Below are 102,949 nucleotides of genomic sequence, written 5' to 3'. Positions count from 1 at the left end.
GCCCGCGAAGGGTTCACCGCTGAACCCTTCGCGGGCAGAGCCCGCTCCCACAAAGAGCCCGTTCCCACAGAAAGAGGCCTGCCCCACAAAGAGCCCGCCTCCACAGAAAGAGGCCTATCCCACAACGAGCCCTACCCCACCCGCCCCCTGCCAAACACCAGCTTGCCCCAGACCAGCCCCAGCACCGCTGCCACCGTGGAAGCGGCCAGCACGCTGAGCTTGGCCGAAGCCAGCAGGGTCGGGTCGGTGAAGGCCAGCGCGGCAATGAAGATCGACATGGTGAAACCGATCCCGGCGAGCAGGCCGACCAGCCCCACCCCACCCCAGGTCACGCCCTCGGGCAGCCTGCAGATGTTCAGTTTGACCAGCAGCAGACTGGCCAGCAGCACGCCCAGAGGTTTGCCCAGCACCAGGGCGATCATCACCCCGGCAAACACGTGCTGCGACATCGCATCGCTCAGGTTCGCCCCACCGAAGCTCACCCCGGCGTTGGCCAGGGCGAACAGCGGCATGACCCCGAAAGCGACCCACAGGTGCAGACCGACCTGAATCCGCTGCACCGGTGGCAGTACTTCGCGTTGCGCATCGCGCAGCTGCCGCAGCGGCTCAACCACCGCTTCGCGATTGTCGCTGCCAGGGGTGAAGCGCTCCATCAACTCGTTGAAGTTGCGGCGGATGACGTCCACCGGACGCTCGGCCATCGGCTTGGAGTATACCGGCGTCAACAAGCCCAGAATCACCCCGGCAAGGGTGGGATGAACGCCCGTCTTGAGCAGGCCGAACCAGACGATCGCCCCAGGCAGCACGTAGGCAGATGCCTTGCTGATGCCCATGCGCTGGAATACCAGCACCAGCAGCACACCGGCCACGGCGACCAGCAGGCCGAGGTAGTCGAGACTGGCGGTGTAGAACACCGCAATGATCAGGATCGCCACGATGTCGTCGATGATCGCCAAGGCCAGCAGCAGAATCCGCACGCTGGCCGGGATCGACTTGCCCAGCAACGCCAGCACGCCCACCGCAAAGGCGATATCGGTGGCGGTCGGCACCGCCCAGCCGGCGCTGGCGGCGGTGCCATGGTTGAGCACGGTGTAGAGCAAGGCCGGCATCAGCACGCCGCCCAGCGCCGCGCCCAGGGGCAAGGTCGCCAGTTGCAGATTGGCCAGGGCGCCGTCCTTGATTTCCTGGCGTATCTCCGCGCCCACCACCAGAAAGAAGATGGTCATCAGGCCATCGTTGACCAGAAAGTGCAGCGAGCGCGACACGCTGAAATCGCCCAGCCCCACAGTGACCTGGGTGTGCCAGAAATGCTCGTAGGACTCGGCTGCCGGGCTGTTGGCCCAGACCAGCGCAGCGATGGCGGCAAGCAATAAAACGATGCCGCTGACGGCCTCGATGTGGGAAAAGCGTTCGAGCGCCGCCAGGGCGCGCTCGGTGAGCTGTTGCGGGCGGGGAATGACAGGCACGGCCGGTTTGGTTTCGGACACGGGGAGTCTCCGTTGGCGGCCCGACCAACGCTGAACTTTAACCTGCGCCGTACCCTATGCAGCGGCGCACCCGCGGCGATGATAGAAAGCCTGGGGCCAAGTTGCAATGCATCATCTCAATCCGGCGGCGGGGGCGGCATCAGGGTGGCGATCAGCGCGCGGACCGTGCCCGGCAGCGCCTCGAGTTCACGCACCAGAATGCTGCGTTCGCGCACTGCCCAGGGCTCGTCCAGTTCGATGGTCACCAGGCGCATGGTGCGGCTGTGCCGCAGGGCAGCCGATTCGGGAATGATGCCGATGCCCACGCCCGCCTCGACCATCCGGCAGATCGCTTCGAAGCTCGACACCTGAATGCGCAGCGACAGCCCCTGTCCGCTCCGCTCGACCTGTTCGCGCAGAAAGCTGAGCAAGGTGCTGCCCTCGTGCAGGCCAATGTGCTGGAACGCCAACGTCTGCTTGAAACCGATGCGCTTGCACTGGGCCAGCTCGTGCCCCAAGGGCACGGTGAGTACCAGTCGGTCGGTGCTGAAGTGCATCACCTGCAAACCCGCCGCCTCCACCGGCCCGGCGATGATGCCCATGTCGGTGCTGCCGTCGAGCACGCCACGCACGATGTCGCGCGACAGTCGCTCCTGCAGGTCGACACTGACACCGGGCCGTTGTGCAAGAAAACCGGCCAGCACTTCAGGCAGGAATTCCGTGACCGCCGTGGTGTTGGCAAAAATACGGATGTGCCCTGCCGAGTCGCCCCCCAGGTGGGTGAAATCAGCTTTCAGGTATTCGACCTGACGCATGATCAACCGCGCATGCACCAGCAGCTTCTGGCCCGCGGGCGTCAGTTCCACGCCACGGCTGTCGCGGTACAGCAAACGCGTCTCGAGCTGTTGCTCCAGCGCCTTGATCCGAGCGCTGGCCGCAGCCGGCGACAGGAAAGCCCGGCGCGCGCCCTGGGTCAGGCTCGGCGACTCGCCGATGTGGATGAAAAGGCGCAGGTCAGCCAGGTCGAAATGCATGGTGGGATCCTACCGTCGGGCGTTCGGCAAATATGAACGCCGCCTTACGCAAATGCAAATTCACAGAATGCGTCGGGCCTCGCATCATCGCTGCACAACAACAACGCAGAGGCCGACCATGAGCGCTTCAGATTCAGCCATCGACTACAGTGCCTGGACGGGCCGCACCGAGCAGGCGCGCGATGTACTGAGCCAGAACATCGTCGAACGCATTGCCGCGACGTTCGGCGAGCCTGCGCCGAAAGACGGCGAGCCCCTGCCGCCCTTGTGGCAGTGGTGCTTCTTCCAGGCGCCGGTCGCGGAAAGTCGATTGGGCCCGGATGGGCATCCGCTGCGCGGCGGCTTTCTGCCCGCTGCGGATGACCGCAACCGCATGTGGGCCGGGGGCCGTCTCGAGTTCATCGAACCACTGACGGTCGGTTCTGCTGCCGAGCGTGTCTCCACCATCCTGCGCATCGAAGAAAAACACGGCCACACTGGCGCGTTGCTGTTCGTCACCGTACGCCACGACTACAGCCAGAGCGGTCGCCTGTGCCTGCGCGAAGAGCAGGACATCGTCTACCGCGAGCCGAACCCGCCCAAGCTGACCAGTGACCCAGCGCCGGTTGCCGCGCAGTGGAGTGAAAGCGTGACGCCAACTGCGACCCTGCTGTTTCGCTACTCGGCCGTCACCTTCAATGGTCACCGGATCCATTACGACCAACCCTACGTGACCGGCACCGAAGGCTACGCCGGTCTGGTGGTGCATGGCCCGCTGATCGCCACCCTGCTGCTGCGCAGCTTCATCCACGCCAACCCCCAGGCGCGGGTGCGGCATTTCGCCTATCGAGGCGTGCGCCCCCTTACCGTACCCACCCCGTTCCAGCTCGGCGGCTGCCTGCTCGAGCAGGGCAAGGCGCGCCTGTGGGCCGGCAACGAGGCCGGTGTCGCCCAGAGCGCCGATGTCGCTTTCGACACTGTCACTACCGGCTCGCCACAACCTGGCCAGTAACCGCTCACTCAACACCGACTCCGAGATCCGCACATGCCTGCCTATGACGAAGAAGACCTCAATGCCATCCGCGAAGGCGTTCGTGCCCTGTGCGCCGAATTCGACGCCGCCTACTGGCGCAAGATCGATGAAGAAAAGGGTTTTCCCGAAAGCTTCGTCAAGGCCCTCACCGATGCCGGCTGGCTTTCGGCGATGATCCCCAGCGAATACGGCGGCTCGGGCCTGGGCCTGGCCGAAGCCTCGGTGATCCTCGAGGAAGTCAACGCCTGCGGCGGCAACTCGGGGACCGTACACGGCCAGATGTACAACATGTTCACCCTGTTGCGTCACGGCAGCGAGGCGCAGAAGCGTCACTACCTGCCCAAACTGGCCAGCGGGGAACTGCGCCTGCAATCGATGGCCGTCACGGAACCGACCACCGGTACCGACACCACCAAGATCAAGACCACCGCCGTGCGCCAGGGCGACAAGTACGTCATCAATGGCCAGAAAGTGTGGATCTCGCGGGTGCAGCATTCAGACCTGATGATTCTGTTGGCACGCACCACGCCGTTGGCCGAAGTCACGCGCAAATCCGAAGGCATGTCGATCTTTCTGGTCGATCTGCGCGAAGCCATCGGCAAGGGCCTGACCGTTCAGCCGATCGCCAACATGGTCAACCACGAGACCAACGAACTGTTCTTCGACAACCTCGAACTGCCTGCCGACAGCCTGATCGGGGAGGAAGGCAAGGGTTTCCGCTATATCCTCGACGGCCTCAACGCCGAGCGCACGCTGATCGCTGCCGAGTGTATCGGTGATGGTCGCTGGTTCATCGAAAAGGCCAGCGCCTACGCCCGCGACCGGGTCGTATTCGGCCGGCCGATCGGCCAGAACCAGGGCGTGCAGTTCCCCATTGCCGAGGCGCACATCGAAATCGAAGCGGCCGACCTGATGCGCTGGCGCGCCTGTGAGGAATACGACAGCGGCAAGAACGCCGGCGCCAGCGCCAACATGGCCAAGTACCTGGCTGCAAAAGCGTCGTGGGAGGCCGCCAATGCCTGCCTGCAGACCCATGGCGGCTTCGGTTTTGCCTGCGAATACGACGTCGAGCGCAAGTTTCGCGAAACCCGCCTGTACCAGGTGGCGCCGATCTCCACCAACCTGATCCTGTCCTACGTGGCCGAGCATCTGCTCGAACTGCCACGCAGTTTCTGAGGGCCTGTCCATGAATGCCACACAGCGCTTGGCCCGGTTTCTCGCCGACCTGCAATACGCCGACATTCCAGAGCCCGTTCTGGCCCGCTGCGAAGACCTGTTCCTGGACTGGGTCGGCTCGGCACTGGCCAGCCAGGGTGCCCACCCCATCCCCTTGTTCGAACGCTACGCGCAGCGCATGGGGCCCGGCGACGGCCCGGCAAGAATGCTGGTCAACGGTCGCGGCACCTCGCCTTACTTTGCCGCGCTGGTCAACGGCGCCGCGTCGCACCTGGTGGAGCAGGACGACCTGCACAACAGCTCGGTGCTGCACCCTGCCACGGTGGTATTTTCCGCCGTGCTGGCCGCGGCGCAGGAGCGTGGCAAATCGGGGCGGGAGTTGCTCTTGGCGTCGGTGGCCGGCTACGAAGCGGGCATCCGCATCGGCGAGTTCATGGGCCGCTCCCATTATCGAATCTTCCACACCACCGCCACAGTGGGCACCCTGGCCGCCGCAGTCGCCGTAGGCAAACTGCTGGGGTTCGACCGCGAGCAGTTCATCAACCTGCTGGGCAATGCCGGCACCCAGGCGGCCGGGCTCTGGGAATTCCTGCGCGACGCCGCCGACTCCAAGCAGTTGCATACCGCCAAGGCCGCCGCCGATGGCTTGCTCGCCGCCTACATGACCGAAGAGGGCCTGACCGGAGCACGCAACATCCTGGAAGGCGAGCAGGGTCTGGCTGCCGGCATGTCCAGCGACGCCGACGCGAGCCGTCTGGACGATCGCCTGGGCAGCCGCTGGGCACTGGCGGAAACCTCGTTCAAGTTTCACGCCTCGTGCCGCCATACCCATCCGGCCGCCGATGCCCTCCTGCACTTGATGCACCGTGAAGGGCTGCACCACGAGCAGATCGCCAAGGTGGTCACCCGCGTGCATCAGGGCGCCATCGATGTCCTGGGCCGAGTGGTCAAGCCCAGCACGGTACACCAGGCCAAATTCTCCATGGGTGCGGTGCTGGGTTTGATCGCCGTTCATGGCAGCGCACAGCTGATCGAATTTCGTGACCTGGCGCTGACGGATGCGGCAGTCGACGGCTTCCGCCAGAAAGTCAGCATGGAGCTGGACCCCGAGGTCGATGCGGCCTACCCCGCGCGCTGGTTGGGGCGAGTCATGGTCACGACCACTGACGGCCGTACCCTGAGCGCCGCCATCGACGAGCCCAAGGGCGACCCCGGCAATACCCTGTCGCGCCCCGAACTGGAAGCCAAGTTCCTGCGCCTGCTGGCCTTTTCCGGTGCACGCACACCGGCCGAAGGACAGGCGCTGATCGACCGCATCTGGCAATTGCGCGACGCCCAGACCTTGACCGATTTGATCTGACCCACAGGTGACCCCATGACCGAGCTCAATCCGCGTCCGCTGGACGGCATCACCGTCATCAGCCTGGAACACGCCATCGCTGCACCCTTCTGCACCCGTCAATTGGCCGATCTGGGAGCCCGTGTGGTGAAAGTCGAACGCCCCGGCAGCGGCGACTTCGCCCGTGGTTACGACCAGCGAGTCGACGGCCTGGCCTCGCACTTCGTCTGGACCAATCGCTCCAAGGAAAGTCTGACACTGGACCTGAAACAAGCGGCCGCCGATGCCGTGCTGCACGGACTGCTGGCCAAGGCCGACGTGCTGGTACAGAACCTGGCACCGGGAGCGGCGGCGCGCATGGGACTGTCGTTCGAAGCGCTGCACGCGCGTTACCCGCGTCTGATCGTCTGCGACATCTCCGGATATGGAGAAGGCGGTCCTTACGAGAAGAAAAAAGCCTACGACCTGCTGATCCAGAGCGAAGGCGGTTTCCTCTCCGTAACCGGCGGACCCGGCGAAGAGGAGCGGGCCAAGGCCGGCTGCTCGATCGCCGACATCGCTGCCGGCATGTACGCCTACACCGGGGTGCTCTCGGCACTGATGCTGCGCGACAAGACCGGCGTCGGCAGCCGCATCGACGTGTCGATGCTGGAAAGCCTGGTGGAATGGATGGGCTACCCGCTGTACTACGCCTACAACGGCGCGCCACCACCGGCCCGCGCCGGCGCGGCGCACTCGACCATCTACCCCTACGGCCCCTTCCCCACCGGCGAAGGTGGCACGGTGATGCTCGGCCTGCAGAACGAGCGCGAATGGGCGCTGTTCTGCGAGAAGGTACTGCTCGATCCGACGCTGGCCGCCGACCCGCGTTTTTCCAGCAACTTCGAGCGCTCACGTCACCGCGATCAACTGCGGCAGATCATCGTCGACAGCTTTGCGACGTTGTCGGTCGAGCAGGTGCTGGAGCGCCTGGACACCGCGCAGATCGCCAACGCCCGGGTCAACGACATGGCTGGCGTCTGGGCGCATCCGCAACTGGCCGCGCGCGACCGTTGGCGCCAGGTGGACAGCCCGTCCGGCAAGCTCCCTGCCCTGCTGCCGCCGGCCAGCAACGCGGCGTTCGCACCGCGCATGGATGCGGTCCCCGACCTGGGCCAGCACACCGCAGGCATTCTTGACGAGCTGGGTTATTCAGCCGAACAGCAGACGCACATGGCGGCGGCCGGCGTGATCTGATCCGTCTGCCACCGCCTCCACCGGGAACCATGAACCATGCCGATACCTACCCTTCGCTCGGCTCTGTTCGTGCCGGGCAGCCGCCCCGAACGGTTCGCCAAAGCCTTGGCCGCAGGCGCCGATGCGGTGATCGTCGATTTCGAAGACGCCGTCGAAGAGGTCCTCAAGCGCCAGGCGCGGGAGCATCTTGCCCAGTTTCTGCAGCAGACCGACACGGCCCGCGTATGGGTTCGGGTGAACGCCCCCGGGCATGCCGAACACGCCAGCGACCTGGCTTTCTGCGCCAGCCACCCAGGTGTCGTCGGGGTCGTGTTGCCCAAGGCCGAAACCTGCGCCCAACTGACCACGGCGAGCCAGGCCGGCAAGCCGCTGTGGCCGATCATCGAAAGCGCCCGGGGTGTGCTGGCGCTGGAGTCCATCGCCAACGGCCCCGGCGTCGAACGGCTGTGTTTCGGCAGCCTGGACCTGGCCCTGGACCTGGGCCTGAACAATGGCACGCCATCGGCAGAAGCCTTTCTCGACCAAAGCCGCATGAGCGTGCAGCTGCATTCGCGCGCTGCCAACCTGCTGCCGCCACTGGACGGGGTGTTTGCCGTCCTTGATGACGCGCCGGGGTTGCAGCGCGCCATCGAGCACGCGCGCAACCTGGGCTACGGCGGCGCACTGTGCATCCATCCGCGTCAGGTGGCGGTGATTCATGCGGCACTGGCGCCCAGCGTCCAGGATCTGGAATGGGCTCGTGCCGTACTGGCGGCCAGCACCGCTGCCGGGGGTGCGGGCGCTTTCCGGTTCGACGGCCAGATGGTCGATGCGCCGGTGTTGCAGCGCGCCAGGCGTTTGCTCGACGCCCTGCAGGGCTAGGCCTGTACTGAAGCGTTCGGTAATGCCGAACGCCGGCTTACGCAAATACAGATTTTCGGCACGGCGTCGATTGAGCCATCCTCAAACTGAAAAACGCCTACGCTGCAAAGGGCCGGTTGGTTCGGTAAAACCGCCCTGAATGGATTGTCCTACAACAATAACAAGGTGATCTCCATGTTCAAGCTGACCCAGGCGCTGCTGTGCGCCGCCGCCGTTTCGATGGCAACCCTGGCCCAGGCCGCCGATCCCGTCGTCATCAAGTTCGCCCATGTGGTGGCAGAGAACACGCCCAAAGGCCAGGGCGCGCTGATGTTCCAGAAACTGGTGGCCGCCGATCCCAAGCTCAAGGACAAGGTGAAGGTGGAGGTCTATCCCAACTCCTCGCTGTTCGGCGATGGCAAGGAGATGGAGGCGCTGCTGTTGGGCGACGTGCAGATGCTTGCGCCATCACTGGCCAAGTTCGAGCATTACACCAAGCAGGTGCAGATCTTCGACCTGCCGTTCCTGTTCGATGACCTGGCTGCAGTCGACCGTTTCCAGCAAGGGCCCCAGGGCAAGGCGCTGCTGACCTCCATGGACGACAAGGGCATCCACGGTCTGGCCTACTGGCACAACGGCCTCAAGCAGCTGTCGGCGAACAAGAAGGTCATCCTGCCCAAGGATGCCCGTGGCCTGAAATTCCGCGTCCAGGCGTCGAGCGTACTCGAAGAGCAATTCAAGGCGATACGTGCCAACCCCCGCAAGATGAGCTTCGCCGAGGTCTATCAGGGCCTGCAGACCGGCACCGTGAATGGCACCGAGAACACCTGGTCCAACTACGAGAGCCAGAAGGTCCACGAAGTGCAGCCCTTTTTCACCGAGACCAACCACGGCCTGATCGACTACATGGTCATCACCAATTCCAAGTTCTGGAACGGCCTGCCCGACGATGTCCGTGGCGAGCTGCAAACGCTGATGGACCAGGTCACCGTCGAGGTCAACAAGCAAGCCGAAGCGCTGAACCAGACCGCGCGGCAGAAGATCATCGACGCCAAGACCAGCGAGATCGACCCACTCACTGCCGAGCAACGCCAACAATGGCGCGAAGCGATGCGCCCGGTGTGGGACAAGTTCTCCGAGCAGATCGGCCCCGACCTGATCAAGGCCGCCGAAGCCTCCAACAAAGCCTCGTGAGGGGCTGACCTGTCCCCTGCACTGGCTTGGCTACGGCCGCCAGTGAAGCATGCGCGGCTGCCCGCTCGCCGGCGGCCGCTCTCTCGACGCTCGGAGAATTCCTATGCAATCGCTCAGGCAAGTCTGGGAGCACTTCGAGGAAGGCATGATCGCCTTCCTGCTGGCTGCCATGACGCTGGTGACGTTCGTCTACGTCGCGCTGAACAACCTCTACACGATGTTCTACACCCTCAGCGACAAATGGGCGTGGAGCAGCGACCTGTTCGCCGGCATCGGCGACCACCTAATGGGCTATGCCCAGGAAATGACCTGGAGCATCGCCTTGACCAAGGCGCTGTTCGGCTGGTTGATCTTCTTCGGTATCGCCTACGGCGTGCGTACCGCAGGCCACCTGGGAGTCGACGTGCTGGTGAAGAAAACCAGCAAGCCTGCGCAGCGCATTCTGGCGATGATCGCCTGCGGCTGCTGCCTGGTGTACGCCGGCCTGTTTCTGATCGCCAGCATCAAGTGGGTGTCGGCGGTGCTGGTTGCCGGCATCGGCGCCGAGGACCTGGATCGCTACGGCATCCAGATCGGCCATATCGCACTCATCGTGCCGATCGGCTTCGCCCTGATCATCGCCCGCTACCTGGAAATCATGTACCGCATCTATACCCATCGGCAGACCGGACTGGGCTTGGCCGACGAAGCGGCAGAAGCCAGCAAACTGGCCAACCCTGGCGAGGAGCACCGCTGATGACCGTTATCTGTCTGTTCCTGCTGCTGTTCGTGTTCATGTTTCTGGGCGTGCCCATCGCTATCTCCCTGGGCCTCTCCGGCGCGGTATCCATTCTGCTGTTCAGTCAGGACTCGCTGAGTTCGCTGGCGATCAAGTTGTTCGAGACCTCGGACAGCTACACCTTTCTGGCGATACCGTTTTTCCTGTTGTCCGGCGCCTTCATGACCACCGGCGGCGTCGCGCAACGGCTGATCGACTTCGCCAACGCCTGCGTCGGTCACATTCGCGGTGGCCTGGCGATTGCCGCCGTGCTGGCGTGCATGCTGTTCGCCGCCCTCTCCGGCTCCTCGCCAGCCACCGTCGCAGCAGTCGGCTCGATTGCCGTAGCCGGCATGGTGCGCTCCGGCTACCCCCGAGAATTCGGCGCCGGCATCATCTGCAACGCCGGTACCCTGGGCATTCTCATCCCGCCCTCGATCGTGATGGTAGTGTATTCGGCGGCCACCGAAACCTCGGTGGGCAAGCTGTTCATGGCCGGTGTCATTCCGGGCATCCTGCTGGGCGTGATCCTGATGGTGGTGATCTACATCGTCGCCCGGATCAAGAAACTCCCAGCCCAGCCACGCGCTACCTTCCGTGAATGGCTGACCACCGCACGCCGCGCCTTCTGGGGCCTGCTGTTGCTGGTGATCATTCTGGGCGGCATCTACAGCGGCATGTTCACCCCCACCGAAGCGGCCGCCGTAGCGGCGGTGTACTCGGCGTTCATCGCCCTGTTCGTCTACAAGGACATGCGCCTGGCCGAGTGCCCGAAGGTACTGCTCGAATCCGGCCGCCTGACTATCATGCTGCTGTTCATCATCGCCAATGCCATGCTCTTCGCCCATGTGCTGACCACCGAACAGATTCCCCAGCAGATCACCAACTGGGTGCTGTCGGAAGGACTGACGCCGCTGGGCTTCCTGATCATGGTCAACATCGTGCTGCTGGTGGCCGGCAGCTTCATGGAGCCCTCGGCGATCATCCTGATCCTGGCACCGATCTTCTTCCCGATCGCCATGGAGCTGGGTATCGACCCGATTCACCTGGGCATCGTCATGGTGGTCAACATGGAAATCGGCCTGGTGCATCCGCCGGTGGGCCTGAACCTGTTCGTGACCTCGGCGGTAACGGGCCTGACCCTGGGCCAGACCATCCGCGCCGCCCTGCCCTGGCTGTCGATCCTGCTGATGTTTCTGCTGCTGGTCACCTATGTGCCGTTTCTTTCCCTGGCTTTGCCCAACTGGCTGGGCATGCCGTAACGGCCCGGGCCCACCGAGCCGCTTTGGAGTTCGGTGGGCCAGGATCAGGAACCGAGCAGTGCGCTCTGCAATTCGCTGGAAGCAGCATAAAGCGGCACGTGACCGCGCATCAGAATCTGCGTACTGCGGCGGTAGGCAGCACTGCGGATCTGCAGTTGCCCATCGGACAGCGCCGCGACCACCGTGGTGTCCAGGCGACCGGCGGGGTTTTCGATGCTGACGTGGAGGTCCGCGAATGTCGCTCCGGGAGCGGCAATGTCACGGGCCACCTTGTGCGCGGTGGTGCCTGGGATCAGGCACGCTGCTGCCAGGCAGCAGCCGCCGGACACGGCCATGGAGGCATGACCGGTTTGCGGGGTAAAGTAGCGTACGGCGATATGACCACCCTCGCGCGGCGCGCCGACGATGCAGATCTTGGGGATGGTTTCGCTGCGCGCCAGCTCGTCGCGGGTCATGGGCACACCGTCTTTGCGGCGCAGCCCCATTTTCAATCCGGCCTCGGTCCACAGTATGCGCAAGGTAGCCATGAAGGCCGCATCCGCCGCGAGCGATGCGACGGGTTCGTGCCCGGTCTTGCCCAGGCTGCGCGCATCGACGATGACCATCGGCACCGCCACATCGACGCAGGAGACCTCGATGCCAGCCACGTGGTCGACGACCGCGCCGGTCGGCAGCAAGGCACCGGTCTTGTTGCCGACCGGCGCCTGGAGAAACAGGTCCACGGCGGGGTAGTCGCCCATCACGCCAGGAATCTGCGCCGTGACGAAGTCCCCCCGCGTATCGCACTGCATGCGCGCCGTCGTGACCACGCCTGTGTTGGTGTTGCGGATATCGACTTCGCACAAGCCGCCGACCGGGGCTTGGAGCAGTCCGACATCCAGCGCCCACAGCAGCAGCGCGCTGGACATGTTGCCGCAATTCACGCTCCAGTCGATCTCGGCATGGTCACTGGCCAGTTGCGCAAGGGTGCTGACCAGACGCAGCTGGCCGTCCACGCGTTCGGTGTTCATCACGAACACCTTGTTACTGGTCGCCGGACCGCGGCCCAGACCGGTGATCTGCCGGTTGCCGGGATGACTGCCCGCCATGGGCACACCCATCAACTGGCGCAGCAGTTGCTCACGCAGAACCGTCTCGGTCGGCAACAACGGCTCCCACAGCACTACACCGGTTGAGGTACCGCCGCGCATGTAATGCACCGGCACCTCGACCGAGCCTAGCCAACGTCGAGCGTGCCAGCCCGGCACAAGTCCAGAGCTGTTAGAGGTGACATCGTTCATCGGCTACTCCTGTGAGTCGGGCAGCACCGCAGAGCTCAGGGACTCATCAGCTCGCGGACCCTGGACGCCAGCGTGTCCATGGCGAACGGCTTGGTCAACACCTGCATGTCGGGCCCCAGGTAGCCATTGCCGATAGCTGCGTTTTCCGCATAGCCGGTAATGAACAGCACCTTGAGCTCAGGCCGCACCTCACGCCCGGCGTCGGCCATCTGCCGACCGTTCATGCCGCCGGGCAACCCGACGTCGGTGATCAGCAAATCGATACGCACGTCCGATTGCAGCAGCTTGAGGCCTGCCAGGCTGTCGGCCGCCTCGATCAAGGTGTAGCCCAGATCGCCCAGCACGTCGGTCAAGAGCATGCGCACGGTCGGTTCGTCGTCGACGATAAGAATGGTTTCTCCGGCGTGGGCCGCAGCAGCCAGGGATTCGCGGGTTTCCGGTATGTCGTCATCGACCTCGCCGTAATAGCGCGGCAGGTAGATGCGCAAGGTGGTGCCCTCGCCCACTTCCGAATAGATCCTCACCTGGCCGCCCGACTGCTTGGCGAAGCCGTAGATCATCGACAAGCCCAGCCCGGTGCCCTGACCGATGGGCTTGGTGGTGAAGAACGGGTCGAACGCCTTGGCAATGACGTCCGGCGCCATGCCGGTGCCGGTGTCGGTGACACTGACCGACAGGTACTGACCTTCGGGTATGTCGTAACTGCGCGCGGCCTCGCGATCCATCCAGCGGTTGGCGGTCTCGATGGTGATGCGCCCGCCGTTGGGCATGGCATCGCGGGCATTGATGCACAGGTTGAGCAAGGCGTTTTCCAGCTGGCTGACATCCACCAGGGTCGGCCACAGGTTGGTCGCGCCGACCGTTTCCACGCGAATGCTGGGGCCTACCGTGCGCTGAATCAGCTCGGTCATGCCTTCCATCAGCGCATTGACATCGGTGGGCCGTGGATCGAGGGTCTGGCGTCGGGAAAATGCCAGCAACCGGTGCGTCAGCGCCGCAGCGCGCTTGGCCGCGCCCTGTGCGGTGCTGATGTACTTGTCGGTTTCCATCCAGCGGCCCTGGGCGATGCGCGTGCTCATCAGCTCGAGCGCACCGGAAATGCCGGCCAGCAGGTTGTTGAAGTCATGGGCCAGGCCGCCGGTAAGCTGCCCGACCGCTTCCATCTTCTGCGACTGGCGCAATTTCTCTTCGGCCTGGATCAGCTTGACCGTGCGCTCGGTGACGCGCTGTTCCAGGGTATCGTTGAGGGCACGCAACGCAGACAGGGCGCGATCGCGCTCGGCCTCGACCGAGCGCCGCGCCTCGACGTCGATGAGCACCCCTGGAAAACGCAGCGGCTTGCCTTCGGCGTCGTTCTCGACACGGCCGTTGGCCTCGATCCAGTAATAGTGGCCGTCGGCCCGGCGGACTCGATACTGATGGGAATAACTGCCGCCACGCTGGATCACTTCGCTGATCGCGGCGCTCAGGCCTTCGCGATCGTCGGGATGCACGGTCGCCACGATCGTTTCCAGGCTCAAGCCTTCGCGGCCCAGCGCCGGATCCAGCCCGAACGCCAGGGCAAAGCCTTCGTCGACCGCGAAGCGATCGGTCGGCAGGTGCCAATGCCAGGTGCCGATGATGGCCCCTGCAGCCAGGGCCAGTTGCACCCGTTCAATGTTTTCCCGCGCTACGGCTTCACTGGTGCGCAGACGATCCTCGGCATTGCGTCGGGCGGTGACGTCGCTGAAGATCACCGCTATCTTGCGTTCTTCGGGAAGGCCGACTTTCACGGCTCGCACATCGAACCAGCGTTTGAACGCTTCGGCATAGTTCTCGAAAGTAGCCGGCTCGCCGGTCTTGGCCACATGGCCATAGGTGTCGAACCAGAACTGCTCCAGGTCCGGGGCGAACTCGGTCACCCAACGCCCGCGCAGGTTGACACCGGCCTGGCGTTCGAAGGCCGGGTTGGCCTCGATGAAGCAGTAGTCGATGGGCCGATCTTCGGCGTCGAACTTGACCTCGACGATGGCGAACGCCGATTCGATGTTCTCCAGGATCTTGCGAAAACGTTCCTCGCTCTGCCGCAGCGCGCTCTCGGCGTTGCGCACACGGGTCAGGTCGAGCATTGCGCCGATCATCCGCACCGCCCGCCCTTCGGCATTGCGAATGACGTGCCCACGGTCGAGCACTTCGGCGAACGAGCCGTCGTGACGCTGAAACCGATATTCGCCGGACCAGGCCGATTGGCTGCCGTCGATCACGGCATGAATTGACTCGTAGACGCCCGCGCGATCGTCAGGGTGAATATGCCCGATCCACCAGTCACCGGTCGGTTCGACCGACGCCAGAGGATGGCCGTAGGCCTGCTCGAGTGCTTCGTTCCACACCACCTGATTGCCGCTCAGGTCCCAGTCCCAGATGGCATCGTTGGTGGCCTTGACGGCCAGGCGGTAGCGTTCCTGGGTTTCCTTTATGGCCAGGCCGGCCAGGTGCTCGTTGGTACGGTCGCGCAGAATCTTGACGAAGCCCAGGTGCAGGCCGTCGTCATACAGCGGCATCATCTCGCCAGATGCCCAGAAACGCTGGCCATCCTTGCGCAGATGCCAGCGCTCGTCATTGGCACGCCCGTCACGCAGCGCCAGGCGCATTTCCAGAGCCAGCCGGCCCTGCTCGCGGTCTTCGGGCGTGAAAAACGGTTCGGCGCTGCGGCCGCACATCTCATCCGAGGTCCAACCCATGACGTGGGTCGCCCCCATGTTCCAGTCGGTCACGATGCCTTGGGTATCGATCACCACCATCGCAAAATCGATGGAGCTGTCGAATACGGCGCGCTGGCGAGCCTCGTCGGTCACATGCGGGGAACGGCTGGGCTTATCACGGGCGGCCTCGGGCGCAGGCGATCGGGCCAAGGCCTGCAACTGGCTCAGCACAACATGAGTGTGGGGATCGTGCAGGTCGAAACCGGCTTCTTCCATTACCTTGCGCAGGCGCTCGACCTGGAATGCGCGAGCTGCAACTGTCGTGTCGTTCAGAACGCCTCCAACTACCTTATAAAGGTGCCATTGACCCAATGCATTGCTACGTTTGTGTTAGGCAGTGACCTGGCAGCGGGGTTCCCGAGCGCGCGCGGCGTCAAGGGTGTCCGGTGGTTCACGTGAAACGACTAGCAGACAGCGCCACACCTTGAACAGGCCACGTATCCTGAAAGCGAGACGAGCGTGTACAGCGGGTGGAGAAATCATGTGCGAACAGGAAGGTGAAGCAGAAGGTGCACGTCATGTGCCGGGTTCATGTGCAGTGTCGATATGACGTGGATAATGGCAGGGGCGGCTGGATTCGAACCAACGCATGGCAGGATCAAAACCTGCTGCCTTACCGCTTGGCGACGCCCCTGTATCCGGTGCGAGAAAGCCAGTTGCTGGCCTCTGCATGAACGAGCGGGAATTTATCAGGTTTCTTTCGCGCAGGAAACCCCAATTGCAATAAATATTCTTCAAAAACAGCCGGTTGCTTTCCGGCGTCACTGGACCCGGCTTCAAACGGGGCAGGGATGAACTGTACGCGCCTGTGCCAAGTCCTATCTTCATCGCCCACTTGCCACGCCCGGCGTGCATCTTCAACCCTATCTGGAGGCACACTTCATGAGCCCTACCCCCTACGTTCCACCCAAGGTCTGGAAAAACGACGCGGAATCCGGCGGCCAGTTTTCCAAGACCAACCGCCCGACCGCTGGCGCTACCCATGAGCAGACCCTGCCCGTGGGCAAGCACCCGTTCCAGCTGTATTCCCTGGCGACCCCCAACGGCGTCAAGGTAAGCATCATGTTCGAAGAGCTGCTGGAACTGGGCCACGCCGATGCCGAATACGACGCCTGGCCGATTCGCATCGGCGAAGGCGATCAGTTCTCCAGCGGGTTCGTCGAGATCAATCCGAACTCGAAGATTCCGGCGCTGGTGGATCACAGTGAAGGTACCGGCGTGCGGGTGTTCGAGTCAGGCTCCATCCTGATCTACCTGGCGCAGAAGTTCGGCGAGTTCCTGCCCACCGATGTGGCAGCACGCACCGAAGCCATGAACTGGCTGTTCTGGCAGATGGGCGCAGCCCCCTATCTGGGTGGCGGCTTCGGGCACTTCTATGCCTATGCGCCGGAGAAGCTGGAGTACCCGATCAATCGCTTCACCATGGAAGCCAAGCGTCAGCTGGATGTACTGGACAAGCGACTGGCCGAGACACGTTTCATAGCCGGTGACGAATACACCGTGGCCGACATTGCGATCTGGCCGTGGTATGGGCAACTGGTGCGCGGCAATCTGTACGACGCAGCGCAATTCCTGGCGGTTGACGAGTATCCTCACCTGCAGCGCTGGGCCGAAGAGATTGCCCAACGTCCCGCCGTGCAGCGCGGTCAACGCGTCAACCGCACCTGGGGCGATGAAGCGACCCAAGTCCCCGAACGCCATAGCGCCGCCGACTTCAAATAACCCAATCCCGGCTTGCACCGCCCCTGTAGCAGCGGCGCAAGCCGCGTCCGGCCTCGCCGCAATACGCCTGACACTCCACGTATAACGCCGACGCGGCTTGCGCCGCTGCTACACGGGGCGCAGACGATGTTCATGCTTTGTGCAAGGCATCGCCGTGATGCAGCGCCGAATGACCTGTCTTGTCGCTCTTGACCTCGTACTGCGGCTCGTCCTTGGACGCCGGCCGGTGTTTGCCCATGAACTCCACGTCCTTGACGTGAACCTTGGTCACCTTGCCGTGGATCTCCCCCGCCTCGGAATTCCAGCGCACCGCATCGCCCACCTTGAATGCATGGCTCATGGTCTTGCTCCTCATGTGATGAAAAACCCTTCAAGAAAAGGAGTGCAACGCAAGCCATTGATTCACTCCACATAGCGACTCAGCGTCCGGACGGCACTGCGCGCAAAGTGAACTCGGTGATTTCCGACGGCACCCCCAAACGAATCGGAAAGCCGTTCCACAACCCGCTGCCATTACTGACATACAGCTGCAGGCCTGCGCGGCGGTACAACCCGGACACGAACCCCTCGTTGGCCTTGGACACCACCTGATCGAAACCGCGAATCATCCCGCCATGGGTGTGCCCGGACAACTGCAGATCGACGCCTGCGGCGATCGCCTGGTCGATCCCGGCGGGTCGATGGTTGAGCAGCACGATCGGCGCATCGGCCGGTGCACCGCGCAGGGCCAGATCCAGGTCCGGTGCGCTGCCTCCGTACCGGGTGGCGACCTTGTCGGTGATACCGGCGATGACCAGTTGCCCGCGTGTATCGCCGACCACCTCATGCTGGTTGATCAGACTGTGCATGCCCGCCTCGCGAAACTTGGCCATCCAGCCTTCGTTGCCGAAGTAATACTCGTGGTTGCCGGGAATCGCGATCACGCCATCGCGGGCGCGCAGCTTCGCCAGCGGTCGCACGTCCGTGGCCCGCGCCTGCAGGGTGCCGTCGATGAGATCCCCGGTGATGACTACCAGATCCGGCGCCAGGGCGTTGGTGCGCTTGACGACTTCTTCCACCCAAGGCTCGGGAAACAGCACGCTGATGTGCAGGTCGGACAACTGCACCAGCCGGAACCCATCCAGCGTCGGCGCCAGCCCGGGTATCTGGATGTCCACCTGACGCACGTCCGGCACGCGAGTGGCCTGGGCCACGCCGAAGCCGGAGACCACCACCGCCAGCACTGCCACGCCATAGCGCCATTTGGCCAGGGCCCCGCGTGACGAAGCGCGGCGACGGACCAGGCGGGTCAGCAGGATGCCCAGATCCAGTACCAGCACGAAAGCGAACAGCAGGGCAAACCCGGTAAAGGCCCAGCCAGCGCTGTACGCCACCCAATAGGGGACTTCAGGCGAGTACATGGTCCCGGTGAACGCCAGAATCAGCAGGTGATACTTGGACGCGGCGAGCAGCACCAGACCGATCAGCAAACGCCAGCCAGTGGCCAGGGGCAATGGGTAGATGAAGCGCAGCGCAACATACAGAAACGCGACAGTCGCATAGATGTGGAACACGGCTATTCCTCATGGTCAGTGGCACTCTGACAGCCGGGCCCTTCGATGGTTTGTCAGCGAGTTGCTACAGAACGTGTGCAACCCCTCGACCCACCTGATGCGCTGCGCCCCGCTGTAGCAGCGGCGCAAGCCGCCTCGGCGATCCACGCAGAGTGTCAGGCGAATTGCGGTGAGGCCGGACGCGGCTTGCGCCGCTGCTACAGGGGATCGGGGTGTCTGCGGGCCTGCAACCTCAACTGTCCGGAAACGGAATGGACAGCAACCACTCGCGAAAGGCCACCAGCGACGGCAGTTGCTGATTGTGGGTGGGATACGCCAGGTAATACCCGCGACCGCTTTCCATGGGCTCGAACAGGGTCACCAACTCACCCTGAGCGATTTCGTCCTGTACCAGAATGCGCGGCACCAGCCCGATGCCGATCCCGGCGATGACCGCCTGGATCAGGTGCGCCGTATGCTCGAAGCTCGGCCCCAGGCGCGGGGTCGACGAGCCGGTCAACCCGACGCTGGCAAACCAGTCCGACCACGCGTGTGGCCGCGACACCACGCCCAGCAGCAGCTGCCGACCTGCATCCTGCACGGACATCTGCTCATGAGCGGGCAAGGCCTTGGGGCTGGCCACCACCACCAGCTTCTCCGAGAGCAATCGATGCGCCACATAGCCCGGCCACTGCCCCGACCCCGCGCAGATGATGGCGCTCATGTCCTGCACGCCTTCGGACAGGTCACCGCGCACGATGCGCGAATGAAGATGTACCAGACTGCCAGGGTGGCGCCCATAGAAGTCTCCCATCCGCGGCATCAGCCATTTGGACGCGAAGGTCGGCAGCACCGCCAGGTGCAGGGTATCTGCCTCGATGCGGTGGGAAATGGTCTGCAGGGTGGCGCCGCGAATCCGCGCCAGGGCGCCGGCCAGCTCGTGCTGGTACAGCGCGCCTGCTGCGGTCAACTCGATGTGCCTGCCTTCACGTTTGAACAACGCCACCTCAAGCAGTGCTTCGAGGACCTGCACCTGCCGACTCACCGCGCTCTGAGTCAAGGCCAGTTCGGCCGCCGCCCGGGTGAAACTGCCGTGGCGACCAGCAGCTTCGAACGCCAGCAGCAAAGACATGGAAGGTGTGAGCCGTCGAGGATTCATTCATTGAGCTCATGCAAAAAACGAAGGATATACGTTTGCCCGGTGGGCCCGTGTCGGCGAAAATACGGTCACGCACGTCATCATGCAAGGCCCCTGCGGTAGATACGATCGGCTCTTCGAACTCGATCACCGCACGCTTCGGCCCATTGCACACATGCCTGTTTCGAATGCAAATCCACTGCCCCGCCGGATTCCGACTGCCATGATCGCCGAACTGTCCCGCCAGAAAGCTCCTCTTGCGCCCTATCAGGCGCTGCTGCGTCAGCTCGAACGTGCAGGCTTCCAGGGCGAGATCGTCGACGACTACGCTATGCGCACGGTGCTGGCCACGGACAACTCGATCTATCAGCGCCAGCCCCAGGCCGCCGTATTCCCTCGGCACGAGGCCGACGTGCAGCTCCTGACCCGCCTGGCCAGCCAGCCGGAACATCGCAGTGTAGTACTGACCCCACGCGGCGGCGGCACCGGCACCAACGGCCAGTCGCTGACCGATGGCCTGGTGGTGGACCTGTCCCGGCACATGAACCAGGTGCTGGAAATCAACGTCGAAGAGCGTTGGGTGCGGGTCCAGAGCGGCGTGGTCAAGGATCAGCTCAACGCAGCCCTGAAGCCCCATGGACTGTTCTTCGCCCCCGAGCTGTCGACCTCCAACCGCGCGACCATCGGCGGCATGATCAACACCGACGCCAGCGGCCAGGGCAGCTGCACCTACGGCAAGACCCGCGACCATGTGCTGGAGCTGACCACCCTGCTGCTGGGCGGCGAGCGCCTGCACAGCCACAGCCTCGATGCGTCGCAGTTACAAGCCAACCGCGCGGGCGACGGCCGCATCGCCGAGGTCTATCGGTGCGCAGCGACCATCGCCGACGAGCAGGCCGAACTGATCGACGCGGTCTTCCCCAAACTCAACCGCTGCCTGACCGGCTATGACCTGGCCCACCTGCGCGAGGCCGACGGGCGCTTCAACCTCAACAGCGTACTCTGCGGCTCGGAAGGCTCGCTGGGCTTCATCGTCGAAGCCAAGCTCAACGTGCTGCCGATCCCCAGGCATTCCATTCTGGTCAATGTGCGCTATGCCGGCTTCATGGACGCGCTCAACGACGCCAATGCCTTGATGGCGCACCAGCCGCTGTCGATCGAAACCGTGGACTCCAAGGTCCTCCTGCTAGCCATGAACGACATCGTCTGGCATGGCGTGGCCGAATACTTTCCCACCGACGCACAGGCGCCGACCCTGGGCATCAATCTGGTGGAATTCAGCGGCGACGACCTGGCCGTCGTCGAGCAGCGTGTCGAACAGTTCATTGCCCACCTGCAGCAGGACACCACGGTGCAGCGCCTGGGTCACACGCTGGCGGTCGGCGCTCTGGCGGTGAGCCGGGTCTACGCGATGCGCAAGCGCGCCGTGGGCCTGCTCGGCAACGTTCAGGGCGAAGCCCGGCCGCAGCCGTTCGTCGAGGACACCGCCGTGCCGCCGCAGAACCTGGCGGCCTACATCGGCGAGTTTCGTGCCTTGCTCGACGGTCACGGCCTGCAGTACGGCATGTTCGGCCATGTCGATGCCGGCGTGCTGCACGTGCGGCCGATCCTGGACATGAAGGACCCGCGCCAGGCCGCCCTGATCCGGCCTATTTCCGACGAGGTCGCGGCGCTCACCCAGCGGCACGGTGGCCTGCTCTGGGGCGAGCACGGCAAGGGCCTGCGCTCGCAATACGTGCCCGAGTACTTCGGCGAGCTGTATCCGGCCCTGCAGGCACTCAAGGCCGCTTTCGATCCCTTCAACCAGCTCAACCCGGGCAAGATCGCCACACCGGCCAGTGTCGCCGATGCGCGACTGACCCAGGTCGACGAAGTGACCCTGCGTGGCGAGCTGGACCGCACCATCGACGAGCGGGTCTGGCAGAGCTACGACAGCGCCGTGCACTGCAACGGCAACGGTGCGTGCTACAACTTCGACCCGAACGACGCCATGTGCCCGTCGTGGAAAGCCACACGCAACCGTATTCATTCGCCCAAGGGCCGTGCCTCGCTGATCCGCGAATGGCTGCGCCTGCAGGGCCTGCACGGCGCCAACGTGCTGCAGAGCGCGGGCGGCAACCTGTTCCAGCGTGCGCGCAACAGCCTGGCCCGGCGCATGGGCCGCGACGACTTTTCCCACGAGGTGTACGACGCCATGGCCGGCTGCCTGGCCTGCAAGTCGTGCGCGGGGCAGTGCCCGGTCAAGGTCAACGTGCCGGAATTCCGTGCGCGCTTTCTGCAGCTGTACCACGGGCGCTATCTGCGACCGCTGAAGGATTACCTGATCGGCTCGCTGGAATTCAGCATCCCGTACCTGGCGCGCTTTCCCCGCGCCTACAACGCGGTCATGTCCTTCGCGCCGGTGCAACAGGCGCTGCAACGCGTGGCCGGCATGGTCGACAGCCCGCTGCTGAGCCTGGTCGATTTCCAGGCTCACTGTCGCGACTGGAACGTGCGCGCGGCGACCGCCGATCGTCTCGCCCGGCTGACCCCCGAGCAGCGTCAGCGCAGCGTGATCCTGGTGCAGGATGCTTTCACCCGCTACTTCGACACGCCGGTAATGGCCGACTGGCTCGAGCTGATTTCGCGGCTGGGTTTCGACATCTACCTGGCGCCCTTCGCCGCCAACGGCAAGCCGTTGCAGGTGCAGGGCTTTCTCGGTGCATTCGACAAGGCCGCCCGGCACAACGCCCAGTCGCTGCGGCAATTGCAGGCCAGCGGCATCGCTCTGGTCGGCCTGGATCCGGCCATGACCCTGGTGTACCGCCAGGAGTACGCGAAAACCCTGGGCCACGACCAGGCACCGACCGTTCTGCTGCCCCAGGAATGGCTGGCCCAGGTACTGCCGCAGACCGGCGAACCCGGCACCGGCGGCGTCTACCAGCTGTTGCCGCATTGCACCGAGAAGACCAACGAGCCGAACAGCATCACCCATTGGCAACAGGTGTTCAGCCGTCTGGGCGCGACCCTGCAAGTATTGGCCAGCGGCTGCTGCGGCATGTCCGGCACCTATGGCCATGAAGCGCGCAACGTCGCCACTTCCAAGGTCATCTACGGGCAATCCTGGCAGCCGTTGCTGGCCCGCTACCAGAGCTCGGGCAATCTGCTTGCCGACGGCTATTCCTGCCGCAGTCAGGTCAAACGCGAAGAAGGTCACACGGTCCGTCACCCGCTACAGGCCCTGCTGGAGCACGTGAGAAAAAACACCGTTTGAAAACGCTGGCGAGCCTGACGTCGGTGACTATGCTCGGGTAGACTAGACGGCTAATCGACCCCGCATGCTCGCTTGCGCACACAGGAATTTCTCGGATGTCCGTCCAGGCTCGCAACAATGTGGTAGTCAAGGGCCAGGGGCCTCTGACGCTGGTGTTCGCCCATGGGTTTGGCTGCGACCAGAACATGTGGCGCATGGTCGAACCCACCTTTGCCAAGCGCTACCGCACCGTGTTGTTCGACATGGTCGGATGCGGCAAGTCCGATGTCGGCGCCTATGACATCGACAAGTACTCAACGCTGGCGGGCTATGCCGAGGACATCGTCGAAATCATCCAGGAATTCAAACAGGGTCCGGTGGTGTTCATCGGCCATTCGGTCGGCGCGATGGCCGGCGTCATGGCCGCCAACCTGAGCCCCGGGCTGATCAGTGCCCACGCCATGGTCGGCCCCTCGCCGTCCTACATCACCGACGAGGACTATCCCGGCGGCTTCACCCGCGACGACATCGACGCCCTGCTCTCGACCCTTGAAAGCAACTACCTGGGCTGGTCCAGTGCGATGGCGCCACGCATCATGGGCAACTCGGAAACGCCGGAACTGGGCGCCGAACTGACCAACAGTTTCTGCCAGACCGACCCGAACATCGCCAAGCGTTTCGCGCGTGTGACCTTCCTCACCGACAGCCGCGAAGACGTACGCCAGTTACGTGAGCCGGTACTGGTCATCCAGTCTTCCGACGACTTCATCGCGCCCAGGGCCGTTGGCGAATACCTGACTCAAGTGATCGACGATTGCCGCATGGTGCTGGTCGAGAACGAAGGCCACTGCCCGCACCTGAGCCAGCCTGCCGCCTGCATCGAAGCCATCCAGACCTTCCTCGACCAGACCTGCGGCCATCTGCCCGCATGAGCGTCGAGGCCACGGGCATCCCGAATGCCGAGGCGCTCTATCAACAGGCTCCCTGCGCCCTGCTGCTCATCAACGAGAAGGGCTTGATCCTCGAGGTCAACCAGACGTTCTGCCAATGGCTGGGCTATACCCGCGAGCAACTGATTGGCACACGCAAGCTGCAGGAACTACTGACCGTAGGTGGTCGCATGTTCTACCAGACGCACTGGATGCCATTGCTGGCGATGCAAGGTTTCATCACCGAGGTCAAACTGGACTTCTTGACCGCGCAAGGCACTGTCGCGCCGATGGTGCTCAATGCCGGAAGACGCGAGCATGAAGGCCAGGTGCTCAACGCCGTATCGGCGTTCATCGTGGCTGACCGCATGCGTTTCGAACAGGAACTCCTGCAGGCCAAGCGTCAGGCCGAGGACGCCTTGCAGCGGCATGTGGTGCTGGAACACGAACTGAATCGACAGCGCGAGCTCGCCGTAGATCGCGCACTGTTCGCCGAGCAGATGATCGGCATCGTCAGCCACGATCTGCGCAACCCGTTGCAGGTCGTGTCCATGGCAGCGCAGTACCTGCGTTCGCAGGACATGACCGAACGGCAGGACACCATGCTCGGCCACATCGGGGAGGCCACGACACGTTCGCAACGCCTGATCAACGACCTCTTGGACTTCACCCAGGCGCGAATTGGCCAGGGTTTGGCGGTGAGCCGCGCACCCATCCAACTGGACCGTGTCATCGCGGCCGCCGTCGCCTCGTTGCGCCTGCTTCACCCACACCGCGAAATCGCTTTCAGCGCCAGCGACGAAGCCTTGTTCTGCCAGGCGGACGCGGACCGTCTGGCGCAATTGCTCGGCAATCTGGTCTCGAATGCGGTGACTTATGGCGATGGCGCCAGCCCTATCGACGTGCGAGTGTCGGCAGCACAGGGAACAGTGGAAATTGCCGTGCACAATGTCGGCAATCCGATCGACGAAACCCAGCTGAGCACGATTTTTTCCCCCATGACGCGAGGAGCTGAAGCGGGTCGCGAAGTACGTAGTGTCGGGTTGGGCCTGTTCATCGTCAGCGAGATCGCCAAGGCCCACGGGGGTGTGGTCGAGGTCGTTTCTACCGCACAGGCAGGGACCACCTTTGCCGTGCGTTTTCCGGCGTATGCCTCAGGCGGTCATTGACCGCCATCGGCAGACCGGCTGCCCAAATCTCAGCGTGGCTCGTGCATCGGACAACCGTTGTGGGTAGCGCGGAAGCCGGAAGACATCTCGTAGGCGGGTTTGCGCACACGCATGACACCCCCCAGCGGACGGTGCGCCGCCAGACCATGCCAAGGGCTGAACGACATCCGCTCGTTGATCGTCTGAATGCTTTCCTCCGACCATGCGGCCTGGGCCGGCACTTCGATACGGGCAACGGTCACGAAGGGACTCAGCTCTTCCGACCATTGCTTTGAGGCATCCTCGATCGGCATTTCATCAAGGTCGGTTGCCAGCTGGATACGCACTTCCCACGTACCCCCCTGGGTTGCAAAATATTCGGTGACCGCTTCACGCAGTCCGTCTGGCTTGCCGTCCAGATCGACGGGTTGATCGGTCAAATCGGTCAGCGATTGGGCCACTGGCACCACTTCCAGCTTGGCGTAGTGGTTACCGTACAGAAACGGCACGACTGTGTTGAAGGTTTCGCCCAGCACATGGGTCAGCGGATGCCCGCCCATGCTCTTGAGCGTACCGCTTTCACCACCCATGGTCTCGATCACCGACTCCACGCCACGAAGCAGCGCCGAAAACGCCTTCTTCAGACCAGGACCCTTGTCTGTGGTCTTGGCCAAGAGCTTGAGACTCTTCAAGAACGCCTTTGGCGTGGCAGCGGTGAACGCCTTGGCGTTCTGCATCACGAAATCCTGAGTCACATCGCCTTCACTGCCCGGTAGACGCTCGCCCTGAACGCCAACAATCTTCAGCCCCAAGCCGCGAGGTGTGGAGACCTTGTCGTCCAGAATGTCACCAGGGTTGGTGGAAAAGCGCATCACCACCGGCAGTGTGCCAGGGACGGCAAAGGCGCCCTGCGCCAAAGGCGCAGGAAGACCCTCGAGTACCGTGATATGACCCCTTACCAGCCCGTGAGCCTTGGCATGCACGCCACGCAACGCGTGGCCGCCGTCTTCGAACGTCGTATCCAGGATGCTGCGCATCACCTGGTTAAGCTCTTGGCTGGTTTCAGCCTCGTCATCGGGCACTTGCTCGAATGAAGGCTCAAACACCAGCGGAGTGACGGTCAATCCACCTTCCGGCAGTGGACGGTCAGCCAATGGGTTATCCGAAGAATGGTTCATGTGCATGCCTCTGCTCTGGTCGTACGGTTATCACGCTGGATCTTTATTATTTGGCCAGGTCGGCTTTCAGACGCTCGCCTGCATACATCTGGGCTTCCTCGGCTTTTTTCACCACTGCAGCGGTGCCGAAGAATTCGTGGGTCACGCCGGGATAAACCTTGCGCTCGACACTGACACCCGCAGTACGCAGCGCCTTTTCCAGCTCGGCGCCATCGTCGCGCAGCGGGTCGATTTCGGCGTTGATGACTGTCACCGGCGGCAAGCCCTTCAGGTCGGCGTGGACCAGATCGATGCGAGTGTCTTTCACGTCAGCCGGACCCTTGGTCACGTTGTCGATGAACCACAGCATCATCGGACGGTTGAGCGGCATGGCATCGGCGTACTTGCGATAGGACTCGGTCTCGGTATTGGACTGAGCCACTGGGTAGACCGACAGCACATGCTTGGGCTCGGTCAGACCGGCCTTGTGGGCTGCGACTGCGGTTGCCACGGCGAGGTTGCCGCCAGCGCTTTCGCCAGCCAGTGCCAGACGTTTGGCATCGCCATTGACTGCGGAAGCGTTCTTGCTCAACCAGCGATAGGCCGCCAAGGCATCGTCGTGAGCAGCGGGAAACTTGTTTTCGGGCGCGCGGCGGTAGTCGACGGACACGACCACGGCGTTGGCTTGTTTGGAAATGCCGCGCGCGCCACCGTCATACACCTTGCGATCGGCAAATACCCAGCCACCACCGTGGAAGTACAGGACCACCGGGAACGGTCCTTTGCCTTCGGGGGTGTAGACGGTGGCCGGCAGTGCGCCTGCTGCGCCCGGTACAGTGATATCACGAGTGGTGACGCCGGGGACCAGGGCGGTCGGAGCGCTGTCACGTTTTTCATCGGCGAGCACGCCTTTGACGGCATCGGCAATGGTGGGTTGCTGCCGAGCCTCGACGGCCGTGATTTTCTCCACGGCCTTGGCGTCGAAGCTGGCGAATTTGTTCAGGACGGTCTGCATGTCCGAATCGGTGCGGAACATGCTCTTGGTACCGCTCACGGCGAGTTCGGAAACCGAGCGTTTTTCCGGATCACGCGCGCAGCCGCTCAAAGCCATTGCCACACCAGCAGCGCACAGCGCTACCATCCATTTACGGTCAGTCTTGATCATTGTTTTTTGCCTCGAACGAGAGTGGGAACGTCACGGAATATCAGGCCGCTGATAGCAACTTGATGTTCCAAAATTCCCACCTGCACTCAGACCGACGGTAGTCCTCCAAATACCACGACCCCTGTAGCAGCGGCGCAAACCGCGTCATCGGCCACAGAGGTGTGTCTGGAAAAACTGGGCGACCCCTGACGCGGCTTGCGCCGCTGCTACAGGGGTCGCGGTTGGCGGGACTTACGCAGTGGCGTCCCAGGCGCGGTCGCCGGAGGCGTCCTTGATGCGCGTCGGCAGGCCCATGGCGTCGAGCGCCTTGAGGAACGGCTCTGCGGGCAGCTCTTCGACGTTGGCCATGCGCTGCACGTCCCATTCGCCACGGGCAACCAGCAGGGCGGCAGCCACGGGCGGCACACCGGCAGTGTAGGAAATGCCCTGGCTGTCGGTCTCGGCGTAGGCTTCTTCGTGGTCCGCGACGTTATAGATGAACATCTCATGGGGCTGCCCATTGCGGCTGCCCTTGACCAGATCGCCGATGCAGGTCTTGCCGGTGTAGCCCGGCGCCAACGACGAGGGATCCGGCAACACAGCCTTGACCACCTTGAGCGGTACCACTTCCAGACCTTCGGCGGTCTTCACCGGCTGCTCCGACAGCAGACCGAGATTCTTCAGCACCGTGAACACATTGATGTAATGCTCACCGAAGCTCATCCAGAAGCGCACGTTGGGCACATCGAGATTCTTCGACAGCGAGTGCACTTCGTCATGCCCGGTCAGGTACAGGTTCTGCGAACCCACCACCGGCAGATCGTCGGTGCGCTTGACTTCGAACATGGTGTTGCTGGTCCACTGGCTGTTCTGCCAGCTCCAGACCTGCCCGGTGAATTCCCGGAAATTGATTTCCGGATCGAAATTGGTGGCGAAATACTTGCCGTGGGAACCGGCGTTCACGTCGAGGATATCGATCGAATCGATACGATCGAAATGCTGTTGCTGCGCCAGCGCGGCATAGGCATTGACCACGCCCGGATCGAAGCCCACGCCCAGGATGGCGGTGACGTTCTTCTGTTGGCACTCTTCCAGGTGCTTCCACTCGTAGTTGCCGTACCAGGGCGGCGTTTCGCAGACCTTGCCCGGCTCTTCATGGATGGCGGTGTCCAGGTAGGCCACGCCGGTGTCGATGCAGGCGCGCAGCACCGACATGTTCAGAAACGCGGAACCGACGTTGATGACGATCTGCGACTCGGTCTGCACGATGAGTGCCTTGGTCGCCTCGACGTCCAGCGCATCGAGCGCGAACGCCTGGATGTCGGCGGGCTGCTTGAGGCTGCCCTTGGCCTTGACGCTGTCGATGATGGCCTGGCATTTGGAGATGTTGCGCGACGCGATGGCAATACGACCAAGTTCATCGTTGTGCTGCGCGCACTTGTGGGCCACCACCTTGGCGACACCTCCTGCACCAATGATAAGAACGTTCTTCTTCAATTTATTCACTTCTCCTCGGCTGTCCGCTTACGAAAGGCTGGACAGGTAGTCTTCGAAACCAAACTCACGAACCACCTCGACTGTACCGTCGAGTTGTTTCACTACGATGGACGGCATCTTCAGGCCGTTGAACCAGTTCTTCTTGACCATGGTGTAACCGGCGGCATCGACGAACGACAGGCGATCACCGATGGCCAATGGACGCTCGAACGGGTATTCGCCGAAGATATCGCCGGCCAGGCAGGATTTGCCGCACACCATGTAGGTGTGTTCGCCACTGCTGGGGGCCAGCTTGGCATTGAGCCGGTAGATCAGCAGGTCGAGCATGTGCGCTTCGATCGAGCTGTCGACCACGGCCAGGTGCTTGCCGTTATAGAGGGTGTCGAGCACGGTGACTTCCAGCGATGCGCTGTTGGTGATCGCCGCCTCGCCAGGTTCCAGGTACACCTGCACGCCGTACTTCTGCGAAAAGGCCTTGAGCCGGGCGCAGAAATCGTCCAGTGCGTAACCTTCACCGGTGAAATGAATGCCGCCGCCGAGGCTGACCCATTGCACCTTGTGCAACAGATGACCGAAGCGCTCCTCGATGGTCCCCAGCATTTTGTCGAACAGGGCGAAGTCGCCGTTCTCGCAGTTGTTGTGGAACATGAAGCCGGAGATCTGCTGGATCACTTCCTCGACCTTGACCGGGTCCCATTCGCCCAGACGGCTGAAGGGTCGCGCCGGATCGGCCAGCAGGTAGTCGGAACTGCTGACCTGCGGGTTGACCCGCAGGCCGCGGGTCTTGCCTTGCGAGGCCTGGGCAAAACGCTGCAGCTGGCCGATCGAGTTGAAGATGATCTTGTCGCAGTTGGCGAGCATCTCTTCGATCTCGTCGTCGGCCCAGGCCACGCTGTAGGCGTGGGTTTCGCCGGCGAACTTCTGCCGACCCAGCTTGAGCTCGTACAGCGACGACGAGGTGGTGCCGTCCATGTACTGCTCCATCAGGTCGAACACCGACCAGGTGGCGAAGCACTTGAGCGCCAGCAAAGCCTTGGCCCCGGACTGTTCGCGCACGTAGGCGATCTTTTCCAGGTTGCCCAGGAGCTTCTGTTTGTCGATGAGGTAGTACGGCGTATTGATCATTTCGAGGCCCCCGGCATGGCCAGCCAAAAAAAGGACCCGCATTGTGCCTTCAGTTACCCCGGACCGAAAGAGCGACCGCCCGATTTCCACGCGATACCACCCCGCCGCCCGCAGCACCGAACACACCGCACCCACCACCGACGCGCATCAGGCACACCTCATACCCCGCGGCTTGCTTCCCCCTGTAGCAGCGGCGCGAGCCGCGTCCGGCCTCACCGCACAGCATCAGGCACACCCCTACACCACCAACGCGGCTCCCGCGCCCCTGTAGCAGCGGCGCAAGCCGCGTCCTGCCTCACCGCACAGCATCAGGCACACCGCCGACACGCTTACCGGGACTTGCGCCGGGCCAGCAGGCCGCCCATGAGGCCCGTGGCGCAGCCGATCAACAGACCGCCAACATGCGCACCATTGGCAATTTCGCCGAAGCCCAGCACGCTCACCAGCCCGCTCAGACACAGCCCGAGCCATATCAGCATCATGACCAGCACACCACGCGGCAATCGGTAGATCGGGTTGGGCGCCAGCCATTGGTACAACCAGCAGTGCCCGAGCAACCCATACAGCACCCCCGACAACCCGCCGAACAAACTCGGCCCACTGACCAGGTACTGGACCACGTTCGACACCAGGCTGAACGACAGGGTCAGCCCGAGCAGATTGATCCGCCCCTGCAACGCTTCGATACGCCGCCCCAGCTCCCAGTACCACAGCGCGTTCATCGCCAGGTGCAGCAAACCGAAATGGATCAGCATGGGGCTGAACAGACGCCACCACTGCCCGCTCGCCAAGGTATCGGCCAGCGGCGTGAAGTAGAGGTACTCGCCCTGCACCTGAAAGTCGAGAAAGGTCAGCCAGCGCAGACTGCCCAGGTTGTCCCCCAGCAGGGTCACTGCCGCCACCACCAGGCACGCCAGCAGCACCGCAGCCGTGGCCGGGCTGGCCTTGAGCTGCTGCACGAAACCCGGCCTCTGCACCGGCGCATGCCGGGCCATCAATTGCGGATCGACTTCGGCGTTGCCTTCCGGATAGCGCTGGTACAGGTCGCGAATATCCTGCGCCAGGCGTTCGTCGGGCACCCAAAGCACTTGGCTACCTTGCTCTTCGCTAACCCGATGGGGCACCTTCAGACGTCTCAGCAAGCCTACGAAACCACTCAGATCAGTGCTCAGCGGCAGACGCAATACGGCGATTGCACTCATGAAAACGCCTCCGGGCGTTCGACTTCGACCCACACGAACTTGCGCGGATCGATTCGGGTTTCCTGGTCCAGACGGTACGCCACCAGCTTGCCGTACAGCACCGCGCTGTAATCCAGGCAAGCCAGGTTCGGCCGTATCGCCGCCGGTCGCCCACTGCGCCAGTAGTGGCCGACAAACAGCAAGGGCTCGTCGACTCCGTAGCGCAGCAAGGCGTTCTTCTGCTCCTCGCTCAACGGCGCGCAGGCCACCTCGTCTGGCAGCGCATCAGGCTGAAACACCACATCACCGTAGGTTTGCGGATCGTCTTCCCAGAACTTGGTCCGAAAGAAGGCCCGACTCAGGCCGTCGGCCCCAGTCAGGGTGAGACCACCGGGCAGACGCATGTCGGTGCCGCGCAGCAGGCGGTCGAACACCTGGCTGGCAAAGCTGCCCTTGACCGCCGATGCCTGGAGAAAATGCGCGTCGATGCAGCCATCCGGGTGCTGTCGGCGCAGCGGCTCGATAAGGCCTGCGTCCCAGCACGCGTGCACCAGCCGGAAGCGTTCGGCATCCAGAAACAACGGCAACTCGTAGAACCAGCCAAGAAAATCATGCCAGTCGCCTGGGTGCTGAGCGAACTGGTCGAGGGTCGCCTGGATCAGGCGTTCATGCCGTGGCACATGTTCGCGCACATAGTGCTTGCCACTGCCCGGCAGGGCCGGCGTGCTCCAGCCCAGGGCGTTGAACTCGTGATTGCCCATGATGCAGCGCGCCTGATCGGCCACCACCATGTCATGGACGATGTGCAGGGACTCGCGGATCCTTGGCCCGCGATCGATGATGTCGCCGAGAAACAGCGCCTGGCGCGACCCATGGCGCCAGACGCCGCCCTGCTTGCGATAGCCCAGCCTGTCGAGCAGATGTTCGAGAGTGTGTGCGCAACCGTGCACATCGCCGATCAGGTCGTAACTTCGCGCCGGGTCGAGCATCAATCGCCTCCGGTGTTGCCGAGCCGGCTGCCCCAGCCGAGTTTGGTCCGGCACACTTCGTAATAATTGTGGTCCAGGGGATGAATCAGACGCAGTTTCTGCGATTTCTTGCGCACCGTAAGGGTATCGCCCGGGGCGCAGGTGAAGTGGTTCTGACCATCACATGAGACTTGCGGATAGATCTGCATGTTCTTTGAGACAACGATTTTCATCTCGCTGTTGCCATCGACGACGATCGGCCGCCCCGAAAGCGTGTGCGGGTACATGGGCACGATCACGATCGCATCGAGCTTGGGGTGCATGATCGGCCCGCCCGCCGACAGTGCGTAGGCGGTCGAGCCGGTCGGCGTGGCGAGGATCAGGCCGTCGGCCTTCTGGCTACAGACGAACTGCCCGTCGATGTAGATCTCGAACTCGATCATGCGGGTGGACTTGCCCGGGTGCAGCACAACGTCGTTGAGCGCATCGCCCTGGCCGATGGCCTCGCCATGCCGGCGCACCTCGGCCTCGAGCAGGAAACGATTCTCGACCAGATAGTGTCCATCCAGTACCTCGGCTACCTTGACCTCAAGCTCGTCGGGGCGGATGTCGGTGAGGAAACCCAGGCTGCCGCGGTTGATGCCCAGCACCGGCGTGTTGTGCCGGGCCAATGCCCGCGCCGCGCCCAGCAGGCTACCGTCGCCGCCGACCACGATCACCAGGTCGCAGACTTCGCCGAGCATCTTGCGCGAAGACGTCTGCAGGTTGTGGCCGGGCAGTACTTCGGCAATGGTGTCCTCGAGGATGACGTGCATGTGCCTGTCCAGCAGGAAGCGCTTGAGGCGGCGAATGGTATCGAGCACCTGCGAGCTGCCGAGGCGGCCGATGATACCGATATTGCGAAATTGCTCCATGAGGCTCCTGCTCGGGTCTGTTCTGGCTATCGGGATGCGCCAGGCACATTCCACAACGCTGTCGCGCAACCAGCGGTTGCGGACAAAAATACGGATCTGGATTATGGAGTAAAGCCGTTGCCGCACAAAACCCTTTCAGCCACCGCGCCATTGACCGGGATCGTCCCATGAATCCATTTGCCGCCCTCGCCGACTTTCCACGCCACCTGCGCCAGCCCCAGGTGCGCGATCTGGCGTGGGTCATCCTCGCCCCGCCGCTGCTGCACACAGCGCCCTGGACGCAACGCCATCCCCTAGCCGGCAGCCGCTGGGCCGAACGGCCTGAAGACTTGCAGGCGTGGCTGCTGGCCCTGGACGATGCCAGCCAACCCCTGGTCGACTGGCTGGCCCAGGCCCCCACGCGGCGCCTTGGCCTGTACTACGAACGCCTGTGGCAATTCGCCCTGCACCAGGCGCCCGGTATCGAGCTGCTCGCCGCCAACCTGCCGATTCGCAAGGGTGGACACACGTTGGGCGAGCTCGACATGGTGATTCGCGACCGCGACGGTGTGCACCACCTGGAACTGGCCATCAAGCTGTACCTGGGGCCGGTGGCCGCCGACGGCCACGACGCCTTCCAGTGGCTGGGCCCCAACACCCAGGATCGGCTGGGTCGCAAGCTCAACCACCTGGCCGAGCACCAGTTGCCCATTTCCACGTCCAGTCAGGGCCGCGAAGCCTTGCATGACCTGGGCATAGAGCAGTTCGACGCCCACCTGTGGCTGGCCGGCTACCTGTTCTACCCCTGGCCAGGCGCAGCGAGCGCGCCCGAACATGCCCACCCCGACCACTTGCGCGGACGCTGGGTGCATCAGCGCGATTGGCTGATCTTCGTCGAGCAACGCCCGGACGGGCGCTGGCAGCCGCTGCCGCGCGATGCCTGGCTGGCACCGGCTCGCCTCGCTGCCGCCGACGCCTGGGCGCCCGACCAGCTCAACGCCTGGCTGCAGCAACTGGACCCACTCGCCGCCGCGCAGATGCTCGTGCGTCTGACCCACGACGCTCATGGTGACTGGCAGGAAGCCGAGCGGGTCTTCCTGGTCGCCGACCCCTGGCCAGCCCTGCCGGGCGTGTAAAGCACGGGGCTGGCTAAAGATGTTCACCGCCGGCCCGATACCCTGTGCATGACCGCTCGAGTAGTCGCCCGATGACCTGGAGAAACACCCACGCGCGTTACGGCAGCCTGTCCATCGCCCTTCACTGGTCGATGCTGGCCCTGCTGGCCGCCACCTATGCGTGTATCGAGTTGCGCGGACAATTCGCACGAGGCAGCGGCGCGCGCGTACTGATCGTGCAGTTTCACTTCATGCTGGGCCTGAGCGTGGGTTTGCTGGTGTGGCTGCGTCTGCTGGCACGAAGCCTGGGCGTCACCCCGCGCATCGTTCCGCCTCTCCCCGCCTGGCAGACCCGCCTGGCCAGCCTGATGCACCTTGCACTCTACGCCTTGATGATCGGCCTGCCGTTGCTCGGCTGGCTGATCCTCAGCGCGCAGAACCGGCCCGTCTCGTTCTGGGGCATCGAGTTGCCTCACCTGATCGGCGAGGACCGTGACCTCGGTGGGCGCCTGCAGGAATGGCACATGCGCATCGCCGGCTGGGGCTATTGGCTGATCGGCCTGCACGGCCTGCTGGGCCTGGGCCATCATTACCTGCGCGGCGACAATACCCTGCGCCGCATGCTGCCGCAGCGCGACTGAAACGTCACGGCGCGGCCCGCCAACCCTGCAGGCCGCCGGTGTGCACGAACACCACGCGGCTGCCTGCGGCGAGCACGCCCGCCGTTGCCGCCTCGCGCAAGGCCCACAACGCCTTGGCTGTGTACACCGGCTCCAGGGGAATACCCGCCTCGGCCTCGCAGTCGCGCATGAACGCCAGCAGCGCGCTGTCCATCTTGGCAAAGCCGCCGCGACTGGCATCGAGCAGGGTATGACCCCGTTCGCCGCACAGCGCATTCACCTGCTCTTGCGCACCATGTCCCGGCCCGACCGCCAGCGCTCCGTAAACCCGACGCTGCCCGCCTTCGGCGAGGACCAAGCCGGCCAGAGTCGTACCGGTACCGACCGCCAGCCACCATGCCTCGAAATCGTCCCAGCCGATATCTGCCAGTTGCGCCTGCACTTGAACCCTCAGAGCTGCACATCCCTTGGCCCCCAGCAACCCTCCGCCACCCTCGGGCACCGGCAGCAGATCGGGGTAGCGTGCCTGCCAGGGTGCCCAGAAATCCTCCCGGTGGCGCTGTCGATACCCCTCGTAACCCAACCAGTGCAGCTCCATTCCCCACCGCTGCAGGTCAATCACGGTCGGTGTCACCTGGGCGCGGCCGCGCAGCAAGCCGACCGTGCGCAGCCCCAGGCGCTCACCGGCCGCCGCCAGGGCATGCAGATGGTTGGAATGCGCACCGCCCAGACTGATGAGCCCCCTGCAGCCAGCAGCCTGAGCGGCCAGCAGGTGATGCTGGAGCTTGAACGACTTGTTGCCGCTGATCAGCGGATCGATGAGGTCGAGCCGGAGTATGGCCGCCTCGATGCCGGCCTCGGCGAGCCAGGACAATCGCAAGGGTTGCAACGGGGCGCGTGGTAGATCAAGAAGCATGGGGGCCTGACAAGCTGGACGTGGGAATGCAGCGGCGACGGGACCGACCCGGCGCGCTGCTCATTCTACAGCACGGCTGCCAGGCGCGAGCCTTGGTCGATGGCGCGTTTGGCGTCCAGTTCCGCGGCCACGTCCGCGCCACCGATCAGGTGCACTCGCTGCCCGGCCTCGATCAGCCCCTGCTCCAGCTCGCGCAACGGATCCTGCCCCGCGCAGATCACCACGTTGTCCACCGCCAGCACCCGCGGCTCGCCCCCGCCCACGCGCACATGCAGGCCGGCGTCATCGATCTTCAAGTACTCGACCCCGTTGACCATGCGCACGCCCTTGCTCTTCAACCCGGCGCGATGGATCCAGCCGGTGGTCTTGCCCAGGCCTTCACCCACCTTGCCCGCCTTGCGCTGCAGCAGGTAGACCTCGCGCGCCGGCGCGTGGGTCTGCGCCGCAACCCCAGCCACACCGCCGCGGGCGTGCAGCGTCAGGTCGATGCCCCACTCCTTCCAGAATGCCTCACGATCAAGGCTGGTGAACGGCCCTTGATGCACCAGGAACTCGCTGACGTCGAAGCCGATGCCACCGGCGCCGATCACCGCCACACGCTGACCCACCGGGCGCCGTTGCAGCAGCACGTCCAGGTAACCCAGCACCATGGGATGGTCGATACCCTCGATGTCCGGCAGCCGAGGGGCGATGCCCGTGGCCAGCACGATCTCGTCGAAACCTCCGGCTGTCAGCGCGGCTACGTCGACCCGCGCGCCCAGGCGCACGTCCACGCCGAGGCGCGTCAGCCTGCGATCGAAATAGCGCAGGGTTTCGTTGAACTCTTCCTTGCCCGGAATGCGCTTGGCCACGTTGAACTGACCGCCGATCTCGTCGCGCGAGTCGAACAGCGTCACCGCATGGCCGCGCTCGGCCGCCACCGTGGCCGCCGCCAACCCGGCCGGGCCGGCACCGACGATGGCAATCCTGCGCAACTGGGTCACGGGCAGATAATTGAGCTCGGTTTCATGGCAGGCGCGCGGGTTGACCAGGCAACTGGTCAGCTTGCCGGCGAAGGTGTGATCCAGGCAGGCCTGATTACAGGCGATGCAGGTGTTGATCTCGTCGCCCCGGTCGGCAGCGGCCTTGTTGATGAATTCAGGGTCGGCCAGAAATGGCCGCGCCATCGATACCATGTCCGCGTCGCCATCGGCCAGGATGCGCTCGGCTACCTCCGGGGTGTTGATGCGATTGGTGGTGATCAGCGGCAGCCGCACCGCCGTGCGCAACTTCGCCGTGACCTTGCTGAACGCCGCGCGGGGCACCTTGGTGGCGATGGTCGGAATGCGTGCTTCGTGCCAGCCGATACCGGTGTTGATCAGCGTGGCGCCCGCCGCCTCGATGGCCTGGGCCAACTCGACCACTTCCTCCCAGATGCTGCCGCCTTCGATCAGGTCGAGCATGGACAGGCGGAAGATGATGATGAACTCGCGACCGACTGCTTGCCTGACCTGACTGACGATCTCGACCGCCAGGCGCATGCGATTGGCGTAGCTGCCGCCCCAGCGATCGGTACGCTGGTTGCTGTGGGCTGCCAGGAACTGATTGATGAAGTAGCCTTCCGAGCCCATGATCTCGACACCGTCATAGCCTGCCGACTGGGCCAGTCGAGCACAGGCGACGAAGTCAGCGATCTGCTTCTGAATGCCCTCTTCATCAAGTTCATGAGGCTTGAACGGGTTAATCGGCGCCTGAATGGCGCTCGGCGCCACCAGCTTGGGGCTGTATGCATAACGCCCGGCATGCAGGATCTGCAGACAGATCTTGCCGCCGGCCTCATGCACCGCCTGGGTCACGATCCGATGCTTTTCCGCCTCCTCGGGCGTGCTCAGCTTGGCCGCCCCGGCATACACTCCGCCTTCTTCGTTCGGAGCAATGCCGCCAGTGACGATCAGGCCCACTCCACCCCGCGCACGTTCGGCGAAATACGCGGCCATGCGTTCGAACCCGCCCGGTTTTTCCTCAAGACCGGTGTGCATGGAACCCATCAGACTCCGGTTGCGCAAGGTGGTGAAACCCAGGTCCAGGGGTGCCAGCAGATGAGGATAGGGAGCAGCGGCCATGGGATCTCCACAGGCAGGATCACGGATAGGTGCCAAACCTCTTTCAGCGGGCTCGGTCACGACGAGTGTCTGACAGTAAAGACCTGAGCCGCCTGCCTCAATGACCGGAAATGACAAGTCATTGATCATGCCGCACGCGACGTCTACCCTAGTGCGGATTCACCAACAGGAGCTGATTGTTGTCCCTCATGCGCAAAATCCTGATGTCCGTGGTCGCCCTGCTTTGCCTGGCGGCGTTGACCACCTATGCGCTGTGGACGACCCAGCGGCCCGTAGGCCACTACCTGTCGGACCTGCGCGTCACGTTCGAGGGGGTCGACGGCGTGCCGGCCGGGCGGGGCAATCTACTGGGCGTTCAGCCCGAACTGTTCCCGGCGGACTACCAGAGTGTCGAACGCCTGCGCCTGAAACTGGCCGGTTATCTGCAACACGCCCAGGACGCCGGCCTGCTCAACGGCAAGACCATCGTCGTGCTGCCCGAGCACATCGGCACCTGGTTGTGGGCCGTGGGCGAGAAGAACGAGTTCTACCAGGCCGCGCAACGCCGCGATGCCGAACAATGGCTCGCCGCCAGCAACCCGCTGGACCTGCTCGCCGGATTGGTCCAAGCCCATGGCGACGACCGCTTCGCCGACGCCTACCTGCGCATGAAGGCGGCGCGCATGGCCGATCAATACCAGCAACTGTTCGGCGGCCTCGCCAGGCAGTTCGGTGTGACGCTGGTCGCGGGCTCCATCATTCTACCCAAGCCTTCGGTTGCCGACGGTCGCCTGCGAACCGACAGCGGGCCGTTGTACAACGCCAGCGTCGTGTTCGCCACCGATGGCTCCATCCTCGGTCAGCCGCAGCTCCAGCATTTTACCAGTCACCCTACCCGGCGCTATGTGCAATCCCTGGGCGATGCGCCATTCAACGTTTTCGACACCCCGGCCGGAAAACTCGCCGTACTGATAGGCACCGACAGCTGGCACCCGGCCAGTCACGCCCAACTACGCCAGCAGGACGTGCAACTGCTGGCGGTGCCGGCATCGGTGCTGGGCCGGGGCCGCTGGTCCAGCCCGTGGCGTGGCTTCCGCATCAGCCCGGCGCCCACCGATGTCGCCGTGTCATCTCGCGAAGTCAGCGAGGCACACGCCTGGCAACGTCTGAGCGAAGCCAGCGCGCCCTTGGCCAGCATGACCGTGTTCATGGGCGGGCATTTCTGGAATCAGTTCTACGAAGGGCAAAGTTTCGCGCGCCAGCGCGAACGGTTCGGGCAAGTCGGCGATGGGCGCGGCGCGCGCCTGATCAACTTGTGGCTCTAGGCGCGTGACGGGCCAGCGCATCAAACTCGGCGACCTGTCGGTCGGCTTCACTCAAAGCCTGGCCGAGGCAGTACGTAGCCACGGTCATGACCCCTTACCCCTGTTGGCCCAATATGGACTGGAGCCCAGTCGGCTCAACGTGGCCGGTGCACGGTTGACCATCGCCCGCTATATGCGCCTGGGGCATGCGGCCATCGCACTCACCGGCGACCCTGCCCTGGGCCTGCGCATCGGTCAGGCCAGTCGCTTGAGCCAGGCGGGGTTGGCGGGTATCACGGCCGCACAGGCGCCAACGGTGCGCGAAGCCGCCCGTACGCTGATTCGCTTCGAAGCGCTGTATGCAGCCAACTACCGCGGGCAGTCGAGCTTTCATGAAGACCGCGAAGGCGCCTGGCTACGTTTCTATTCGATCAGCCCCTACAACGCCTACAACCGGTTCGTTGTGGATTCGCTGCTGACCGGCTGGCTGCGGCAACTGAGCGTGCTGGCGGGGCAGGAAGTGCGTGCACAGCGGCTGGAGATCGAGTTCGCCGCGCCGCAGTACGCCGATCACTACCCTGCCAACACCAGCTTCGGCTGCGAGCACAATCAACTGCGTCTAACCCACGCCAGCCTCAGCCTGCGCAACCCCGAGCACTGTCCCAGCACCTGGCAGCATCTGTTGCAACTGTGCGAGCAGGAGCTGGAACGGCTGACCCGTATCCGGACTTTGGCCGAACGGGTCAGCCAGCTGCTCGGCCCCTTGCTCAATGGCGGGCGCGAGCCCACGCTGGACGAAGTCGCCGCTTGCCTGAAAATGCCGGCCTGGACCCTACGCCGCAAGCTGACCCAAGAAGGCACCCAATTTCGCTCGATTCTCAACGACACCCGCCGGGACCTGGCACAGACCTACATCCGTGACACCGAGTTGGCCTTCGGCGAAATTGCCTATCTACTGGGATTCACCTCGGCCGAAGCCTTCCAGCGTGCGTTCAAGCGCTGGTGCGCAGTCACGCCCGGAGAGTACCGCCGCACGAACCGTTGATGGCCCGTACGTACATGGTCTTCAAGGCTGCGAGACAGGCGTGTCGGCGGCAGGCGTTTCAAGGGCGGCATCGGGGACTGACTGCGGCGTTTCGGGCTGTGTCATGATTTCGATCGGTGCCGGTTGCGCCGGAGGTGCCACAGGCTGCGAGGCCTCCTGTTCAGGCACCGCGTCTACCTGAGGCGCCTGGATGGCAGGCGGCGTCGGCTGCGCCAACGGCGTTTGCGCAGCCGATGGCGCCGCTACCGCAGGCGCCAGGGAAGTAGCGGGTGCGGTGTCGGGCACACCCAGCTCATCCTGGGCTGGCTGCGGCGCTGCCGCCTTCTTGGCTTTGACCGGCATGAAGCTCTCGACCAGGGCGAAATAGCGGTCGTAGAACGTATCCGACGCCACTGTTTCACTGGCCACCTTGACCATGGAGTCGTCGGTGGACCCGATCGGCATCGACACCGAACCCAGCACGCCCACGCCCACGCTGGCGGAGTTGTTGACCTTCTTCAGCGCGTAGCGATCCTGCAGGGCGTTGGCGAACACGGTGGAACTGTGATCACTGCTGGCATCGGCTACGCACACCACATTGAAGCTGATTTCCAGATGACTCTCGCCGGTTTGCTGGAAGCTCTTGTGGCCGCTGACCTGGCGCGGATCATTGCTGGTGATGATGTAACCCTGACTGAGCAATCCACGCCGGGCGGCCTCGCAGGATGCTACGTCACTGACGGGATAGTTGCGCGAGAACGTACCGGAGTCGGCAAAGTTTTCGTGTTCGTAGATGGCGGTCTTGGGTGAGGAACACCCTGCCAGGCCAAGCCATGCAATTGCCAGCAAGGCGCCTGGGAGGCGACGTCCGAAAGGAAATGGGAGTGACATTTGGAGTCCTGGAAAACAGTCTGCGGCTATTGTGCAACAGAACATGCGCATGCGGCGCATGAAATACCGTTCAATCAGGAAGTGCGGTGATACGCAATGTTTCCATGGACTGCGTGCTTACTTCACTGCAGGCGGCTGAGTCACAGGCTGCGCAGGAGCGCCAGTAGCGGCTGCAGAATCAAGAGGCACGGTCGCAAGTGCGGCGCGTTGCTCGGCGCGAGCCTTGGCACGCAACTGCTTGCGCCAGCGATACTTGCTGGTGGCTGCGATATACCAGCCGAACAACGGGCCCAACACCATGCCTGCGAGCACACCTGCCAATACGAAGACAGAAACCGGCAACGAAGGGCTGGACCACCCAAGAGCGCTCAGGGTGACGGCCTGCTGGTTCTCAAGCAAGAATATCAGCACGGCAGCGGCGACTGCCAGGAAGATCAGCACCAGCAGCAACTTCTTGAGATTACGCAAAGCCTTCTCCTTCAACGTCGATCAAACGAGTTCTTCATCCTCGTTCACCCGGTCGCGCAATTCCTTGCCGGGCTTGAAATGCGGAACGAACTTGCCATCCAGGCTTACTGACTGACCTGTCTTCGGGTTACGCCCGACACGCGGCGCGCGATAGTGCAGGGAAAAGCTGCCGAAACCGCGTATCTCGATCCTGTCACCCGTGGCAAGGCACTGGGACATTTGTTCAAGCATGGTCTTGATGGCCAGTTCCACATCCTTGGATGAAAGTAGACCTTGATGGGTGACAATACGTTCGATCAATTCCGACTTCGTCATATTTTTCCCTTCTTTATCAAGCAGCTAGATCAGCGCTTAGAAGGTTTTAGCATGGCTTGACAGATTTGAACAGCCCGACTCTTGACTTCTTCGCAATCAGTTGTCGGTGCACTATTTGAACGCACTGCTCTTGCGGCATTTGACGATCATGCTGCGCGTGGAATAACCGGCAGGGTTGAGACCAAAGACGTAGTCATCGGGGTCTTCCTTGGCATCACTGGACTTGGCCAAGGTGCGGTAGCCCGCAGGTCCACAGGCGGACTCGGCTTCTTTCTCGCATTGCGCCCAGGACGAAGTGAGTCCCGAACAGTTGATGTGCAATCCGCGGTTACCACGTTTGCCGTGGGAGGTGGAGGTGGCTGCGCAGGCGGTCACCAGCAGCAATGCTGCGATGAGCAAGGTAAATTTCATGACTCGGGCCTTGTCTACTTCAGGATGGACACGGGTTCAGGAGTAACGGCGAAATCGATCAACAACGACAGGCCACCTACCCTATCCAAGTAGCTGGCCGATTGCTAATTTACTTCAGGCGGGTTTCAGTGCGATGACTCGGAAGATTGTAACTATTCGTACAACACCGCCCTGACCTGTCATCCCTGGCTGTTGCAGCGCACGAACATGGTCCGACTGGCCATGCCGGGATTCCAGCCCAGGAAGCCATCCTCCGGGTCCTCTTTGATATCCGATGTCTTTGCCAAGACCTTATAGCCTGCCGAGCGGCACGATTGATGGGCCTTGTCATAGCACTTGCCCCATGACGAACCCAAGCCACTGCAGTTGATTTGCAACGCCTGCATGCCCCGATAATCTCGTTTGACCACCGATGTGGTGGAGCACCCGGACGTCAGGCCAACTACTACGAACAGCATCGCGGTTACTACGGTTTTCATCCCTGGAGGTCCTTGGGTATTCACTTATGCCTTTGAGCCTACCAGGCACTTTTAAGTTCGGCATCCGTTCCTGCTGAAGGGTACGAAACGCAAATCGCAGGCACAAAAAAGGGCGACCGAAGTCGCCCTTTTCTACAGGTCAAACAGAACTTAGTTCTGCTTTTCCATCTGAGCACGCAGCAGATCGCCCAGAGTGGTCGGACCGGCAGCGATATCCGAAGTGGCTGGCTTGTCGCGCAGGCTCTGGATAGCTTCTTTCTCGTCTTCAACGTCTTTCGATTTGATCGACAGTTGGATGACGCGGGACTTGCGGTCGACGCTGATGATCTTGGCTTCGACTTCTTCGCCTTCCTTCAGGACGTTGCGCGCGTCTTCAACGCGGTCACGGCTGATTTCGGAAGCTTTCAAAGTGGCTTCGATGTCGTCGGCCAGGGTGATCACAGCGCCCTTGGCGTCAACTTCCTTAACGGTACCGCGAACGATAGCGCCTTTGTCGTTGACAGCAACGTAGTTGGAGAACGGATCGTCTTCCAGCTGCTTGATGCCCAGGGAGATGCGCTCGCGCTCTGGATCTACCGACAGGATGACGGTGTCAAGCTCGTCGCCCTTCTTGAAACGACGTACGGCTTCTTCGCCAACTTCGTTCCAGGAGATGTCGGACAGGTGAACCAGGCCGTCGATGCCGCCGTCCAGACCAATGAAGATACCGAAATCGGTGATCGACTTGATGGTGCCGGAGATCTTGTCGCCCTTGTTGAACTGGCCAGAGAAGTCTTCCCACGGGTTCGACTTGCACTGCTTGATGCCCAGGGAGATACGACGACGCTCTTCGTCGATGTCCAGAACCATGACTTCCACTTCGTCGCCGACTTGTACGACTTTCGAAGGGTGGATGTTCTTGTTGGTCCAGTCCATTTCGGAAACGTGCACCAAGCCTTCCACGCCTTCTTCCAGCTCTGCGAAGCAGCCGTAGTCGGTCAGGTTGGTCACGCGCGCCATGACGCGAGTGCTTTCCGGGTAACGTGCCTTGATGGCAACCCATGGGTCTTCGCCCAGTTGCTTCAGGCCCAGGGATACGCGGTTACGCTCGCGATCGTACTTCAGAACCTTGACATCGATCTCGTCGCCAACGTTGACGATTTCCGATGGGTGCTTGATACGCTTCCAGGCCATGTCGGTGATGTGCAGCAGGCCATCGACGCCACCCAGATCGACGAATGCGCCGTAATCGGTGAGGTTCTTGACGATACCCTTGACTTGCTGACCTTCCTGCAGGGATTCCAGCAGAGCTTCGCGCTCGGCGGAGTTCTCGGCTTCCAGGACACTGCGACGGGAAACGACAACGTTGTTGCGCTTCTGGTCCAGCTTGATGACCTTGAATTCGAGCTCTTTACCTTCCAGGTGGGTGGTGTCGCGCACAGGGCGGACATCAACCAGGGAACCAGGCAGGAACGCACGGATGCCGTTAACGTCGACAGTGAAGCCGCCTTTAACCTTACCGTTGATAACGCCCTTGACCACTTCCTCGGCGGCGAAAGCTGCTTCCAGAACGATCCAGCACTCGGCGCGCTTGGCTTTTTCGCGGGACAGCTTGGTTTCGCCAAAGCCGTCTTCTACCGCGTCCAGCGCAACGTGGACTTCGTCACCGACCTTGATGGTCAGTTCGCCAGCGTCGTTGTAGAACTGCTCGAGCGGGATGACACCCTCGGACTTCAGGCCGGCGTGGACAGTAACCCAGTCACCGTCGATATCGACGACGATACCGGTGATGATTGCGCCTGGCTGAAGATTGAGAGTTTTTAGGCTTTCTTCAAAGAGTTCTGCAAAGCTTTCGCTCATTTTAATTCCTGTAGATTTGGGCGAAACATACGCCCATCAGCCACGCTCCAGACAACGTGGGTTTCGTTCAAGTAAAAGAAAGCCACCGGGATGTTGACTGGGTTCCCGTATGGCTTCTTCGTCACCCGGCGATATCGCGAAGTGCGATCTCGCTCATGATGCGTTCCAACACCTGCTCGATGGACAACTCCGTGGAATCCAGCTGTATGGCATCGGCCGCCGGCTTGAGCGGGGCCACTGCGCGCTGGGTGTCACGCTCATCGCGTGCACGTATCTCATCTAGCAGACTCGACAGACTAACATCGTTGCCGGCTGTCTTCAACTGCAAGTAACGTCTGCGCGCACGTTCCTCGGCGCTCGCGGTCAGGAACACCTTGAGCGGCGCATCGGGAAACACCACCGTGCCCATGTCGCGACCATCGGCGACCAGGCCAGGCAGTTCCTGAAACGCCCGCTGGCGCTGCAGCAAGGCATCGCGCACTGCTGGCAGGGCGGCGACCTGAGAGGCGCAGGCGCCGATCTGCTCGTTGCGAATGTCCCGGGTGACATCGTCGCCTTCCAGGACAATGCGCTGTGGCTGGCCATCGGCGGCGGCAATGAATTGCACGTCCAGGTGCGCAGCCATGACCATCAGTGAAGCTTCGTTGCTCAAATCCACGCCGTGGTTGCGTGCGGCGTAAGCCAGCAGCCGATACAAGGCGCCCGAATCGAGCAGCTTCCAGCCCAGACGTTTGGCCAGGATACCGGCGACGGTGCCCTTGCCCGAACCGCTGGGCCCGTCGATGGTGATGACTGGCGCCACGTTCACGACTTGCCCTCTTCGGCTACGTTGATGCCCACTTGGGCGCACAGGCCGAGGAAGTTGGGGAACGACGTGGCAACGTTGGCGCAGTCGTGGATGCGGATCGGCGCGCTGGCGCGCAGGGAGGCGACGCTGAAGGCCATGGCGATGCGGTGATCACCGTGGCCGTGAACTTCGCCACCGCCCATGGCGGGCACCCCGTGACCAACGCCGTCGATGATGATGCCATCCGCCGTCGGCTCGCATTTGACGCCCAAGGCTTGCAAGCCATCAGCCATGACCTGGATACGGTCGGATTCCTTGACCCGCAGCTCTTCGGCGCCGCGCAACACGGTGCGCCCCTCGGCGCAGGCGGCTGCCACGAACAGCACGGGGAATTCGTCGATCGCCAGCGGCACCAGCGCTTCGGGAATCTCGATGCCCTTGAGACGGGCAGCCCGCACGTGCAGGTCGGCGACCGGTTCGCCACCGACTTCACGCTGGTTTTCCAGGGTGATGTCGGCGCCCATCAGGCGCAGGATATCGATGACACCCGTACGCGTAGGGTTGATGCCGACGTGTTCTAGGGTCAGGTCCGAACCTTCGGCGATCGAAGCAGCCACCAGGAAGAAGGCGGACGAGGAGATGTCGCCCGGCACCTCGATATGGGTCGCGGTCAACCTGTGCCCGGACTCGACCGACGCCTGCGGGCCGTCGACGTGCACGGGGTAGCCAAAACCACGCAACATGCGCTCGGTGTGGTCGCGGGTCGGTGCAGGCTCGGTGGTGGTGGTCTTGCCTTCGGCCCACAATCCAGCCAGCAACAGGCAGGATTTGACCTGGGCAGAGGCCATCGGCAGGGTGTAGTTCAGCGCCTTGAGGCGCTGTCCGCCGCGAATGACCATCGGCGGACGACCCTCGGCAGCGGTCTCGATGACCGCGCCCATTTCCCGCAGGGGGTTGGCCACGCGGTTCATGGGGCGCTTGGACAGCGAGGCATCGCCGGTCAGGGTGGTATCGAAGCTCTGCGCTGCCAGGATGCCGGCGAGCAGGCGCATCGAGGTCCCGGAGTTGCCCAGGTAGATCGGCCCTGGCGGCGCCTGCAACCCGTGCAGACCGACGCCGTGGATGGTCACGCGGCCCTGGTTCGGGCCTTCGATGACCACGCCCATGTCGCGGAAGGCCTGCAAGGTCGCCAGAGCGTCCTCGCCTTCAAGGAAGCCTTCGACTTCGGTGGTGCCTTCGGCCAGCGAGCCGAGCATGATCGAACGGTGCGAGATGGATTTGTCGCCCGGTACGCGGATGCGGCCATTGAGGCTGCCGCCGGGTTTGCCCAGGAAGATCAGGTCGTCATTGGAGTTCATAGCGTCCACATAGGCCCGACGGGCCAGGATTTTACTGAAATGCTCGCGGGCCACCCTGGCGCGTGTGAACACGCCCAGCAGGTGATGCCCATCCCCTGCATCGACCGCGTCGCGCAAGGCGTCGAGATCGCTGCGAAATGTATCGAGTGTGCGCAAAACTGCCTCGCGGTTGGCGAGGAAGATGTCGTGCCACATGACCGGATCGCTGCCGGCGATTCGGGTGAAATCGCGGAAACCGCCCGCAGCGTAGCGGAAGATTTCCAGGTTTTCACTGCGCTTGGCCAACGAATCTACCAGACCGAACGCCAGCAGGTGCGGCAGGTGGCTGGTGGCGGCAAGCACCTCGTCATGGCGCTCGACCTGCATGTGCTCCACGTCCGCCCCCAGGGCGCGCCACAGGCCGTCGACCCGGGCCAGCGCCTGGGGCGAGGTTTCGGCCAGCGGCGTGAGGATCACCTTGTGCCGCTTGAACAACTCGGCATTGGCTGCCTCCACCCCGCTCTGCTCGGAACCGGCGATCGGATGGCCCGGCACGAAGCGTGAGAGGTCACCGCCGAAAGCGTCACGATAAGCTCGCACCACATTGCCCTTGGCGCTGCCGACATCGGTGATCACCGCCCGACCCAGATCGAGTCGAGCCAGCGCCGCCAGCAGTTTCTCCATGCCCAGGATCGGTACTGCCAACTGGATCACATCGGCGCCCACACAGGCCTTGGCAAGCTCCGCCTCACAGCGGTCCACCACACCCAGCTCGACGGCGCGCTGGCAGGAACGTGGATCGAGATCGACCCCGACCACTTCATCGGCCAGGCCGCTTTGCTTGATGCCTTTGGCGAAGGAGCCGCCAATCAGTCCCAATCCCACTACCACCAGGCGGCCTATTCTGGCAGCGCCCGGTTGCAATTGCGTGAAATCAGACACGAGCCAGCACCTGGCGCAGTGCCTCCAGGAAGCGGCTGTTTTCTTCGGCCAGGCCGATGGTCACGCGCAGGTGATTGGGCATGCCATAACCGGCCACCGGGCGCACGATCACGCCCTCGCGCAGCAGCCCCTGAAACACCGGACCGGCGTCGCGACCCACGTCCACGGCAATGAAGTTGCCCTTGGACGGGATCCACTGCAGACCCAGCTCGGTGAAACCGGCTTCCAACTGCTGCATGCCGGCGCTGTTGAGTTCGCGGCTGCGCTGCAGATATTCGGTGTCGGTCAGCGCGGCGCACGCGGCAGCCAGCGCCAGGCTGTTCACGTTGAACGGCTGGCGCACGCGATTGAGCACGTCGGCAATAGTGGCAGAAGACAGGCTGTAACCCACGCGCAGCGCGGCCAGGCCATAGGCCTTGGAGAACGTACGCGACACCAGCAGGTTGGGGTAGCGTGCCAGGTAGTCCAGGCCGTCGGGCAAGTCGCCGCCCACGGCGTATTCGATATAGGCCTCGTCGAGCACCACCAGCACGCTGGGCGGAACCGCCGCCAGAAAGTCTTCCAGCGCCTGCGGTCCGAACCAGGTCCCGGTCGGGTTGTTCGGGTTGGCCAGAAACACGATACGGGTCTTGTCGTCGATCGCTGCCAGCATCGCGGGCAGGTCATGGCCGAACTGCTTGGCCGGGACGACCCGCGCGCCGGCGTTCACGGCCTGCACGACCAGCGGATAGACGGCGAATGCATGCTCGCTGAACACGGCGTTCAGGCCGGGGGCCAAATAGGCGCGGGCGACCAGTTCGAGAATGTCGTTGGAGCCGTTGCCCAGGGTCACCTGGTCGATCTGCACGCGGCACTGCCGAGCCAGCAGGGTCTTGAGGTCGAAACCGTTGCCATCGGGGTAGCGCGTGAGTTCGGCCAGCTCGCGCTCGATCGCGGCACGGGTCTTGGGGCTTGCGCCCAACGGGTTCTCGTTGCTGGCCAGCTTGATGATGCTGGCCGGGTCCATGTTCAGCTCTCGGGCCAGTTCATCCACCGGTTTGCCGGGAACGTACGGGGACAGCTGTTGAACACCAGTCTGGGCCAGGGCAAGGAAATCGGTCATGCGTGCTAACCCTTCTGTTAGAGAACCGCTTTGGGGTACGAGCCGAGCACCTTGAGTGCCACGGCTTCCTGACTGATCTGTTCCAGCACGCCCTTGATCAACGGGTCGCGATGGTGGCCGATGAAGTCGATGAAGAACACGTAGGTCCACTTGCCGCTGCGCGACGGACGCGTCTCGATGCGTGTCAGGTCGATGCCGTTGTCATGGAACGGCACCAGCAGCTCGTGCAGCGCACCGGGGCGGTTGCTCATGGACACGATGACCGAGGTCTTGTCGTCGCCGGTCGGCGGCACTTCCTGGTTGCCGATGATCAGGAACCGCGTGGCGTTGTCCGGACGGTCCTCGATCTTTTCGGCCAGGCGCTCCAGGCCATACAGGCCGGCCGCCATGTCGCCGGCGATGGCCGCCGAATTCCATTCGCCCTTGACCCGCTTGGCCGCCTCGGCGTTGCTGGCCACCGCGATGCGCTCCACGTTCGGGTAGTGCGCGTCCAGCCACTTGCGGCATTGCGCCAGGGACTGTGCGTGGGAGTAGATGCGAGTGATGCTGTCGGTCTTGGTGTTGTCGCCGATCAGCAGGTGATGGTGGATGCGCAACTCGACCTCGCCGCAGATCACCATGTCGTGCTCGAGGAAGCTGTCGAGGGTGTGGTTCACCGCGCCTTCGGTGGAATTCTCCACCGGCACCACGCCGAAATTCACGGCGCCAGCGACCACTTCGCGGAACACCTCGTCGATCGCGGCCATCGGCTTGCTGATCACCGCATGGCCGAAATGCTTCATCGCAGCGGCCTGGGTGAAGGTGCCCTCCGGACCCAGGTAGGCCACCTTCAGCGGGTTTTCCAGGGCCAGGCAGGAGGACATGACTTCGCGGAACAGACGCGCCATTTCCTCGTTGCTCAGCGGCCCCTTGTTGCGTTCCATCACGCGCTTGAGCACCTGCGCCTCGCGCTCGGGCCGGTAGAACACCGGCACCTCGCCTTCGGCCAGCGCCGCCATCTTGACCCGTGCGACTTCTTCGGCACAGCGGGCGCGATCGCTGATCAGCTCGAGGATCTTTTCGTCGAGGCTGTCGATGCGGACCCGCAGGGCCTTGAGTTCATGTTCGGACATCAGCCGTTTTCCTTTTCGAACTCCGCCATGTAGTCGACCAGCGCTTCGATGGCGTCAAGGCCCAGGGCGTTGTAGATGGAGGCGCGCATGCCACCGACCGAACGGTGACCCTTGAGGTTGAGCAGGCCGCGCGCGTCGGCGCCGGCCAGGAACGCCTTGTCCAGACGCTCGTCGGCCAGGCGGAACGGTACGTTCATCCACGACCGGGCGTTGACCGAGATCGGGTTGCTGTAGAACGCGCTGGCGTCGATGAAGCCGTACAGGCGGTCTTTCTTGGCCCGGTTGCGCGCTTCCATGGCGGCAACGCCGCCCTGCTCCTTGAGCCACTCGAACACCAGGCCCGAGAGGTACCAGGAGTAGGTCGCAGGCGTGTTGTACATCGAGCCGTTGTCGGCCGCGATCTTGTAGTCGAGCATGGTCGGACAGGCGCTGCGGGCCTTGCCCAGCAGGTCGTCGCGCACGATGACCACGACCAGGCCGCTGGGGCCGATGTTCTTCTGCGCACCGGCGTAGATGAGGCCGAACTGGGAGACGTCGACGGGCCGCGAGAGAATGTCCGAGGACATGTCGACCACCAGCGGGGTGTCGCCGGTCTGCGGAATCCAGTCGAACTGCAGGCCGCCGATGGTTTCGTTCGACGCGTAGTGCACGTAGGCCGCGCCGGGCGTCAGTGTCCACTCGTTCTGGCCGGGAATGGCCTGGTAGTCGTAGGGTTTGGCACTGGCCGCGACGTTGACATTGCCGTAGCGACGGGCTTCCTCGATGGCCTTCTTCGACCAGATGCCGGTTTCGACGTAGTCCGCCGTACCGCCTTCGGGGAGCAGGTTCAGGGGGATCTCGGCGAACTGCTGGCTGGCACCGCCCTGCAGGAACAGCACCTTGTAGTTGGACGGGACGCCAAGCAGATCGCGCAGGTCCTGTTCGGCCTTTTCGGCGATGGCGGTGTAGTCCTCGCTGCGATGGCTCATTTCCATCACCGAGAGACCCTTGCCACGCCAGTTCAGCATTTCAGCCTGGGCGCGCTGCAGTACGGCTTCGGGAAGCGCGGCGGGGCCTGCGCAGAAGTTAAAGGCTCGATTGCTCACATCCACTCTCGCTCTGCTTGAATTCGGGGCTGACCCGGGTGTGTCTGTCGGAAGATCGGCGGTGCGCCCTTCGTGGACAGAGGGCTCGCCGCCCGCCCCGCTCCCACAAGTGTTCACTAATCCTGTGGGAGCGGGGCTCTGCCCGCGAAGGGCACACCGCCGATCTACTGCCCTACAGCTTACTCCTCGGGCGTTTCGTCCGCGGCATCTGGCTCGACGTCACCCTGAGCCAATTCGGAATCGTCCGGCTCTACAGCTTCGACACCTTCAACGCCTTCGACACCTTCTTCCAGCTCATCTTCCTCGACTTCCGATGGCTCCTGAACCCGCTCCAGGCCCACCAGCTTCTCGTCGGTGATCAGCTTAATCAGGGTCACACCCTGGGTGTTTCGGCCAAGGCTCGACACTTCACCGACGCGGGTACGCACCAGCGTGCCCTGGTCGGAAATGAGCATGATCTCTTCGCCTTCCTGGGACTGGATCGCACCGATCAGCTTGCCGTTGCGTTCCTTGGTGACCATGGCGATCACGCCCTGGCCGCCGCGACCGCGACGAGGGAACTTGCTCAGCGGCGTGCGCTTGCCGAAGCCGCGCTCCGAAGCGGTGAGGATCTGTGCACCGGATTCGGGGATCAGCATGGAGATCAGTTGCTGACCCTTGCCCAGACGCATGCCACGAATACCGCGAGCGCCACGGCCCATCTGGCGCACGACGCCTTCGGCGAAGCGGATCACCTTGCCGGCATCGGAGAACAGCATGACTTCCTTGGCGCCGTCGGTGATGGCAGCGGCGATCAGGGTGTCGCCTTCCTTGAGCTTGAGCGCGATGAGGCCGCTGGAGCGCGGACGGGCGAACTGGGCCAACGGGGTCTTCTTGACGGTACCGAATGCGGTCGCCATGAAGATGTAGGCACCGGTCGGCTCGGCCACCAGCTCGGGGGTGTCACCGTCTTCGCCTTCGGCGGCCTCGACGACTTCCTCCGGCTCGACGATCTCGCCTTCGAGCACGGTGTCGTCGGCGTCATCCAGCTCTTCGTCGGCACCGGCGGTGGCCTGCAGGGCCTCAAGGTCGATCTGCAGCATGGTGGTGATGTACTCGCCATCATCCAGCGGCAGCAGGTTGACCAGCGGACGCCCGCGGGCGGCACGGGAGGCCTCGGGAATTTCGTAGGTCTTGAGCCAGTACACCTTGCCCTTGCTGGAGAACAGCAGCAGCGTGGCGTGGCTGTTGGCGACCAGCAGGTGCGAGATGTAGTCCTCGTCCTTGACGCCGGTGGCCGACTTGCCCTTGCCGCCACGGCGCTGGGCCTGGTAGGCGGACAGTGGCTGGGTCTTGGCATAGCCGCTGTGGGAAATGGTCACCACGCGCTCTTCTTCCGGGATCATGTCACCCAGGGTCAGGTCCAGACGCGAGTCGAGAATCTCGGTACGGCGCACGTCGCCGTATTCGGCGCGGATCAGTTCCAGCTCCTCGCGGATCACTTCCATCAGGCGCTCGGCGCTGTTGAGGATGCGGATCAGCTCGGCGATCTGGTTGAGGATCTCCTGGTACTCGGCCAGCAGCTTCTCGTGCTCCAGACCTGTCAGGCGATGCAGGCGCAACTCGAGGATGGCCTGGGCCTGTTCCGGCGAGAGGAAATACTTGCCGTCGCGCAGACCGTACTGCGGATCGAGGTTTTCCGGACGCGAGGACTCGGCGCCGGCACGCTCGACCATGGCCACCACGGCGCTGGATTCCCACGGCGTGCTGACCAGCGCTTCCTTGGCTTCGGACGGGGTCGGCGAGGCCTTGATCAGGGCGATGACCGGATCGATGTTGGACAGCGCGACCGCCTGGCCTTCGAGAATGTGCCCACGCTCGCGCGCCTTGCGCAGCTCGAACACGGTGCGACGGGTGACGACTTCGCGGCGGTGGCGCACGAAGGCTTCGAGCAGGTCCTTGAGATTGAGGATGCGTGGACGGTTGTCGATCAGGGCGACGATGTTGATACCGAACACGGCCTGCAGTTGGGTCTGTGCATAGAGGTTGTTGAGGATCACCTCCGGCACTTCACCGCGGCGCAGTTCGATGACGATACGCATGCCGTCCTTGTCGGACTCGTCGCGCAGCTCGGAGATGCCTTCGAGCTTCTTCTCTTTCACCAGTTCGGCAATCTTCTCGATCAGGCGGGCCTTGTTCAACTGGTACGGCAGCTCGGTGACGACGATCTGCTGGCGACCACCGACCTTGTCGATGTCCTCGACGTGCGAGCGGGCGCGCATGTAGATGCGGCCGCGGCCGGTGCGGTAGGCCTCGATGATGCCCTGGCGACCGTTGATGATGGCGGCGGTCGGAAAGTCGGGGCCGGGGATGAACTGCATCAGTTCATCGATGGTGACGTCCGGGTTGTCGATGACCGCCAGGCAGCCGTCGAGCACTTCGCCCAGGTTGTGCGGCGGAATGTTGGTCGCCATGCCCACGGCGATACCGCTGGAGCCGTTGACCAGCAGGTTGGGGATACGCGTCGGCATGACCGCCGGGATCAGCTCGGTGCCGTCGTAGTTGGGCACCCAGTCGACGGTTTCCTTGTGCAGGTCGGCCAGCAGCTCGTGGGCTAGCTTGGTCATGCGCACTTCGGTGTATCGCATGGCCGCAGCGTTGTCGCCGTCCACGGAGCCGAAGTTGCCCTGGCCGTCCACCAGCAGGTAGCGCAGGGAGAATGGCTGGGCCATGCGCACGATGGTGTCGTAGACCGCGGTATCACCGTGCGGGTGGTACTTACCGATCACGTCACCGACCACACGGGCCGACTTCTTGTAGGGTTTGTTCCAATCGTTGCCCAGTTCACTCATCGCAAACAGAACGCGGCGATGCACGGGCTTCAAGCCATCACGTGCATCAGGCAGTGCACGACCCACGATCACGCTCATGGCGTAGTCGAGGTAGGACTGTCTCAGCTCGTCTTCGATATTGACCGGGAGGATTTCTTTGGCCAGTTCGCCCATGAGAAGCCTGATTCCTTTTTCTGGTGAAACTCCGTTGCCTCCCTGTGAGAAGAACGAAGCTTGCCACCGCTGGCCGATGCCAACGGCGACTTACGACAAATCAACGAGTTACGCCTTGGACCGACGGCGCTGGGGGAGCACCTCGATGCACCCCCGAAAACCGCCGGATGTTAGCACAATCGCCGTCAGACACCTATCCCCTTAAACCCTGACAGGACCCTTGATCGAGTCGTATCGAGCCTCTGGCATGGCGCTGCGGCGCTTGCAGACCTTTCTTGAGGAAAAAAGCGAGCGTTTTGCCACTGCGGCGAATTCAATGCAGGCGCCGACGGCACATCAATTGCGCCAGCTTCGCCGCATCGGGTCGTTCGACGATGCCTTTTTCGGTGACGATCACGTCGATCAGATCGGCTGGGGTCACGTCGTGGATCGGATTGAATGCATCGACGTCCGCGCCGACGCGCGTTCCGGCCTCTTCCAGCAATTCGCGACCATCGCGTTCGAGCAAGGGAATGTCTTCGCCGCTTTCCAGGGCCAGGTCGATCGCCGCGCTGCTGGCCACGACCATGAACCGAACACCGTGATGCATGGCGCAGACCGCCAGCTGATAGGTGCCGATCGGGCCGGCGATATCGCCATTGGCCGCAATCCGCTCAGCGCCGACGATCACCCAGGTGATGCCTTTGCTCTTCATCAGGTGCGCCGCCGCCGAATCGGCCGTCACGGTCACCGGGATGTCCTCGCTGGACAACTCCCAGGCCAACAGACGCGAGCCTTGTAGCCCAGGCCGGGTTTCATCGGCATAGACACGCTCGAGCATGCCTTCATGGAAGGCCCCGCGCACCACCCCGAGCGCCGTACCGAAGCCGCCGCTGGCCAGCGCGCCGGCACTGGCATGGGTCAGCACGGCCTGCAGATTGCCTTGGTGCCGGCGGATCACGTCCACGCCCAACTGGGCCATGGTCAGATTGGCTTCGCGATCACTCTGGTGAATGGCCAGGGCTTCGGCTTCCAGAGCCGGCACCGGGTCTTCGTCGGCGCGCACTCGGCCCAGACGTTCGCGCATGCGCTCCAGCGCCCAGAACAGATGGGCCGTGGTCGGGCGGATCGCCGCCAGCAGGCGCAAATCCTGGTCCAGCGCGGCACGCCAGTCGGCTGCGGCGGTGCGGTGCAGTCGCGCGGCGAGCACCACGGCATAGGCAGCGCAGATGGCGACCGCCGAAGCCCCGGACACCACGCCTGAGCGGATCGCGCCGGCGACGCCGGGCGCATCGGCGAAAGCGCGCCAGACTTCCTGACCCGGAAGCGCACGCTGGTCGATCAGGTGCAACGCGTCACCTCGCCAATCAACGGCTTTGACCCGTTCCGCCGCCAACAATCGATCACGCATGCCCCAACTCCGTACTCAGACGCCAAAAGCGCTCGATTATAGCGAGCCCCCGTCCAAGACGCTCGGGTATACTTCGCCACCACCTGCACAAGCCCGGAACTTGCCATGCTCGACGTCGATACCGCCCTGGACCTGCTGTTGCTGCCAACCTGGCTGGTACCGGTCGAGCCCGCCGGTGTCGTGCTTCAGGAGCATGCCTTGGGCATCCGTGATGGGCAGATCGTCTTCATTGGCCCGCGCAGCGCAGCTGCCCGGCTGCAGGCACGGGAAATCCGCGAGTTGCCTGGGCAACTGCTCGCGCCGGGGCTGGTCAATGCCCATGGTCACGCGGCCATGACCTTGTTCCGCGGCCTGGCCGACGATCTGCCACTGATGACCTGGCTCGAACGCCACATCTGGCCCGCCGAGGCCCGCTGGGTCAGCGAGGCGTTCGTGCGCGACGGCACCGACCTGGCCATCGCCGAGCAGCTGCAGGGCGGCATCACCTGTTTTTCGGACATGTACTTCTTTCCCGAAGTGGCCGCCGAGCGGGTGCACGCCAGCGGCATGCGCGCCCAGATCAGCGTGCCGGTGCTGAATTTCCCAATCCCCGGCGCGCGGGATGCCGACGAGGCGCTGCACAAGGGCGTCGAGCTGTTCAACGATCTCAAGCACCATGCCCGCGTGAGCATTGCCTTCGGCCCCCATGCGCCCTACACGGTGAGCGACGAGAACTTGGAGAAGGTCCGCGTGCTGGCCGATGAGCTGGATGCCGCCATCCAGATGCACGTCCATGAAACCGCCGGCGAAGTGCATGATGCCCTCCAACAAAGCGGCGAGCGCCCACTGGCCAGGCTGGCCCGCCTCGGCTTGCTGGGCCCGCGCTTCCAAGCGGTGCACATGACCCAGGTGAATGACGACGACCTCGCCTTGCTGGTGGAAAGCAACAGCAACGTCGTGCATTGCCCGCTGTCCAACCTCAAGCTGGCCAGTGGCTTCTGTCCGGTGGAAAAACTCTGGCAGGCCGGGGTCAATGTGGCAGTGGGCACCGACGGTGCCGCCAGCAACAACAGCCTCGACCTGCTCGGCGACACACGCACCGCAGCGCTGCTGGCCAAGGCCGTGGCGGGTTCGGCGACTGCGCTGGATGCCCATCGCGCGCTGCGCATGGCCACCCTCAACGGCGCCCGCGCGCTGGGCATGGAAGCGAACATCGGTTCGCTGGAAATTGGCAAGGCGGCGGACCTGGCGTCCTTCGACCTGTCCGGACTGGCCCAGCAACCGGTGTACGACCCGGTGTCGCAATTGATCTATGCCAGCGGCCGCAATTGCGTCCGCCATGTGTGGGTGGCGGGCAAACACTTGCTTGACGAAGGCCGACTGACGCGCCTGGACGAAAACAGGCTGCGCGACATGGCCGGCGCCTGGGGCGAGCGCATTGCCGCAGGGCAATGAAGGCTGAAGACCCCGGCACTCTCGAATTCTGGAATCACAACGTTTAGAGGACACCCAATGAGCAACGTCGACCACGCTGAAATCGCCAAGTTCGAAGCCTTGGCGCACCGCTGGTGGGATCGCAACAGCGAGTTCAAGCCGCTGCACGACATCAATCCATTGCGCGTCAACTGGATCGACGAGCGCGTCAACCTGGCGGGCAAGCAGGTGCTGGACGTCGGTTGCGGCGGCGGCATCCTCAGCGAGGCCATGGCCCTGCGCGGCGCCAAGGTGACCGGCATCGACATGGGCGAGGCGCCACTGGCGGTCGCTCGCCTGCACCAGCTCGAATCCGGCGTGGAAGTGGAATACCGCCAGATCACTGCCGAAGCCCTGTCAGCCGAATGCCCGCAAAAATTCGACGTGGTCACCTGCCTGGAAATGCTCGAGCACGTGCCGGACCCTTCGTCGGTCATCCGCGCCTGTTTCCGCATGGTCAAACCCGGTGGCCAGGTGTTCTTCTCGACCATCAACCGCAACCCCAAGGCGTACCTGTTCGCGATCATCGGCGCCGAATACATCATGAAGCTGCTGCCGCGCGGCACCCATGACTTCAAGAAATTCATCCGCCCTTCCGAGCTCGGTGCCTGGAGCCGCGAGGCCGGACTGACCGTCAAGGACATCATCGGCCTGACCTACAACCCGCTGACCAAGCACTACAAGCTGGCCGCGGACGTCGACGTCAACTACATGATCCAGACCCTTCGCGAGGAATGAGCATGCGCCTTCGAGCGGTACTCTTCGACATGGACGGCACGTTGCTCGACACCGCGCCGGACTTCATCGCCATCTGCCAGGCCATGCGCGCTGCGCGCCAACTACCGCCCATCGACGAGCAACGGGTACGCGACGTGATTTCCGGCGGCGCCAAGGCCATGGTCCAGGCTGCGTTCGACCTGTCGCCGCAGGCGCCGGAGTTCGAAACGCTGCGCCTGGAATTCCTCGAACGCTATCAGGACGGCTGCGCAGTGCACAGCCACCTGTACGACGGCATGGCGCAACTGCTCGCCGACATCGAGCAGGCCAGGCTGATCTGGGGCGTAGTGACCAACAAGCCGCTGCGCTTCGCCGAACCCATCATGCAGCAACTGGGGCTGGCACAACGTTCGGCAATACTCATCTGCCCCGACCATGTGACCCGCAGCAAGCCGGACCCCGAACCGCTGCTGCTGGCCTGCAGCAAGCTCGAGCTGGACCCGGCCAGCGTGCTGTTCGTTGGTGACGATCTGCGCGATATCGAATCAGGCCGCGATGCCGGGACCAAGACTGCAGCGGTGCGCTACGGCTACATTCACCCCAACGACAACCCCGATCACTGGGGTGCCGATGTGGTGGTGGACCACCCGTCCGACCTGCGCCGCGTGCTGGACCAGGCCCTCTGCGGCTGCTGAGCCACCTTTTTTCAGGAGATCCCATGTTCGATTACTCAGCCCGCCCCGACCTGCTGGCCGGGCGCGTCATACTGGTCACCGGTGCCGGCCGCGGCATCGGCGCCGCCGCCGCGAAAACCTATGCTGCCCACGGCGCTATCGTGCTGTTGCTGGGCAAGACCGAGTCCAACCTGACGGCCGTGTATGACGAGATCGAAGCGGCCGGGCATCCCCAGCCGGTGGTTATCCCGTTCGATCTGCACAGCGCACACACCGCGCAGTACGCCGAACTGGCGCAGATGATCGAGAAAACATTCGGCCGCCTCGACGGGCTGCTGCACAACGCCTCGATCATCGGTCCGCGAACGCCCCTGGACGTGCTGCCCGACGACGAATTCATCCAGGTGATGCAGGTCAACGTGAATGCGACCTTCATGCTCACTCGCGCACTGCTGCCCCTGCTCAAGCAGGCCGAAGATGGCTCGGTGGTGTTCACCTCGAGCAGCGTCGGTCGCAAGGGACGTGCGCACTGGGGCGCCTATGGCGTGTCGAAGTTCGCCACCGAGGGCTTGATGCAGACCCTGGCCGACGAATTGGAAGGTGTCAGCGCCGCACGCGCCAATAGCATCAACCCCGGCGGAACACGCACGGCGATGCGCGCGCAGGCCTACCCGGCCGAGGACCCGGGCCGCAATCCGCTACCCGAACAGATCATGCCGGTGTACCTGTATCTGATGGGACCCGACAGTGCCGGGATCAATGGCCAGGCGTTCGACGCCCAGTGAAATGTGTCCTCAGGACAGGCGCCATCCCGTGCCACGACCGGCCAGCCAGCCTGTCGCGTAACCATGGCGCCGCCTGAGGCGGCCCTGCTAGTGTTGCATCAGACCGCTACGAGCCTTACGCCACCACTCTGTTGTCCAGTGTGGTGGTACGTTGCTGCTCCAGCGCCATGCAGCGTTCCAAGAACAGGAACATGAAGTCGTAGCTCTTGCAGATGGCGTTGCGCAGTTCGGTCTGCTGCGCTTCGGTGGCGTGATTGCCGATCAGCGTGCAGATGATTTCCAGGGCTTCCCATGGATGCTCATCGTCGTACTGGGCGTGCAGGCTCAACCAGCGCATGGCGCGCTTGCGGTTCTGCTCGGGAAACGCCTGGGCATAGGTGTCGTCGGCACAGACCACCGCCGACCACTCGCCGGTGGCCCCTTCGATAGCATAGTTGGTCGCCGCCATGGCAACCGCCAGCGAATCGGTGGCGCAGCTCTGCCAGCACCAATGGCTGAGCGCATGCAGCTCGGCCGGCACATCCTGGGCGATGAGGTCCTGCAGGCTGACGCCATGGGCCTGGCTCCAGTGTACCCAGTAATCGGCATGGTTGAGCTCGACGCGAATATTGCGCATCAACCAGCGCCGCGCCATGTCCTCGCCCGGATGCCGGGCGAAGCGGGTCTTGGTCAGGTTCTGCGCCATGTACAGCGAGAATTGCTCCACCACCGGCCAGCCGCCGATCAGGTAGTGGCGCATGGTGCGCGAGCTCAGCTGGTTGTCGCGCATTCGTGCATAGACTTCATGCTCGACAACCCGCCGCTTGTTCGGCGCACAGTCTTCGATGAGTTTCTGTGCCCATTCGGGATAACTCTTTGCGTCCATCAGCGGACCCAGTCGAATAAAAGGATCGTTCACTGGCAAACCTCCATTTAATTGAGTGAAGAACAGCGGCAAATTGCCCTTATCGGAAAGTGTCGGGAACCCCGAATCGCGACGGCCGCAGTCTGCCCAGATGCCGGCGCAGACTGTCACAGGTAAATACCTGCGGTCGCTCGATCAAGTATCCCTGTGCGTAGTCCACACCAATTTCCAGCAAGGCCTGTTCTATCAGAGGCGTCTCGACAAACTCGGCAATGGTGCGCTTGCCCATGACGTGGCCAATATGGTTGATCACTTCCACCATCGCCCGATTGATCGGGTCGTCCAACATATCTTTAACGAAGCTGCCATCGATTTTCAAATAATCGACAGGTAAATGTTTCAAATAGGCAAAAGAGGACATACCGGCACAGAAGTCATCGAGGGCAAAATGACATCCTAAGCTCTTCAATTCATTGATAAATCGGATCGCGCTACCGAGATTTGCAATCGCGCTGGTCTCGGTGATCTCGAAACATATTAATTCGGCTGGAATCGCGTACAGGCGAAATTGTTCTCGCAGGAACTCGAGAAACTCCTCGTCGCCTATGCTGATCCCCGACAAGTTGATGGCGCAGACCGCCAAGGGGCCCTGATCGGGCTGATCCAGGGTCTGGCGTACCACCTTGAATACATTCTGCACCACCCACCGGTCGAGGGCGGTCATCAAGCCGTAGCGCTCGGCGGCTGGAATGAACACGTCGGGCATGATGATGCGACCGGTTTCATCGCTCAGGCGCAGGAGAATCTCGATGTGTCCACCCGGTGGGCCGTCCTGTATGCCCAGCGCGGCGATTTCCTGTGCATAGAGACAGAAGCGGTTTTCTTCCAGGGCCATGTGCAGGCGCTGAACCCAGGCCATTTCGTCGACCCGCACGGTCAGCTCGCTATCGGCGGCATGGTAGACCTGGACCCGGTTACGGCCCCGTTCCTTGGCCAGGTAGCAGGCCATGTCGGCGGCGCGCATCGAAGCTTCGAGGGTGATCGGTGCCTGGGTCAGGTGCACCATGCCGACGCTTACGGTGGTCACGAAAGGCCGACCTTTCCACACGAAATGCAGGTTTTGCACGGTCTGGCGCAGCGTTTCGGCGAGCTTCTCCGATTCACTGGTGGAGCAGTTCTCGATGAGAATACCGAATTCGTCCCCACCCAGACGCGCCAGGGTATCGCCCTCGCGCAGCCCGGATTGCAGCAACGCACAGATGTGGCGGAGCAGTTCGTCGCCTGCGGCATGGCCACAGGTGTCGTTGACCAGCTTGAACTGGTCCAGGTCCAGGAACATCAGGGAGTGACAACCCGGATAGCGTTGCAGCGCGGTAAGGGCCTGTTCGAGGCGGAACTCGAATTCGCGGCGATTGGCCAATCCGGTCAATGCATCGTGGGTGGCCTGCCAGGAAAGGTTGGCGATGTACTGACGTTCCTGGGTCATGTCGTGCAGGACCAGCACGGTCCCGCTGATGTGCTGGTCGGTCTGGATGGGGGCGCCTACCAGCGTCACCGAGACCGTGCTGCCGTCCAGACGCTGGATCAACTTGGCGTGCTCGCTGCCGCCGCGCAGGTCGCCGCTGACGATGTGGTCGATAAGGGTGAAGCTGTCCTTCTCGGCGTTCTCGTCGAGCAGATTGAACAGCGCCGCCAGCGGCAACCCAACGGCCTGGTCGGCATTCCAATGGGTGAGACGTTCGGCGGCCGGGTTCATGTAGAGAATCGCGCCTTCGACATCGGTAGTGATCACCCCGTCGCCAATCGATGCCAAGGTCACCTGGGCGCGATCTTTTTCCAGCTGCAGCGCATAGGCAAAGGCATGGCGCTGATTGAGCAGCTTGTGCGTGCGCCACAGCGCGAGCACGATCAGCAGCAAGGCGACCAGCAGATTGCTCACCACCAACAGGTATTGCACCGCACGCGAGCCTTCGCCCAGGGCCACACTGAAGGCCATGGCGGCGGGTGTGACCGCGTCGTTGATGGTCATGATCTGGTGTTTCCAGCGCGCCATGTCCGCTTCGGTTGCGGTGCCGGCCTGCTGTGCGGCGTGCATGCGCTGCGCCAGTTCGTCGAGCTGGACCAGGTAGGTGTCACCGGTCTTCCAGTGCGCAATGGCCCTGGACATGTAGCTGACATCGCTGAAGTGACGGTATAGCCAGATGATGTTCTGCATGTCGTCGGGGTGATTGTTACCCTTCAGAATGCCCGCCCGCGCCGCTGCCAGATCCGGCTCGGGCTGATCCAGGGCCAGGCGCAGTTGATGACCGCCCTGGGGAATGGCGATGGCCCGCAGGTATTTCTGGAAAACGTCTTCATCCCGGCTGTCGGCATACAGGTTGAGGTAGTAGATCGCGTCTTTCTGACCCTTGGACCAGAAACTTTCGCCCGCGACATAACTACGCACTGCGGACAGTGCGTAAAGGCTGATGCAACCCAGCATTGCCATCAATCCCACCACGGCGATAAATGGCCAGACGATCCCCAGTAATCTCGGCGTATCGAGAGTCTGCGTGTGCTTCATGAGGTTCCTTGCTTCAGCAATCCAGGCAACGTCCAAGTCAGAACTTCAATCACCGCTGGCACACTTTAGGCTAGTTTCGGAAAGGACCGGCACCGTTTTCTTCGGCGTCGAATGTTTTTTCCATAGCTCGTCGTGACGCCAGGGGCGAATCAAACCTGCTGCAGATAACCGTACAGACGCGCATACAACCCGCCCTCCGCGATGAGTTGCTGGTGGTCGCCATCTTCGGCGATCCGGCCGCCGTCGAATACGAGTACGCGGTCGGCCTGTTTCACCGCAGACAGCCGGTGGGCAATGATCAATGTAGTGCGTCCTCTCAGGAAGCGCCCGAGGGCCTGATGCAGGTTGTACTCGGTGGCCGCATCGAGTGCCGAAGTGGCCTCGTCGAGGATGACCACCTTGGGTTCGGCGAGCACCATCCGGGCAATCGCCAGGCGCTGACGCTGGCCTCCGGAAAGGCGCACCCCCGAGCGGCCTACGATGCTGTCCAGCCCCTGCGGCATTTCCCGTACGGTGCCGTCCAACTGGGCGATCCGCAAGGCGTCCCAACATGCGTGGTCGCTGACATCGCGCCCCATGGTCAGGTTGGCGCGAATGGTATCGTTGAACAGTGCCGGATGCTGCAGCACCACCGCGACGTTATCGCGCAGGGTCTCAAGACCAATGGCCTGCTGCAGCGCGCCACCGAAACGCACTTCTCCTGCCTGCGGCGTGTAAAGCCCGAGCAGCAACTGCACCAGGGTGCTCTTGCCGCCTCCGCTGGCGCCGACGATGGCGACCTTTTCCCCGGCCGCGATGGACAGGTCCAGGCGGTCCAGTACCTTGTCTTCGGCGTAGGCGAAGCTCAGGCCACGAATGTCGATACCCACCGTCTCGCGGTCGCGGAACGGATCGCTGCCGCCCTCATACCTGGGTTCATCGGCACGGGCGAGCAATTCATTAATCCGGTTCAGTGCCCCGCCTGCCGCGTAGTAGGCGTATTGCAGGTTCAGCAGTTGTTCGACTGGCGTGATCATGAACCAGAGGTAGCTGAACACCGCCAGCATCTGACCGATGCTCAGGTCGGAGAACAGCACCGTGAGCATCGCAGCGGCGCGGAAGATGTCGATGCCGAACTGGAACAACAACGCACTGGCACGGCCCGATGCGTCGCTTTTCCACATGGAGGCAACGGCGAAGTCGCGAACTTCGCGAGCGCGCAGACCCAGCCGCCCCAGGAAATAACCCTGGCGATTGCTGGCCCGCACTTCCTGGATGGCGTCAAGGGTTTCGCTGAGTGCCTGGGTAAAGCGCGCCGTGCTGTCGTTCTCGAGTTTTTTCAGGTGCTTGACGTGCTTGCCCAGTACTACTGTGGCGTACACCACCAAGGGGTTGAACAGCAGGATCAGCAGCGCCAGTTTCCAATGCATCCACATCAGGATGCCCGCAGTGCCTGCCAGGGTCAGCATGGCGACCAGAAAGCGACTCAAGGTTTCGCCGACGAATTTGTCGAGGGTGTCCAGGTCGGTGACCAAGTGCGTGGTGACGGTACCGCTGCCCAGACTTTCGTATTCGCTGAGCGAGATGCGCTTGAGCCGCTCGATCAGGCGCAATCGCAAGCGATAGACCACGTCCTTGGCCAGTCCGGCGAACAGCCTCGCCTGCACGACGTTGAACAGCAACGCGCCGCAGCGCAGGGTGAAACTGACCACCAGCATGAGGCCGATGAAGCCGACGGGGATCTGCCAGGCGCTGGGCAGCACCTGGCTCATCCACCGTGTGGCGCTGCCGGCGTGGCCGAGCAGCACTTCATCGACCAGCAACGGCAACAGCAGCGGAATTGGCACGCTGCACAGGGTGGCCAGCACGGCCACCCCATTGGCGGTCCATAGTGCCCGCTTGTGCTGCAGGGCCAGGCGGCGAATTTCACCCCAGCTCAGGCGGTCTGCCGCCCCGTGTAAACCTGTCTCCCCGACGGGGCCGGGGCGGTCATGCATGGGCAGCACGTCCCAGCCAGCGGGCCAACAGCGGCGACAGCTCGGCCAGCGGTCGATAACCATTGGTCAGCAAGGCCAGCTGACCCTCCCGCTCGGCGAGCAGCGTCGGGAAACCTGCAATGCCCAACCCCTGCGCCCAGGCGAAATCCGCCTGGGTGGTCTGCACCCTGTGATCGCTGTCGAATGCCTCGACGAATTCGATGCGCGGCACCCCTGCCCGCTCGGCCAGGCTGGCCAGTTGCGCTGGCTGGGTTACGTCCAGGCGCTCGGTGTAGAACGCCTGCTGGATCAGCTGGACCAGCGGCCACACCAGGTCGGGCGCCAGCTCGCGGACCGCCACGATCGCTCGGCACGCCGGCTCAGTGTCGTAGACGAAGCCTGCTGGCAAGGCCCCTTCGAACGTGAAGGGTTGACCGGTGGCCTCATGCACGGCGTGCCAGTGCTCGAGGATGTAATCGCGAGTGGTGGGTTCCAACGCCGCGCCGCCGCTGCGCAGCCCGCCTACCACGATGTGGGTCTTGACCCCTGCGACCTCGGCCTGATCGATCAGGGCCTGAGCCACGGGAGCGAAGCCCCAGCACCAGGAGCACATCGGGTCCATCACGTAGATCAGGCGGTTGCGCGACATGACTCAGTCCTGAGCGGCTTTGCGGTAATTGTGCCCGATAGGGTGCGGCAGATTGCGCGCGCGAGCCAGTTCGATCTGTTTCTGACGATCAATGGCGCTCTTGCGGGTCTTCTCGCTCAGGCTGTTCCAGCAATGCGGACAACTGACGCCGGGTACATAGTGCTCGCTGGCACGGTCTTCGACACTGATCGGTGTGCGGCAGGCGTGGCATTGGTCGTAGTCGCCTTCGCTGAGGTCGTGGCGTACGGTAACGCGATTGTCGAAGACGAAGCAGTCGCCTTCCCACTTGCTTTCCTGCTGGGGCACCTCTTCCAGGTATTTGAGAATGCCGCCCTTGAGGTGATAGACCTCTTCGAACCCTTCGCCCAGCATGTAGCTGGAGGCTTTTTCGCAGCGGATGCCGCCGGTGCAGAACATCGCGACCTTCTTGTGCACGGCTGGGTCGAAGTGGGCCTTGATGTAGTCGGGGAACTCACGGAACGACGCGGTCCTGGGGTCCACGGCGCCCTGAAAGGTGCCGATGGCGACCTCGTAGTCGTTGCGGGTATCGATCAGCAGGACCTCAGGATCGTCGAGCAACGCATTCCAGTCCTGTGGCTCGACATAGGTACCCACCGTACGATTGGGATCCACACCGGGTACGCCGAGGGTGACGATTTCTTTCTTCAACTTGACCTTGGTGCGATAGAACGGCTGTTCGTCGCAGTAGGACTCCTTGTGGTCGATGTCGTCCATGCGCGGATCGAGCTTGAGCCAGGCCAGCAGCCCGTCGATACCTGCGCGGGTGCCGGACACCGTGCCGTTGATGCCTTCTTCGGCAATCAACAAGGTGCCCTTGATGCCGTTGTCGAGCATGGCCTGCAGCAGCGGCTCACGCATCTCGACGTAGTTTTCCAAGGTGACGAACTTGTACAGTGCCGCCACGACGATCACTTGGGTCATGGGTAAAACGCTCCAGGTGGTCGACCGCGCAAGGGCCGGACCGGTATGTTTTCAGGGGACAAGTCACGAGACAGGTCGGGGAACTGGTTTCAAGGGTACCTGAATGAAAAAACCCGCCAGCGGCATGCCGATGGCGGGTTCTGGATTCTAGCAAGTTTCGAAGCCCAGTGCTCAGGGCTCAGCGCCCACCGCCGGCGCAGGTGGGCGACGCCGGTGCAGCACCGACCTGCGCCCATTCCTGCGGCGTGTAGGTATGCAACGCCAGGGCATGGAACTCGCCCATCAGCTCGCCGAGCGTGCCATACACCAGTTGGTGGCGCTTGACACTGTTCAGGCCGGCGAAACGTTCGCTGACCAGAACCGCCTTGTAGTGCGTCTCGGTGCCACGGCTGTGCATATGGCTCTCGTCGAGCACGTCAAGATGCTCGGGTTGCAGCATCTGCAGCGTGGACACGATGCGTTCCTTCATCGACATCGCCAGCGACTCCGTTATGGCTTCGCAGGCTTGGCCGCACCGGCAGCAGCCTTGGCAGCGCCCTGTGGGTCCAGTTCCTTGGTCATGTCAGCCAGCAGGTTGTTGACCACGGGTACCGCGCTTTCCAGCTTCTGCTGGGTCAGCTGGGCGGACTGCTGGGTCACGGCCGGCATTTTTTCCAGGACTTTCTTGCCCAGTGGCGACTGGTAGAACTTGACCAGGTCCTTGAGCTCCTGCTCGGAGAAGTTGCTGGTGTACAGCTTGACCATGTCAGGCTTGAGCTTCGGCCAGCCGATGGCTTGATCCAGCGCGGCGTTGGCCTTGGCCTGGTAGGTTTCCAGGGTGGCCTGCTTGCTGGCCGGTGCCTTGGTCTGCTCGAAGCGCTGGGCGAACATTTGCTGTACTTGCATGTACACCGGTGTACCCAGCTTGTCCGCATGAGCCATCATCAGGAAGGCTTCGGCGCTGGCGTTGTGGCTGGCGGTGTCGGCAAGGACCTGGCCACTGGCACAGACGAGAACAGCCGCGGTGCAGATGGCGCGAAAACGAGTCATCGAGTTTCCTTATCTAGCAGGCGAGGTAGAACCCCAGAAACGATCATTCTGCGCTCATGTTCGTGCGTCACTCAACCCCGGGCTACGAACGGCAAGTACAGTTTCATGGAACCTGAAGCGGGGTGCGTACCCTAACAGCCAAGGCTGCCGGTGAACCGCAGCGAGACCCGCCCGTGCATCGTCGGGGTGTGACGCGAGATCGACAACAAGGAGCATGAACAGCATGAGTCGTATCGAAACAGACAGCCTGGGACAGGTCGAAGTTCCTGAAGAGGCCTACTGGGGCGCCCAGACCCAGCGTTCGCTGGTGAATTTCGCCATCGGCGAGGAACGCATGCCGCTGCCGGTTTCGCACGCCCTGGCGCTGGTCAAGAAGGCCGCCGCGCGGGTCAACGATCGCAACGGCGATCTGCCGGCCGATATCGCTCGATTGATTGAGCAGGCCGCCAACGAAGTGCTCGCCGGCGAGCATGACGATCAGTTCCCTCTGGTGGTCTGGCAGACGGGCAGCGGCACCCAGAGCAACATGAATGTCAACGAAGTGATTGCCGGTCGGGCCAACGAACTGGCCGGCAAGGGGCGTGGCGGTAAGTCGCCAGTGCATCCCAACGACCACGTCAACCGCTCGCAGAGCTCCAACGATTGCTTCCCCACTGCCATGCACATCGCTGCTGCCCAGGCCGTGCACGCCGATCTATTGCCGGCGATCGCCGTGCTGGGTGAGGGCCTGGCCGAACTGGCCGGGCGACATATGCAACTGGTCAAGACCGGTCGCACGCACATGATGGACGCCACGCCGATCACCTTCGGCCAGGAAGTCTCGGCCTATGTGGCACAGCTGGAGTACGCACAGAAGGCCATCCGCAACGCCCTCCCCGCGGTATGCGAGCTGGCCCAGGGCGGTACGGCGGTGGGTACCGGGCTCAATGCACCCAAAGGTTTCGGCGAAGCGATCGCCGCCGAACTGGCGGCGCTCTCCGGGCTGCCCTTCGTCACCGCGCCGAACAAGTTCGCGGCATTGGCTGGCCATGAGGCCCTGACCAGCTTGTCGGGCGCACTCAAGACCCTCGCCGTGGCCTTGATGAAACTGGCCAATGACTTCCGTCTGCTGGGCTCCGGACCCCGTGCAGGACTGGCCGAGATCAAGTTGCCTGCCAATGAACCAGGCAGTTCCATCATGCCCGGCAAGGTGAATCCAACCCAGTGCGAAGCACTGTCCATGCTCGCCTGCCAGGTCATGGGCAATGACGTGGTGATCGGCATCGCCGCAAGCCAGGGTCACCTGCAGCTCAACGTCTACAAGCCGGTGATCATCCATAACCTGCTGCAATCGATCAAGCTGCTTGCCGATGGCTGCCGCAATTTCCAGGAGCACTGCGTGGCAGGCCTGGTACCGGATGCGCAGCAGATGGGCGAGCACCTCGAGCGCGGGCTGATGCTGGTCACGGCGCTCAATCCGCACATTGGCTACGATAAAGCCGCCGAGATTGCCAAGAAGGCCTACGCTGAAGGCCTGACCCTGCGCGAATCCGCATTGTCGCTGGGTTACCTGAGCGAATCCGAGTTCGATCAGTGGGTGCGACCCGAAGAAATGCTTTAAGCTCTCGCCGCCAGCGCCTTCGTACTTCCTCGATGGCGCCAGCGGTGGACACACCTGATCCACGTCAAAGATCGAACCCTACACAGGATTCCCATCATGTTCGGCAAGCGTGCGCAGGACCTCGTTGAAACCACGCACTTTCGTGCCGAACGGTTCAGTACGGTCAACGGCTTCTACTTTTTCAGCACGCGGGAAAACACCCTCGAAGGCCCGTTCGCGACTCGCGAGGAAGCAGAGCGCGAGAGCCGGGCCTACGTCATCCGCGTATCAGGACGCCAATCCTACCGTTGACCCCCTCAGGGCTTGGCGGCCGGTTGACGCACTGCAACTCGACGGGCGGGTTGCTCCAGTACCGCTACCTTGGCGGGTGTAAAGATGGGCTGCAGTCTGCCGCTGGCATGCATCTGCTGCATCAGCGCGGCGAACTCCTCGGCTGTGATGGGCGCACCGGGGCGCAATAGCGCATAGTGCCGATAGATCTGATCGACTCGTTGGGAGACCAGCAACTGCGCGCCGACCTCCGGATTGTGAGCGATGAAATCCGCCAGGAACGACCGCGTCACCAAGGCGATGTCGGCACGCTTGCGCACGATCATCATCAGGTTGCTTTCATGTGAATACGTCAATACGGCGTTGAAGCGGCGCAACAGGTACTGCGGGTTGGCGTCGAAATCCGCGAACGCGTAGTGATAGCCGTAGAACAACGCCATGCGCTTGCCATCCAGATCGTCGAAGAACTCCTGATCGTTGCCTTGCTTGAGCGCCACGAAGACCTCGGCATCCTCCAGCCCCAGGTCGACCGCGCTGTGCTTGATGCGCTGCCAGCCCCACGCCGGGTTCTCGAACATCGCCATGTCGACCCTGCCCTTCTCGAAGTCCTGATAACGTCGAGCGATCGAGGTGGGCACCAGAACGAAGTGCCAGTTGGTCTGCACCTGATTGAGCTGATCGATGAGCAGGGGCAGCAGGCCTTCGTTGCTGCCTTGTTCGGGATGCACCACATAGGGCGGAAAGTGCGCAGCGCCCACACGCACTTCCTGGGCCGCGTGCGCGCCCAGCCCCCAAAGGGCCAACCCGGCCAGCAACAGACGTGGCAGGGCCGCCTTAACATAACCGTACTTCAAGACAGAGAACCCTCACCAGCCGTTTCGCGAAGCACGTACGCTAGGGGTTTTATGTCGGGCTGACAACTGCTAAACCCTGTATATGCGCCTGACACCCTCGACCCCGCCTGCGGCGGCCTGCCCCGCTCTCCTGTTCCCGGATCTCGGAACTCTTTGCATCAAGTTGGGCTCTAGCCTCTAAGCGCATGTGCCTGGGAGCCTGGTATGCCGCATTGGCTGGTCATCGACCTGGAAGCCACCACCGACGAAGGTGGTTGGCCGGTCACCGAAATGGAAATCATCGAGATCGGTGCGAGCCTGGTCAACCGCGATGGCAGTGAGGTCGACCACTTCCAGCGGTTCGTCAAACCGGTGCGCCGCCCCAGTCTGACGCCGTTCTGCCGCGAGCTGACGCACATCGGCCAGGCGGACGTGGACGATGCAGCGGTTCTGACTCAGGTCTGGAGAAGCTTCGAGCAGTGGCTGGCGCCTCATCGAGGGCAACTGCAGGGTTGGGTCAGTTGGGGCGACTATGACCGCCTGCAGCTGCTGCAGGACTGGCAGCGGCACAACCTGGAGAGCGTGCTGGCGCGGGTGCCGCACATCAATCTCAAGCAGCGCTTCGCCAAGGCTCGCCAATTGCCGCGGCCGCTAGGCCTGACCAGCGCTCTGCAACTGGCCGGCCTGCAGTTCAGCGGCCAGCAGCACCGGGCCCTGGAAGACGCGCGCAACACCGCGCGCCTGCTGCCCATGGTGCTGGCGCCGTAAAGCGGATGACGGCCTGCCAGGGCTTGGGCATACTGGCCAGCCCTTTCCACCCCCTTCGCAAGGAACCGACTCATGTTCAAGGTCAACGAATACTTCGACGGCACCGTCAAGTCCATCGCTTTCACCGAGGCTGACGGCCCGGCCACCATTGGCGTCATGGCGCCGGGCGAGTATGAATTCGGTACGGCCCAGAGCGAAGTCATGCACGTGGTATCCGGCGCCCTGACGGTCAAGCTGCCCGATGCCAGCGACTGGCAAACCTTCACCGCCGGCAGCCAGTTCGATGTACCGGCCAACAGCAAGTTTCAGCTGACCGTGGAAGTGGAAACCGCCTACCTCTGCCAGTACCGTTGATGATTCCGGCCCCCAGCCCTGGGGGCCGTCCGCTCTAGCGACCGAATTGCAGGTGCGCCAGGCGCGCGTACAGTGGGTTGCTGGCCACCAGCTCGGCGTGGGTCCCCAGCGCCACCAGACATCCTTGATCAATCACAGCAATGCGGTCGGCGTTCTGCACCGTGGCCAGACGGTGGGCGATGACCAGCGTCGTGCGGCCCTGCATCAACGTAGGCAAGGCCTGCTGGATCAGGTGTTCACTCTGCGCATCCAGGGCGCTGGTGGCTTCGTCCAGCAGCAGGATCGGTGCATCGACCAGCAGCGCTCGTGCAATCGCCAGGCGTTGGCGCTGTCCGCCTGAAAGTCCCATGCCGGCATCGCCCAGCGGCGTCTGATAGCCCTGCGGCAGCTGCACGATGAAATCATGAGCATGGGCGATGCGCGCAGCCGTCTCGACCTGCTCGGCGGTGGCGTCGGCGCGACCATAACGGATATTGTCCTCGACGCTGCCGAAGAACAGCGCCGGCGTTTGCGAGACGATGGCGAAATGTCGACGCAGGTCCTGCGGGTCAAGCTGGCGCAGATCGATACCGTCGATGAGCAGACGGCCCTGCTGCGGATCGTAGAACCGCAGCAACAGTTCGAACAGCGTCGACTTGCCGGCGCCGGAAGGCCCGACCAAGGCCAGGGTCTCACCCGGCCGAACCGTCAGGCTCAAGCCCCGGATGGCCGGTGCGTCCTCCCGCGTTGGGTAGGCAAAAACCACCTGCTCGAGGGCCAACGCGCCGGTCACCCGAGACGGCAACTGCTGCAAGCCCTCGGTGGGCGGCCGAATCGCGCTACGCGCCTGCAACAGTTCGGCGATCCGTTGCGCAGCGCCAGCGGCGCGTTGCAGTTCACCGACCACCTCACTGAGGGTGCCGAAGGCGCTGCCGACGATCAGGCTGTAGAACACGAACGCAGCGAGTTCGCCGGCCGAAATGCGTCCGCCGATCACGTCCATGCCACCCACCCACAGCATCACTGCCACCGCGCCCAGCACCAGCACGATCACTAGCGCGATCAACCAGGCGCGCTGGACGATGCGCCGCCTGGCCGTGTCGAACGCCTGCTCCACGGTCACGGCGAAGCGTCGCTGGTCCTCGCCCTGGTGGTTGTAGGCCTGCACCGTCTTGATCTGAGTCAGGGTTTCGGCGACGTAGCTGCCGACGTTGGCGATGCGATCCTGGCTCTGTCGCGACAGACGCCGCACCTGGCGACCGAACATCAGGATCGGCGCCAGCACCAGCGGCAAGGCGACCACCACGATACTGGTGAGCTTGGGATTGGTGATGAACAGCAGCACCACGCCGCCGATCACCATCAGCAGGTTGCGCAGAAACATCGACAGCGACGAGCCGATGACCGATTGCAGCAAGGCCGTGTCAGTGGTCAGCCGCGACTGGATTTCTGAGCTGCGGTTGTTCTCGTAGAACGCCGGGTGCAGGTGGACCAGATGATCGAAGACCTGCCTGCGGATATCGGCGACACAGCGCTCGCCGATCCAGGACACCAGGTAGAACCGCGCAAAGGTCCCCGTCGCCAGGGCCAGTACCAACACCATGAACACCGCGATGGAGCGGTTGAGCAGGTGCGTGGACTGGGTCATGAAGCCCTGGTCGACCAGCATCCGAATGCCCTGCCCCATGGACAGGGTGATACCGGCGGTGACCAGCAACGCCAGCAGCGCGCCGATGGCCTGCCATCGATAAGGGCGTACAAAACGCCACGCCAGGCGCAGGCCACGACGTTGACTTGAAGACAATAGCTGCAAGGGGGATGATCCGTATTCAGAGGGTCCACAAGCCTACACCCGGACGCGGGATCGACTACAGTGGAACTCCATGAATCGCACAAAGTCAGCTAGGAAGCAGGCCGTAACAAACGGCGCAAACACCTGAAGAGGAGACAGGCCATGAGCTCGCATGACGACACGCAGAAAAGCATCGAAGTGGTACGGGTGCACCCCCATGAGCCCGTCGGTGGTTCGATCATCGACGAGCAGGGCCGCGAAGTGCCCATTACCGAAGACATGGTGCAGGAAGCCTGTCGCGAGCTGGAAGAGCACGTCGTCAAACCCGCTGGCAACGTCTGATCGAACCACTCGCTTCACTGCCTTTCAAACCCGGCCCTGACAGAAATGACAGACGGCCGGGTTCGTGTTTCTTGGGCTCGGCTAAACCAGGACCGCACCCAGGGCGGCGACGATGCGCTCGAGCACAGGTGCCGGGCCGTCGATACGCACGCGCAGGCCTTCGATCTCGCGGCGTGGTGGGTAATGCTTGCGCAACTGGTCGAAGGCGAGTCGCTGCCGATCGGTGTCCGCGTCCAGGCTGCGGCGGAAATCGGCATCATCACGACGGGGGTCGTAGACACCGCGGCACAGCATGGCCAGCGCCCAGTCCGGATCGGTGTCGGCGCTCAGGTTCACCTCTCCCAGCCAGGGTTTGGGTAACAGGTCTTGTAACTGCACGTCGGCATTGCGCCCGAGGAACTCGCACAAGGCTTGATAGATCTGCGCCGTGCCACGGCGGCGACCGTCGAGGCTGTAGCCGGCGATGTGCGGCGTGCCGATCACGCAGCAGTCGGCCAGTTCGCGATCGACCGCAGGCTCCCACTCCCAGACGTCGAGTACCGCTTGCAGGTCTTCGCGCGCCAGCAGGACGTGACGCAGTGCGACGTTGTCGATCACCGGGCCGCGCGCGGCATTGATCAGCCAGGTGCCCGGTTTGAGGGCGCGCAGACGCGCTTCGTCGAACAGGTGCCAGGTCGGATGAGCGCCGCTGCGGGTCAGCGGCGTGTGCAGGCTGATCACGTCGCAGTGTTCGACGATGTGCTCCAGGCTGACGAAGTCACCGCCTTCGCTGGTCTCGCGAAAGGGATCACATACCCGCACGTCCCAGCCCAACCCGCGCAGTACCTGGACCAGTCGCCCGCCGACCTGCCCGGCACCGACGATGCCGTAGCAACGCCCGTTCAGCGGCAGGCCTTCGACCTCGGCCAGGGTCAGCAGGCTGCCCAGCACGTAGTCGACTACACCACGGGCATTGCAGCCCGGGGCACTGGCCCAGCGGATGCCGGCCTCGGCGAAGTGGTCGAGGTCCAGATGGTCGGTGCCGATGGTGCAGGTGCCGACGAAGCGCACCGGGCTGCCTTCAAGCAAGGCGCGGTCGACCTGGGTCACCGAGCGCACCAGCAGAACGTCGGCCTCGGCAACCGCCGCGCGATCGATCGACCGGCCGGGATAGCGACGGATTTCTCCAAAGCCTTCGAAGAAAGCGTCGAGCAGCGGGATGTTTTCGTCGGCGACTATGAGCATGGGGTATCCAGAAATATAGAGTGATCGGGGTAGCCTGTTCGCGGGCAGAGACCCGCTCCCACACAACAGCGAGCGCGGTCCCTGTGGTAGCGAGGTAGCCTGTTCGCGGGCAGAGACCCGCTCCCACACAACAGCGAGCGCGATCCCTGTGGGAGCGGGGTAGCCTGTTCGCGGGCAGAGACCCGCTCCCACACAAGTGCGAGCGCGGTCCCTGTGGGAGCAGGGTAGCCTGTTCGCGGGCAGAGACCCGCTCCCAGACAACAGCGAGCGCGGTCCCTGTGGGAGCGGGTCTCTGCCCGCGAAGGCGTCACCACGGAGTCAGCTTCAGATAATGCGCTGTTCGGTCAGCTCGCGCACGAACGATGGCGCGATGTAGCGCTGGTAATGCGCCTCCGAGAGAATGAAGAATTCCCGATCGATGGCATCGCGCAGTTGTGGCAGATCCCAGTCGCGGAACTCGGGCAGCAGCACCAGCCCATAGGCTTCCAGGTTGTTGATCACCCGCGCACCGCGGGCGATCAACTGGTAGGCCCAGCAGTACTCCGACTGCCGCTCGACGAAACGTATCTTGCGTTGTTCCAGTTGTTGGCGCAGCTTCAAGGGGTCGAACACTTCCAGCTTGGCCACCATGACCTGCACCAGCAACTGCTCCAGCCGCACCCACACCGCGCGTTTCTGCGCTTCGTCGTAGCCGTTCCAGTGAATGACTTCATGGTGGTAGCGCTTGCAGCCACGGCACACGAGGTCCCCGTAGACGGTCGAGCACAGGCCCACGCAGGGCGTCTTGATGGAATGGTTGGACATGGCGAATCAGCACACTGGACGGTGGAACACCGGGCGCATGTTAGTCCTTTGTCTAACAGGGGTCACCCCAGAAATCGTGGGGCTTAACTTAACTTCCTGCGCGAATTAACGTAGAATCATGCAGCCTTTTTAGGCGCCAATGTCCATTGGAAGCTGTTTTCAAAGCGTCACGAGCACAGTCGATCCAGTAGAAGGGTGTTGGCACCGTTCATCCGGTGCCAGCCCTCATCAGTTTTCCCTTCTACAGGCGTAAAACTTTGAAAACAGCTTCTGTAAGGAATACCTGCCTTCCTGGCTGAACGGCCGAAAAGCCCGTGCGCATGGATGCAGGCATTCCCTGGATGAGCGTCCCTTCCGGGACCACTGATGAGGGTAATAACTGTGCTTGAAGCCTATCGCAAACACATCGAAGAGCGTGCCGCCCAGGGTATCGTGCCCCAGCCGCTTAACGCCGAACAAACCGCAGGCCTGGTCGAGCTGCTGAAGAACCCTCCCGCCGGCGAAGAAGCCTTCCTGGTCGACCTGATCACCAACCGCGTACCACCAGGGGTGGACGAAGCCGCCTACGTCAAGGCCGGTTTCCTTTCCGCCGTGGCCAAGGGCGAAGCCACCTCCCCGCTGATCGACAGCAAGCGTGCCGTGGAACTGCTCGGCACCATGCAGGGCGGCTACAACATCGCCACCATGGTCGAACTGCTCGACGACGCCACCCTGGCGCCGGTGGCTGCCGAACAGCTCAAGTTCACCCTGCTGATGTTCGATGCCTTCCACGACGTCGCGGAAAAAGCCAAGAACGGCAACACCCACGCTCAAGGCGTGCTGCAGTCCTGGGCAGATGGCGAGTGGTTCAAGAAGCGTCCGACCCTGGCCGACAAGATCAGCCTGCGGGTCTTCAAGGTCACCGGCGAAACCAACACCGACGACCTCTCCCCGGCGCCTGACGCCTGGTCGCGCCCGGACATCCCGTTGCACGCCTTGGCCATGCTGAAAATGGCCCGCGAAGGCATCGTGCCCGACGTTCAGGGCTCGATCGGCCCGATGAAGCAGATTGCCCAGATGTACGCCGACGGCTACCCCGTGGCCTACGTGGGTGACGTGGTCGGTACCGGTTCGTCGCGTAAATCGGCGACCAACTCGGTGCTGTGGTTCTTCGGTACCGACATCCCGTACGTGCCGAACAAGCGTGCCGGCGGCTTCTGCTTCGGCACCAAGATCGCTCCGATCTTCTACAACACCATGGAAGACGCCGGCGCCCTGCCGATCGAGTTCGACGTGTCGAACATCAACATGGGCGACGTGATCGACCTCTACCCGCACCAGGGTAAAGTCTGCAAGCACGACAGCGACGAGGTGATCACCACCTTCGAACTCAAGACACCCGTACTGCTCGACGAAGTCCGCGCTGGCGGCCGTATCCCGCTGATCGTCGGCCGCGGTCTGACCGACAAGGCACGCGCCGAGCTGGGCCTGGGTCCGACCGATCTGTTCAAGCTGCCCGAAGCCCCGGTCGACACCGGCAAGGGCTACACCCTGGCGCAGAAGATGGTCGGCAAGGCCTGTGGCCTGCCCGAAGGCAAGGGCGTGCGTCCCGGCACCTACTGCGAACCGAAGATGACCACCGTCGGCTCCCAGGACACCACTGGCCCGATGACCCGCGACGAACTCAAAGACCTGGCCTGCCTTGGTTTCTCGGCCGATCTGGTCATGCAGTCCTTCTGCCACACCGCGGCCTATCCAAAGCCGATCGACGTGACCACCCACCACACCCTGCCGGATTTCATCCGCACCCGTGGTGGCGTGTCCCTGCGTCCAGGCGACGGCATCATCCACAGCTGGCTGAACCGCATGCTGCTGCCGGACACCGTCGGCACCGGTGGTGACTCGCACACCCGCTTCCCGATCGGCATCTCGTTCCCGGCCGGTTCCGGCCTGGTGGCTTTCGCAGCCGCCACCGGCGTCATGCCGCTGGACATGCCCGAGTCGGTGCTGGTGCGCTTCAAGGGCACCATGCAGCCAGGCATCACCCTGCGCGACCTGGTCCACGCGATTCCGTACTACGCCATCCAGAAAGGCCTGCTGACCGTCGAGAAGAAAGGCAAGATCAACGCCTTCTCGGGTCGCATCCTGGAAATCGAAGGCTTGAACGACCTGACCGTCGAGCAGGCATTCGAACTGTCCGACGCCTCGGCCGAGCGCTCCGCCGCCGGTTGCACCATCAAGCTGCCGGAAAAGGCCATCGCCGAGTACCTGCAGTCGAACATCACCCTGCTGCGCTGGATGATCAGCGAAGGCTACGGCGATGCACGGACCATGGAACGTCGTGCCCAGGCCATGGAAGCCTGGCTGGCCAACCCGGAACTGCTGAGTGCCGATGCCGACGCCGAATACGCCGAGATCATCGAAATCGACTTGAGCGACTTGAAAGAGCCGGTCCTGTGCGCACCGAACGACCCGGACGATGCACGTCTGCTGTCCACCGTTCAGGGCGAGAAGATCGACGAAGTGTTCATCGGTTCGTGCATGACCAACATCGGCCACTTCCGCGCTGCCGGCAAGTTGCTCGACAAGGTCAAGGGCCAACTGCCGACCCGTCTGTGGCTGTCGCCGCCGACCAAGATGGATGCCCATCAGCTGACCGAAGAAGGCTACTACGGCATCTACGGCAAGGCTGGCGCGCGCATGGAGATGCCGGGCTGCTCGCTGTGCATGGGTAACCAGGCACGCGTGGAACCCAACTCCACCGTGGTGTCGACCTCGACCCGTAACTTCCCGAACCGCCTGGGCGATGGTGCCAACGTGTACCTGGCGTCCGCCGAGCTGGCTGCCGTTGCTTCCATCCTGGGCAAGCTGCCGACCGTCGAGGAGTACATGGAGTACGCGGCCAGCATCGACAGCATGGCTGCCGATGTGTACCGCTACCTGAGCTTCGACCAGATCGCCGAGTTCCGCGATGCCGCGGCCAACGCGAACATTCCGGTGGTTCAGGCTTGATACCACGCTGAAATGAGCTGCACAAAAAAACCCGTCATTTGACGGGTTTTTTTGTGGGTGGAGGTAAATGTCGCAGTCAGCAGGTCCGACGCTTTCGCGGGCAAAGCCCGCTCCCACAAGGACCTGCAGAAATCAACGCTGGCCTCAACTGACTTGCACCCCCCCGCTCAACGCCAGGTCCATCAGCTCACGATTCGCCACCGCATACATGGCGTAATCGGTCCCTGTTGCCGCCTTGATCTCGTCGAGCATGGCGCGCCAGCGCTTGACCATCACCTCATGCTGTTCCAGCCACAGATCCAGGCGCTCCTCGACGTCTCCAGGTGCGTCCTGCATCTTCAGCACGGAGATGGTGATTGCCCGTTGCTGCAGGTCGATGTCGTCGCGGAAAGCCTCGCGGGCCAGCGCCTGCCAGTTGTTCTCCACCGGCAGGCTGCTGATCTGCTGCAGGTACCAGGTCAGGTCCAGCTTGCTGCCCACGGCGAAGAACGCCTTGGCCACTTCGGCGGCATTCTGACCGGTTACATCCGATGCCTCGATGATCGGCAGCAGCGTGTACAGGTGGCTGGTGCCAGCGACCATGCGCGCCAGCAATTCCGGCACGCCTGACTCGACGTAGCCCTGGTAGCGGGCCTGCCAGCGCTCGCGGGTCGGCCCCTCGAGTAGTTCGTCGAGCTTGAGACCCAGGGCCGCGATATGCGGACCGAAGTGCGCCACGTCGCGACCGGCGTCCAGCTCGTTGCGGCGGCTGCGCAGGAACCAGCGGGTGGCGCGACGGCCCAGGCGCATCAGCTCGTCCATCAACGCCAACTGCACATCGGCGGAGACCTGATAGTCCAGCGCCTCGATCTGGCGGAACCAGTGCGGCAGGTGGAAGATGTCGCGCACGATGGCGTAGGCGCCGACCACGCTGGCCGGCGTCATGCCCGTGGACTCCTTCAAACGCTGGACGAAGGTGATGCCCATGTTGTTGACCAGGTCGTTGGCGATCTGGGTGCTGACGATCTCGCGCTTGAGGCGGTGGCTGCGCATGGCCTCGGCGTATTTGCTGACCAGCGACGGCGGGAACGCCGTTTCCATGTCGCGGGTCAGGTAGACGTCGTCGGGTACCGGCGAGGCCAGCAGCGCTTCGTTGAGGTCGATCTTGCTGTAGGAGATCAGCACCGACAGCTCGGCCCGGGTCAGGCCCTGCTTGTTCGCCACGCGCTCGTTGAGCTGCTCCTCGGTCGGCAGGAATTCGATGGCCCGGTCGAGCTTGCCACGCGCCTCGAGGTCGGCCATCAGACGACGGTACTCGGCCAGGCGCTCATAGGCCTTGCGCGCCGCCAGCGACAACGCCTGGGTCTGCTTGTAGTTGTTGCCCAGCACCAGATGGCCGACTTCCTCGGTCATGCTGCCCAGCAGCAGGTTGCGCTGCTTCTCGGTCATGTCGCCGGCCTGCACGGCTTCGTTGAGCAGGATCTTGATGTTGACCTCGTGGTCGGAGCAATCCACCCCGGCCGCGTTGTCGATGAAGTCGGTGTTGGTGGCACCGCCGTTGAGGCCGAACTCGACACGCCCCAGTTGGGTCATGCCCAGGTTGCCGCCCTCGCCCACCACCTTGCAGCGCAGCTCGTTGCCGTTGACGCGCAGCGCATCGTTGGCCTTGTCGCCCACATCCGCATGGCTTTCGTCGCTGGATTTGACGTAGGTACCGATACCGCCGTTCCACAGCAGGTCGACCGGTGCCTTGAGCAGCGCATTGAGCAGCTCGGTCGGGGTCAGCTTGTCGGCCTTGATGTCGAAGCGTTCTTTCATCTGCGCGCTGATGGCGATGCTCTTGGCACTGCGCGAGAAGATCCCGCCGCCGGCGGACATGATCGAGGTGTCGTAGTCGCTCCACGCCGAGCGCGGCAGGTCGTACAGACGCTGACGTTCGGCGAAGCTGCTGGCCGGTTCCGGGTTGGGGTCGATGAAGATATGCAGGTGGTTGAACGCCGCCACCAGTTGCAGCTTGTCGGACATCAACAGGCCATTACCGAACACGTCGCCAGCCATGTCGCCGATGCCGATGACGGTGATGCTGTCTTTCTGCACGTTGATGCCGCGCTCGCGGAAATGCCGCTGCACGCCGACCCAGGCACCCTTGGCGGTGATGCCCATCTTCTTGTGGTCGTAGCCTGCCGAGCCGCCCGAGGCGAACGCATCGCCGAGCCAGAAACCGTAGTCGATGGCGATGCCGTTGGCGATGTCGGAGAAAGTCGCGGTGCCCTTGTCCGCAGCCACCACCAGGTACGGGTCATCATCGTCGTGACGCACGACGTTGGCCGGCGGCACGACGCTGCCGTCCTTGAGGTTATCGGTGATGTCGAGCAGCCCGGAGATGAAGATGCGGTAGCAGGCCACCGCCTCGTTCTGCACCTCGTCGCGGCTGCCGCCCAGGGGCAGGCGGCGCGGAACGAACCCGCCTTTTGCGCCCACCGGCACGATCACCGAGTTCTTCACGTGCTGCGCCTTGACCAGGCCCAGCACTTCGGTGCGGAAGTCTTCCTCGCGGTCCGACCAGCGCAGGCCACCACGGGCCACGTTGCCGAAGCGCAGGTGAACACCCTCGACCCGTGGCGAGTAGACGAAGATCTCGAACTTGGGCACCGGCTTGGGCAACTCGGGAATCAGCTTGGGGTTGAACTTGAAGCTGAAGTACGACTTCACCTGGCCATTGCTGTCCGGCTGGTAGAAGTTGGTGCGCAGAGTGGCCTTGATCAGGTCCAGGTAGCGACGCAGGATGCGGTCTTCGTTGAGCACCTGAACGTCGTCCAGGGCGGTGAGAATCGCCTGTTCCAGACGCTGCTGCTTGTCGTCCAGGTCGTCGCCGGCCAGCTTGCGTGCCAGGTAGAAGCGGGTCTTGAACAACCGCGTCAGTTCGCGGGCGATGTCGGTGTGGTTGTTCAGGGTGCTGGCGATGTAGCCCAGATCGAAGCCCAGGCGAATCTGCTTGAGGTAGCGCGCGTAGGCACGCAGCAGGGCAACGTCGCGCCACGGCAGGCCTGCGGTCAGCACCAGCCGGTTGAACGCATCGTTCTCGGCGTCGCCGCGCACGATGTGGACGAAGGCGTCCTGCAGGGTGTCGTTGAGTTGCTGGATGTCCAGATTCAAGCCTTCGCTGTAGGTGAAAGCGAAGTCATGGATCCAGTACTCGCGGCCGCTGCGATGACGCAGGCGGTACGGGAACTCGCCGAGCACGCGCAGGCCCAGGTTCTCCAGGATCGGCAGGACGTCGGAAAGCGCCAGCGGCGTGTCGGCGTGGTACAGCTTGCAGTGCAGCTGGCGTTCACCGCTCTGCGCCAGTGGCTGGTAGAAGCTCATCACCAGCGGGCGGGCTTCGGACAGGGCCAGCAGGTGCTGCATGTCCACCACTGCCGAGTGCGCCGCGAAGCGCTCGCGGAAACCGGCCGGGAAGCCTTTCGGGAAATCGGCCAGCACGTTGGTGCCGGCGGCCTCGCCGAAGCTTTCGATGGTCAGGCTGGCGTAGTCGTCCTGCCACGAGCGGCAGGCCTGGATCACTTCGTTTTCCAGCTGCTGCGGGTCGATGTCGATGCGGTTCTTCGGATCCACACGCAGGATCAACTGCACACGCGCCAGCACCGACTCGGAGAAGAACGTCCAGAACTCGCAGTCCGTGGCCTTGAGGCGCTCCATCAGCACCTGTTGGATCTTCTGCCGCACTTCGGTGGAATAGACGTCGCGCGGCACGTAGGCCAGGCAGTAGCAGAAACGGCCGTAAGGGTCCTTGCGCAGGAACACGCGGATCTTGTTGCGCTCCTGGATCTGCACGATCGACATGACCGTGCTGAACAGCTCGTCGATCGGCGTCTGGAACAGGTCGTCACGCGGCAGCACTTCGACCACCTGGGCCAGTTCCTTGCCCAGGTGTGCCTTGGCATGGAAACCGGAGCGGCGTTCGATCTCGGCGACCTTGCGGCGAATGTAGGGGATCTCGCGCACGCTCTCGCCATACACCGACGAGGTGTACAGGCCCATGAAGCGGCATTCCTTGAGCACCTTGCCGTCGGCATCGATCTGGCGGATCGACACGTAGTCCGGATAGGCCGGACGATGCACGCGGCTTGGATGGGCCGCCTTGGCGAAGGACAGCAGCATCGGCTCGTGCAGATATTGCACGGCGTAGTCTTCGATGTGCAGTTCTTCGCTGCTCAAGCCGGCGCGCAGCAGCCGGGTCAGGCCGAGGAAGGACGCGGGGTCGTAGCTGAGCTGACCGCCCTGGGCGTCGGCATCGACCACGAATTCCTCGTAGCCCAGAAAGGTGAAGTGGTTGTCGGTCAGCCATTCGAGGAAGGCCTTGATCTCGGCCTTTTCCTGCTCGTCGCTGGCGAACGCGGTCTGCTCCACCAGGGCGATCATTTCGCGGACCTTGGCCTTCATCGGCTCGAAGTCCTGCACCGCGATGCGCACCTCGCCCAGCACCTGCTCCAGCTCGCGAGCGAGCACGTTGAGTTCGGCGGCGTTGGCGCAGCGGTCGATTTCCAGGTACATCAGCGATTCATGCAGAACGTCTTCGCCCTGGGCACCCTTGGCCAGCACTTCGAGCAGCTCGCCCTGGCTGCCGCGGCGCACGCTGAGTACGGTGGTCTGCAGGGTATGAATGCTGTAGCCGCGGCGGTTGAGCTCGGTACGCACCGAGTCCACCAGGAACGGCAGGTCGTGATGCAGCACCTCGACGGCGGTGTGGGTGGACTGCCAGCCGTGACGTTCGTAATCGGGGTTGTAGACCCGCACCTGCGGCTTGGCATGATCGAAACGCTGCAGCAGTCGCCACGCCGACAGGGTGCAGCCGGCCAGGTCGCTGAGGCGGCGCTGGGTGAGTTCGTCCAACGAGATGATGCCGAAGAACTGATCGGCGAACAGCGCCACTTGTGGCAGTTGCTGCTCGCTGATGTGCTGAGCCAGGGCCGATTGCAGTTGATGCTGGAAGTCGGCTTTGCTGGCTGCGGTGAAGAACGCCATCTGTGGTACTCCGCTTGGGCTTTGTTATTGGGTGAAGCGTCGCAGGTCACCCCGGTTCGGATCAACCATAGCCAATCCGGCGCTGCAGGGCGACATTCAAGAGGTCCAACGACCTAGCTTACCCAGAGCCCGGCATGCACTCTTGCGGTGCGGCGACATATTCGGTCATGCAGGAGTTATCGTACGAGCCCGCTGGCACGGGCGTTCCAGCCACCTCGCAGCTTTACCGGTATAATCGCGCCACTTTCCTACAATGGGACCTCCCGCATGCGCATGACCGCCTCTTTGCTGATGGCCAACCCTCGCGACGAAGAAGAAGACGACATGGCCCTGCTCTGCTGCCATGGCAGCGAAGGGGAAATGTTTCTGATGACGCGTTTTCCGGACGAAGAAGAGCTGGAAATCACCCTCGGCGAAGAGCCTTACCTGCTGCGTGACCTCAAGGTGACCCTGAGCGCCAACCGCCTGTTGGTGGAGGTGGCCGCTGCAGATGCCGATGTGTTCGGTGGCGATGATCTGCTGGAAATCGAGCATGCCAGCGATGCGGCGGAACTGGCGGAGATCGGGGAGACGTTGAGGATTTTGCTGGCGGGTGTCGGGACATTGGAAATCAACTGACCTCGCTCTCCGCAGCCCTGTCTATCTGCATACGTGTAGGAGCGGCCAGTGGCCGCGAAATGGCCGCCCGACCCAACCGATCTCTGTGGCCGTGCAAGCTTGTTCGCGGCCACTGGCCGCTCCTACGGGACTCAGAGGTGCCCGGTCGAACACGCCGATTCCTCTCCTACCCCCCAATGCATTAAAGTAGCTGCCCCCGGCCAAGACGCCCTCACCCGCGTACTCGGTCCCTTCTTCAGGAACCGTCAACGATGGAACATCGTGAAGCGCTGATCGCGCTGCGAACCTTTCTTTCCACGCAGATCCTTGGCCAGGAGAAACTGGTCGAGCGCCTGCTGATCGTGCTGCTGGCAGACGGTCACATGCTGGTCGAGGGCGCGCCGGGGCTGGCCAAGACCAAAGCGATCAAGGAACTGGCCGAAGGCGTCGAAGCGCAATTCCATCGCATCCAGTTCACTCCGGACCTGCTGCCCGCCGACATCACCGGCACCGAGATCTATCGACCTGAAACCGGCAGCTTCGTGTTCCAGCAGGGTCCGATCTTTCATAACCTGGTGCTCGCCGACGAGATCAACCGGGCGCCGGCCAAGGTCCAGTCGGCGCTGCTCGAGGCCATGGCCGAGCGCCAAGTGAGTGTCGGGCGCAGCACCTACGACCTGTCGCCCCTGTTCCTGGTGATGGCCACGCAGAACCCGATCGAGCAGGAAGGCACCTATCCCCTGCCCGAGGCACAGCTGGACCGGTTCCTGATGCATGTCAAGATCGGCTTTCCGGATGCAGCCGTCGAGCGGCGCATTCTGCAGCAGGCCCGGGGCGAGGCGCTCAATGGCGAAACCAAGCCGGAGCGGCGGGTCAGTCAGCAGGCGATTTTCGCTGCGCGCAAAGAGATCCTCGGGCTGTACATGGCCGACGCGGTGGAGGAATACCTGGTGCAACTGGTCATGGCGACGCGCACCCCGAGCAAGTTCGACGCCGAACTCGGCGAGTGGCTGGCCTACGGCGCCAGCCCGCGCGGGTCCATCTCGCTGGACCGTTGCGCACGGGCCCACGCCTGGCTCGCAGGACGTGACTTCGTCAGCCCCGAGGACATCCAGGCCGTGCTCTTCGACGTCCTGCGCCACCGCATCATCCTGTCGTTCGAGGCAGAAGCCGCCGGTGTCGACCAGGATCGCGTGATCCAGCGCATCCTCGACGTCGTGGCCGTCGCCTGAGCCCATGAGCCAGGAGCCGAGGCCAGAGCCTGGCATTCGCATCAGCCTGGCCGAGCTGATCGAAATGCGCCATCGGGTGCGCGAGGTGCAGTTGTTCTCCACCCCGGCCCAGCGCAGCCCGTTGATCGGCTTGCATCATTCCAAGCTGCGCGGACGCGGTGTGGATTTCGACCAGGTGCGGGTTTATCAGGCCGGCGACGATGTGCGCAGCATCGACTGGCGCGTCACCGCACGCACCCAGGAGCCGCACACCAAGCTGTTCCATGAGGAGCGCGAGCGGCCGATCTTCATTCTTGTCGAACAGAGCCGACGGTTGTTCTTCGGCTCCGGGCAGATGTTCAAGTCAGTGCTCGCGGCCCAGGCGGCCGCCCTGATCGGCTGGGCGGCGCTGGGGCATAACGACCGGGTCGGCGGGCTGGTGTTCGGCGATGGCGAGCACTATGAAATCAAGCCCCGGCGCAGCAAGCAGAGCCTGCTGCAGCTGCTCAACCGTCTGGTCCATGTGAATCAATCACTGCACACCGAAGCGTTGCCGGAGAAGGACGCGCTGGGCATGGCCCTGCGCCGGGCACGGGAGGTACTGCGCCCTGGCAGTTTGGCCATCGTCATCTGTGACGAACGGGCGCTCACCGATGGCGCCGAGCAGCAGCTCAGTTTGCTCTCGCGTCATTGCGACCTGCTGTTGCTGCCAGTCTCCGACCCGCTCGACCATGCGCTGCCGGCCGCCGGGCTGTTGCGTTTCGCCCAGCGGGGCAGGCAGATGGACATCGATACGCTGAATCCGGACATGCGCCTGGCCTATCGCGCCCTGAGCGAGGCGCGCATCGCTCGGTGGGAACGCCTGGCGCAGAAACTGCGCGTGCTGCTGATGCCTCTGAGCACTCAAAGCGAAATGATCGAGCAGCTGCGTGAGTACCTCAATCCGCAACGGCCGGGCAAACTCAAATGAGCACGCTCGAGCAACTGCAGCCCCTGATCGCACCGCCGCCGATCGGCCTCTGGCCACCGGCGCCTGGCTGGTGGCTGCTCGCGGTGCTCCTGCCGGCGCTGGCATGGGCCGGCTGGCACTGGCGTCACCGCTGGCGGCGCAAGGTCGTGCTGCCTGTTGCAGCCGAGCAACCTCTGGATCCTGTGCGCCAAGGCGCGCTGGAAGAGCTGGCGCGCCTGCCCAGACCCTACGACGGCGCCCCCGCAGGCGCCTGGTTGCAGCAGATCAACGGGCTGCTCAAGCGCCTGTGCCGCAACCATTATCCGAACGCCAACAGCCATGTGCTCAATGGCCGCCAGTGGCTGGCATTTCTCGACAACCGCTGCCCCGCCGCCGGCCTCACGCGCTGGATGGTGCTGGTGGAAGGGGTCTACAAACCCGAATGCAAGCTTGACGACAAGGCCATCGCCGGCCTGCAGCAGTCGGTCGAAACCTGGATACGCAAGCATGTTTGAGTTTGCCTGGCTGTGGGTCTTCGCCCTGCTGCCGCTGCCCTGGGTGCTGCGCGTGCTGTTGCCGCCAGCCGACAGCGGCGAGGCGGCGCTCAAGGTCAGCTTTCTCGATGAACTCGAAGGGCTGGCCGGTCGCCGTGCACGGATCAGCCTGCCGACCTGGCCGCAACAGGCACCCTACGTACTGCTGTGGCTGTTGCTGCTGATCGCCGCGGCACGTCCGCAGTGGCTGGGTGATCCCCTGCCCATAGCGGCCAGCGGTCGCGACCTGCTGGTAGCGGTGGATGTGTCAGGTTCCATGGATTACCCCGACATGCGCTGGCAGAACGAGGACGTCAGCCGGCTGGAGCTGGTCCAGCGCCTGCTGGGCGACTTTCTCGAACATCGCCAGGGCGATCGGGTCGGCTTGATCCTCTTCGGCAGCAAGGCCTATGTGCAGGCGCCGCTGACCTTCGATCGACGCACGGTGCGTAGATGGCTGGACGAAGCGCGCATCGGCATCGCCGGCAAGAACACCGCGATTGGCGATGCGATCGGCCTGGCGCTCAAGCGCCTGCGCCAGCGCCCGGCGCAGAGCCGGGTATTGATTCTGGTCACCGACGGCGCCAACAACGGCGGTCAGATCCACCCCATCACGGCAGCGCGCCTGGCGGCTCAGGAGCATGTGCGCATCCATACCATCGGCATCGGCGCCGACCCCAGCGCCGATGGCGCGCTGAGCATGCTCGGCCTCAACCCCAGCCTGGATCTGGACGAGCCGAGCCTGCGAGAGATCGCGCAGATCACCGGCGGTCAGTACTTCCGTGCCCGCGACGGCGACCAGCTGCAGGCCATCGGCGCCAGCCTGGATACGCTGGAACCGGTCGACCAGCAGCCCACCCAGGCCCGTCCGGCGCAGGCCCTGTACATCTGGCCGTTGAGCGCGGCGTTGCTGCTCAGCGTATTGCTGGTGGTGCGCGAAAACTGGCCGAACAATCCGCTGCAACGGTTTCTGCGCCAGCGCCGGTTTCTGCCGACCGCACCGCAGTGGCGCGAGCGCCTGGAGCGGCTGCAGTTGCGGAGGCGCAAATGATCGAGGCGTGGCCGCACTGGTTCCGGCCCTGGTGGCTGCTGGCCTGGCCTGCGCTGGCCTGGCTACTCTGGCAACTGTGGCACCGGCAGAAACGCGCCGGGCGCTGGCAATTGCTGCTGCCGCGCCATTTTCACGCGGTCTTGCTGGGCGGTGGCAGCGGCCGCCAGAGCAAGGCGCCGTGGATCGTGCTGGGCCTGGCCTGGCTGCTGACGGGCGTAGCTCTGTTGGGCCCCAGCTGGCAGCGCATCGAGCAGCCCGGCCGGACGGTCGTCGACCCGCTGGTGGTGGTCCTGGCGCTGAATCCCGAAATGCTTGCCACCGACGTGGCGCCCAATCGCCTGGAACAGGCCCGGCGCAAGCTGCTGGACCTGCTCAACGCACGTCGCGATGCGCAGACGGCCCTCATCGTCTACGCCGGCAGCGCCCACGTGCTGGTGCCGCTGTCCGACGACCTGGGCACCAGCCGCAACCTGCTGGAGGCGATCAAGCCTTCGATCATGCCGGTCGAAGGCCAGCGCGCCGACCTCGGCGTACAACGAGCCCTCGAGCTACTCGACCAGGCCGAACAGGGCCAGGGACGCATCCTGCTGCTGACGTCGCAATTGTCCGAAGCAGAGCGCAGGGGTATTGCCCAGCGTCTGGACAACCACTCGCCACAGTTGTTGATCCTGGGGATCGGCACCCGCGACGGTGCGCCGGTGAAGCAGGAAAACGGCGACTTCCTCAAAGACGAACAAGGTGCGATCCGCCTGTCCCGCCTCGACGGGGCCGGGCTGCGCAGCTTCGCCGCCGACGTCGGCGGCCTGTACCGCCAGGCACGTATGGATGACCTGGATCTGCGCAACCTCGGACTGTTCGATCGCCCAGCAGTGTTGCGCAGCAATGGCACCACGCAACAGCTGGACAGCTGGGCCGATCAAGGTCACTGGTTGCTGCTGCCCCTGCTGTTTCTAGCCGCCCTTGCTGGCCGTCGCGGCTGGCTGTTCTGCCTGCCGCTGTGCTTGATGATGGCGCCGCAGCCCGGCTATGCCTTCGAGTTCCAGGACCTTTGGCTACGCCGTGATCAGCAAGGGCAGGCCTTGCTCGAACAGCAGCGTCCGGCCCAGGCCGCGCGGCGTTTTACCGATGCGCAGTGGCAAGGCATGGCGCTGTACGAGGCCGGCGACTACGAGGCGGCCGCCGAGCGTTTCGCTCAGGGCGACAGCGCCCGTGACCACTACAACCGCGGCAATGCCCTGGCCCGCAGCGGCGAGCTGGAAGCGGCGCTGGACGCCTACGACCAGGCCCTGGAGCGTCAGGCGGACCTGCGGCCAGCACTGGAAAACCGTGCGCTGGTGGAACAGTTGCTGCGCCAGGCGCCGACCGAGCCTCCTCCAACTTCAGCCAGCCCCCCCGACAAACCGCAGGCACCGGGCGCCACGGCGCCAGACGGGCAGGAGCCGAATTCGTCCGCCACGGCCGACGAGCACGCCCAGGACACCGAGACCCAGAGTGGTCAGGAAAGCCCTGCCGGGCAAACCGGGGGGGATCAGAATCAGGCACAATCCTCGCCACCGACCCAACCGCCAGACGACGATTCCACGACCCGACCACCGCCACGCCCGGCCCAGACCAGCCTGGATGCCGAGCAACGCCAGGCACTGGAGCAATGGTTGCGGCAGATTCCGGACGATCCGGCCGAACTGTTGCGGCGTAAATTCTGGTACGAACAGCAACAGCATCAGGACAAGATTCGATGAGTCGCCTCAGTGCCCTCTGCATCAGTGCAACCCTGGCCGTGCTGGCCCAATGGGCGCAGGCCGCCACGTTAGTAGCCAGCGTCGATCGCTCGCGGCTCAACTCGGGGGAAACGGTCGAGCTGACCCTGGAAACCAACGATGTCACGCAGTTCGGCAAGCCCGATCTGACGCCGCTCGAAGGTCCGTTCGAGGTGCGCGACACACGTCAGGTCAACCGCCTCACCAGCCTGGATGGCGACCACCAGGCCACGACCCGCTGGATTATCACCCTGCTTCCGCGCCAGACCGGCAGCGTGACCATCGCCCCCCTGCAACTGGGCGAACTGCGCAGCCAGCCGATCCTCTTGCAGGTGCTGCACAGTGACCAGCCGCCGCGGGCGAACATGGCGCCAGTGTTCATCGATGCCAGCCTGGATGGCGACAGTGTCTATGTGCAGGCCCAGGCGGTGTTGACCGTGCGCATCTATCACTCGGTGCCGCTGTACGACGACAGCAACCTGACGCCGCTGCAGTTGGCCGATGCACGCGTCGAGCCGCTGGGTGGGTCGCGAACGTTCGAGAAGATCATCAACGGTGTCCGCCACGGCGTCATCGAGACGCGCTATGCCATTTATCCGCAACGCAGTGGCGAGGTGTCGATTCCGGCGCTGGTGTTCACCGCCACCACGGTCGAACAGGCCGCACCGGGCGAGAGCGGCAACAACGCGCCGCAGCCAGGCAAGCAGATCCGGGTGACGTCCGCACCGATGTCGTTGACCGTGAACGGTGTCCCTGCTGCCTACCCTGCCGATGTGCCCTGGTTGCCGGCACGCAGCTTGAGCCTGACTGAAAGCTGGAACCCCGATCCGCCCAGCAGCCAGGTCGGCGACTCCCTGACCCGTACGCTGGAGGTCAAGGCCGAAGGCCTTTCCAGCGCGCAGTTGCCGGACCTGCCGGATACCCAGGTGGAAGGCCTGCGCCGCTACCCGGATCAGCCCCAGCTGAGCAATCGGACCGATGAGCGAGGCCTGACCGGCAGCCGCCAGGAGCGTGAAGCGTTGGTACCCGCACGCAGCGGCACCCTGCAATTACCGAGCGTCGAGGTGGTCTGGTGGAATACCCACGAAGACCATCTGGAGCGTACCGCTCTGCCGGCGCGCAGCCTGGAGGTCGCCGGCAACGCCGGCCTGATGGTCGATGCGCCGGTCGGCAACGGCGATGCCGAACCGGACGAGGCCTGGCCTTGGAAACTGGCCAGCGTGATGCTGCTGTTCACCACGATGATTGGCTTTGCACTGTGGTGGCGGGCCCGGGGACAGCCGGCGGTGCTGCGCACAGCGCAAAGCGGACCGAGTCCACGCACCTTGCTCGATGACCTCAAGCGCGCGTGCCAGGCCAATGACCCTCAGGCCACTCGTCAGGCCCTGGACGCCTGGGCGCGCCAGCAACCGGAGACACTGGCCGACATGGCGGCGCGCTTCGTGCCGCTGTCCGACGCCCTGGATGGACTCAATGGAGCGCTCTACAGTGAAAGCGGCCAGTATTGGCAAGGCGAGGAACTGTGGCGCGCGATCGGCAGTATCCTGCGCAGCGGCCCGGCCCTGGATCCTGCAGCCGAAAACGCCGGGTTGCCGCCGCTGTATCCAAAATGACCCCCACAGGGTGAGGATCTAGGGTCTGTGGGAAAAGTCTTGAGACGAAGGTCAGGCAAGGCGAAAACAGCCGAGGAAGCGGAGTATACGGGTTGTAAATGAGCATTCCGAGGCTGTTTTCAACGCAGCATCACCGAGTATCAAGGCTTTTCGCACAGAGCCTAGAGCGGTTTGTGTTCGGTGTGGGTCCAGTCATGCAACAGGCTGTAGGCCACTGCCAGCAAGGTGGGGCCGATGAACAGGCCGATGAAGCCGAACGCCAGCAGCCCGCCGAACACCCCCAGCAGCACGATCACCAGGGGCAGGTTGCCGCCGCGACTGATCAGGTAGGGCTTGAGCACGTTGTCCACGCCACTGATGACGAAGGTCCCCCAGATGCCGAGGAAAATCGCATAGCCATAGTCGCCATGCCACACCAGCCAGGCCGTGGCTGGAATCCAGGCCAGTGGCGGTCCCATGGGAATCAGGCTGAGCAGGAAGGTGACGATGCCAAGCACCAGGGCCCCCGGCACACCGGCAATGAGAAAGCCGATCAAGGCCAGGATCGCCTGAGCGGCGGCGGTGCCGATCACCCCGTTGACCACCCGTTGCACCGTGGCGGCCACCAGGTCGATGTAGTACCCAGCACGTTCGCCGATCAGCCGTTCCAGTAGCCTGAGCACGAAGGCCGCCATCCGCGGCCCGTCGCGATAGAAAAAGAACACGAAGACCAGACTCAGGGTAAGTTCGAGAATTCCGCCACCGATCTGCGCGCTGCGGGCCAGCAAAAAGTTGCCGACCTGCCCCAGGTACGGCCGCACGCTGGCCAGAAGCGCCGCGCCTTGCTCGTCGAGGGTGTTCCACAGGCCGACCAGGCTGCCACCGACCAGAGGAATGCCCGCCAGCCAATCGGGCGCATCGGGTAGCCCATCGACCTGGACATCACGGATGAAGGCCGTCGCATCACGCACATGGTCGGCCAGGTTGAAACCCAGCCACACCAGCGGCAAGACCACCAGCAACATCCAGCAGCCGGTGAGAATGCCCGCGGCCAGCGACTCGCGGCCGTTGAGCCAGCGGGTCAGCAGACGCATCAGCGGCCAACTGGCATAGGCCAGGATCGCCCCCCACAGCAACGCCGAGCAGAACGGCGCCAATACCCAAAGGCAGGCACCGAGCAAGGCCAGCAAGACGATCTGTACCAGCAGGCGGTCGTTACTCAGCATTCAGGCTCCAAAGGCCGAAACAGGCTCAACGAATGATTTCCAGGTGCAGCCCCTTGACGCTCTCGCTACCGGTTTCCAGGCGGGCCGCGCGTACGCCCTTGGCTACCAGGGCATCGCGCCAGGCGGCCGCCGAGGCAGGCGAGACGCCGGAAACGCTCGCGCGAATCGAGCTGTCGAGTTGCAGACTGCGGGCCAGCAAGGCCACCCAGGTGTCGTCGGGGGTTTCGCCAAGGGCGGGATAGTCGAGATCGCCGGTGCTGCGCAGTTCGTGCAGCACCGTGGCCGGCGTAGGCAGCAAGGTACCCAGCGGCGCATCGGCGACGAAGGTTTCGACGTGGAGATAGGCGCGACGGTTACCGCGGGTGATGGCGTAGAGGGCGGTCAGGGTGTTGTCGTCCGGAGCGGCCTGGCGCAGCAGCACGAACGCCTGCTGATCGTCGGCCCCCGACAGCCGTGCGCCGTCGAAGACATCGTTGACCCACAAGCTGCTTTCCCCACAGTCGCGCGCCTGGCACCAGTACAGCGTATGCGCCCCACCCTGCTGCAAGGCCTCGCGTGCGTCGGTGAACGCCTGACCCGCCGTCTGGGTTTCTGGAAGCTCGTAGGTGGTGGAACTGACCTGTCCCTTGGCGTTGACCTGGCCATCCATGCGCAGCTTGCCGCTGATCTTGCGCAGCGACCCCAACGGATAGATGCGTTCCTTGTCGACCGCAGGGCGCTGGTCGACGACCTTGGCGTCGACCGGCCCCGGCACCTGGGCCGCAAACGCGGCGGTACTCAGCGCTGCGGTGCACAGCAAACCGGCGAGTACCGGCAGCAGCCGCTTGGGGGCGTTCATGAGGGCAGCAGGGCGTGAAGGGCCAAAGGGCCGTAGACGAGCGTAGCAGCGAGTTCCATCGGGGGTCTTCTCCTGTTTCAACCTGACAAGCCTCGGCAGTTGACCGCTGCAAGTCAAGGTATCGCAAAAAAGCGATTGAAACAGTCTGCGACAAGCTCGGCCCCGGTGTCGTCATTCAGGTGCAGGTGATGGCCTCCGGGCAACTGCTGCACAGGGAGCCCCAACCGGGCCAGCAGCGCGGTATTGTTCACCAGCAGGCCCTCCTGTGCGAGGATCAACAGGCTGGGGCAGCGAATCCCCTGCACGTACGCCAGTGCCTGCTCTTCGCTCAGGCGGACCGGCGACGGTAGGGTCAGGCGACTGTCGCTGCGCCAGCTGAATCCACCGGCCACGACTTCAAGCCCTCGCGCCGCCAACAACTCGGCCGCCTCGTGGCTGACGGCGATACGCCCATGCCTGCGCGCTGACACCGCCCGGTCGATGTCGGGATACACAGATTTGCGCTTATGAGCCAACGCCTGTTGCGCCTGCAGGGCTTCGCCGAGGCGCAGTGGCCCCTCCTCGGCAGCACCGAGCGGCGGCACCACACCGTCGATCAGCGCCAGGCGCTCTATTCGCTCGGGCATGGCGCTCGCGAGCAAGGTGGCGACGATCCCGCCCAGCGAGTGCCCCATCAAGGAAAAGCGCTGCCATCCAAGCTGGTCAGCCGCCTGCAGCACGTCGTGGGCGTAGTCCCACAGGGCATAACCGGCGCCGATCGGGCGATGCCCGGAGTAACCATGCCCGGCCAGGTCGAGGGCGACGATGCGCAGCCCGGTCAGCTTCGGCGCCAGGCGGGCGAAGCTGTTGGCGTTGTCCAGCCAGCCATGCAGCGCCAGCACCGGTCTGCCGTCTTCGGGTCCGTAGACCTGGGCGGCCAGCTCGATATGGGGCAGCGACAGGCGGATTTCGCGGACCGGCGCAGACACGACTCAGCGGGCCGGAGGGTTCTGCCCCAGCGGCACGACGGCCACCGTCAGGCGTGAAATGCAGCTGGGCTTGCCGTCGTCGCCTTGCAGGCGGATGTCCCATACGTGGGTGGTACGGCCGATGTGCACGGCACGAGCCACGCCTGTCACGCGGCCACTGCGCAACCCGCGCAGATGGTTGGCGTTGACCTCCAGGCCCACACAGTAGAAACGCTCGGTATCGATGCACAGAAAACTGGCCATCGACCCCAGGCTTTCGGCCAGCACCACCGAGGCGCCGCCGTGGAGCAGGCCGAACGGTTGGTGGGTACGTGCGTCGACCGCCATGCTGGCGGTCAGGGACTGGCCATCGAAGCTTTCGAAGCGGATGTCGAGCAACTCGCCGATGGTGTTTTTCTGCGCGGCATTCAAGCGTTCCAGATCCGGTTCGGTGCGCCACAGGCTCATGGGTGTATTCCTGACAGGTTAGGGATGACGAACCGCTTGCAGGGACATCAGCCCCGCGAGCGGCCAGTCGCCGTGCAACTCGGCCAGGCTGGCCGTCTGCATGGGCTCGGGGTGACGCAGGTCGCCGTGCACGAGCAGGCTCAGCAGGTTGCCTACCAGCGGCTGATGGCTGACCAGCAGGACGTTGTCCAGCCCCAGCGCCTCCAGGTGGCCGATGACCGCCAGAGGATCGCTGTCGGGCGTCAGCCAGGGCACGGTCTGTATCGGTGGAGCCGCCTGCAGGGCGCCATGGACCAGGGTTGCGGTCTGTTGTGCGCGCACATAGGGGCTGGCAAGGATGGCGTCCAGCGCTTGATCGTGCAGGTGCGCAGCGCTGATCAGTGCCTGCTGCTGGCCGAACGAAGTCAGGGCACGCTCGGCATCGCTGCGGGCATGGCTGACGGCCTCACCATGACGCAGGACCCAGAGCTTCATGGTTTGGGCTCGTCATCGGCCAGCGGGCGACCCGCGCCTGCCGGGTGGGCCGTTTCGCCGTCGGCTGGACGCGCTTGGGGCCAGTCGGAAAACGGCCAGGGTTTGTGCTCGGTGTGGAAGCTGCCAAAGCGGCCGATCTGGGCCAGGTATTGGCTCAGGCTGTCGCCGAAGGCCATCATGCCCGCGTTCGGCGCGCCATAGACCAGACGATAGATCAGCTGCACCAGCACCAGCGCGCCGAGCAGGAACTGGGCGACCTGCCAGACCAGCACGAACACCACCATCCAGAGCACACGCAGTACGATGGCCTCGCGGTCCGGATCGTTGAAAGAACGGTTCATGAATTGCTCCTCAGTTGAAGCCGCTGGTGGAAATGAAGTCGACGTCGGTTTTGGGTTCGGCTCTCATCAGCAAGTCGATGACCTGATTCAGGGTACGCCCTTCGAAGAGGATTGCATGCAGGCCCGCCACCAGCGGCATGTACACCTGCAGCTCTTGCGCCTTGGCCTTGAGCACCTTCAGGGTGTTGACCCCTTCGGCCACTTCGCCCAGGCGCGACACGGCGTCTTCCAGGCTCAGGCCTTCGCCCAGCGCGAACCCTACCTGATAGTTGCGGCTCTTGGGCGAGGAACAGGTGACGATGAGGTCACCGACTCCGGCCAGACCCAGGAAAGTCATGGGGTTGGCACCCTGGCTGACGGCGAAGCGGGTCATTTCGGCGAGCGCGCGGGTGATCAGCATGCTCTTGGTGTTCTCGCCCATGCCCAATGCCACGGCCATGCCGGCAATGATCGCGTAGACGTTCTTGAGGGCGCCGCCCAGTTCGACGCCGAAGCGGTCACTGCTGGCATAGACGCGAAAGGTGCGCCCATGGAGAACGGCCTGGACGCGTTCGCAGAGGGCTTCGTCGGCGCTCGCCACCACGGTGGCGGTCAAGGCATGCTCGGCGATCTCGCGGGCCAGGTTGGGCCCGGACAGCACGCCGATGCGCGCGCCCGGCGCGACGTCTTCGAGGATCTCGCTCATCAGCTTGAAGGTCTGCGCCTCGATGCCCTTGGTCAGGCTGACCAGCATCTTGCCCGTCAGTTGCTCGGCGTGCACGGCCAGTACGCTGCGCAGGGCGCTGGAAGGCAGCGCAACGAAGATCAGCTCGCTGCCGGCGATAGTCGTGGGCAGGTCCGTGACCGGCGTCACCCCCGGCAGGATCTTTATACCTTTGAGGTAGCGCGGGTTTTCCCGGTTCAGCCGAATGGCCTCGGCCTGCTCCGGATCACGCATCCATTGCCGGACCGAATGGCCGTTCTCGGCCAGCAGGTTGGCCACGGCGGTGCCGAAACTACCTCCCCCCAGCACGGCTATCGGCTGCTCTTGAGTCATATCCCATCCATTTGGTCGAGTTGAAGGCGATTGACGACATTATACGGAGGCGCCCCGACACGACCAGTCCCGGCCTGCTCCCCGGCAACATTACGACTGGAATTGTCGCCCTGACCGGTTAACATGCCTGACTGTTCAACTCGAATCAGGCCCTGTCGTGTTCGCCATTTTCCCATTGCCTCGCGCCCTGACATGAAGTTGCGCCTGAACCGCGACATTCATACGCGCACCCAGATTATCAGCGTCGGGCCGGCGCTGCTGCTGACGCTGTTGCTGATCGGCTTCTTTACCTTCGTGCGTCTGCAGGACCTGCGCCAGGAACTCAACCACACGGGCCAGTTGATCGCCAACCAGCTCGCCCCCGCGTCCGAGTACGGTGTGGTCACTGACAATGCCGCAGTGCTCGAAGGCTTGCTCGGCGCCACTCTGGCCACTCCACATGTACGCTTTCTGGAGATTCAGGACCAGACCGATCAGCGCCTGGCCTACGTCGAACGGCGTGTTGGCGACGAGCATCGCTCGGCCCATGTCGAGGTATTCCAGGCGCCGATCCAGATCCGCGGCGCGTTCATGGAAGACCATCGGGCACAGGTGCAGCAACACCTGGTGAGCGCCAGCAGTGGCGACTACCTGGGGCGGGTCATCGTTGGCATGTCCGACGATGCCTTCAGTCAGCGCCAGCAGGAGATCGTGCTCAAGGCCGGCGTACTGGCGCTGTTCGCCCTGTTGTTCACCTACCTGCTGGCCCGGCGCCTGGCGCGCAGCCTGGCCCAGCCGATCAGCGAAATGAGCCGGGTGGTCAAGGCCATCGGCCAGGGCCGCTTCGACACGCCGCTGCCGATCGTCGACGACAGCGAACTGGGCCACCTGGCCGGGCACATCAACAACCTGGCCAGCGCCTTGGCCAAAGCCAGCCAGGAGCAGCATCAGGCCATGCAGCAACTGATCCAGACCCGTGAAGAGGCCGAGCGCGCCAACAGCGCCAAGTCGGACTTCCTGGCGATGATGAGCCATGAACTGCGCACGCCGATGAATGGTGTGCTGGGCATGCTCCAGTTGCTTGAAACCACCACCCTGAACGACGAACAGCGCGACTATGCCCAGGTGGCTACCGAGTCTACCGAGCACCTGCTCAAGGTCATCAACGACATCCTGGATTTTTCCCGTATCGAACGGGCAGCGATGGAACTGGAGCACATCGGCTTCAGCTTGCATGAACTGATCACCAGTTGCGTGCAGGCCTTCCAGCACACCGCACGACAGCGAAAACTGACGTTGGAGCTGGCGCTGCCCGAAGGCATTGCAGGGCTTCAGGTCGAAGGTGATCCGACCCGTATCCGACAGATTCTGGTCAACCTGATCGGCAATGCGCTGAAGTTCACCGACGACGGCGGCGTGCACGTCGGCGTGCAGTGGCAGGTACTGGATCACCAGTTGATCTGGCTGACCTGCACCGTGCGCGACACGGGCATCGGCATTGGCGAAGATCGCCTGGAAAGCATGTTCGTCGCCTTCGCCCAGGCCGACAGTTCGATCTCACGGCGCTACGGCGGTACCGGTCTGGGCTTGCCGATCGCACGCACGCTGGCCGAACGCATGGGCGGCACGTTGCGGGCTCAGAGCCAGGAGGGTAAAGGCTCGCTGTTCACCCTGGAGATGCCCTTGGCCCTGAGCCAGCAGAGTCTGGCGCGGCCGGCACCCGTGCCCAACACGTGCGCCCACGACGATGGCGCCGGTCACCGCGTTTTGCTGGTGGAAGACAACCCGGTCAATCAGACCGTGATCGAAGCCATGCTGCGCAGCCTGGGGTACGACGTCGATGTGGTGAGCGACGGTGCCGAAGCAGTCGACCAAGTGCGTGAACGGCTCTATTCGGCGGTGCTGATGGACTGCCGCCTGCCGGTTCTGGACGGCTACGGCGCTTCACGGCAGATCCGCCAGATTCCCGGTCGCACCGAGCTGCCGATCATCGCCCTGACCGCCAACGCCTTGCTGGGCGACCGCGATACCTGCCTGGACGCGGGAATGAACGATTACCTGGCCAAACCGTTCAAACGTGCAGACCTGCAACAGGTTCTGCTGCGCTGGACGAGCTGAAAACGCGCCGCTGAATGACCACCCGATACCCTCCAGATAACGCCCGTTGCTGGCAAGAAATGTTAAAGTGCGGCAGTCTTGTACATCCATTCGGACAAAGCCTGTCGTCTGGCATTATAATTTCAGTGAACAAGTGTACTTCCGTATCGCTTGCGCTGTGACTTTCACTACAACGCAATAGTCTATGTGTAGGCTGCCGACCCAGGCTTTGATCCTTCTGGTCGGTCGGGAAGATCTGCCCCCTGCCACCAGGGACTATTGAGGAGCTCGCATGACCAAACAAAACGCCTTTACTCGGGAAGATCTGCTGCGCTGCAGTCGTGGCGAGCTGTTCGGCCCAGGTAACGCGCAATTGCCCGCCCCCAACATGCTGATGGTGGACCGCATCACCCATATCAGCGCCGAAGGTGGCAAGTACGGCAAGGGTGAATTGGTCGCCGAGCTGGATATCACCCCGGACCTGTGGTTCTTCGCCTGCCACTTCGAAGGCGATCCGGTGATGCCGGGCTGCCTGGGCCTGGATGCCATGTGGCAGCTGGTCGGTTTCTTCCTGGGCTGGCAAGGCCTGCCGGGCCGCGGCCGTGCGCTGGGTTCGGGCGAAGTGAAGTTCTTCGGCCAGGTACTGCCGACCGCCAAGAAGGTCACCTACAACATTCATATCAAACGCGTGCTCAAGGGCAAGCTGAACATGGCCATCGCCGATGGCTCGGTCAGTGTCGACGGTCGCGAGATCTACACCGCCGACGGCCTTCGGGTTGGCGTCTTTACATCCACCGAAAATTTCTAAGGGTTATCCGCATGCGCCGCGTTGTTATCACTGGTCTGGGCATCGTTTCGTGCCTGGGCAATGACAAAGACACCGTCTCCGCAAACCTGCGGGCAAGCCGCCCTGGCATCCGCTTCAACCCGGAATATGCCGAAATGGGTCTGCGTAGCCAGGTTTCCGGCTCCATCGACCTCAATCTGGAAGAATTGATCGACCGCAAGGTGTACCGCTTCGTCGGCCATGCCGCCGCGTACGCCTACCTGGCCATGCAGGATGCAATCAAGGATTCCGGCCTGACCGAAGAGCAGGTCTCCAATCCTCGTACCGGCCTGATCGCAGGTTCGGGCGGCGCCTCCACCTTGAACCAGATGGAAGCACTCGACATCCTGCGCGAAAAAGGCGTGAAGCGCGTCGGCCCGTATCGTGTCACCCGGACCATGAGCAGCACCGTGTCGGCCTGCCTGGCCACCCCGTTCAAGATCAAGGGCCTGAACTACTCCATCGCCTCGGCTTGCGCCACCAGCGCGCACTGCATCGGTACGGCTATGGAACAGATCCAGATGGGCAAGCAGGACGTCGTGTTCGCCGGTGGCGGTGAAGAGGAGCACTGGAGCCAGTCGTTCCTGTTCGATGCCATGGGCGCCCTGTCCAGCAAGCGCAACGACACGCCTGAGAAAGCTTCGCGCGCCTACGACAGCGACCGTGATGGCTTCGTCATCGCCGGTGGCGGTGGCATGGTGGTGGTCGAGGAACTGGAACACGCCCTGGCCCGCGGCGCGCACATCTACGCCGAGATCGTCGGCTACGGCGCGACCTCCGATGGGTACGACATGGTCGCGCCAAGCGGCGAAGGCGCCATCCGCTGCATGCAGCAGGCCCTGTCCACCGTCGACACCCCGATCGACTACCTGAACACTCACGGCACTTCCACGCCGGTGGGCGACGTAGCCGAGATGAAAGGTGTGCGTGAAGTCTTCGCTGGCAAGTATCCGGCCATCAGTTCGACCAAGAGCCTGTCCGGTCACTCCCTGGGCGCCGCTGGCGTGCACGAAGCGATCTACTGCATGCTGATGATGGAAGGCAACTTCATCGCAGGCTCCGCCAACATCGACGAACTGGACCCTGCCGTGGCCGATCTGCCGGTGCAGACCGTTACCCAGGAAAACGTCGAGATCAACACTGTGATGAGCAACAGCTTCGGCTTCGGCGGCACCAACGCTACCCTGGTGCTCAAGCGCTGGACCGGCCAGTAAGGCTCATAGCCTTGCTTGAAGACGGCGCCTGCGGGCGCCGTTTTTTTTGCCTGCAGTCGGTCGGCTGATGACAGTTGAACCCCTTTGGCGGCACAAGCCTCTATACAGTGTGGTTTGTGCACTCAAACGTAGGGATCTCCATGTCTATCACCGTGACTACCGAACCCGGCGACGGATTTCGCCACCGCATCGACATCGATGACCGCCACTCCTTCCATACCGACCTGCTCGAAGCCTTGGGTGGCGCAGATTCGGCACCCTCGCCCCATGACTATTTCGACGCTGCACTGGGTGCCTGCAAGGCCTTGACCCTCAAGCTTTATGCGCAGCGCAAAAACATTCCATTGACCGGGGTGAACATCGAGGTCAAGCGCGACAACAGCCAGGAGCCGACCGGCAAGTACAGCCTGCGGGTCAAACTGACGCTACTGGGCAACCTGACGGAAGCGCAACGCCATGACCTGGACCGGGTGGCCGATCATTGTCCGGTGCACAAACTGATGACCAGCGCGGTGATCGATATCGAGACGTATCTGGCGGAGGCCTAAACCAGGGTTGTTCGCGGCCGCTGACCGCTCCTACGGAAATGGCGCAGGAGCGGCCAATGGCCGCGAACAGGCATTCCCGGTCACATGCTGACTCAGGCCTGGAACACTTCGTCGAGCAGGTTGTGCATGGCCTGGAAAGCCCGTGCCGAGACCTTGGCATCGTACATCTGCACACCCGGGTTGTTGGCCTCGGTGTCGGTGAACGAATGGTAGGCACCGCCGTAGCTGGTCAACTGCCAATCCACGCCCGCCGAGTTCATTTCGGAACGGAACGCAGGCAACTGCTCGGCAGGTACCAGTGGGTCGGCGTCGCCGTGCAGTACCAGGACCGAACCCTTGATGTCATGAGCATCGGCCGGATTGGGCGTGTCCAGCGTGCCGTGGAACGACACGGTGGCTTTGAGCGCTGCGCCGGTACGTGCCAGCTCCAGAGCACAGCAACCGCCGAAGCAGAAACCGAAGGCTGCGGACTGCGCGGGATCGACAGCTGCGTGGGGTTGCTCGTGCAACTGCTGCAACGCCACCTGCATGCGCTTGCGCAGCAGGGCGCGGTCGTTCTTTAGCGGAGTCATGGCCGCTGCGGCTTCGTCGTTGTTGCTCGGGCGCACGCCCTGCCCATACAAGTCCACCAGCAGCACCACATAGCCCTTGGAAGCCACGGCATGGGCGATGCGCTCGGCACCCTCGCTGACACCCATCCAGTTGGGCGCCATCACCAGCCCCGGACGTGGAGAAACGATATCGGCGTCGTACACCAGACGGCTTTCGTACGCCTGCCCGTCGATCTGGTAGACCACGGATTGAACGGTCAATGTGCTCATGCTTGTACCCCCAAAAGGTCTTGACTGAAAACGAAAAAGCCCGCCGAAGCGGGCTTTTACCTGGACTGCTTAAACGGACAACTCGACCAGCAGCTTGTTCAGCCGCCGCACGTATCCGGCAGGATCTTTCAAGCTGTCACCGGCCGCCAGCGCCGCCTGATCGAACAGGATGTGAGAGAAGTCGGCGAAACGATCTTCGCTCTGCTCCACGTCCAGCTTGGCGATCAGCGGGTGGTTGGGGTTGAACTCGAAGATCGGCTTGGAATCCGGCACCTTCTGGCCGCTGGCTTCCAGGATCTGGCGCATCTGCAGGCCCAGGTCCTGCTCACCGATGGCCAGGATCGCGGGCGAATCGGTCAGACGGTGGGAAACCCGCACTTCGCTGACGGAATCACCCAGAGCCGCTTTAAGGCGCTCGACCAGCCCTTCCTTGTCCTTGGCAATTTCTTCCTGGGCTTTCTTGTCCTCCTCGGAGTCCAGCTTGCCCAGGTCGAGGTCACCACGGGCAACGTCGACAAAGCCCTTGCCATCGAATTCAGTCAGGTAGCTCATCAGCCACTCGTCGATGCGATCGGTCAGCAGCAGCACTTCGATGCCTTTCTTGCGGAAGACTTCCAGGTGCGGACTGTTCTTGACCTGCGCATAGGACTCGCCGGACAGGTAGTAGATCTTGTCCTGACCTTCCTTGACCCGTGCCAGGTAGTCGGCGAGGCCGACGCTCTGCTCGCCGCTGTCGTCGCTGGTGGAAGCGAAGCGCAGCAGGCCGGCGATCTTTTCCTTGTTGGCGAAATCTTCGGCAGGGCCTTCCTTGAGGACCTGGCCAAAGTTCTTCCAGAAGCCTTTGTACTGCTCGGGCTCGTTCTTGGCCAGTTTCTCCAGCATGTCGAGAACACGCTTGGTCAGGGCCGTTTTCATCGAGTCGATGATCGGATCTTTCTGCAGGATCTCACGCGACACGTTCAGGGACAGATCGTTGGAGTCGACCACACCCTTGATGAAACGCAGGTACAAAGGCAGGAAGGATTCGGCCTGATCCATCACGAACACGCGCTGCACGTACAGCTTGAGGCCACGCGGGGCTTCGCGCTGGTACAGGTCGAACGGTGCACGGGCCGGCACGTACAGCAGCGAGGTGTATTCCAGCTTGCCTTCGACCTTGTTGTGGCTCCAGCTCAGCGGGTTCTCGTAGTCGTGACCGACGTGCTTGTAGAACTCCTGGTATTCCTCGTCTTTGATCTCGGTACGCGGACGGGTCCACAGGGCGCTGGCGCGGTTGACGGTTTCCCACTCCTGCGCCGGGGCCTCTTCGCCTTCGGCCGGCGCGCTTTCCTTGGGCAGCTCGATCGGCAGGGCGATGTGGTCGGAGTACTTCTTGATGATGTTGCGCAGACGGTAGCCGTCGGCGAATTCGTCTTCGGCGCTTTTCAGGTGCAGCACGATACGAGTACCGCGCTCGGCCTTCTCTATGTTGGCGACTTCGAACTCGCCTTCGCCCTTGGAGGACCAGTGCACACCTTCGCTGGCCGGGGTGCCGGCACGACGGCTGTAGACGTCGACCTGGTCGGCGACGATGAAGGCCGAGTAGAAGCCCACGCCGAACTGACCGATCAGGTGCGAATCCTTCTTCTGATCGCCGGTGAGGTTCTTCATGAAGTCGGCAGTGCCGGA

The 102,949-nt window shown here is 63.4% G+C and carries 87 protein-coding genes and 1 tRNA gene (1 of these 88 only partly in view); 37 read left to right on the top strand and 51 right to left on the bottom strand.

Annotated features, from left to right (window positions below; all coding sequences use genetic code 11):
• Positions 1–131: 131 nt before the first annotated feature.
• Together nhaA and QMX89_RS05935 are read right to left on the bottom strand one after the other, a co-directional pair.
• The gene (gene nhaA / locus QMX89_RS05940) at positions 132–1,487 is read right to left on the bottom strand and encodes a Na+/H+ antiporter NhaA (protein ID WP_282347397.1); all 1,356 of its coding nucleotides are present in this window, start codon (positions 1,485–1,487) and stop codon (positions 132–134) included.
• A gap of 116 nt (positions 1,488–1,603) precedes the next feature.
• On the bottom strand, positions 1,604–2,500 hold the full coding sequence (locus tag QMX89_RS05935; RefSeq protein ID WP_282347395.1) for a LysR family transcriptional regulator: 897 nt from the start codon (positions 2,498–2,500) through the stop codon (positions 1,604–1,606).
• A gap of 118 nt (positions 2,501–2,618) precedes the next feature.
• Between QMX89_RS05935 and QMX89_RS05930 the strand changes: the two genes are divergently transcribed.
• The 8 genes from QMX89_RS05930 to dctM all read left to right on the top strand — a co-directional run bounded on the left by QMX89_RS05930 (position 2,619) and on the right by dctM (position 11,316).
• Entirely contained in the window at positions 2,619–3,491 is an 873-nt protein-coding gene (locus tag QMX89_RS05930) for a MaoC family dehydratase N-terminal domain-containing protein (protein WP_282347393.1), read from the top strand.
• Positions 3,492–3,524: 33 nt separating this feature from the next.
• Entirely contained in the window at positions 3,525–4,688 is a 1,164-nt protein-coding gene (locus tag QMX89_RS05925; RefSeq protein WP_049861337.1) for an acyl-CoA dehydrogenase family protein, read from the top strand.
• A gap of 10 nt (positions 4,689–4,698) precedes the next feature.
• Entirely contained in the window at positions 4,699–6,048 is a 1,350-nt protein-coding gene (locus QMX89_RS05920; protein ID WP_282347389.1) for an MmgE/PrpD family protein, read from the top strand.
• Positions 6,049–6,063: 15 nt separating this feature from the next.
• On the top strand, positions 6,064–7,263 hold the full coding sequence (locus QMX89_RS05915; RefSeq protein ID WP_282347387.1) for a CaiB/BaiF CoA-transferase family protein: 1,200 nt from the start codon (positions 6,064–6,066) through the stop codon (positions 7,261–7,263).
• Between the two features lie 36 nt (positions 7,264–7,299).
• The gene (locus QMX89_RS05910) at positions 7,300–8,124 is read left to right on the top strand and encodes a CoA ester lyase (protein WP_282347385.1); all 825 of its coding nucleotides are present in this window, start codon (positions 7,300–7,302) and stop codon (positions 8,122–8,124) included.
• A 174-nt stretch (positions 8,125–8,298) separates the two neighbouring features.
• Positions 8,299–9,297 (top strand): TRAP transporter substrate-binding protein, encoded by a 999-nt coding sequence (locus QMX89_RS05905; RefSeq protein ID WP_049861365.1) that lies wholly within the window; start codon positions 8,299–8,301, stop codon positions 9,295–9,297.
• Between the two features lie 103 nt (positions 9,298–9,400).
• Positions 9,401–10,033, top strand: a complete 633-nt coding sequence (locus QMX89_RS05900; protein ID WP_049861341.1) for a TRAP transporter small permease — start codon at positions 9,401–9,403, stop codon at positions 10,031–10,033.
• Entirely contained in the window at positions 10,033–11,316 is a 1,284-nt protein-coding gene (gene dctM, locus QMX89_RS05895) for a C4-dicarboxylate TRAP transporter large permease protein DctM (RefSeq protein ID WP_043187778.1), read from the top strand. The genes QMX89_RS05900 and dctM overlap by 1 nt, the downstream gene beginning before the upstream one ends.
• Before the next feature lie 44 nt (positions 11,317–11,360).
• Here the strand turns inward: dctM and QMX89_RS05890 are convergent, their stop codons facing one another.
• The 3 genes from QMX89_RS05890 to QMX89_RS05880 form a co-directional block, all read right to left on the bottom strand.
• Positions 11,361–12,596, bottom strand: a complete 1,236-nt coding sequence (locus QMX89_RS05890) for a PrpF domain-containing protein (protein ID WP_282347378.1) — start codon at positions 12,594–12,596, stop codon at positions 11,361–11,363.
• A gap of 35 nt (positions 12,597–12,631) precedes the next feature.
• Entirely contained in the window at positions 12,632–15,553 is a 2,922-nt protein-coding gene (locus QMX89_RS05885; RefSeq protein ID WP_282347377.1) for a PAS domain S-box protein, read from the bottom strand.
• Positions 15,554–15,896: 343 nt separating this feature from the next.
• Positions 15,897–15,971: transfer RNA gene (locus QMX89_RS05880), tRNA-Gln, on the bottom strand.
• A 248-nt stretch (positions 15,972–16,219) separates the two neighbouring features.
• On the opposite strand from QMX89_RS05880, the gene yghU reads away from it, so the two are divergent.
• On the top strand, positions 16,220–17,059 hold the full coding sequence (yghU, locus tag QMX89_RS05875; protein WP_282347376.1) for a glutathione-dependent disulfide-bond oxidoreductase: 840 nt from the start codon (positions 16,220–16,222) through the stop codon (positions 17,057–17,059).
• A gap of 130 nt (positions 17,060–17,189) precedes the next feature.
• Here the strand turns inward: yghU and QMX89_RS05870 are convergent, their stop codons facing one another.
• The 3 genes from QMX89_RS05870 to QMX89_RS05860 form a co-directional block, all read right to left on the bottom strand.
• Positions 17,190–17,399, bottom strand: a complete 210-nt coding sequence (locus tag QMX89_RS05870) for a DUF2945 domain-containing protein (protein ID WP_049861344.1) — start codon at positions 17,397–17,399, stop codon at positions 17,190–17,192.
• A 79-nt stretch (positions 17,400–17,478) separates the two neighbouring features.
• On the bottom strand, positions 17,479–18,612 hold the full coding sequence (locus tag QMX89_RS05865; protein ID WP_282347375.1) for a metallophosphoesterase: 1,134 nt from the start codon (positions 18,610–18,612) through the stop codon (positions 17,479–17,481).
• A gap of 232 nt (positions 18,613–18,844) precedes the next feature.
• The gene (locus tag QMX89_RS05860) at positions 18,845–19,750 is read right to left on the bottom strand and encodes a LysR substrate-binding domain-containing protein (RefSeq protein ID WP_282347374.1); all 906 of its coding nucleotides are present in this window, start codon (positions 19,748–19,750) and stop codon (positions 18,845–18,847) included.
• A gap of 202 nt (positions 19,751–19,952) precedes the next feature.
• Here QMX89_RS05860 and QMX89_RS05855 point away from each other — a divergent pair, with 202 nt between their 5' ends.
• From QMX89_RS05855 to QMX89_RS05845, 3 genes are all read left to right on the top strand, one after another.
• Positions 19,953–22,982 (top strand): FAD-binding and (Fe-S)-binding domain-containing protein, encoded by a 3,030-nt coding sequence (locus QMX89_RS05855; protein ID WP_282347373.1) that lies wholly within the window; start codon positions 19,953–19,955, stop codon positions 22,980–22,982.
• Positions 22,983–23,077: 95 nt separating this feature from the next.
• On the top strand, positions 23,078–23,893 hold the full coding sequence (locus QMX89_RS05850) for an alpha/beta hydrolase (RefSeq protein ID WP_192065610.1): 816 nt from the start codon (positions 23,078–23,080) through the stop codon (positions 23,891–23,893).
• A complete protein-coding gene (locus QMX89_RS05845) occupies positions 23,890–25,059 on the top strand; it encodes a PAS domain-containing sensor histidine kinase (protein WP_282347371.1) in 1,170 nt (389 codons plus the stop codon). Before QMX89_RS05850 ends, QMX89_RS05845 begins: the two co-directional genes overlap by 4 nt.
• Positions 25,060–25,088: 29 nt before the next feature.
• On the opposite strand, the gene QMX89_RS05840 is transcribed toward QMX89_RS05845, so the two are convergent.
• The 7 genes from QMX89_RS05840 to QMX89_RS05810 all read right to left on the bottom strand — a co-directional run bounded on the left by QMX89_RS05840 (position 25,089) and on the right by QMX89_RS05810 (position 33,024).
• Positions 25,089–26,216: a catalase family protein gene (locus QMX89_RS05840; RefSeq protein WP_049861369.1), complete on the bottom strand. Its 1,128-nt coding sequence runs from the start codon at positions 26,214–26,216 to the stop codon at positions 25,089–25,091.
• 46 nt (positions 26,217–26,262) lie between these two features.
• Positions 26,263–27,360, bottom strand: coding sequence for an alpha/beta hydrolase (locus QMX89_RS05835; protein WP_282347370.1), 1,098 nt, complete (start codon positions 27,358–27,360; stop codon positions 26,263–26,265).
• 231 nt (positions 27,361–27,591) lie between these two features.
• The gene (locus QMX89_RS05830) at positions 27,592–28,836 is read right to left on the bottom strand and encodes a saccharopine dehydrogenase family protein (RefSeq protein ID WP_056843183.1); all 1,245 of its coding nucleotides are present in this window, start codon (positions 28,834–28,836) and stop codon (positions 27,592–27,594) included.
• Positions 28,837–28,863: 27 nt separating this feature from the next.
• A complete protein-coding gene (locus QMX89_RS05825; RefSeq protein ID WP_282347369.1) occupies positions 28,864–29,961 on the bottom strand; it encodes a carboxynorspermidine decarboxylase in 1,098 nt (365 codons plus the stop codon).
• A 329-nt stretch (positions 29,962–30,290) separates the two neighbouring features.
• Positions 30,291–31,163: a rhomboid family intramembrane serine protease gene (locus QMX89_RS05820; RefSeq protein WP_122741747.1), complete on the bottom strand. Its 873-nt coding sequence runs from the start codon at positions 31,161–31,163 to the stop codon at positions 30,291–30,293.
• Entirely contained in the window at positions 31,160–32,131 is a 972-nt protein-coding gene (locus QMX89_RS05815; protein ID WP_282347368.1) for a metallophosphoesterase, read from the bottom strand. Before QMX89_RS05815 ends, QMX89_RS05820 begins: the two co-directional genes overlap by 4 nt.
• Entirely contained in the window at positions 32,131–33,024 is an 894-nt protein-coding gene (locus tag QMX89_RS05810) for an NAD(+) kinase (protein WP_043187749.1), read from the bottom strand. Before QMX89_RS05810 ends, QMX89_RS05815 begins: the two co-directional genes overlap by 1 nt.
• Positions 33,025–33,191: 167 nt before the next feature.
• On the opposite strand from QMX89_RS05810, the gene QMX89_RS05805 reads away from it, so the two are divergent.
• Positions 33,192–34,139: a DUF1853 family protein gene (locus tag QMX89_RS05805; protein WP_282347367.1), complete on the top strand. Its 948-nt coding sequence runs from the start codon at positions 33,192–33,194 to the stop codon at positions 34,137–34,139.
• A 71-nt stretch (positions 34,140–34,210) separates the two neighbouring features.
• Complete coding sequence (locus tag QMX89_RS05800; RefSeq protein WP_282347366.1) at positions 34,211–34,759, top strand: cytochrome b; 549 nt, start codon at positions 34,211–34,213, stop codon at positions 34,757–34,759.
• 4 nt (positions 34,760–34,763) lie between these two features.
• On the opposite strand, the gene QMX89_RS05795 is transcribed toward QMX89_RS05800, so the two are convergent.
• Together QMX89_RS05795 and QMX89_RS05790 are read right to left on the bottom strand one after the other, a co-directional pair.
• Positions 34,764–35,654 carry a pyridoxal-phosphate dependent enzyme gene (locus tag QMX89_RS05795; RefSeq protein ID WP_282347365.1) on the bottom strand — a complete coding sequence of 297 codons (891 nt, stop codon included), beginning with the start codon at positions 35,652–35,654 and terminating at the stop codon, positions 34,764–34,766.
• Between the two features lie 65 nt (positions 35,655–35,719).
• Positions 35,720–37,756 (bottom strand): NADPH-dependent 2,4-dienoyl-CoA reductase, encoded by a 2,037-nt coding sequence (locus tag QMX89_RS05790; RefSeq protein ID WP_282347364.1) that lies wholly within the window; start codon positions 37,754–37,756, stop codon positions 35,720–35,722.
• 188 nt (positions 37,757–37,944) lie between these two features.
• Here QMX89_RS05790 and QMX89_RS05785 point away from each other — a divergent pair, with 188 nt between their 5' ends.
• Positions 37,945–39,060 (top strand): nitrilase-related carbon-nitrogen hydrolase, encoded by a 1,116-nt coding sequence (locus QMX89_RS05785; RefSeq protein WP_282347418.1) that lies wholly within the window; start codon positions 37,945–37,947, stop codon positions 39,058–39,060.
• Between the two features lie 4 nt (positions 39,061–39,064).
• The gene (locus QMX89_RS05780; protein ID WP_049861357.1) at positions 39,065–40,084 is read left to right on the top strand and encodes an AraC family transcriptional regulator; all 1,020 of its coding nucleotides are present in this window, start codon (positions 39,065–39,067) and stop codon (positions 40,082–40,084) included.
• Positions 40,085–40,105: 21 nt separating this feature from the next.
• Here the strand turns inward: QMX89_RS05780 and QMX89_RS05775 are convergent, their stop codons facing one another.
• The 13 genes from QMX89_RS05775 to mtnA form a co-directional block, all read right to left on the bottom strand.
• Entirely contained in the window at positions 40,106–40,954 is an 849-nt protein-coding gene (locus QMX89_RS05775) for a DUF2242 domain-containing protein (protein ID WP_282347363.1), read from the bottom strand.
• Positions 40,955–41,071: 117 nt separating this feature from the next.
• Positions 41,072–41,422 carry a lipopolysaccharide assembly protein LapA domain-containing protein gene (locus QMX89_RS05770; protein WP_282347362.1) on the bottom strand — a complete coding sequence of 117 codons (351 nt, stop codon included), beginning with the start codon at positions 41,420–41,422 and terminating at the stop codon, positions 41,072–41,074.
• 21 nt (positions 41,423–41,443) lie between these two features.
• Positions 41,444–41,737 carry an integration host factor subunit beta gene (ihfB, locus tag QMX89_RS05765; protein WP_049861359.1) on the bottom strand — a complete coding sequence of 98 codons (294 nt, stop codon included), beginning with the start codon at positions 41,735–41,737 and terminating at the stop codon, positions 41,444–41,446.
• Positions 41,738–41,848: 111 nt separating this feature from the next.
• Positions 41,849–42,148, bottom strand: a complete 300-nt coding sequence (locus QMX89_RS05760; protein ID WP_049861360.1) for a hypothetical protein — start codon at positions 42,146–42,148, stop codon at positions 41,849–41,851.
• A gap of 179 nt (positions 42,149–42,327) precedes the next feature.
• Positions 42,328–42,627, bottom strand: coding sequence for a hypothetical protein (locus tag QMX89_RS05755; protein ID WP_090357097.1), 300 nt, complete (start codon positions 42,625–42,627; stop codon positions 42,328–42,330).
• Between the two features lie 150 nt (positions 42,628–42,777).
• Positions 42,778–44,466 (bottom strand): 30S ribosomal protein S1, encoded by a 1,689-nt coding sequence (gene rpsA / locus QMX89_RS05750; RefSeq protein ID WP_049861362.1) that lies wholly within the window; start codon positions 44,464–44,466, stop codon positions 42,778–42,780.
• A 121-nt stretch (positions 44,467–44,587) separates the two neighbouring features.
• Positions 44,588–45,274, bottom strand: coding sequence for a (d)CMP kinase (gene cmk / locus QMX89_RS05745; protein ID WP_049861363.1), 687 nt, complete (start codon positions 45,272–45,274; stop codon positions 44,588–44,590).
• The gene (locus QMX89_RS05740) at positions 45,271–47,493 is read right to left on the bottom strand and encodes a bifunctional prephenate dehydrogenase/3-phosphoshikimate 1-carboxyvinyltransferase (protein ID WP_049861372.1); all 2,223 of its coding nucleotides are present in this window, start codon (positions 47,491–47,493) and stop codon (positions 45,271–45,273) included. Before QMX89_RS05740 ends, cmk begins: the two co-directional genes overlap by 4 nt.
• A 31-nt stretch (positions 47,494–47,524) precedes the next feature.
• A complete protein-coding gene (hisC, locus tag QMX89_RS05735) occupies positions 47,525–48,634 on the bottom strand; it encodes a histidinol-phosphate transaminase (protein ID WP_056843195.1) in 1,110 nt (369 codons plus the stop codon).
• 17 nt (positions 48,635–48,651) lie between these two features.
• Positions 48,652–49,746, bottom strand: coding sequence for a prephenate dehydratase (gene pheA, locus QMX89_RS05730; RefSeq protein WP_043187723.1), 1,095 nt, complete (start codon positions 49,744–49,746; stop codon positions 48,652–48,654).
• On the bottom strand, positions 49,746–50,831 hold the full coding sequence (gene serC, locus QMX89_RS05725; protein WP_056843464.1) for a 3-phosphoserine/phosphohydroxythreonine transaminase: 1,086 nt from the start codon (positions 50,829–50,831) through the stop codon (positions 49,746–49,748). Before serC ends, pheA begins: the two co-directional genes overlap by 1 nt.
• A 179-nt stretch (positions 50,832–51,010) precedes the next feature.
• The gene (gyrA, locus tag QMX89_RS05720; protein ID WP_049860977.1) at positions 51,011–53,815 is read right to left on the bottom strand and encodes a DNA gyrase subunit A; all 2,805 of its coding nucleotides are present in this window, start codon (positions 53,813–53,815) and stop codon (positions 51,011–51,013) included.
• Positions 53,816–54,128: 313 nt separating this feature from the next.
• Positions 54,129–55,205: an S-methyl-5-thioribose-1-phosphate isomerase gene (mtnA, locus tag QMX89_RS05715; protein ID WP_282347359.1), complete on the bottom strand. Its 1,077-nt coding sequence runs from the start codon at positions 55,203–55,205 to the stop codon at positions 54,129–54,131.
• A 105-nt stretch (positions 55,206–55,310) separates the two neighbouring features.
• Here mtnA and QMX89_RS05710 point away from each other — a divergent pair, with 105 nt between their 5' ends.
• From QMX89_RS05710 to QMX89_RS05695, 4 genes are read left to right on the top strand one after another with little or no spacing between them, the layout of a single operon-like run.
• Complete coding sequence (locus tag QMX89_RS05710) at positions 55,311–56,639, top strand: TRZ/ATZ family hydrolase (RefSeq protein WP_282347358.1); 1,329 nt, start codon at positions 55,311–55,313, stop codon at positions 56,637–56,639.
• A 57-nt stretch (positions 56,640–56,696) separates the two neighbouring features.
• Positions 56,697–57,395 (top strand): bifunctional 2-polyprenyl-6-hydroxyphenol methylase/3-demethylubiquinol 3-O-methyltransferase UbiG, encoded by a 699-nt coding sequence (ubiG, locus tag QMX89_RS05705; protein ID WP_049860980.1) that lies wholly within the window; start codon positions 56,697–56,699, stop codon positions 57,393–57,395.
• Positions 57,396–57,397: 2 nt separating this feature from the next.
• Positions 57,398–58,069, top strand: a complete 672-nt coding sequence (gene mupP / locus QMX89_RS05700; protein WP_049860981.1) for an N-acetylmuramic acid 6-phosphate phosphatase MupP — start codon at positions 57,398–57,400, stop codon at positions 58,067–58,069.
• 23 nt (positions 58,070–58,092) lie between these two features.
• Positions 58,093–58,833, top strand: coding sequence for a YciK family oxidoreductase (locus QMX89_RS05695; RefSeq protein ID WP_282347355.1), 741 nt, complete (start codon positions 58,093–58,095; stop codon positions 58,831–58,833).
• 115 nt (positions 58,834–58,948) lie between these two features.
• On the opposite strand, the gene QMX89_RS05690 is transcribed toward QMX89_RS05695, so the two are convergent.
• The 7 genes from QMX89_RS05690 to QMX89_RS05660 form a co-directional block, all read right to left on the bottom strand.
• Positions 58,949–59,731: an iron-containing redox enzyme family protein gene (locus QMX89_RS05690; RefSeq protein WP_043187704.1), complete on the bottom strand. Its 783-nt coding sequence runs from the start codon at positions 59,729–59,731 to the stop codon at positions 58,949–58,951.
• Between the two features lie 46 nt (positions 59,732–59,777).
• A complete protein-coding gene (locus QMX89_RS05685) occupies positions 59,778–62,240 on the bottom strand; it encodes an EAL domain-containing protein (RefSeq protein ID WP_282347353.1) in 2,463 nt (820 codons plus the stop codon).
• A 149-nt stretch (positions 62,241–62,389) separates the two neighbouring features.
• Positions 62,390–64,216, bottom strand: coding sequence for an ABC transporter ATP-binding protein (locus tag QMX89_RS05680; protein WP_282347351.1), 1,827 nt, complete (start codon positions 64,214–64,216; stop codon positions 62,390–62,392).
• On the bottom strand, positions 64,209–64,844 hold the full coding sequence (locus tag QMX89_RS05675) for a DsbA family protein (protein WP_282347349.1): 636 nt from the start codon (positions 64,842–64,844) through the stop codon (positions 64,209–64,211). Before QMX89_RS05675 ends, QMX89_RS05680 begins: the two co-directional genes overlap by 8 nt.
• A gap of 3 nt (positions 64,845–64,847) precedes the next feature.
• Entirely contained in the window at positions 64,848–65,786 is a 939-nt protein-coding gene (locus QMX89_RS05670) for a rhodanese-related sulfurtransferase (RefSeq protein WP_282347348.1), read from the bottom strand.
• 178 nt (positions 65,787–65,964) lie between these two features.
• Positions 65,965–66,261, bottom strand: a complete 297-nt coding sequence (locus QMX89_RS05665; RefSeq protein WP_049860987.1) for a BolA family protein — start codon at positions 66,259–66,261, stop codon at positions 65,965–65,967.
• Between the two features lie 14 nt (positions 66,262–66,275).
• A complete protein-coding gene (locus QMX89_RS05660) occupies positions 66,276–66,815 on the bottom strand; it encodes a DUF2059 domain-containing protein (protein WP_056843206.1) in 540 nt (179 codons plus the stop codon).
• A 223-nt stretch (positions 66,816–67,038) separates the two neighbouring features.
• Between QMX89_RS05660 and QMX89_RS05655 the strand changes: the two genes are divergently transcribed.
• Complete coding sequence (locus tag QMX89_RS05655; RefSeq protein WP_282347347.1) at positions 67,039–68,415, top strand: class II fumarate hydratase; 1,377 nt, start codon at positions 67,039–67,041, stop codon at positions 68,413–68,415.
• Between the two features lie 96 nt (positions 68,416–68,511).
• Entirely contained in the window at positions 68,512–68,706 is a 195-nt protein-coding gene (locus QMX89_RS05650; RefSeq protein WP_049860989.1) for a DUF6316 family protein, read from the top strand.
• A gap of 5 nt (positions 68,707–68,711) precedes the next feature.
• On the opposite strand, the gene QMX89_RS05645 is transcribed toward QMX89_RS05650, so the two are convergent.
• A complete protein-coding gene (locus QMX89_RS05645) occupies positions 68,712–69,497 on the bottom strand; it encodes a transporter substrate-binding domain-containing protein (protein WP_282347416.1) in 786 nt (261 codons plus the stop codon).
• Between the two features lie 246 nt (positions 69,498–69,743).
• Here QMX89_RS05645 and QMX89_RS05640 point away from each other — a divergent pair, with 246 nt between their 5' ends.
• Together QMX89_RS05640 and QMX89_RS05635 are read left to right on the top strand one after the other, a co-directional pair.
• Entirely contained in the window at positions 69,744–70,286 is a 543-nt protein-coding gene (locus QMX89_RS05640) for an exonuclease domain-containing protein (RefSeq protein WP_282347346.1), read from the top strand.
• A 72-nt stretch (positions 70,287–70,358) separates the two neighbouring features.
• Positions 70,359–70,640: a pyrimidine/purine nucleoside phosphorylase gene (locus tag QMX89_RS05635; RefSeq protein WP_056843209.1), complete on the top strand. Its 282-nt coding sequence runs from the start codon at positions 70,359–70,361 to the stop codon at positions 70,638–70,640.
• Between the two features lie 34 nt (positions 70,641–70,674).
• Here QMX89_RS05635 and QMX89_RS05630 read toward each other — a convergent pair whose 3' ends face one another.
• Positions 70,675–72,432, bottom strand: a complete 1,758-nt coding sequence (locus tag QMX89_RS05630; protein ID WP_282347345.1) for an ABC transporter ATP-binding protein/permease — start codon at positions 72,430–72,432, stop codon at positions 70,675–70,677.
• Between the two features lie 141 nt (positions 72,433–72,573).
• On the opposite strand from QMX89_RS05630, the gene QMX89_RS05625 reads away from it, so the two are divergent.
• Complete coding sequence (locus tag QMX89_RS05625) at positions 72,574–72,753, top strand: PA1571 family protein (protein ID WP_049860993.1); 180 nt, start codon at positions 72,574–72,576, stop codon at positions 72,751–72,753.
• Between the two features lie 81 nt (positions 72,754–72,834).
• Here QMX89_RS05625 and pdxB read toward each other — a convergent pair whose 3' ends face one another.
• Both pdxB and QMX89_RS05615 read right to left on the bottom strand, forming a co-directional pair.
• On the bottom strand, positions 72,835–73,977 hold the full coding sequence (gene pdxB / locus QMX89_RS05620; RefSeq protein ID WP_282347343.1) for a 4-phosphoerythronate dehydrogenase PdxB: 1,143 nt from the start codon (positions 73,975–73,977) through the stop codon (positions 72,835–72,837).
• A gap of 324 nt (positions 73,978–74,301) precedes the next feature.
• Entirely contained in the window at positions 74,302–74,781 is a 480-nt protein-coding gene (locus QMX89_RS05615; RefSeq protein WP_049860995.1) for a DUF1289 domain-containing protein, read from the bottom strand.
• 381 nt (positions 74,782–75,162) lie between these two features.
• On the opposite strand from QMX89_RS05615, the gene acnB reads away from it, so the two are divergent.
• Positions 75,163–77,772: a bifunctional aconitate hydratase 2/2-methylisocitrate dehydratase gene (acnB, locus tag QMX89_RS05610; RefSeq protein ID WP_049860996.1), complete on the top strand. Its 2,610-nt coding sequence runs from the start codon at positions 75,163–75,165 to the stop codon at positions 77,770–77,772.
• 144 nt (positions 77,773–77,916) lie between these two features.
• On the opposite strand, the gene QMX89_RS05605 is transcribed toward acnB, so the two are convergent.
• Complete coding sequence (locus QMX89_RS05605; protein ID WP_134721487.1) at positions 77,917–82,776, bottom strand: NAD-glutamate dehydrogenase; 4,860 nt, start codon at positions 82,774–82,776, stop codon at positions 77,917–77,919.
• 267 nt (positions 82,777–83,043) lie between these two features.
• Between QMX89_RS05605 and QMX89_RS05600 the strand changes: the two genes are divergently transcribed.
• The 7 genes from QMX89_RS05600 (at position 83,044) to QMX89_RS05570 (ending at position 90,487) form a co-directional block, all read left to right on the top strand.
• Positions 83,044–83,394, top strand: coding sequence for a hypothetical protein (locus tag QMX89_RS05600; RefSeq protein WP_122741716.1), 351 nt, complete (start codon positions 83,044–83,046; stop codon positions 83,392–83,394).
• A 251-nt stretch (positions 83,395–83,645) separates the two neighbouring features.
• A complete protein-coding gene (locus tag QMX89_RS05595) occupies positions 83,646–84,605 on the top strand; it encodes a MoxR family ATPase (RefSeq protein ID WP_043187645.1) in 960 nt (319 codons plus the stop codon).
• 4 nt (positions 84,606–84,609) lie between these two features.
• Positions 84,610–85,554, top strand: coding sequence for a DUF58 domain-containing protein (locus QMX89_RS05590; protein ID WP_049861000.1), 945 nt, complete (start codon positions 84,610–84,612; stop codon positions 85,552–85,554).
• The gene (locus QMX89_RS05585; protein WP_282347342.1) at positions 85,551–86,048 is read left to right on the top strand and encodes a DUF4381 domain-containing protein; all 498 of its coding nucleotides are present in this window, start codon (positions 85,551–85,553) and stop codon (positions 86,046–86,048) included. The genes QMX89_RS05590 and QMX89_RS05585 overlap by 4 nt, the downstream gene beginning before the upstream one ends.
• Positions 86,041–87,117 carry a VWA domain-containing protein gene (locus QMX89_RS05580; RefSeq protein WP_049861002.1) on the top strand — a complete coding sequence of 359 codons (1,077 nt, stop codon included), beginning with the start codon at positions 86,041–86,043 and terminating at the stop codon, positions 87,115–87,117. The genes QMX89_RS05585 and QMX89_RS05580 overlap by 8 nt, the downstream gene beginning before the upstream one ends.
• Positions 87,114–88,856, top strand: coding sequence for a VWA domain-containing protein (locus QMX89_RS05575; protein WP_282347341.1), 1,743 nt, complete (start codon positions 87,114–87,116; stop codon positions 88,854–88,856). Before QMX89_RS05580 ends, QMX89_RS05575 begins: the two co-directional genes overlap by 4 nt.
• Positions 88,853–90,487 (top strand): BatD family protein, encoded by a 1,635-nt coding sequence (locus QMX89_RS05570; RefSeq protein ID WP_282347340.1) that lies wholly within the window; start codon positions 88,853–88,855, stop codon positions 90,485–90,487. Before QMX89_RS05575 ends, QMX89_RS05570 begins: the two co-directional genes overlap by 4 nt.
• Before the next feature lie 161 nt (positions 90,488–90,648).
• On the opposite strand, the gene QMX89_RS05565 is transcribed toward QMX89_RS05570, so the two are convergent.
• From QMX89_RS05565 to QMX89_RS05535, 7 genes are all read right to left on the bottom strand, one after another.
• Positions 90,649–91,692, bottom strand: a complete 1,044-nt coding sequence (locus tag QMX89_RS05565) for an AI-2E family transporter (RefSeq protein WP_049861005.1) — start codon at positions 91,690–91,692, stop codon at positions 90,649–90,651.
• Positions 91,693–91,717: 25 nt separating this feature from the next.
• Positions 91,718–92,530 carry a DUF4892 domain-containing protein gene (locus tag QMX89_RS05560; RefSeq protein ID WP_282347339.1) on the bottom strand — a complete coding sequence of 271 codons (813 nt, stop codon included), beginning with the start codon at positions 92,528–92,530 and terminating at the stop codon, positions 91,718–91,720.
• Positions 92,531–92,643: 113 nt separating this feature from the next.
• Positions 92,644–93,498: an alpha/beta hydrolase gene (locus QMX89_RS05555; RefSeq protein ID WP_282347338.1), complete on the bottom strand. Its 855-nt coding sequence runs from the start codon at positions 93,496–93,498 to the stop codon at positions 92,644–92,646.
• 3 nt (positions 93,499–93,501) lie between these two features.
• Complete coding sequence (locus QMX89_RS05550) at positions 93,502–93,945, bottom strand: hotdog fold thioesterase (protein ID WP_049861008.1); 444 nt, start codon at positions 93,943–93,945, stop codon at positions 93,502–93,504.
• An 18-nt stretch (positions 93,946–93,963) separates the two neighbouring features.
• Positions 93,964–94,419 (bottom strand): phosphohistidine phosphatase SixA, encoded by a 456-nt coding sequence (gene sixA, locus QMX89_RS05545; RefSeq protein ID WP_282347337.1) that lies wholly within the window; start codon positions 94,417–94,419, stop codon positions 93,964–93,966.
• The gene (locus QMX89_RS05540; protein ID WP_049861010.1) at positions 94,416–94,760 is read right to left on the bottom strand and encodes a DUF4389 domain-containing protein; all 345 of its coding nucleotides are present in this window, start codon (positions 94,758–94,760) and stop codon (positions 94,416–94,418) included. The genes sixA and QMX89_RS05540 overlap by 4 nt, the downstream gene beginning before the upstream one ends.
• A 10-nt stretch (positions 94,761–94,770) precedes the next feature.
• The gene (locus tag QMX89_RS05535; protein ID WP_049861011.1) at positions 94,771–95,796 is read right to left on the bottom strand and encodes an NAD(P)H-dependent glycerol-3-phosphate dehydrogenase; all 1,026 of its coding nucleotides are present in this window, start codon (positions 95,794–95,796) and stop codon (positions 94,771–94,773) included.
• Positions 95,797–95,988: 192 nt separating this feature from the next.
• Here QMX89_RS05535 and QMX89_RS05530 point away from each other — a divergent pair, with 192 nt between their 5' ends.
• From QMX89_RS05530 to QMX89_RS05515, 4 genes are all read left to right on the top strand, one after another.
• Complete coding sequence (locus QMX89_RS05530; RefSeq protein WP_282347336.1) at positions 95,989–97,893, top strand: ATP-binding protein; 1,905 nt, start codon at positions 95,989–95,991, stop codon at positions 97,891–97,893.
• A gap of 271 nt (positions 97,894–98,164) precedes the next feature.
• Positions 98,165–98,680 carry a 3-hydroxyacyl-[acyl-carrier-protein] dehydratase FabA gene (gene fabA / locus QMX89_RS05525; protein WP_049861013.1) on the top strand — a complete coding sequence of 172 codons (516 nt, stop codon included), beginning with the start codon at positions 98,165–98,167 and terminating at the stop codon, positions 98,678–98,680.
• Between the two features lie 11 nt (positions 98,681–98,691).
• Complete coding sequence (gene fabB / locus QMX89_RS05520; protein ID WP_049861014.1) at positions 98,692–99,912, top strand: beta-ketoacyl-ACP synthase I; 1,221 nt, start codon at positions 98,692–98,694, stop codon at positions 99,910–99,912.
• 140 nt (positions 99,913–100,052) lie between these two features.
• Positions 100,053–100,460, top strand: coding sequence for an OsmC family protein (locus QMX89_RS05515; RefSeq protein ID WP_282347335.1), 408 nt, complete (start codon positions 100,053–100,055; stop codon positions 100,458–100,460).
• Positions 100,461–100,552: 92 nt separating this feature from the next.
• Here the strand turns inward: QMX89_RS05515 and QMX89_RS05510 are convergent, their stop codons facing one another.
• Both QMX89_RS05510 and htpG read right to left on the bottom strand, forming a co-directional pair.
• Positions 100,553–101,281 carry a dienelactone hydrolase family protein gene (locus QMX89_RS05510; RefSeq protein WP_049861016.1) on the bottom strand — a complete coding sequence of 243 codons (729 nt, stop codon included), beginning with the start codon at positions 101,279–101,281 and terminating at the stop codon, positions 100,553–100,555.
• A gap of 69 nt (positions 101,282–101,350) precedes the next feature.
• Positions 101,351–102,949, bottom strand: partial view of a molecular chaperone HtpG gene (htpG, locus tag QMX89_RS05505; protein ID WP_049861132.1) — the 3' portion only. 306 nt of this gene lie beyond the right edge of the window; the window shows 1,599 of its 1,905 coding nt (coding positions 307–1,905); its start codon lies beyond the right edge, outside the window; the stop codon is at positions 101,351–101,353.

The sequence above is a fragment of the Pseudomonas sp. PS01301 genome (assembly GCF_029960215.1).
GTDB classification, from domain to species: domain Bacteria; phylum Pseudomonadota; class Gammaproteobacteria; order Pseudomonadales; family Pseudomonadaceae; genus Aquipseudomonas; species Aquipseudomonas coleopterorum.
Note: the sequence above shows the minus strand (reverse complement) of the source record. Positions and strands in the feature narration are given on the sequence as shown.

Bases quoted from the DNA above. Each gene is read 5' to 3' on its own strand.
- QMX89_RS05810 (WP_043187749.1), bottom strand. From the start codon at position 33,024: ATGGAGCAATTTCGCAATATCGGTATCATCGGCCGCCTCGGCAGCTCG.
- fabB (WP_049861014.1), top strand. From the start codon at position 98,692: ATGCGCCGCGTTGTTATCACTGGTCTGGGCATCGTTTCGTGCCTGGGC.
- hisC (WP_056843195.1), bottom strand. From the start codon at position 48,634: ATGACCGATTTCCTTGCCCTGGCCCAGACTGGTGTTCAACAGCTGTCC.
- QMX89_RS05680 (WP_282347351.1), bottom strand. From the start codon at position 64,216: ATGCATGACCGCCCCGGCCCCGTCGGGGAGACAGGTTTACACGGGGCG.
- QMX89_RS05900 (WP_049861341.1), top strand. From the start codon at position 9,401: ATGCAATCGCTCAGGCAAGTCTGGGAGCACTTCGAGGAAGGCATGATC.
- QMX89_RS05935 (WP_282347395.1), bottom strand. From the start codon at position 2,500: ATGCATTTCGACCTGGCTGACCTGCGCCTTTTCATCCACATCGGCGAG.
- QMX89_RS05905 (WP_049861365.1), top strand. From the start codon at position 8,299: ATGTTCAAGCTGACCCAGGCGCTGCTGTGCGCCGCCGCCGTTTCGATG.
- QMX89_RS05595 (WP_043187645.1), top strand. From the start codon at position 83,646: ATGGAACATCGTGAAGCGCTGATCGCGCTGCGAACCTTTCTTTCCACG.
- ubiG (WP_049860980.1), top strand. From the start codon at position 56,697: ATGAGCAACGTCGACCACGCTGAAATCGCCAAGTTCGAAGCCTTGGCG.
- QMX89_RS05600 (WP_122741716.1), top strand. From the start codon at position 83,044: ATGCGCATGACCGCCTCTTTGCTGATGGCCAACCCTCGCGACGAAGAA.
- QMX89_RS05910 (WP_282347385.1), top strand. From the start codon at position 7,300: ATGCCGATACCTACCCTTCGCTCGGCTCTGTTCGTGCCGGGCAGCCGC.
- QMX89_RS05925 (WP_049861337.1), top strand. From the start codon at position 3,525: ATGCCTGCCTATGACGAAGAAGACCTCAATGCCATCCGCGAAGGCGTT.
- QMX89_RS05655 (WP_282347347.1), top strand. From the start codon at position 67,039: ATGAGTCGTATCGAAACAGACAGCCTGGGACAGGTCGAAGTTCCTGAA.
- QMX89_RS05890 (WP_282347378.1), bottom strand. From the start codon at position 12,596: ATGAACGATGTCACCTCTAACAGCTCTGGACTTGTGCCGGGCTGGCAC.
- QMX89_RS05605 (WP_134721487.1), bottom strand. From the start codon at position 82,776: ATGGCGTTCTTCACCGCAGCCAGCAAAGCCGACTTCCAGCATCAACTG.
- dctM (WP_043187778.1), top strand. From the start codon at position 10,033: ATGACCGTTATCTGTCTGTTCCTGCTGCTGTTCGTGTTCATGTTTCTG.
- QMX89_RS05565 (WP_049861005.1), bottom strand. From the start codon at position 91,692: ATGCTGAGTAACGACCGCCTGCTGGTACAGATCGTCTTGCTGGCCTTG.
- gyrA (WP_049860977.1), bottom strand. From the start codon at position 53,815: ATGGGCGAACTGGCCAAAGAAATCCTCCCGGTCAATATCGAAGACGAG.
- QMX89_RS05845 (WP_282347371.1), top strand. From the start codon at position 23,890: ATGAGCGTCGAGGCCACGGGCATCCCGAATGCCGAGGCGCTCTATCAA.
- QMX89_RS05665 (WP_049860987.1), bottom strand. From the start codon at position 66,261: ATGTCGATGAAGGAACGCATCGTGTCCACGCTGCAGATGCTGCAACCC.
- QMX89_RS05840 (WP_049861369.1), bottom strand. From the start codon at position 26,216: ATGAACCATTCTTCGGATAACCCATTGGCTGACCGTCCACTGCCGGAA.
- QMX89_RS05755 (WP_090357097.1), bottom strand. From the start codon at position 42,627: ATGAAAACCGTAGTAACCGCGATGCTGTTCGTAGTAGTTGGCCTGACG.
- QMX89_RS05820 (WP_122741747.1), bottom strand. From the start codon at position 31,163: ATGAGTGCAATCGCCGTATTGCGTCTGCCGCTGAGCACTGATCTGAGT.
- QMX89_RS05510 (WP_049861016.1), bottom strand. From the start codon at position 101,281: ATGAGCACATTGACCGTTCAATCCGTGGTCTACCAGATCGACGGGCAG.
- QMX89_RS05855 (WP_282347373.1), top strand. From the start codon at position 19,953: ATGATCGCCGAACTGTCCCGCCAGAAAGCTCCTCTTGCGCCCTATCAG.
- QMX89_RS05585 (WP_282347342.1), top strand. From the start codon at position 85,551: ATGAGCACGCTCGAGCAACTGCAGCCCCTGATCGCACCGCCGCCGATC.
- QMX89_RS05775 (WP_282347363.1), bottom strand. From the start codon at position 40,954: ATGTCACTCCCATTTCCTTTCGGACGTCGCCTCCCAGGCGCCTTGCTG.
- QMX89_RS05915 (WP_282347387.1), top strand. From the start codon at position 6,064: ATGACCGAGCTCAATCCGCGTCCGCTGGACGGCATCACCGTCATCAGC.
- QMX89_RS05870 (WP_049861344.1), bottom strand. From the start codon at position 17,399: ATGAGCCATGCATTCAAGGTGGGCGATGCGGTGCGCTGGAATTCCGAG.
- fabA (WP_049861013.1), top strand. From the start codon at position 98,165: ATGACCAAACAAAACGCCTTTACTCGGGAAGATCTGCTGCGCTGCAGT.
- QMX89_RS05835 (WP_282347370.1), bottom strand. From the start codon at position 27,360: ATGATCAAGACTGACCGTAAATGGATGGTAGCGCTGTGCGCTGCTGGT.
- QMX89_RS05515 (WP_282347335.1), top strand. From the start codon at position 100,053: ATGTCTATCACCGTGACTACCGAACCCGGCGACGGATTTCGCCACCGC.
- QMX89_RS05710 (WP_282347358.1), top strand. From the start codon at position 55,311: ATGCTCGACGTCGATACCGCCCTGGACCTGCTGTTGCTGCCAACCTGG.
- mtnA (WP_282347359.1), bottom strand. From the start codon at position 55,205: ATGCGTGATCGATTGTTGGCGGCGGAACGGGTCAAAGCCGTTGATTGG.
- QMX89_RS05920 (WP_282347389.1), top strand. From the start codon at position 4,699: ATGAATGCCACACAGCGCTTGGCCCGGTTTCTCGCCGACCTGCAATAC.
- QMX89_RS05590 (WP_049861000.1), top strand. From the start codon at position 84,610: ATGAGCCAGGAGCCGAGGCCAGAGCCTGGCATTCGCATCAGCCTGGCC.
- QMX89_RS05860 (WP_282347374.1), bottom strand. From the start codon at position 19,750: ATGAATCCTCGACGGCTCACACCTTCCATGTCTTTGCTGCTGGCGTTC.
- QMX89_RS05685 (WP_282347353.1), bottom strand. From the start codon at position 62,240: ATGAAGCACACGCAGACTCTCGATACGCCGAGATTACTGGGGATCGTC.
- QMX89_RS05850 (WP_192065610.1), top strand. From the start codon at position 23,078: ATGTCCGTCCAGGCTCGCAACAATGTGGTAGTCAAGGGCCAGGGGCCT.
- QMX89_RS05815 (WP_282347368.1), bottom strand. From the start codon at position 32,131: ATGCTCGACCCGGCGCGAAGTTACGACCTGATCGGCGATGTGCACGGT.
- QMX89_RS05535 (WP_049861011.1), bottom strand. From the start codon at position 95,796: ATGACTCAAGAGCAGCCGATAGCCGTGCTGGGGGGAGGTAGTTTCGGC.
- QMX89_RS05785 (WP_282347418.1), top strand. From the start codon at position 37,945: ATGCGCAAAATCCTGATGTCCGTGGTCGCCCTGCTTTGCCTGGCGGCG.
- QMX89_RS05635 (WP_056843209.1), top strand. From the start codon at position 70,359: ATGTTCAAGGTCAACGAATACTTCGACGGCACCGTCAAGTCCATCGCT.
- pdxB (WP_282347343.1), bottom strand. From the start codon at position 73,977: ATGCTCATAGTCGCCGACGAAAACATCCCGCTGCTCGACGCTTTCTTC.
- QMX89_RS05805 (WP_282347367.1), top strand. From the start codon at position 33,192: ATGAATCCATTTGCCGCCCTCGCCGACTTTCCACGCCACCTGCGCCAG.
- QMX89_RS05615 (WP_049860995.1), bottom strand. From the start codon at position 74,781: ATGTCCAACCATTCCATCAAGACGCCCTGCGTGGGCCTGTGCTCGACC.
- QMX89_RS05885 (WP_282347377.1), bottom strand. From the start codon at position 15,553: ATGGAAGAAGCCGGTTTCGACCTGCACGATCCCCACACTCATGTTGTG.
- QMX89_RS05575 (WP_282347341.1), top strand. From the start codon at position 87,114: ATGATCGAGGCGTGGCCGCACTGGTTCCGGCCCTGGTGGCTGCTGGCC.
- QMX89_RS05625 (WP_049860993.1), top strand. From the start codon at position 72,574: ATGAGCTCGCATGACGACACGCAGAAAAGCATCGAAGTGGTACGGGTG.
- QMX89_RS05540 (WP_049861010.1), bottom strand. From the start codon at position 94,760: ATGAACCGTTCTTTCAACGATCCGGACCGCGAGGCCATCGTACTGCGT.
- QMX89_RS05650 (WP_049860989.1), top strand. From the start codon at position 68,512: ATGTTCGGCAAGCGTGCGCAGGACCTCGTTGAAACCACGCACTTTCGT.
- QMX89_RS05670 (WP_282347348.1), bottom strand. From the start codon at position 65,786: ATGACCCAAGTGATCGTCGTGGCGGCACTGTACAAGTTCGTCACCTTG.
- QMX89_RS05795 (WP_282347365.1), bottom strand. From the start codon at position 35,654: ATGCTTCTTGATCTACCACGCGCCCCGTTGCAACCCTTGCGATTGTCC.
- QMX89_RS05580 (WP_049861002.1), top strand. From the start codon at position 86,041: ATGTTTGAGTTTGCCTGGCTGTGGGTCTTCGCCCTGCTGCCGCTGCCC.
- QMX89_RS05790 (WP_282347364.1), bottom strand. From the start codon at position 37,756: ATGGCCGCTGCTCCCTATCCTCATCTGCTGGCACCCCTGGACCTGGGT.
- QMX89_RS05660 (WP_056843206.1), bottom strand. From the start codon at position 66,815: ATGACTCGTTTTCGCGCCATCTGCACCGCGGCTGTTCTCGTCTGTGCC.
- QMX89_RS05930 (WP_282347393.1), top strand. From the start codon at position 2,619: ATGAGCGCTTCAGATTCAGCCATCGACTACAGTGCCTGGACGGGCCGC.
- mupP (WP_049860981.1), top strand. From the start codon at position 57,398: ATGCGCCTTCGAGCGGTACTCTTCGACATGGACGGCACGTTGCTCGAC.
- QMX89_RS05695 (WP_282347355.1), top strand. From the start codon at position 58,093: ATGTTCGATTACTCAGCCCGCCCCGACCTGCTGGCCGGGCGCGTCATA.
- QMX89_RS05560 (WP_282347339.1), bottom strand. From the start codon at position 92,530: ATGAACGCCCCCAAGCGGCTGCTGCCGGTACTCGCCGGTTTGCTGTGC.
- QMX89_RS05640 (WP_282347346.1), top strand. From the start codon at position 69,744: ATGCCGCATTGGCTGGTCATCGACCTGGAAGCCACCACCGACGAAGGT.
- QMX89_RS05530 (WP_282347336.1), top strand. From the start codon at position 95,989: ATGAAGTTGCGCCTGAACCGCGACATTCATACGCGCACCCAGATTATC.
- sixA (WP_282347337.1), bottom strand. From the start codon at position 94,419: ATGAAGCTCTGGGTCCTGCGTCATGGTGAGGCCGTCAGCCATGCCCGC.
- QMX89_RS05825 (WP_282347369.1), bottom strand. From the start codon at position 29,961: ATGATCAATACGCCGTACTACCTCATCGACAAACAGAAGCTCCTGGGC.
- QMX89_RS05550 (WP_049861008.1), bottom strand. From the start codon at position 93,945: ATGAGCCTGTGGCGCACCGAACCGGATCTGGAACGCTTGAATGCCGCG.
- rpsA (WP_049861362.1), bottom strand. From the start codon at position 44,466: ATGAGCGAAAGCTTTGCAGAACTCTTTGAAGAAAGCCTAAAAACTCTC.
- QMX89_RS05675 (WP_282347349.1), bottom strand. From the start codon at position 64,844: ATGTCGCGCAACCGCCTGATCTACGTGATGGACCCGATGTGCTCCTGG.
- ihfB (WP_049861359.1), bottom strand. From the start codon at position 41,737: ATGACGAAGTCGGAATTGATCGAACGTATTGTCACCCATCAAGGTCTA.
- yghU (WP_282347376.1), top strand. From the start codon at position 16,220: ATGAGCCCTACCCCCTACGTTCCACCCAAGGTCTGGAAAAACGACGCG.
- QMX89_RS05570 (WP_282347340.1), top strand. From the start codon at position 88,853: ATGAGTCGCCTCAGTGCCCTCTGCATCAGTGCAACCCTGGCCGTGCTG.
- QMX89_RS05760 (WP_049861360.1), bottom strand. From the start codon at position 42,148: ATGAAATTTACCTTGCTCATCGCAGCATTGCTGCTGGTGACCGCCTGC.
- pheA (WP_043187723.1), bottom strand. From the start codon at position 49,746: ATGTCCGAACATGAACTCAAGGCCCTGCGGGTCCGCATCGACAGCCTC.
- QMX89_RS05800 (WP_282347366.1), top strand. From the start codon at position 34,211: ATGACCTGGAGAAACACCCACGCGCGTTACGGCAGCCTGTCCATCGCC.